The sequence below is a fragment of the Paenibacillus sp. JJ-223 genome, from assembly GCF_927798175.1.
Lineage (GTDB): Bacteria > Bacillota > Bacilli > Paenibacillales > Paenibacillaceae > Paenibacillus > Paenibacillus hubeiensis.
Genome location: NZ_CAKMMP010000005.1, coordinates 1 through 115343, shown reverse-complemented (window position 1 = coordinate 115343; position 115343 = coordinate 1). Strand labels below are relative to the sequence as shown.

106 protein-coding genes and 3 pseudogenes (1 of these 109 running past the window's edge) are annotated in these 115343 nt (G+C 47.2%); 80 read left to right on the top strand and 29 right to left on the bottom strand.

All coding sequences use genetic code 11. The features are described 5' to 3' along the window. On the bottom strand, positions 1–404 hold the beginning of the coding sequence (locus L6H98_RS10905; RefSeq protein WP_236415021.1) for a methyl-accepting chemotaxis protein. The gene continues 1297 nt to the left of window position 1, outside the view; only the first 404 of its 1701 coding nucleotides appear in the window; its start codon is at positions 402–404; the stop codon falls past the left edge of the window. 336 nt (positions 405–740) lie between these two features. Here L6H98_RS10905 and L6H98_RS10900 point away from each other — a divergent pair, with 336 nt between their 5' ends. Continuing rightward, positions 741–2138: an L-cystine transporter gene (locus tag L6H98_RS10900; protein ID WP_236415020.1), complete on the top strand. Its 1398-nt coding sequence runs from the start codon at positions 741–743 to the stop codon at positions 2136–2138. A gap of 277 nt (positions 2139–2415) precedes the next feature. Continuing rightward, positions 2416–3144: a queuosine precursor transporter gene (locus L6H98_RS10895; protein ID WP_236415019.1), complete on the top strand. Its 729-nt coding sequence runs from the start codon at positions 2416–2418 to the stop codon at positions 3142–3144. 118 nt (positions 3145–3262) lie between these two features. Here L6H98_RS10895 and L6H98_RS10890 read toward each other — a convergent pair whose 3' ends face one another. From L6H98_RS10890 to L6H98_RS10880, 3 genes are all read right to left on the bottom strand, one after another. Next, a complete protein-coding gene (locus L6H98_RS10890) occupies positions 3263–4351 on the bottom strand; it encodes a Xaa-Pro peptidase family protein (protein WP_236415018.1) in 1089 nt (362 codons plus the stop codon). A 184-nt stretch (positions 4352–4535) separates the two neighbouring features. Next, complete coding sequence (locus L6H98_RS10885) at positions 4536–5273, bottom strand: MBL fold metallo-hydrolase (protein ID WP_236415017.1); 738 nt, start codon at positions 5271–5273, stop codon at positions 4536–4538. A gap of 59 nt (positions 5274–5332) precedes the next feature. Continuing rightward, positions 5333–5878 carry a hypothetical protein gene (locus L6H98_RS10880; RefSeq protein WP_236415016.1) on the bottom strand — a complete coding sequence of 182 codons (546 nt, stop codon included), beginning with the start codon at positions 5876–5878 and terminating at the stop codon, positions 5333–5335. A gap of 125 nt (positions 5879–6003) precedes the next feature. Here L6H98_RS10880 and L6H98_RS10875 point away from each other — a divergent pair, with 125 nt between their 5' ends. Then, positions 6004–6867: an SDR family oxidoreductase gene (locus L6H98_RS10875; protein ID WP_236415014.1), complete on the top strand. Its 864-nt coding sequence runs from the start codon at positions 6004–6006 to the stop codon at positions 6865–6867. 15 nt (positions 6868–6882) lie between these two features. Here L6H98_RS10875 and thrS read toward each other — a convergent pair whose 3' ends face one another. The 3 genes from thrS to L6H98_RS10860 form a co-directional block, all read right to left on the bottom strand. After that, positions 6883–8868, bottom strand: coding sequence for a threonine--tRNA ligase (gene thrS / locus L6H98_RS10870; RefSeq protein WP_236415012.1), 1986 nt, complete (start codon positions 8866–8868; stop codon positions 6883–6885). Positions 8869–9323: 455 nt separating this feature from the next. Further along, positions 9324–11099 carry a HAMP domain-containing sensor histidine kinase gene (locus L6H98_RS10865; RefSeq protein WP_236415010.1) on the bottom strand — a complete coding sequence of 592 codons (1776 nt, stop codon included), beginning with the start codon at positions 11097–11099 and terminating at the stop codon, positions 9324–9326. Continuing rightward, positions 11096–11863 carry a response regulator transcription factor gene (locus L6H98_RS10860; RefSeq protein WP_236415378.1) on the bottom strand — a complete coding sequence of 256 codons (768 nt, stop codon included), beginning with the start codon at positions 11861–11863 and terminating at the stop codon, positions 11096–11098. The genes L6H98_RS10865 and L6H98_RS10860 overlap by 4 nt, the downstream gene beginning before the upstream one ends. A 225-nt stretch (positions 11864–12088) precedes the next feature. On the opposite strand from L6H98_RS10860, the gene L6H98_RS10855 reads away from it, so the two are divergent. From L6H98_RS10855 to L6H98_RS10805, 11 genes are all read left to right on the top strand, one after another. Beyond that, a complete protein-coding gene (locus L6H98_RS10855) occupies positions 12089–13171 on the top strand; it encodes a peptidoglycan DD-metalloendopeptidase family protein (RefSeq protein ID WP_236415008.1) in 1083 nt (360 codons plus the stop codon). A 116-nt stretch (positions 13172–13287) separates the two neighbouring features. Beyond that, a complete protein-coding gene (locus tag L6H98_RS10850; RefSeq protein WP_236415006.1) occupies positions 13288–13791 on the top strand; it encodes a GNAT family N-acetyltransferase in 504 nt (167 codons plus the stop codon). Between the two features lie 430 nt (positions 13792–14221). Then, positions 14222–14641 carry a hypothetical protein gene (locus tag L6H98_RS10845; protein ID WP_236415004.1) on the top strand — a complete coding sequence of 140 codons (420 nt, stop codon included), beginning with the start codon at positions 14222–14224 and terminating at the stop codon, positions 14639–14641. Next, entirely contained in the window at positions 14638–15918 is a 1281-nt protein-coding gene (locus L6H98_RS10840; RefSeq protein WP_236415002.1) for an ammonium transporter, read from the top strand. Before L6H98_RS10845 ends, L6H98_RS10840 begins: the two co-directional genes overlap by 4 nt. Positions 15919–16153: 235 nt before the next feature. Continuing rightward, positions 16154–17086: a YwqG family protein gene (locus L6H98_RS10835; RefSeq protein ID WP_236415001.1), complete on the top strand. Its 933-nt coding sequence runs from the start codon at positions 16154–16156 to the stop codon at positions 17084–17086. 183 nt (positions 17087–17269) lie between these two features. Continuing rightward, positions 17270–17728 carry a DinB family protein gene (locus L6H98_RS10830; protein ID WP_236415000.1) on the top strand — a complete coding sequence of 153 codons (459 nt, stop codon included), beginning with the start codon at positions 17270–17272 and terminating at the stop codon, positions 17726–17728. Between the two features lie 400 nt (positions 17729–18128). After that, complete coding sequence (locus L6H98_RS10825) at positions 18129–19067, top strand: aminoglycoside phosphotransferase family protein (protein WP_236414999.1); 939 nt, start codon at positions 18129–18131, stop codon at positions 19065–19067. Further along, a complete protein-coding gene (locus L6H98_RS10820) occupies positions 19054–19797 on the top strand; it encodes a response regulator transcription factor (RefSeq protein ID WP_236414998.1) in 744 nt (247 codons plus the stop codon). Before L6H98_RS10825 ends, L6H98_RS10820 begins: the two co-directional genes overlap by 14 nt. 62 nt (positions 19798–19859) lie before the next feature. Then, the gene (locus tag L6H98_RS10815) at positions 19860–20972 is read left to right on the top strand and encodes a HAMP domain-containing sensor histidine kinase (RefSeq protein WP_236414997.1); all 1113 of its coding nucleotides are present in this window, start codon (positions 19860–19862) and stop codon (positions 20970–20972) included. 90 nt (positions 20973–21062) lie between these two features. Continuing rightward, the gene (locus L6H98_RS10810) at positions 21063–21746 is read left to right on the top strand and encodes a hypothetical protein (protein WP_236414996.1); all 684 of its coding nucleotides are present in this window, start codon (positions 21063–21065) and stop codon (positions 21744–21746) included. A 5-nt stretch (positions 21747–21751) separates the two neighbouring features. Continuing rightward, positions 21752–23599, top strand: a complete 1848-nt coding sequence (locus L6H98_RS10805; protein WP_236414995.1) for a PBP1A family penicillin-binding protein — start codon at positions 21752–21754, stop codon at positions 23597–23599. 144 nt (positions 23600–23743) lie between these two features. Here L6H98_RS10805 and L6H98_RS10800 read toward each other — a convergent pair whose 3' ends face one another. The 13 genes and pseudogenes from L6H98_RS10800 to L6H98_RS10745 all read right to left on the bottom strand — a co-directional run bounded on the left by L6H98_RS10800 (position 23744) and on the right by L6H98_RS10745 (position 33555). Continuing rightward, entirely contained in the window at positions 23744–24196 is a 453-nt protein-coding gene (locus tag L6H98_RS10800) for a threonine/serine exporter family protein (RefSeq protein WP_236414993.1), read from the bottom strand. 17 nt (positions 24197–24213) lie between these two features. Continuing rightward, positions 24214–25032, bottom strand: a complete 819-nt coding sequence (locus L6H98_RS10795; RefSeq protein ID WP_236414991.1) for a threonine/serine exporter family protein — start codon at positions 25030–25032, stop codon at positions 24214–24216. 237 nt (positions 25033–25269) lie between these two features. Continuing rightward, complete coding sequence (locus L6H98_RS10790) at positions 25270–25575, bottom strand: acetyl-CoA acetyltransferase (RefSeq protein WP_236414989.1); 306 nt, start codon at positions 25573–25575, stop codon at positions 25270–25272. A 90-nt stretch (positions 25576–25665) separates the two neighbouring features. Continuing rightward, positions 25666–26994 (bottom strand): DUF4179 domain-containing protein, encoded by a 1329-nt coding sequence (locus L6H98_RS10785; protein ID WP_236414987.1) that lies wholly within the window; start codon positions 26992–26994, stop codon positions 25666–25668. Then, a complete protein-coding gene (locus L6H98_RS10780; protein WP_236414985.1) occupies positions 26991–27509 on the bottom strand; it encodes a sigma-70 family RNA polymerase sigma factor in 519 nt (172 codons plus the stop codon). Before L6H98_RS10780 ends, L6H98_RS10785 begins: the two co-directional genes overlap by 4 nt. A gap of 268 nt (positions 27510–27777) precedes the next feature. Then, positions 27778–28302 carry an ankyrin repeat domain-containing protein gene (locus L6H98_RS10775; RefSeq protein WP_236414983.1) on the bottom strand — a complete coding sequence of 175 codons (525 nt, stop codon included), beginning with the start codon at positions 28300–28302 and terminating at the stop codon, positions 27778–27780. Positions 28303–28453: 151 nt separating this feature from the next. Next, positions 28454–29323, bottom strand: coding sequence for a helix-turn-helix domain-containing protein (locus L6H98_RS10770; RefSeq protein ID WP_236414980.1), 870 nt, complete (start codon positions 29321–29323; stop codon positions 28454–28456). After that, positions 29320–29736, bottom strand: coding sequence for an NUDIX domain-containing protein (locus L6H98_RS10765; RefSeq protein ID WP_236415376.1), 417 nt, complete (start codon positions 29734–29736; stop codon positions 29320–29322). The genes L6H98_RS10770 and L6H98_RS10765 overlap by 4 nt, the downstream gene beginning before the upstream one ends. 93 nt (positions 29737–29829) lie before the next feature. Continuing rightward, positions 29830–30357: pseudogene (locus tag L6H98_RS10760) on the bottom strand (GNAT family protein); the annotation flags it as partial. A gap of 266 nt (positions 30358–30623) precedes the next feature. Further along, complete coding sequence (speD, locus tag L6H98_RS10755; RefSeq protein ID WP_236414978.1) at positions 30624–31436, bottom strand: adenosylmethionine decarboxylase; 813 nt, start codon at positions 31434–31436, stop codon at positions 30624–30626. A gap of 322 nt (positions 31437–31758) precedes the next feature. After that, complete coding sequence (locus tag L6H98_RS31400; RefSeq protein ID WP_356722732.1) at positions 31759–31839, bottom strand: putative holin-like toxin; 81 nt, start codon at positions 31837–31839, stop codon at positions 31759–31761. Positions 31840–31921: 82 nt separating this feature from the next. Next, on the bottom strand, positions 31922–32506 hold the full coding sequence (locus tag L6H98_RS10750; RefSeq protein WP_236414976.1) for a DUF1273 domain-containing protein: 585 nt from the start codon (positions 32504–32506) through the stop codon (positions 31922–31924). A gap of 41 nt (positions 32507–32547) precedes the next feature. Further along, on the bottom strand, positions 32548–33555 hold the full coding sequence (locus tag L6H98_RS10745; protein ID WP_236414973.1) for an RluA family pseudouridine synthase: 1008 nt from the start codon (positions 33553–33555) through the stop codon (positions 32548–32550). A 191-nt stretch (positions 33556–33746) separates the two neighbouring features. Here L6H98_RS10745 and L6H98_RS10740 point away from each other — a divergent pair, with 191 nt between their 5' ends. Further along, positions 33747–34154 (top strand): hypothetical protein, encoded by a 408-nt coding sequence (locus L6H98_RS10740; protein ID WP_236414972.1) that lies wholly within the window; start codon positions 33747–33749, stop codon positions 34152–34154. A gap of 187 nt (positions 34155–34341) precedes the next feature. Here the strand turns inward: L6H98_RS10740 and L6H98_RS10735 are convergent, their stop codons facing one another. Further along, positions 34342–35052 carry a GT-D fold domain-containing glycosyltransferase gene (locus L6H98_RS10735; RefSeq protein ID WP_236414971.1) on the bottom strand — a complete coding sequence of 237 codons (711 nt, stop codon included), beginning with the start codon at positions 35050–35052 and terminating at the stop codon, positions 34342–34344. A 313-nt stretch (positions 35053–35365) separates the two neighbouring features. Between L6H98_RS10735 and L6H98_RS10730 the strand changes: the two genes are divergently transcribed. From L6H98_RS10730 to L6H98_RS10715, 4 genes are all read left to right on the top strand, one after another. Beyond that, positions 35366–36355: a polysaccharide biosynthesis protein gene (locus L6H98_RS10730; protein ID WP_236414970.1), complete on the top strand. Its 990-nt coding sequence runs from the start codon at positions 35366–35368 to the stop codon at positions 36353–36355. An 18-nt stretch (positions 36356–36373) separates the two neighbouring features. Continuing rightward, the gene (locus L6H98_RS10725) at positions 36374–37945 is read left to right on the top strand and encodes a nucleotide sugar dehydrogenase (protein WP_236414969.1); all 1572 of its coding nucleotides are present in this window, start codon (positions 36374–36376) and stop codon (positions 37943–37945) included. Further along, positions 37932–38675 carry a methyltransferase domain-containing protein gene (locus L6H98_RS10720; protein ID WP_236414968.1) on the top strand — a complete coding sequence of 248 codons (744 nt, stop codon included), beginning with the start codon at positions 37932–37934 and terminating at the stop codon, positions 38673–38675. Before L6H98_RS10725 ends, L6H98_RS10720 begins: the two co-directional genes overlap by 14 nt. A 202-nt stretch (positions 38676–38877) precedes the next feature. Continuing rightward, positions 38878–39981, top strand: coding sequence for a glycosyltransferase family 2 protein (locus L6H98_RS10715; RefSeq protein ID WP_236414967.1), 1104 nt, complete (start codon positions 38878–38880; stop codon positions 39979–39981). A 154-nt stretch (positions 39982–40135) separates the two neighbouring features. Here L6H98_RS10715 and L6H98_RS10710 read toward each other — a convergent pair whose 3' ends face one another. Continuing rightward, positions 40136–40651, bottom strand: coding sequence for a DUF5412 family protein (locus L6H98_RS10710; protein ID WP_236414966.1), 516 nt, complete (start codon positions 40649–40651; stop codon positions 40136–40138). 351 nt (positions 40652–41002) lie between these two features. On the opposite strand from L6H98_RS10710, the gene recQ reads away from it, so the two are divergent. From recQ to L6H98_RS10630, 16 genes and pseudogenes are all read left to right on the top strand, one after another. Beyond that, positions 41003–42883 (top strand): DNA helicase RecQ, encoded by a 1881-nt coding sequence (gene recQ, locus L6H98_RS10705; protein ID WP_236414965.1) that lies wholly within the window; start codon positions 41003–41005, stop codon positions 42881–42883. Positions 42884–43774: 891 nt separating this feature from the next. Further along, on the top strand, positions 43775–45781 hold the full coding sequence (locus L6H98_RS10700) for a B12-binding domain-containing radical SAM protein (protein WP_236414964.1): 2007 nt from the start codon (positions 43775–43777) through the stop codon (positions 45779–45781). A 718-nt stretch (positions 45782–46499) separates the two neighbouring features. Continuing rightward, positions 46500–47045 (top strand): GrpB family protein, encoded by a 546-nt coding sequence (locus L6H98_RS10695; protein ID WP_236414963.1) that lies wholly within the window; start codon positions 46500–46502, stop codon positions 47043–47045. A 301-nt stretch (positions 47046–47346) separates the two neighbouring features. Next, positions 47347–47878: pseudogene (locus L6H98_RS10690) on the top strand (GNAT family N-acetyltransferase). A 187-nt stretch (positions 47879–48065) separates the two neighbouring features. Then, complete coding sequence (locus L6H98_RS10685; RefSeq protein WP_236414962.1) at positions 48066–48551, top strand: GNAT family N-acetyltransferase; 486 nt, start codon at positions 48066–48068, stop codon at positions 48549–48551. A 273-nt stretch (positions 48552–48824) separates the two neighbouring features. After that, entirely contained in the window at positions 48825–49298 is a 474-nt protein-coding gene (locus tag L6H98_RS10680) for a hypothetical protein (RefSeq protein WP_236414961.1), read from the top strand. A 214-nt stretch (positions 49299–49512) separates the two neighbouring features. Further along, positions 49513–50004, top strand: a complete 492-nt coding sequence (locus L6H98_RS10675; protein WP_236414959.1) for a hypothetical protein — start codon at positions 49513–49515, stop codon at positions 50002–50004. Between the two features lie 116 nt (positions 50005–50120). Continuing rightward, a pseudogene (locus L6H98_RS10670) lies at positions 50121–50417 on the top strand (serine/threonine protein kinase); the annotation flags it as partial. Positions 50418–50574: 157 nt separating this feature from the next. Then, entirely contained in the window at positions 50575–51006 is a 432-nt protein-coding gene (locus L6H98_RS10665; RefSeq protein ID WP_236414958.1) for an NUDIX hydrolase, read from the top strand. 140 nt (positions 51007–51146) lie between these two features. Continuing rightward, on the top strand, positions 51147–51701 hold the full coding sequence (locus tag L6H98_RS10660; RefSeq protein ID WP_236414957.1) for a YfiT family bacillithiol transferase: 555 nt from the start codon (positions 51147–51149) through the stop codon (positions 51699–51701). Between the two features lie 26 nt (positions 51702–51727). Further along, entirely contained in the window at positions 51728–52339 is a 612-nt protein-coding gene (gene yqeK, locus L6H98_RS10655) for a bis(5'-nucleosyl)-tetraphosphatase (symmetrical) YqeK (RefSeq protein ID WP_236414956.1), read from the top strand. 86 nt (positions 52340–52425) lie between these two features. Beyond that, positions 52426–52869 (top strand): nucleotidyltransferase family protein, encoded by a 444-nt coding sequence (locus L6H98_RS10650; protein ID WP_356722730.1) that lies wholly within the window; start codon positions 52426–52428, stop codon positions 52867–52869. Next, the gene (locus tag L6H98_RS10645) at positions 52866–53375 is read left to right on the top strand and encodes a hypothetical protein (protein ID WP_236414955.1); all 510 of its coding nucleotides are present in this window, start codon (positions 52866–52868) and stop codon (positions 53373–53375) included. Before L6H98_RS10650 ends, L6H98_RS10645 begins: the two co-directional genes overlap by 4 nt. Positions 53376–53510: 135 nt before the next feature. Beyond that, complete coding sequence (locus L6H98_RS10640) at positions 53511–54551, top strand: iron-siderophore ABC transporter substrate-binding protein (protein ID WP_236414954.1); 1041 nt, start codon at positions 53511–53513, stop codon at positions 54549–54551. Between the two features lies 1 nt (position 54552). Beyond that, positions 54553–55329, top strand: coding sequence for a (2Fe-2S)-binding protein (locus L6H98_RS10635; RefSeq protein WP_236414953.1), 777 nt, complete (start codon positions 54553–54555; stop codon positions 55327–55329). Between the two features lie 114 nt (positions 55330–55443). Further along, positions 55444–57165, top strand: a complete 1722-nt coding sequence (locus L6H98_RS10630; protein ID WP_236414952.1) for a helix-turn-helix domain-containing protein — start codon at positions 55444–55446, stop codon at positions 57163–57165. A 300-nt stretch (positions 57166–57465) separates the two neighbouring features. Here L6H98_RS10630 and L6H98_RS10625 read toward each other — a convergent pair whose 3' ends face one another. Further along, the gene (locus tag L6H98_RS10625) at positions 57466–59814 is read right to left on the bottom strand and encodes a helix-turn-helix domain-containing protein (RefSeq protein WP_236414951.1); all 2349 of its coding nucleotides are present in this window, start codon (positions 59812–59814) and stop codon (positions 57466–57468) included. 329 nt (positions 59815–60143) lie between these two features. Between L6H98_RS10625 and L6H98_RS10620 the strand changes: the two genes are divergently transcribed. The 4 genes from L6H98_RS10620 to L6H98_RS10605 all read left to right on the top strand — a co-directional run bounded on the left by L6H98_RS10620 (position 60144) and on the right by L6H98_RS10605 (position 68143). Next, positions 60144–61706, top strand: a complete 1563-nt coding sequence (locus L6H98_RS10620; protein ID WP_236414950.1) for an extracellular solute-binding protein — start codon at positions 60144–60146, stop codon at positions 61704–61706. 82 nt (positions 61707–61788) lie between these two features. Continuing rightward, a complete protein-coding gene (locus tag L6H98_RS10615) occupies positions 61789–62688 on the top strand; it encodes an ABC transporter permease subunit (protein WP_236414948.1) in 900 nt (299 codons plus the stop codon). Positions 62689–62707: 19 nt separating this feature from the next. Further along, complete coding sequence (locus L6H98_RS10610) at positions 62708–63577, top strand: carbohydrate ABC transporter permease (protein ID WP_183522861.1); 870 nt, start codon at positions 62708–62710, stop codon at positions 63575–63577. 51 nt (positions 63578–63628) lie between these two features. Next, entirely contained in the window at positions 63629–68143 is a 4515-nt protein-coding gene (locus L6H98_RS10605; protein ID WP_236414947.1) for an Ig-like domain-containing protein, read from the top strand. A 237-nt stretch (positions 68144–68380) separates the two neighbouring features. Here L6H98_RS10605 and L6H98_RS10600 read toward each other — a convergent pair whose 3' ends face one another. The 3 genes from L6H98_RS10600 to L6H98_RS10590 all read right to left on the bottom strand — a co-directional run bounded on the left by L6H98_RS10600 (position 68381) and on the right by L6H98_RS10590 (position 74117). Continuing rightward, positions 68381–69361, bottom strand: coding sequence for an alginate lyase family protein (locus L6H98_RS10600; protein WP_236414946.1), 981 nt, complete (start codon positions 69359–69361; stop codon positions 68381–68383). 76 nt (positions 69362–69437) lie between these two features. Next, positions 69438–73430 carry a glycoside hydrolase family 2 TIM barrel-domain containing protein gene (locus L6H98_RS10595; protein ID WP_236414945.1) on the bottom strand — a complete coding sequence of 1331 codons (3993 nt, stop codon included), beginning with the start codon at positions 73428–73430 and terminating at the stop codon, positions 69438–69440. 30 nt (positions 73431–73460) lie between these two features. Next, positions 73461–74117, bottom strand: a complete 657-nt coding sequence (locus tag L6H98_RS10590; protein ID WP_236414944.1) for a hypothetical protein — start codon at positions 74115–74117, stop codon at positions 73461–73463. A 76-nt stretch (positions 74118–74193) separates the two neighbouring features. On the opposite strand from L6H98_RS10590, the gene L6H98_RS10585 reads away from it, so the two are divergent. Further along, positions 74194–75054 carry an AraC family transcriptional regulator gene (locus L6H98_RS10585; protein WP_236414943.1) on the top strand — a complete coding sequence of 287 codons (861 nt, stop codon included), beginning with the start codon at positions 74194–74196 and terminating at the stop codon, positions 75052–75054. Between the two features lie 70 nt (positions 75055–75124). Here the strand turns inward: L6H98_RS10585 and L6H98_RS10580 are convergent, their stop codons facing one another. Continuing rightward, the gene (locus L6H98_RS10580) at positions 75125–75994 is read right to left on the bottom strand and encodes an AraC family transcriptional regulator (RefSeq protein WP_236414942.1); all 870 of its coding nucleotides are present in this window, start codon (positions 75992–75994) and stop codon (positions 75125–75127) included. A 158-nt stretch (positions 75995–76152) separates the two neighbouring features. Between L6H98_RS10580 and L6H98_RS10575 the strand changes: the two genes are divergently transcribed. The 20 genes from L6H98_RS10575 (at position 76153) to L6H98_RS10485 (ending at position 94767) form a co-directional block, all read left to right on the top strand. Then, complete coding sequence (locus L6H98_RS10575) at positions 76153–78126, top strand: beta-galactosidase trimerization domain-containing protein (RefSeq protein WP_236414941.1); 1974 nt, start codon at positions 76153–76155, stop codon at positions 78124–78126. 26 nt (positions 78127–78152) lie between these two features. Beyond that, positions 78153–79295, top strand: a complete 1143-nt coding sequence (locus L6H98_RS10570) for a serine hydrolase domain-containing protein (RefSeq protein WP_236414940.1) — start codon at positions 78153–78155, stop codon at positions 79293–79295. 11 nt (positions 79296–79306) lie between these two features. Next, entirely contained in the window at positions 79307–80107 is an 801-nt protein-coding gene (locus L6H98_RS10565) for a polysaccharide deacetylase family protein (RefSeq protein WP_236414938.1), read from the top strand. Between the two features lie 67 nt (positions 80108–80174). Continuing rightward, a complete protein-coding gene (locus L6H98_RS10560; RefSeq protein WP_236414936.1) occupies positions 80175–81362 on the top strand; it encodes a glycoside hydrolase family 88 protein in 1188 nt (395 codons plus the stop codon). A gap of 463 nt (positions 81363–81825) precedes the next feature. Continuing rightward, a complete protein-coding gene (locus L6H98_RS10555) occupies positions 81826–82182 on the top strand; it encodes a contact-dependent growth inhibition system immunity protein (RefSeq protein WP_236414935.1) in 357 nt (118 codons plus the stop codon). 294 nt (positions 82183–82476) lie between these two features. Then, positions 82477–83076, top strand: a complete 600-nt coding sequence (locus tag L6H98_RS10550; protein WP_236414934.1) for a hypothetical protein — start codon at positions 82477–82479, stop codon at positions 83074–83076. A gap of 122 nt (positions 83077–83198) precedes the next feature. After that, on the top strand, positions 83199–83672 hold the full coding sequence (locus L6H98_RS10545) for a DinB family protein (RefSeq protein WP_236414933.1): 474 nt from the start codon (positions 83199–83201) through the stop codon (positions 83670–83672). Positions 83673–83721: 49 nt separating this feature from the next. Then, positions 83722–84057 carry a hypothetical protein gene (locus tag L6H98_RS10540; RefSeq protein WP_236414932.1) on the top strand — a complete coding sequence of 112 codons (336 nt, stop codon included), beginning with the start codon at positions 83722–83724 and terminating at the stop codon, positions 84055–84057. Positions 84058–84362: 305 nt separating this feature from the next. Continuing rightward, positions 84363–85409, top strand: coding sequence for a DUF4303 domain-containing protein (locus L6H98_RS10535; protein WP_236414931.1), 1047 nt, complete (start codon positions 84363–84365; stop codon positions 85407–85409). A gap of 153 nt (positions 85410–85562) precedes the next feature. Beyond that, positions 85563–86195: a Type 1 glutamine amidotransferase-like domain-containing protein gene (locus L6H98_RS10530; protein ID WP_236414930.1), complete on the top strand. Its 633-nt coding sequence runs from the start codon at positions 85563–85565 to the stop codon at positions 86193–86195. 166 nt (positions 86196–86361) lie between these two features. Next, on the top strand, positions 86362–87132 hold the full coding sequence (locus tag L6H98_RS10525) for a nucleotidyltransferase domain-containing protein (protein ID WP_236414929.1): 771 nt from the start codon (positions 86362–86364) through the stop codon (positions 87130–87132). Positions 87133–87252: 120 nt separating this feature from the next. Further along, positions 87253–87396, top strand: a complete 144-nt coding sequence (locus L6H98_RS31395; RefSeq protein ID WP_356722728.1) for a GrpB family protein — start codon at positions 87253–87255, stop codon at positions 87394–87396. 232 nt (positions 87397–87628) lie between these two features. Further along, positions 87629–88282, top strand: a complete 654-nt coding sequence (locus L6H98_RS10520) for a lysozyme inhibitor LprI family protein (RefSeq protein WP_236414927.1) — start codon at positions 87629–87631, stop codon at positions 88280–88282. Positions 88283–88479: 197 nt separating this feature from the next. Beyond that, the gene (locus L6H98_RS10515) at positions 88480–88920 is read left to right on the top strand and encodes a hypothetical protein (protein WP_236414925.1); all 441 of its coding nucleotides are present in this window, start codon (positions 88480–88482) and stop codon (positions 88918–88920) included. Positions 88921–89939: 1019 nt separating this feature from the next. Next, a complete protein-coding gene (locus L6H98_RS10510; protein ID WP_236414924.1) occupies positions 89940–91739 on the top strand; it encodes a serine hydrolase domain-containing protein in 1800 nt (599 codons plus the stop codon). Between the two features lie 132 nt (positions 91740–91871). Continuing rightward, positions 91872–92198 (top strand): hypothetical protein, encoded by a 327-nt coding sequence (locus L6H98_RS10505; RefSeq protein WP_236414923.1) that lies wholly within the window; start codon positions 91872–91874, stop codon positions 92196–92198. A 160-nt stretch (positions 92199–92358) separates the two neighbouring features. After that, positions 92359–92802, top strand: a complete 444-nt coding sequence (locus L6H98_RS10500; protein ID WP_290371438.1) for a tyrosine-type recombinase/integrase — start codon at positions 92359–92361, stop codon at positions 92800–92802. 197 nt (positions 92803–92999) lie between these two features. Further along, on the top strand, positions 93000–93593 hold the full coding sequence (locus tag L6H98_RS10495; protein ID WP_343259918.1) for a zinc dependent phospholipase C family protein: 594 nt from the start codon (positions 93000–93002) through the stop codon (positions 93591–93593). Between the two features lie 301 nt (positions 93594–93894). Then, entirely contained in the window at positions 93895–94251 is a 357-nt protein-coding gene (locus L6H98_RS10490; protein WP_236414921.1) for a hypothetical protein, read from the top strand. A 186-nt stretch (positions 94252–94437) separates the two neighbouring features. After that, on the top strand, positions 94438–94767 hold the full coding sequence (locus L6H98_RS10485) for a DUF3024 domain-containing protein (RefSeq protein ID WP_236414920.1): 330 nt from the start codon (positions 94438–94440) through the stop codon (positions 94765–94767). Positions 94768–95262: 495 nt separating this feature from the next. Here the strand turns inward: L6H98_RS10485 and L6H98_RS31390 are convergent, their stop codons facing one another. Beyond that, positions 95263–95637, bottom strand: coding sequence for a hypothetical protein (locus tag L6H98_RS31390; protein ID WP_339276829.1), 375 nt, complete (start codon positions 95635–95637; stop codon positions 95263–95265). A gap of 321 nt (positions 95638–95958) precedes the next feature. Between L6H98_RS31390 and L6H98_RS10480 the strand changes: the two genes are divergently transcribed. From L6H98_RS10480 to L6H98_RS10410, 15 genes are all read left to right on the top strand, one after another. Beyond that, positions 95959–96252, top strand: coding sequence for a GNAT family N-acetyltransferase (locus tag L6H98_RS10480; protein WP_356722662.1), 294 nt, complete (start codon positions 95959–95961; stop codon positions 96250–96252). A 187-nt stretch (positions 96253–96439) separates the two neighbouring features. Continuing rightward, complete coding sequence (locus tag L6H98_RS10475; protein ID WP_236414918.1) at positions 96440–97006, top strand: histidine phosphatase family protein; 567 nt, start codon at positions 96440–96442, stop codon at positions 97004–97006. Between the two features lie 145 nt (positions 97007–97151). Next, positions 97152–97877, top strand: a complete 726-nt coding sequence (locus tag L6H98_RS10470) for a hypothetical protein (protein WP_236414917.1) — start codon at positions 97152–97154, stop codon at positions 97875–97877. Between the two features lie 198 nt (positions 97878–98075). Beyond that, the gene (locus L6H98_RS10465; protein WP_236414915.1) at positions 98076–98624 is read left to right on the top strand and encodes a hypothetical protein; all 549 of its coding nucleotides are present in this window, start codon (positions 98076–98078) and stop codon (positions 98622–98624) included. 261 nt (positions 98625–98885) lie between these two features. Further along, positions 98886–99482 carry an AAA family ATPase gene (locus L6H98_RS10460; protein WP_236414913.1) on the top strand — a complete coding sequence of 199 codons (597 nt, stop codon included), beginning with the start codon at positions 98886–98888 and terminating at the stop codon, positions 99480–99482. A gap of 74 nt (positions 99483–99556) precedes the next feature. Further along, positions 99557–99934 carry a hypothetical protein gene (locus tag L6H98_RS10455; RefSeq protein WP_236414911.1) on the top strand — a complete coding sequence of 126 codons (378 nt, stop codon included), beginning with the start codon at positions 99557–99559 and terminating at the stop codon, positions 99932–99934. 446 nt (positions 99935–100380) lie between these two features. Continuing rightward, positions 100381–104019 (top strand): S-layer homology domain-containing protein, encoded by a 3639-nt coding sequence (locus L6H98_RS10450; protein ID WP_236414910.1) that lies wholly within the window; start codon positions 100381–100383, stop codon positions 104017–104019. 406 nt (positions 104020–104425) lie between these two features. Continuing rightward, a complete protein-coding gene (locus tag L6H98_RS10445; RefSeq protein ID WP_236414907.1) occupies positions 104426–105037 on the top strand; it encodes a hypothetical protein in 612 nt (203 codons plus the stop codon). 295 nt (positions 105038–105332) lie between these two features. Next, positions 105333–105701: a hypothetical protein gene (locus tag L6H98_RS10440; RefSeq protein ID WP_236414905.1), complete on the top strand. Its 369-nt coding sequence runs from the start codon at positions 105333–105335 to the stop codon at positions 105699–105701. 86 nt (positions 105702–105787) lie between these two features. Continuing rightward, the gene (locus L6H98_RS10435) at positions 105788–105937 is read left to right on the top strand and encodes a hypothetical protein (RefSeq protein WP_236414904.1); all 150 of its coding nucleotides are present in this window, start codon (positions 105788–105790) and stop codon (positions 105935–105937) included. A gap of 332 nt (positions 105938–106269) precedes the next feature. Then, positions 106270–106500, top strand: a complete 231-nt coding sequence (locus L6H98_RS10430) for a hypothetical protein (protein WP_236414903.1) — start codon at positions 106270–106272, stop codon at positions 106498–106500. Between the two features lie 157 nt (positions 106501–106657). Then, positions 106658–107938 (top strand): DUF6602 domain-containing protein, encoded by a 1281-nt coding sequence (locus L6H98_RS10425; RefSeq protein ID WP_236414902.1) that lies wholly within the window; start codon positions 106658–106660, stop codon positions 107936–107938. A 230-nt stretch (positions 107939–108168) separates the two neighbouring features. Beyond that, positions 108169–108765, top strand: a complete 597-nt coding sequence (locus tag L6H98_RS10420; RefSeq protein WP_236414901.1) for a hypothetical protein — start codon at positions 108169–108171, stop codon at positions 108763–108765. Positions 108766–108979: 214 nt separating this feature from the next. After that, positions 108980–109774 (top strand): Shedu anti-phage system protein SduA domain-containing protein, encoded by a 795-nt coding sequence (locus tag L6H98_RS10415; protein ID WP_236414900.1) that lies wholly within the window; start codon positions 108980–108982, stop codon positions 109772–109774. Between the two features lie 178 nt (positions 109775–109952). Beyond that, positions 109953–110561, top strand: coding sequence for a hypothetical protein (locus L6H98_RS10410; protein WP_236414899.1), 609 nt, complete (start codon positions 109953–109955; stop codon positions 110559–110561). 185 nt (positions 110562–110746) lie between these two features. Here the strand turns inward: L6H98_RS10410 and L6H98_RS10405 are convergent, their stop codons facing one another. Then, the gene (locus L6H98_RS10405) at positions 110747–110983 is read right to left on the bottom strand and encodes a helix-turn-helix domain-containing protein (protein WP_236414898.1); all 237 of its coding nucleotides are present in this window, start codon (positions 110981–110983) and stop codon (positions 110747–110749) included. Here L6H98_RS10405 and L6H98_RS10400 point away from each other — a divergent pair. The 5 genes from L6H98_RS10400 to L6H98_RS10380 all read left to right on the top strand — a co-directional run. Further along, entirely contained in the window at positions 110982–111932 is a 951-nt protein-coding gene (locus tag L6H98_RS10400; RefSeq protein WP_236414897.1) for a hypothetical protein, read from the top strand. The genes L6H98_RS10405 and L6H98_RS10400 overlap by 2 nt on opposite strands. Positions 111933–112088: 156 nt before the next feature. Continuing rightward, positions 112089–112625 carry a hypothetical protein gene (locus L6H98_RS10395; protein ID WP_236414896.1) on the top strand — a complete coding sequence of 179 codons (537 nt, stop codon included), beginning with the start codon at positions 112089–112091 and terminating at the stop codon, positions 112623–112625. A gap of 466 nt (positions 112626–113091) precedes the next feature. Beyond that, positions 113092–113583 carry a hypothetical protein gene (locus L6H98_RS10390; RefSeq protein ID WP_236414895.1) on the top strand — a complete coding sequence of 164 codons (492 nt, stop codon included), beginning with the start codon at positions 113092–113094 and terminating at the stop codon, positions 113581–113583. 252 nt (positions 113584–113835) lie between these two features. Then, on the top strand, positions 113836–114546 hold the full coding sequence (locus tag L6H98_RS10385) for a hypothetical protein (RefSeq protein ID WP_236414894.1): 711 nt from the start codon (positions 113836–113838) through the stop codon (positions 114544–114546). A 159-nt stretch (positions 114547–114705) separates the two neighbouring features. Then, a partial coding sequence (locus tag L6H98_RS10380) for a hypothetical protein (protein ID WP_236414893.1) occupies positions 114706–115343 on the top strand: 638 nt, incomplete at its 3' end.

Here is a 115343-nt window from a genome sequence, read left to right as displayed (position 1 = left end):
GCCTCTTCCATGGCATTGACGACGTTGACCGAATCCCCTGTTTTCATACCCGATGCCGTATTGGCGATAACGACCGTTGCCGTGCCATCCTTCAGGGCTACGACGTAGGCCGCGTCCAGATTATGCTCTTTGGCTTTTTGGGTCAGGAATGATTCGACCGTTAACGCTGCGCCGTCCGAGCCCGAGCCCCCGCTTTGGATTTGCGACAGTTTGGAGGCCGACGTGTTTTTATATATATCATGGACCGACGTATCCAGCACCTTGTCGAACTGAGGCATCACGTAGCTTTGGATAATGTTCATGGAAACAAAATAAAAACTGATGCTGAACAACAAAGAAGCAACCAGCAATACAAGGAACAGAGTACTTCTTATTTTCCCGGCAACGGTGCGATTTCGAAACATAAGATCATCCTTTCACGTCATGTTCTTTGACACAAACGCTTTTCCGTATGGTCAAGACCTTCTTCCTAATGAAAGGAGGCCTAAAGTTTGAGTTGGGACAACATGGGAATAAGCGGATATACCTATATTACATAATTAACCGGAGGTTGAATACAATAATTTTCATCAGCGTTCAACTTTTTTTCAGAAATAACGGGATTAATTACATACATGTTACATTTAAATAATAAAAACCTACCAGAATAGTTTGTTTTGTAGTATGATGGATTACGCCGCTTCATGAAGCTTAGCCGGGTTGCCCGGCAATGAATTATTTTTCAAGGGAGGATTCAAGCAATGAGTACTTTTCAAATCATTCTGAACGTAGCGGTTATGCTCGTTCTTCTGGGCGTCCTGATCTGGATGCAAAAGAAACATATTTCCTTCACCAAGCGGGTCTTTGCGGGACTTGGGCTCGGGGTCGTATTTGGCGTAGCGCTGCAGTTGATCTACCCTTCCGGTTCTGACGTCATCGCCAAATCGGTCGATTGGTTCAATCTGGTCGGCTCGGGTTATGTTCGATTGCTGCAAATGGTCGTTATCCCGCTGATCATGGTGTCGATCATCTCGGCCATCATGAATTTGAAGGGCAAGCAGAACCTGGGCAAAATGAGCTTTTCCATCATCGCGATTCTATTGATCACGACGGCGATCGCGGCCAGCGTCAGCATCGTGACCAGCCTCACCTTTGATCTGAAGGCGATCGACATTCAGGGCGGCGAGAAAGAGATTGCTCAAGGCCAGAAGATGGAAGAACGACTGGTGGATGTGCAGGACCAGACGATTCCGCAGCAAGTGCTGGAGTTCATTCCGTCCAATCCGTTCGCGGATATGACGGGAGCCCGCCGTTCATCGACGCTGGCTGTCGTCATCTTCTCCGCGTTTATCGGGGTGGCGGTGCTTGGGCTGGATCGCAAAAAACCGGAGCAGGCGGAAACGTTCCGCAGCATGGTCAATGCGGTGTATGCCGTGGTCATGCGGATCGTTACGCTGGTGCTCCGATTGACGCCGTACGGCATTTTGGCGTTGATCACAAAGGTGACGGCGACGACGAACCCGGATGAAATTTTGAAGCTGCTCAAGTTCGTCATCGCATCTTACGTGGCGTTGATCGTGATGTTTATCATTCATCTCATCATTATTTCGCTCTTCGGTTTCAACCCTGTCACGTATGTGAAAAAAGTGCTGCCAACGCTTGTATTTGCGTTTACGTCCCGTTCCAGCGCGGCAACGATTCCGCTGAACGTGGAAACTCAAACGAAGAAACTTGGCGTATCGGACGGCATCGCCAACCTGTCGGCGACCTTCGGAGCAACGATCGGACAGAACGGTTGCGCCGGGATCTATCCGGCGATGCTTGCCGTCATGATCGCGCCTACGATGAACATTAACCCGATGAGCTGGGATTTCATCCTTACATTGATTCTCGTCGTTGTCATCAGCTCCTTCGGGGTAGCCGGCGTAGGCGGCGGAGCCACCTTCGCTTCCCTGATCGTGCTGTCCACGATGAATCTGCCTGTTGCACTCGCAGGCCTGCTCATCTCCGTGGAGCCGCTGATCGATATGGGCCGTACGGCGCTGAACGTGAACGATTCGATGACCGCCGGTCTCGTATCCAGCAAAATTCTGAAAGAGAACGATCAGAACACGTACAACGATCGCGGTCAAGATCTGGACACGGCCGTTCAGGCCTGATCCGGATCAACCCGTAAAGAAGGCCAGCATCACCGGCCGTCCATCGTTCAGGTTAAACCGCAGCTGTATGAATGCAAGGTTAACAAGCCGTCTTTCGGGTTCGTCCCGAAGGGCGGCTTTTTTCGCAAGGATGTTCGGCAGGGAAGGGCTGGATGAATTTAAGCCTGTTCAAAAGCGGGGAAATGTGTTAGAGTAATTCATGTTTTGGCCAAAGGGGCCAGGGCCGCGGTTCGTAACCATCCCGCGTAATCAAAACTAGGAAGGCAGTGTAAATAGTATGTTTAATTTAGGGTGGGGAGCGCTGTTCGTTCTCGTAACTTATGGATTTTTCCTGTTATGTTATCGTTTGTTCGGCAAAAAAGGGCTGTATGCCTGGATCGGCGTAGCGACGGTCATTGCCAACATTCAGGTGACGAAGACGATCGATATTATGGGGATCGTGCTGACCTTAGGCAATACGATGTATGTCAGCATGTACCTGACCAGCGACCTGTTGAATGAGAGGTATGGTCCGGGCGAGGCGCGGAAAGCGGTGTGGTTCGGATTTTTTACGCTGATCATGACCACGGTATTGATGCAGATGGTATTGTTCTTTGATCCGGCATCGACGGATTTTGCCCAGAAACCGATGGAGATCCTGTTCGGATTGCTGCCGCGATTGGCGCTTGGAAGCCTGACGGCCTACTTTATCAGCCAATTCCTGGACGTGCGGCTTTATAGCTGGCTGCGCAAGCTGTTTCCGGGACGGAATCAGCTGTGGATTCGCAACAACGGAAGTTCGATCATCAGCTCTTTCGTGGATACGCTGGTGTTCTGCACCATCGCGTTTGCGTTTATCTATACATGGGACGTATGGATCGAGATTTTCCTGACGACGTATGTCATCAAATTCGTGCTGACCGCCGTGGGGACGCCGTTCCTGTACGTTGCCAGAAATTTCGTGTTCAAGGACGAGCCGGTTGCACCGGTTCAAACCAAGGACATGAACGACACGCGCATGTTCTAAAACATAAAAAGTGCCGCAAGACGATGAATGCCACGCATTCGGTCGTTTTGCGGCACTTTTTCAATTTGACGCGAAATGCATGCAGATTGCGCCAGTGAGTCAAAGGGCCGATCAGGCTTTAGTCCGTGAGCACCTGCAGTTCTTTCGGATAGCTGGTCAGCACCTCAACCCCAGCGTCGGTCACGAGCACGTCATCTTCAATGCGCACGCCGCCAGCGCTGACATAAATGCCAGGCTCGATCGTAAACACCGTTCCTTCCTGCAGAATGTCCAGGTTCTGTCCATGCAGGGATGGATATTCGTGTACGTCGATGCCGAGACCGTGTCCTACGCGGTGCATAAACCGTTCGCCGTATCCTGCTTCTTCGATGACTTGGCGGGCGGCACGGTCCACTTCCGCGCAGGTAATGCCGGGTTTCACGGCACGAATGGCCGCTTCGTTGGCTGCAAGCACCGTATTATAGATGGTTTTCAGCTCCGGCGAGATGTCGCCAAAGGCAAAAGTACGGGTAATGTCGGATGCATAACCCCCGGCATATACGCCCATATCGAACATCAGCAGGTCTCCGTGCTGCAGTTTACGGTCACCCGGCGTGCCGTGCGGCAGTCCCGTTTTGGGACCGGTCAATACCATCGTGTCGAAGGATGGGCCGTCGGCGCCCAGTTTCTTCATTTGATATTCCATCTCGGCGACCAGCTCGATTTCGGTAACGCCTGCACGTACGTGGGAGAGACCTTGGCGCAGCACCTCTTCGATCAGATGAATGGCATGGCGCATCCGGGCCACTTCTTCCGGCGATTTCTTCACGCGCAGCGCGCGCAGCAGCGAACCGACGTCTTCGAAGCGGGCCGAGCCGAGAGCGGCGGCCAACTGCTCGTAACGGGATACCGTCACGTATTCTTTTTCGAGACCGATCCGTTCCAGCCTGCCTTGATAACGTTGCAGCAGGTGATATGGATTGTCCGTGTCCGAGTGCGTTACAATGTTTTTGACCGAAGAAGCGGCTGATGCGGCATCCGCATCCAGGGCAGGCACGATCAGCAGCGGCTCCTCGCCGCGGGCGAGCACCAGGCCGAGAAAGCGTTCATGCGGATTGCTTGCAAAGCCGGTCAAATAATAAATATGCTTCGGATCAGTGATCAGGACAGCGTCAAGGCCGTTCGCCGACAGATCGGCTTCCAGGCGGGATAATGGGGTTGATGTCATGATTAGAACGTCCACCTTTCATATGTACATCGTTTTATTATAAGAGATGTTCGCAAAATTCCCAAATAGTTGCTTTCAATGGGAGGCGGCACTATGCGAAGAAGCCAAGCCCTCCATAGAGGACTTGGCTTCTTCGGCAGATGCGCGGATCGATTCGTATAAAATCGTCTGGCCGAAGCGGTGATTACCGCGCTTCCTCGGCCAGAGCTTTGATGCGCCCGCTTGGGTCTTGGGTATATTCCCCGCCGTGATAACACAGTACCTTGTCCAGCTTGAGGCCAGTCAGGCGGTTCAAGCTGCGCAGCGCTTCAGGCATGTCCGGGGTAACCGTCGGCGCAGGGCCGACCAGTTCGTCGTCCACCACCCGGAGTTCGTCGGCCGCCAGAAGGAGATGTTGATCGCGAACATACAGGCAGATGTGCCCTGGCGTATGTCCTGGCGTATGGATGACCTGAATCCCGTCCTCGCCCTGAAGCGGCAGTATGTCCCCGTCCTGCAGGACGCGGGAGATTTGAATTTCGGGCAGCTGCGCAAGCAGCTGATCAGCGAGTTCGGCTATCGGTGCAGGTAGCAGTGCTATGCGTTCCGGCGTGAATTTGATCAACGGCAATTCGCCGTTCAGGTAAGGGACTTCTTCCGCATGTGCCAACACTTCCAAGCCGGGAACGGCGTCCAGCAGAGCGCCAAGGTTGCCGATGTGATCGATGTCCTGATGGGTAATGATAACGCGTTTGATATCCGACAGCTGCACGCCTTCCAGTTCCAGCGCAGCTTGCAGCTCCGCGAATTGTCCGATCATGCCCGTATCGATGAGCGTAATTCCGTCATTGTCGCGCAGCAGGACAGGATGGATCGGATTGAGGCCTGCCGGAGTAGGAATATGAAGTTGAAGCACGGTCAGGGATGGAATGGGTTTGTTCATTGATTCTCCGGAGCGGGGTCCGGCACACCTCCTTGGTTAGGTTTATAGTCTGCCGTCGGTTATGCCGGCCGGTATTTCAATTGTTTCCTGTATGCCTTCATCGTATCGAGAATCCACTCCAGGGTTCGGGAGGCATCGTGGTGATCTTTCATGACCGCAGCGAATTCAAAATGTTCAAGCATCAGCTTGTTTCTCAACTGAAACACCTGGACGATGGCTTCATCCGGCCGTTCCGACTCCTGCTTCGGTACCGGGGAGATATGCTGCTTTTTCAATTCGGCCTGAAGGATCTCGATGTTGGATCGGGAACGGTAGGCAGGAGTTTTCATCAATTGGACCGAATTGAAAGGCTGCTGGTACGATTGCTGGTACAACTCATGCAGCATGTGTTCGACAATGGTACAGCACTCGATGGTGATGGAAGCATATCTGCGATGCAAACGTCTTCGGGCCATTTCTCGGAGCTCTTCGTTCGTCCAATCGTCTTGTCGTGCAGACAAGGGGGATTCGGCCGTATGCCGCAGGTTTGCGTATTCCTTTTCCAGTCGTTTCAACTCAAGCTTGGCTTCTTTTTTGATTTTTTTGAATTGTTCTTTGCTCAGCATGTCATGTCCTCCCATATGAACCGGATGCGATGCTTCCATTATCTCATATTGTTCTTACGAATGCCTATCCCGCATAAAGCTATGCCAAATCGATAAGACCTTCGGGGTCAGGAGGTAAACGAATCATGTCCATAAAAACGGCGATCGTCACCGGTGCCAATTCCGGCATGGGACTCGCGACCACGATTGAACTGGCCAAACAAAACTACCGCGTTGTCATGGCTTGCCGCAGCGAAGAGCGGGGCCGACAGGCGCTTCAGGAAGCATTGCGCGAATCCGGCTCCACCCACATTGAGCTGATGCTGTGCGATCTGGGATCGCTGGATAGCATTCGCCGGTTTGCCCGAGGCTTCCGCGAACGCTACGACACCCTTGACGTGCTGGTGAACAACGCGGGCGTAGTCATGACGAAGCGCGAAGAAACGAAGGATGGCTTCGAACGATGCATCGGCATCAACCATTTAGGGCATTTTCTGCTGACCTTGCTGCTCATCGAACCGCTTAAGGCCGCGGAACAGGGAAGGATCGTCAATGTTTCCTCCGGTGCCTATAAGGCGGGCAAAATCCATTGGGACGATCCCCATCTGCGCCAAGGGTTTAATCCAATCAAGAGTTACGCCCAGTCCAAACTGGCGAACATTCTGTTCACGCGCATCCTGGCCAGGAAGCTGTCGCATACCCGGATTACGGCGAACAGCCTGCATCCCGGCGCGGTAGGCACAAGCATCGGCGTGAATCGGAACACCGGATTCGGCACACGCATCATGGCTTTTATGGGCAAACTGCCTTTTTTCCTTACGCCCGCAGAGGGGGCCAGAACGGCGATCTATCTGGCAACAAGCCCGGATGTCCAGGGCATTTCTGGCGCTTATTTCTACCGCGAAAAGGAACAGGAGCTGAAGCCCCACGTCCTAAATGATGCGGAAGCCGAACGCTTCTGGACATGGAGCGAGCAGCAAGTTGGCCTTGGGCCGGAAGAACGGCTGTAACCGTGCGGCGGCGTATCAGGCTTTGGCGCGAACGGCTGCCTGAATCTGCTGAATGACGGCATCGATGTCTTGCATGCCTTGATCGCCTTGCCCGTGAATGCGGACGGAGGCCGCCGATGCCAGCTTCTCTTGCTCACCTACGATAAGCGAATAAGGCACTTTTTGCAGCTGCGCTTCGCGCAGTTTGTAACCCAGCTTCTCGCTGCGCAAATCCGCATCGGCCCGAATGCCGGCTCCCCGCAGCCGCTGCAGCACTTCCATGGCATAGCCTGCATAATGGTCGGACACCGGGAGCAGCTTTACCTGAACGGGAGCCAGCCACAGCGGGAATGCGCCGGCATAATGTTCTGTCAGTATGCCGATGAAGCGGTCGATGGAGCCGTAGATCGCACGGTGGATGACCACTGGACGATGCTTCTGGCCGTCTTCGCCGACATAGCTCAGGTCGAATTTTTCGGGCATCTGGAAATCCAGTTGGATCGTCCCGCATTGCCAGCTGCGCTTCAGCGCATCGAGGATGTGGAAATCGATTTTGGGGCCGTAGAAGGCGCCGTCTCCTTCGTTCAGGCGGTACTTCACGCCGCGGCGTTCCAATACGTTTCGCAGTGCTTGTTCGGCTTGATCCCACAGCTCGGGCGATCCCATGAAATCTTCGGGCCTTGTGGACAGCTCGATCGCGTAATCGAAGCCGAAAATGTCGTACATCCGCCCGATCAGCGAAATCGCCTGGTTGATCTCGTCTTCAATCTGCTCCGGCAGGACGTAGAGGTGGGCGTCATCCTGACAGAATGTGCGCACCCTCATCATGCCGTTCAGCGCTCCCGAGAATTCGTGGCGATGCACCTGGCCGAATTCCATCAGGCGAATGGGCAATTCGCGGTACGAGTGCAGTTGATTTTTGAAAATGAGCATATGACCCGGACAGTTCATCGGTTTCAGGGCAAATGTGTCATCGTCCACGTCCGCGAAATACATGTTGTCTTTATAATGATCCCAGTGGCCGGATTGTTCCCAAAGCCTGTTGTTCATCATCAATGGCGTGCGAACTTCCTGATATCCGGCCTGCAGCTGCAGTTCGCGCGAGAATTGCTCTAATTCAGTACGGATCGTCATGCCTTTGGGCAGGTAGAAGGGCATCCCCGGCGCTTCCTCGGAGAACATGAACAACTCCAGCTCTTTGCCGAGCTTGCGGTGATCCCGCTTCTTGGCTTCCTCCAGCATTTCCAAATGGGCCTCCAGCGCGGCCTTGCTCGGAAAAGCAGTGCCGTAAATGCGCTGCAGCATTTTGTTGTCCGAGCTGCCCCGCCAGTATGCCCCCGCCACGCTCAGCAATTTGAAGGCTTTGATCCGGCCAGTCGAAGGCAGATGCGGTCCCCGGCACAGATCCGAAAATTCTCCCTGTTCGTAAATCGACAGCTCTATATCTGCGGGCAAGTCACGAATCAGCTCCAGTTTATAAGGCTCATCTTGTTCCTCGAACAAGCGGAGGGCCTGTTCCTGATCCAGCACGCGGCGCTTGATGTCCAGGTTTTCCCGGACAATGGCGTGCATTTCCTTTTCGATATCGGCCAGATCCCTTACGGACAACGTTTGATCCAGATCAATGTCATAATAAAATCCGTCTTCAATTACCGGACCGATACCCAATTTAACTTGGCTTGCGCCATAAAGACGTTTCAGTGCCTGGGCTAACACATGGGCTGTGCTATGCCGATATCGGCGAAGTCCTTCTTCGCTGTCCAAGGTTACGATTTCAAGTCGATCCTGGTGCGCCAAGACATAGTCCAGGTCGACATGTTGACCATTGACGATCCCGCCGATGGCTTGTTTGCCCAGGCTTGTGCTGATGGAAGCGGCCACGCCCCCGACGGAAACGCCTGCTTCAAAGACGCGACTCTCGGCCTGATTGAGGTAAATTTCGATGCGGCCCTCTGATGGGCTGGAAGAAAGCGAAGACGGTGAATGGCTGGCGGAATTGCCTTGTTTTTGTGAATGACTCATGTGGAAACACACTCCATTTTTTTAGAATTGGAAGCGCAAAAAAACACCCGTCCCGGAAAAAGGGACGAGTGCGCTCGGCTCGTGGTTCCACCCTGATTCGGCAATGAACTCCCGCCGCGGCCAGCCGCCGCAAGCAAGGTCTATTCATCACCCTCATTGGATCCGTTATCGGGGATCAGACGGCGAACTCTACTGGCGGCCGGCTGGATCTTGCGGAAGGCTCCGGAAGAAAGGCCGGGGTTCAAGCTCGCGGCTGCGGAGGGGTAACTTCGATCCGTTCGCTGAAGAAGGTTTCACCAATCCCTTCTCTCTCTGGGCAGCACGCAATCGAAATCATGTCTCCGGTCATTGCCATATATTCAGGTCATGACGAAGTCGGTCATGGGATGAATGTGGTTCAATTTTTTGGAACAGGTGTTATTGAGTGTCGATTATATAGACTGAAAAAGGAAAGGTCAAGGGGCAAGGTTCGATTTGTTTTTTGATTTTTCGTCCCATATTAACCAAATGATCGTTCCCTCATCAGGAGCGGACTGTACCTCGATCCGGCCTTTCATTGCTTCGATCAACCCTTTGGTTACCGCCATGCCAAGACCTGATCCAACATCCGATGTACCTGTGTCCGTACCGCGATAATAACGTTCAAACAGCTTCCATACCGTCTCCGGTTCCATGCCTCGTCCATCATCGGCAAACTGGATGCTGAATGCACCTGTTTGTTCTCCGGGATGCACAGTAACGACGAGCTTGGTCTCGGGCGGATTATGGAGAAGGGCGTTGGCAGTCAGATTATCCACGATTCGTTCGAACGAAGGGATATGCACAAGGCCATGCACAGGCACGTCGGAAGGTTGGAATGTGATACGATCCTCCCCGTATGCCGGGTTTTGTTCAGCGCGCTGGATGAGATCATGAAGCAACGTATTTACGTCAGTATTCTCCACGTCAGGTTGGTACCCCCCACTGCGCAATCGATAGGTCATTGCAAGGTCATTCACAAGCCTGTCCATATACATGGATTTATCCAGCATGATCCCCGCAAATTCCTTGACTTCCTCCTCGGTCCAGTTATACTTTTCTGCCTCAAGCATATGGGCATACCCCTGAATGGAGGAGAGGGGGGTCTTGAGATCGTGCGTGATGCCGGCAATCCATTCCTCCCGCAGCGACTCGGTTTGTTTGCGAAGCTCTTCATCTTGCTTCAACGTATGGGACAAAGCCTGCATGGAGTGAAGCACTTCAGCATACACGCGGTATTTTCGTTTCCACTTTCCGTTGCGGCGTTGGCTCCGGGGCACTCCCAAGGCTCCAGTGGGTTCTTCGTAATGTCCCCGCTCCAGGCGCTGCAGCCATTGGAGCATATGCAGCATGGGGGAACCGAAACGATTTGCATACCAAAAGGCAAGCAACATGAGTAAAACGATGACGGACAGGATCAAGACGATCAAAGTGGGCTCCAATATGAAATTGTAGGGGTTCTGGTCGCCTGGCAATGATGAGTCGCCGGGTACGCCGATCAGCCAGGTGGTTTCATTCTGTTCATCGTACCAGGTTGCCATGGATATGCCTGATCGACTGGGATAACGGACAAGCAGAATCAATTGCTGAAGGCTGTATTGGCTGGGCACGCCCATGGCCGGTTTGTTATAGGAGACGAGCTCGCGTCCGCTCGCGTCCAATACTTGAAGGTGAGCGTTGGCGGAATGAATGAGTTCCTGCGCATCGGGTTTGAGAACCAGCTTCCCGCTAGTGTAGGAATGATCTGGCCGTATTTGATCCAGCAAGGCTCTGGCCGAATTCCGTTCGCCGTATAACAGGGTGAAGTTCTTTCCGTTTTTCTCACGGATCAGGATGGTGAGCTGATAAGGAAACGGTTTTTGGGCTTCCCAATATGCAATTAATTCTCCCGGTTTATAGTGAGCAGGCACGTCGGCCGGGGTGTGGTAATCATCAATGGCGTAGCCCTGTTCGTCCAGGACTTGCAGCCATCCTTGATTTTTGTCGACCTGTTCCAGCAGCTTGGGATCATACTTTATCGTACCATCCGGCATAAACTCTGCGGTGTCGATCAACTGGTCAAGACCACTGTAGGCAAAATCATCGACCAGATTCACTTCATTTACTTTTTGCACGACCCAGTACGTGGCCAATGAACCAAGCAGGATAATAAGAAGGACCGTCCCGGCAAGCATTCCGATAAATCGGGTCATTAACCTGCGGCGAATGCTCATGGACGAGATCCGTTGTCCGACTGAATCAGTTTGTAACCCAGGCCGCGGACATTGACGAGAAACACAGGATTGGAAGGGTCGGCTTCGATCCGCTCCCGAATGCGGTGGATATGAACCATAACGGTGTTATCATCGCTTATGGCTTCCGAGCCCCATACCCGTTCATATAGTTCCGATTTGGTGAAGATGCGGTTGGGATGTTTGCAAAAAAAGAGCAGCAGTTGAAAAACAAGTGCCGGACAGGATACCGCTTGTCCTTCAACCTGAAGCTCGCCAGCCAGTTCGAGCACCTGAAATCGTCCAAAATCATACACTCCCTCCGGAATGTCGGGAGATGACGTAATTGCGTCAGGATTGCCTTTGCCTTGCTCCGGAATGGCTGCTGTTTTTGAAGGTAAGTATCGCTTCAATAATGATTTGATTCGGGCCACCACTTCGAGAGGGTTGAACGGTTTGATGACGTAATCATCGCCCCCGACGGCGAACCCGGTTAATTTGTCATAATCGGTGGTTCTGGCTGTTAGAAACAGGATGGGAGCATCGGTGACCTGCCGCAGAAAAGGACAGATTTCCAGCCCGCTTTTGCCGGGGAGCATGATGTCCAGCACGATGCAATGATAGGTCTTGCTGCTGCATGCTTCCAATGCGGCTTCGCCTGTCGTTACGGTATCGATATCCAGAAACTGCTCTTTAAGCAGAACGGTTTTGAGCATATGCAGAATAGCTTGTTCGTCATCCACAAGCAGTAATGAGACATGATTCATCATGGAATGAATGACCTCCTCGTACTTTCAAGACGTTTACTGCTAATCATACCATTCGGAAGACCTCTTGGGCTGCCTCCTGTCTTAACGGAACCTTAATTATGAAACGTCGGAAGCGTGACGAGTTTAGCTGGATGTAAGGAAGAGTTAGACGAAGGATAAGATTCATTTTGTACACTTAACGTAAACGTAGATTGATTAGCGGAAAGGAAGGTTGCAAGCTCAATGAACTTGTTGTGCAAAGGGTACCCGAAGAACGGCAAGAGCCGGGGGTTGGTTGCCATAGCGCTTGGAGGTTGTTTGATTTTGTCTGCCTGCGGTCATTCGGTAACGTCCGAACAGGTCGAACAGGCGGAGCAGCCAACAGTTGAACAGACATCCAGGCCGAATGAATCAAGTGAAAAAATCAATCAGGAACAGACTGCAAATCCGGGAGGGGACGCCATGGTAACGCCAGACAATTTCATAGATATACTGATGAACGGTTCGAAGGACGCAATCTATAGCCAGTTTACCCCTGAAATGAAGGAAGTCGTAACCTTGAATCAGTTCAAGGCGTCTGCCGAAAGCTTTCTGGAGGGGGTGACATCTTGGGATCAGGTAGTCGATGCAAAAATAGACCATTTAACGGAGTGTGCCTGGATGGACAAGGCAGGGGTCAAAGGGGTACGGGTGAATTTTACAGCGGACAACCAGATTGCTGGCTTGGTCATTCTGCCGCTGGAAACCCATGAGGATACCGACGTTAAATTTACCAAAACTGAGTTTCACTTCCCGTTAAAGGGGGAGTGGTTTGTTTTCTGGGGAGGCAACAACGTTTTGTCCAACTACCACTATGAGCATGAAACACAGCGCTACGCGCTGGATATCGTGCGCACGAAAGATCAATTAAGTTATCAAGGTGATGCAGCGGTAAACGAGAACTACTATGCTTTTGGTGAGCCGCTGTACGCGGCTGCAGACGGTACTGTCGTTGAAGTCAAGAACGATATTCCCGATAACTCGCCGGGCGTGATGAATGCTGAGGAGCCTGCGGGCAATTATGTGGTCATCGACCATGGACATGGAGAATACAGCATCACCGCACACATCAAGGAAGGCAGCATATCGGTCAAAAAAGGAGATAAGCTCAAGCAGGGAGACCAGATTGGCGAGCTTGGCAACTCGGGCAACTCCAGTGAAGCTCATCTGCATTTTCAGGTATCGGACGGTCCGGATCTGTTTACCTCTCGTTCAATCAACATTCGTTGGGCAGACCAGAGTCAGCAGATGACCCGGGGAAACACAGTGCAGGGGCTGCCCGAGTAAATTCGATAAATTCGTTTGTTCACTGTCCCGATGATTAAGGGTGACGTCGGCTTCTTTTCTCCGTTATAATATCCTCTATAATCAGAGGTTTGATTTGGAACGATGGAGGAGTAGAGATGAAGCTGGAACATGCGCAGATTGAATATGCGCGCCTTGAGGACTTGCCGAGGATCGTGGAGATTTATAATTCGACCATTGAGAGCCGTATGGTCACGGCCGATTTGGAGCCTGTGACGGTAGAACAGCGCATTCCTTGGTTCGAGGAGCATACCCCTGATCGTCGCCCCCTATGGGTAATGAAGCACAATGGTGAAGTCGTCGCATGGGCAAGCCTGAGTTCGTTTTACGGACGCCCGGCGTATGATGGTACGGTTGAGGTTAGCATATATGTGGACGAGAAAAGCCGTGGTCTGGGTGCTGGCGGCAGGTTGTTGAACACGGTTTTTGATGCATGCCCTGGATTGGGCATTACAACGATTCTCGGTTTTGTTTTTGGCCATAATGAGCCAAGCCTGGGACTGCTTCGCAAGTATGGTTTTGAACAGTGGGGTTATTATCCCGAGGTTGCCGTGCTGGACGGCGTGAAGCGGGATCTGGCGATTCTGGGCAAAAAGATTTAACCAGGACACCCTCGCTGAGGGGTGTTGATAAATAAACATGGAAGAAGGGTCGCCGAGATCGGTGGCCTTTTTTGCGTGTGCTGAATTTGCTTTGTTAAACAGGTTAGATGTGTCCGTTCCTAACGAATCACAGGCAAGCTATGTTGGAGTTTTTCAGGCCTTTAAACAGAGTACAGGGGAGAAGGTATGTCAGCTTTTATGCGGTCGGTCTGAAGTGGAAGATTTTGAGCAGTTATGGGCAATCTCAAAACGCAAAGCAATATAGCATCGATTTCACCTTGTTACCTGTAGTGAGTGCTGCTTGATATATAAAAATCCAAGAAAATCATGGAACGACAAAAAACCATCTCTAAAAAAAGATTGACGGTAAGGTCTATGCATTTTATAATCGGTAGCAAGTGACTTGATATGTGAGGAGTTCTGACATGACATGTTAGTAATTGATGAGGTATACCACCATACAGCATTGCAAATATCATCGTCCGATTTATTGTACCTTATCGAAAGGCTTAAGGTCAAAAAGGAAAATGAGATTGACTCACTCAAGCTTAAAATCGAGCAATTCGAACAGAAACGGCGGGCCGAGGAAATAGCTTACCAATCCCTCTCTCCTGTGCGCAAGTGGTTTACGGGCCGGCCGGCCTCCCATCACCAGGCTGTCGAATATATGGTACAGGTGAAGGAACGGTTCCGCAAGATGGAACAAATCAAACGGCGCATCCGCGAACTGGATCGAATTGCCCGGCAAATCGCGCATCCGGACATCATCGAGCGGGACGAAATCGAGCTTGCTCCCGACTTGATCCGAGAAATTCTGCAGCTTAGGGAAACGGAGGATGCACAGGCATGACGATAGAGATATTGGGCTCGGGCCTTAATACGATTTGGGTCGTGCTCAGCGCGGCCATGATACTGCTTATGGAGGGCGGGTTCGCCCTGCTTGAGGCAGGTTTTGTCCGATATAAAAACAGCGTGAACATTATTATGAAGGTGTTTGCTGACATTACGATCGGCACGCTGCTGTTCTATGCGATCGGGTTCGGGTTGATGTACGGCTCGGATGCCGGAGGCATTGTGGGTATCACCGGTTTTTTCCTGAACGGGGATCTTTCTCACCTGGAAGTTCCTGTATCGCTGGAGACATTTTGGCTGTTTCAGGCAGCATTCACGATTGCAGTCATTTCCATCGTGTCCGGTGCGGTGGCTGAACGGATCCATTTCAGGGCATATCTGCTGTACATCATTCTGATGACCGCAGTGATCTATCCGATCGGCGGCCATTGGGCCTGGGGCGGAGGCTGGCTGAGCAGCCTCGGCATGCAGGATTTTGCGGGTTCGGCGGTCATCCATGCCTTGGGCGGGTTCTCGGCACTGGCGGCAGCAATGATCATCGGCCCGCGCAAAGGCAAATATACGGCACAGGGCGTAAGTGCCATCGCGCTGCCGAGCAATTTGCCGCTGGCTTCCGTCGGCGCGTTTCTGCTGTGGTTCGGCTGGTTCGGCTTCAATGCCGGCAGCACGCTGAGCGCCACGGACGTGCGCATCGGCCATATTGCCATCGTGACGATGCTGTCCGCAGCGGCAGGCGGGGCGTCAACGCTGCTCTACACGCTGTTCCGCTATAACCGTTCTGATGCCCCTTCGGTCATCAACGGCTCCCTTGCCGGGCTGGTCGGCATAACCGCAGGGTGCGCTTTCGTTGGCGATCTGGCCGCCATTCTGATCGGCGCGGTCTCCGGCCTGCTTATGATGGCGGCCACGAATTGGCTGGATCGGCGAAAGATCGACGATCCGGTGGGCGCTTTTCCGGTCCATGCCGTTTCAGGCATGTGGGGCACGATTGCCGTCGGATTGTTTGCCACGGAAGGCGGCCTTTTTACAGGCGGAGGCTGGAAGCTTCTTGGCGTACAGGCATTGGGTCTAGTCGCCTTGGTGTTATGGGGATTCATCATGACCTGGCTTGGACTGAAGCTGATCGGTAAACTTGTTCCCGTTCGCTCGACCGAGGAGGAGGAGGAGCTTGGACTGGACATCAGCTACCATGGCGTCATGGCTGCTCACCAGTCGCATGAATTCCTGGACGGAGAGGAACATATTATCGGTTATCGGAACGGGCGGACCGATTGAAGACGAGGCATAGCGCCCGAACATACATGAAATGAAACCAAGACCAATGTCCGAATGAGCTCTCTGACAGAAGACCAATCTTGTGGCACATCTGCGTATATAGAGAAGTTCATAGATGTTGGTCTTTTTTTTGCTCCAGGCAGGGAAAAAAACGCAATCTCCAGAATATACATGTAGGAATCCGAATACGTCTCACCAGGGATGTCTTTGTCTGAGTCTGAGGAGGAGGAGCATAATGATTAAACCTGAACAATGTGAGCGTCTGAACCGCAAAGCACGTCAAGTGCTGGGGGACTACGGTCTTGATGCCGCTGCTGATCTTTTGTTGTCCGCTGGACGTTGGGGAATTCGCCTCGATGCAAACGCGCCGGACGAGTACCGGAGAACCGGGAACTCGCGTGCCGGAGGTGACCCTGATTTGCCGGACGATATGGAGTGGCCGGTGACCAAGGATGGAATTCCGATGACTTTTTTGGCCCAGTTGAATCTGGTGGATCTTACACCCTATACGCCGAATAACGGGCGGGGGAGCTTGCCGGAGCGCGGGATGTTATACTTTTTTATCGGCGTGGATGAGCCGGCGTACAATATCGAGCATCGTGTCATTTACGAGCCGAATACTCAAGATTTGAATCGGCGCACACCGGAAGGGAAAACCGCGCTGGACACTGAATTCGAGCCCCACTGCGTCACCGTGCTGCCTAATCTTGAACTACCTACATATGCCTATGTGGATACGAAAGCGCTGAACGCGCTTGCGGTTCCGTCATCCGGTCAGGATGATGCGGGCGAGGAGCTGTTTAACAGGTACATTGAATTCGAATCCGACTGGAACCACCCGAGCGACCAGACTTGGGGAGGCATGTTCGGGTATCCTGACGGACAGCATCCGGATGCGGAGCATCAGGCGCTGCTGCAAATTTTGTTGGGAGAAGAGTACGATTATAACGAGCAGGAATGCATGCGCAAGCTGAAGGCGCATTTTGATGGAGACGAACAGCGCGTAGCACGCGAGTTGGACGATACGCTGCTGCTGCTGAAGATGGATACCCATGACGGCATCGGCTTTCAGTGGTGGGACTGCGGCGAGCTTCAATTCTATATTCGCAAGGAAGATTTGCTGGCAGGCCGTTTTGAACGTACGTACTGTTCGATTTATTCCAGCTGATGTGCAGCGGCGTAGCGGAAATGAGAAACAAAAGCGCCCCTAATCCCGTCTAACGGGAGAGGGGTGCTTTTTTTGCCGGCTTTGTGTTTAACGAAGCGATTTTGTTTATATAAAAAGGAGGGATATTTTTGATTGTTATGCGATCGTATGTTCTGTATAATGTAATAAAAGGAAGTGTTTGCGTTGATAGAATCCGTGTTCAAACATATTGATGCTGCAATAGACTCGCTGCTTGACATCTGCGATCAACTGTCAGAGGAAGAGCTGGCCATGACTCCGATCGAAGGAAAGCGGTCTTTGGGAGAGCTGTTGTCGCATATGTCCTTGATCTGCCGAGCAGACTTATACATATCCGAAGGGGCCTCCCTTGCGCAGATGCAATCGTTTTATGAAACGAATTCCCCGCGTACAATCGACGAGATCAAGAAGGCGTTTTTGCATAACAGGAAATATTTGCACTTGAGATACTGCCGATTTACGACCGAAGACCTGTTAAAGGTAACGGAATCGTATTGGGGAGCCTCGTATAGCCGTCTGGAGTGGCTGCTTGAAATCATGGGCCACCTTTATCATCATAGGGGGCAGCTGTACACCATGCTTGCTTTGACCGGCAAGGAACAGAAAGTGGCGGTTCTTCAATGAATAACTTGGTCTTTTGAGGGATGGAGTTCCCGGTCTTCCGGAAAAGGGGAATTCGTTCATTTTGAAAAGGTAAATACATAACATTTGTACATCATTTGGTACATCATTTAGTACATATATAAACCGCAAAAAACATACACACGTTAACGGAGAGGCAGAACCAATCTGAAGAAGCGGAGCGGTCTAAAAGCTTTCTGAAAGAAAGCTGCTTCGGAAGCATAGGCTTTTCAGCGGATTTTCCCTTAGAAAAAGGGGATTGGAAAAATCCAGGGATAACAACGATCGGAAATGGTACTGCACTCGCAGTGCCTTGATGTGATTCATTATTGCGGTTTATATAGGCAAGGATGCAGGTATATTGGATTTGAATGAACCATAACGGAGTTGGGAGGAAATCGAATTGGAACTGGGCAATTCACATGACCGATTGCTGGATGCGCTAAGGGTTGTGCCGGAATTACGGCAGGCCACGGCGATTGAGCCGATTTTGAAAGGGTACTCGCCGGACCGGAAGTTCAAAGTGACTGTTCCCTCGCAGGGCCAGTATCTTGTACGTACCTATGATTCGAGCCAAGAGTCGAAGAAACAGGCCGAGTTTCAATGGATGCACGGTGCCAGGCAGATAGGTGTGATGAGTCAGTTACCCGTAGCGATGGGGAGGCTGGATGAGGGACAAGGGTATATGGTACTGAGCTATATTGAAGGCGAGGATGCTTCTGACGTACTCCCCCGGTTATCGGAGAAAGTACAACGGGATATCGGAATGCAGGCCGGCGCGCAGTTGAGAATGCTCCATCGCCTTCAGGTTCGGGATCAGCCCGAATCATGGTTTGTCCGCAAAAGCAAAAAGCATCGACGCTATATGGAGAAGTATGTTCAATGCCCCATCGTGATGAAACGGGATGAATCCATCCTGGCCTTTATTGACAGCCGCTTGCATTTGATGAAACATCGTCCGGATCGGTTTCAGCACGATGATTTTCATCCTGGAAACCTGATCGTAAAGGATGGCAGATTAGCCGGGATCATCGACTTTAGCCGTTTTGATCAAGGCGACCCGATACACGAGTTTTTGAAACTGGGATTGTTCGGGGTAGAAGCCAGCATTCCCTATGCCATTGGACAAGTGGAAGGTTATTGTGGGGGGAACCGGCCTGATGAGACGTTCTGGGCGTTGTATTCGTTGTACTTGGCGATGGCGCTTGTCTCCTCGGTGGTCTGGATTCAACAAGTGAAGCCGGAGGAAACGGATGACATGATGGCCAAGATCGAGCGGGTTCGCGAGGAACATGACGATTTTCGCAGAATCGTTCCCCGGTGGTATAATGAATCATCATGAATCGTGGAACGAAAGGAATAGTGACGTGGCAGAGCCAGCAACCATTTTGCTCGTGGATGACGAGCATGAAATCATCAAATTGATGGAAATTTATTTCGGTAACGAAGGGTACCGGATTCTTACGGCCCATGACGGGGGCGAAGCCCTTGAACAATTGAGAAAAGAGCGGGTGGATCTCATCGTCCTCGACGTGATGATGCCCAACATGGACGGCATTGAAGCATGCATGAAAATTCGCGAGGAACAAAAAATGCCGATCATCATGCTTTCCGCCAAAAGCATGGATATGGATAAAATCATGGGGCTGAGCATCGGAGCTGACGATTATGTCACGAAGCCGTTTAATCCTTTGGAACTCGTGGCTCGGGCAAAATCGCAGCTGCGCAGATACTACCAATTTAATGAAGGCCGGGAAAAAAGGAAGCATGAGCTCACCATCGACGAATTGGTCATCAATACCGATACGCATGAAGTGTGGGTCGATGAACAGCCGGTTCATCTTACGCCGCGCGAGTTTGCGGTACTCGAATTGTTGGCCCGTCACCAAGGCTCTGTGCTCAGCATGGAGCAAATATACCAACAGGTCTGGAAAGAAGAATACATGGAATCAAGCAATACGGTGATGGTACATATCCGCAAAATTCGCGAAAAGATTGAACCGGACAAAAAAAATCCGAAATTCATCCAGACGGTGTGGGGCGTCGGCTATAAAATGATCAAACCACAATAAAACAATGGCACGTCCGTCGTTTGTATAATGTTGCGTGAATGGTACGCGCAGGGAGTTGCATCATGAATTCAAAGTTGATAAATACGGTACGCTGGAAGTTCATCTATGCCTTTTTGCTGAGCGGCATTCTAACAGCAGCCATTTTGTACGGGGGAAACCTGATTGTGCAATCCATACTTGCAGCGCAAACATATCCGAACTATTCTGCCCCCGCACGGGGAATTCGGTGGTTGATCAACTACATCGGGTCCGTCCCGCTCATGATTGTGGTTGGCGTTCTCGGCTTTGTGTTGTTTTTCTTTCTGTTGACGCGCAGAATTATGCTTGTGCTGGACGAGATTACGGAAGGCATTCAGGAAGTGGCCAAGGGTGAATTGGCCCACCGGATCGAGGTGAAGACGTCGGACGAGTTCGGCGTGGTTGCTGCAAGTATCAATCAGATGGCTGAGCGGCTGGAAAAGTCGCTGCAGGAGGAACGCAGCGCCGTTGCTGCCAAAAATGAGCTGATTACAGGCATTTCCCATGACCTGCGGACACCGCTGACGTCCATTCTCGGATTTTTGGAGTATATTGAGAAGGATCGTTATCGGGACGAAATTGAGCTTCGTCACTACGTCAGCATTGCCTACGACAAATCGTTGACGCTGCGCAAGTTGATTGACGATTTGTTCGAGTATACCCGCGTAAGCGGGGGAGGATTGCCGTTATCCTTTGTTCCGCTTAACCTTTGGCCTTTTTTGATGCAGCTTGCGGAAGAATTCGCGCCAATGCTGGAAGAGGCGGGCATGACCTATAGCTTTGTTGGCGACCAGCAAGAGGTATGGATTGAGGCTGCCCCGGGAGAGTTGGTGCGCGCATATGAGAATTTGCTCAGCAATGCGATACGCTACGGGGCGAGAGGAAAACTTGTGGAGATCGCGATTGCTGCCGAAGAGAACGAAGCCGTGGTGCGAATCAGCAATTATGGCGATCCGATTCCTGCCCAGGACTTGCCTCATCTGTTTGAACGGTTCTATCGGGTGGACAAATCCCGGTCGCGTGAAACGGGTGGGACAGGACTTGGGCTCGCGATTGCCAAATCGATGGTCGAGCTGCATCATGGCACGATTATGGCGACAAGCGAGAACGGTCGAACGGATTTTGTTACCCGTTTTCCGCTCGTTTTAAGAAAATGATAAGAAGTTCCCCGCTTCTTCGTTAAGAAACATCCGGTATCTTTATATCCATGAGTTGTAAATGACTACGCTATGGAGGAGGATACCTGAATGAACAGACGGATGGACAGCGTAAGGAGCAGGTATGCATACATTTGCGGAGCGAGTGCACTTCTCAGTGCGGCGCTCCTGTTTGTCATGGCTCAAACGTTTGAATTCATTTATCGTCATGTACTTGTCGGGGACGGATCGTTGTCCCGCATCGTTCACTGGGTGATCAATCACATCGGGAGAACTCCGCTTCTTTTTGTAGGCGGGGCAGTTCTGTTTATGCTGTTTTTTTGGATTCGTTCCCAGAAGGTTAGCGCCGATCTGGAGCAAATTGCCCGGGGCACGCACGATATGGCGCACGGCAGGATGCCCAAGACGATCGAAGTGATGAGCGGAGGAGAGCTTCGGCAAATCGCCGCTGATCTGAATGAAGTGGCTTATCGGTTGCAAGAGGAGCAAGGAGCTTTTCATGCAGAGGATACATCTCCAATTGAACATGTTGACGCGGTAGCGGATGCAGGCCCTACGACAAATGTCCCTGTGCAGCTTACGTTGTACGGAATTCGATCCTCTCTCACCGAAGTGTTGGAAGGACGTTGTCGTGATGAGGCGGAGATCCAGCATTGGGTCCGGCTGGCCTATGAGCAGACCGTGCTGCTTCAACATGCGCTGGAAGACGCGGAGCGGCAGGGGGCAGACGATATGGCTCGCGAACGATCGCTGCATCGGGACACGGGATGTTGAAACGAATGCACAAGCGTTGGGTGTACCGGATTTATGATGTATCCGTTCTAATCGTGTTTTTGATGGCGATGGCTTGCGCCTATATGTTGATTTACGGTGAGGTGGTGGTGCGCGGCAATCCGCCCGCATTATCCAAGGTTTCTTCAACGACGATCCTTAACGCGGAGGATGAAGAAGTAGCGAAGCTGCGTACCGGCTATAAGGGATATGCGGAGTATGCCCGTTTGGAGGAAATGCCGAAACTGCTCATCGATGCGTTCCTTGCCACGGAGGATCGGCGCTTCTATAGTCATCATGGAATGGACGTCATCGGAATTGGCAGGGCGCTGCTGCAAAATACGCTGCATATGGATATGAGTCAGGGCGGGAGTTCCATTACCCAACAACTGGCCAGGAACCTGTATTTGAATGGCAACAAAACGCTCATTCGCAAAGTGAATGAAGCGTCCATTGCCTTTGCGCTCGAAAAGAGGTATGCCAAGGATGACATTCTGGAAATGTACCTGAACCGCATTTATATGGGTCGCCAGCAGTACGGCGTGAAGGCTGCTGCCTGGAGATATTTCGGGGTAAGGGATCTGAACGAGCTCAGCATCGGACAGATTGCCTCGTTGGCTGGAATGCCCAAAGGTCCTTCGATTTACAATCCTGTCGATGACCCTCGGCGATCGGAGCAAAGAAGGGACGTCGTTTTGACCATTATGCACGAGCAAGGCCTGATTACAAGGAGAGAGATGGAAGAAGCAAAGCGTGCCGAATACGAAACGTCGTCATCGAAGGCGGCAATGGACGAGGATGGGGAACCGGCCTACATATCTGCTCTGGATGCGGTATTGGAGGAAGCATCGCAGTTGACGGGCAGAAGCAAGGAACAGATTCAGAATGCCGGATGGACGATTCGCACAGGCCTGGACGATACGGCCCAACTTGCGATGGAAAACGTGTTTCAGGACTCGTCCCGTTTTCGGGACGACCGGGCGGATGAACAGGTGCAAGCGGGTATGGTTATCGTGGATCAACATAATGGGGAAGTAAAAGCCATGATGGGGGGCCGCGATCCGGTCGCAGGGGGCATCAACCGTGCCACGGCGGATGTCAGGCAACCAGGCTCTGTTTTCAAACCCGTGATTGCGTACGGTCCAGCGCTCGAATCCGGGAGGTATTCGCCGAACAGCATGCTGCCCGATAAACCTCTTCGTTACGGCGGCTACCAGCCCCGCAACCCGGGAGGGCATTATCGCGGGAGCGTGACCATGATGCAAGCGGTGGAGAAGTCGATCAACAGTACGGCAGTATGGCTGGTCAACGAAAACGGGCTGGATGAATCGCGACAGTTCGCGGAACGGTTAGGCATCGCACTGGGGGATGAGGACCGGAACCTGTCCATTGCACTCGGTGGACTCCATAAGGGGGTATCACCGTTGAAGATGGCCCAAGCTTATGCCGTATTTGCCAATGGAGGCAAATTCAATACGGCGCATCTGATTCGCGATATTACGGATGCTCAGGGAAAGAAAGTGGTTGAGTACCGGCCTGAAAACAAATCGGTGATCTCTTCCCGAACTGCTGCGGAAATGACGAAGATGCTGCAACGCGTAGTCAGCCAAGGCACAGGGAAACGGGCCCGGCTAATCGGTCATCCGGTTGCAGGCAAAACGGGAACGACTCAGGCGGGGGTTTCCGGAGCCGGGCAGGGAGCGAACCGGGACTTGTGGTTTGCGGGTTATACGGATCGTTGGACAGCCGCTGTATGGATGGGGTTTGACCATACGGATCGCGATCATTACATGACGGCCGGCAGCGGCGATGCGGCAGAGCTCTTCGCGGCAGTCATGAAGCGTGCGCTGCCGTAAAACGCGTTTTTTCTTCATCTCAGAAGTGCTCGTGCCATGTTGAACCTGTTGTACAGATTACGCTGCAACAACAGCCCATACGAACAGAAAGCCAATCTGTTCCTATGGGCTGTTTGACATGCGTGAAGCTTCGAAAACAAAACATTATCGTTTGGCGTGCGCAGACCTGGAGGACAACCGCCGGATGGTTTGATTCAGCACCTCGGATAATACGAGTCCTACCGCAATCGCTCCTGACAACATCAACGCTTTGGCGGCCATCTCCATGGCCGTGTTGTAGTCGTTTTGCACGAAATTGCGCATGGCGTTGTAGGCAAGCCCCCCTGGGACGAGCGGGATGATGCCTGCGACGCTGAAAATAATGACGGGAGACCGGAACATGCGGGCAAACCATTGGCTGATGACGCCGACCGCGATGGTGGCCGCAAGCGTTGCGGGTACGGCATCTGCGGCATATTCCAGCGCAACATAGATTAGCCAGCCGATCATGCCGACGAAGCCGCCGTGGAGAAGCATGCGCCGTGGCGCATTGAAAATGATGCCGAACGCAGCGGACGCGATAAAACTGGTCAGCGCTTGTTCCAAAACATGAAGCATACGTGCATTCCTCCGTGTTACGCCCAAAATGAAAATACGACTGCGATGCCCGTGCCGATGGCAAAGGCGGTCAGGAACGCCTCGGCCCCTTTGGACAATCCTGATACGAGATGTCCGGCCATCAGATCGCGCACGGCATTTGTGATGAGCAGACCCGGTACCAGCGGCATGACCGAACCGATAATGATTTTGTCCCGCTCATGTCCGGCGCCGATGTACACCAGCAGAAAGGCGAGCAGGCCAACGACAAACGAGGCGCTAAGCTCGGCGAAAAATTTGACCAATACGAGCCGATGAAAGGCGATGACTGCGGCATAACCGACGCCGCCGCACAAGAGGGCAGGCAGGAAATCGCCCCATGTGCCGCCGAACATAATCGTAAAACAACCGCTGGAAAACGCTGCAGCAGCTAACTGTACGGCCGTGGAATAGGAAGAAGGTTGTCCTTCGATCCGCTGCAGCAGCTCATAGGCTTCCTCCACGGTCAATTCCCCTTGGCCGATGCAGCGGGAGACGGCATTCACTTCAGACACTTTGTACAGGTTGGTCGTCCGTTCCGAAATGCGAATCAGCTTGGCCGGTTCGGTGGCGTCCGCCGAGAAAAAAATGCCTGTCGGCACGACATAACTATGGGAATGGGGCAGTCCCAGTGCCGCCGCCATACGTTTCATCGTATCTTCCACCCGGTAGGTTTCGCCTCCGCTTTGCAGCATGATTTTGCCCGCAAGCAGGCATATGGCGATAACGCGCGACTGCTCTGCAGCATGATTAGCAGGGGGAGTAGATTCCCTTGGATTTGAAAGAGACGTTTCAGGCTCTGATTGCATATATTTCAACGGGATCAAGCTCCGTTTCTGGATAGGATAAGGAGGCTGTTGCCGACCTTATTGTACCATATTTCAAGCGTGAACCAAGAATGCGTGCGCCTGCTTTGCATCCCCTTGTTTGATCCTTGGGGATTGTCCGAAGGATTGAGCAGCTGTTACATCCCCAAAAGCCCCGTCTCCGAAATGCTGCATTTCGGAGACGGAGCGATCGGACTGGCGTGTCGGGGAGAAACGGCGTCACATCAATTACATCAGCAACGTAATGACCAGCAGCTCATACAGCACCAGAGGCAGGATGGTTGGACCGAACAACGCGCGCGGCTCCGGATATCCATGCATGGGCGTAACCTGAAGGTAAAGGATGCCGCGGTCGGCGCTGACAATGACGCCTTCCCAGACCTGCCCGTCAATGTTCTGGACTTGAACCTTCCGGCCGGTATACTGGCGAACGGTCTGATGAAGCGCATTTCGCGTCTGTTGGACCGATTGAAGCAATGGTGTATGGGCCTGATACACAATGACTGCTGTCGGCGTGGATGGCGTTTCGGACATAATGCACACCTCTTCCTCGTAATGGGTTCCTGCTTCAGCATATGCATTCGCCTATATAAAGGTGATTGGGCGTACATTGTATAAGTTTTGTTATTCCAGTGGAATATCCAGCGAAAACGGGGAACTGCTTTCCATCGGATATGATCCGATGCGCAGGGTTAGCTTGCCCTTGATGGAAGCACCGTTTTCAATGGTATACCATGCCACGGCTTCCCCTTGATCGGGGGCTTCCCAGCTCGTGTTGGGTATGTCGTAGTTTTTCCCTTGTTCGTCGGCAGCTGTGCTAAACGTCAGGGGAGAGACGCCGTTCTGGAAATGGGAAAGATGGAATTCAAGAACGCGATCTTTGCCTTTGACTTCGCTATCCGCAAACGTCAAACCTTTCGGCCCGCCTTCGAGGCGCCCTGTTTTGAGATCAATCGTGACATCCAAATCCGTTTTGTCCAGCGCGGATAACCCCGAACCCTGAAGCGTCAATTTCTTCGGAATCGCAAAGTACATGCTTTCAAAAAAGATGGAGCGCTCGTCACCACTGGATGTGGCCAGGTTGGTTCGCCATGCGCGCCCTTGCTCATCAACCAGCTGTAGATTGCGAAGACCGAAAATCTCCTTTGAATTGTCCGGGTCGAATTTGACGTCGAGCTTAAGTCGGGTGGGATAGAGTACAGCTTCGCCAAACTCGATTCGCTGGCCGTCGATCGTTGCGGTTTGGTGAATCGGAATCGTCTTTTTCATGCCCTTGGTAAGGCTGTAATCAACGGGGAACGTAACGCTCCAGGTTCCGGGTTGAGCTTTGTCTCTCGATTGGAATTGTATCGTGATTTTATCAGGCTTCACGGCTTCTTCCGACATGAATGCATCAATATATCCTTCATACGTATCCGTACTGCCGGTTTGTCTCGGGGATTCGTAACTCATCCCGACCGAAAGCCCTTCGCCATGTTCATCCTGCAATTGGATGTCGTACAAGCCGCCCTCGCGATTGCTTACCCCTTTCATCGTGTAAAAAATAACCATGCGTGCGTCATCGGTGATCACGCCGTTTACGGTCACAGAGATCCCGTCATGCTTGTCGGTGATATTCACCGTCTGTAACAATGACTGATCTACGGCCAACTGCAAGCCTTTGTCTTGGCGAATCAGGTTCACGATCCCTTCCATTCCCGGCAGCTGCTCCACAAACGAGGCGAATGCGGGCGACACGCGAATACAGCCCGTAAACAGCAGTATAATACATGCCGCCGAAAGCCCGCTCAGGCCCCAGCGAAGCCTGGACTTGCGATTCCGTGTAGCTTTGCGAATGCCCGATTGTACAGCAAGGTGAGCGATTTCATCGGGCACAGGGATCGCGTCATACTCCGCTTTGCGAGCATGCAGCCGCCGTTCCAACGCTTCGAACGTTTTATTTTCATCGGTCATAACGAGGTATCTCCTTTCGTATCCAAATGATTGCGCAGTTGGCCCAGTGCCCGATGCAGGCGCGATTTCACCGTACCGACCGGAATGTCCAGAATATCTGCAACCTCCGTCAGGGGAAAACCCTCAAAATAACTTAAAATAATGATATCCTTACAGCCCGGTTCCAGCGCTTCGATGGCTGCGGCGAGGTCGGGGTCCTGCGGCGTATCCCAGCTGCTTGGTTCAGCCGCGAGTGCGGCAAACGGGCTGAACCGATGCTTGCGTTTACGCTCGTCCGCGCAGTAGTTCAGCAGAATACGGACCAGCCATGTGCTGAAGAAGGCAGGTTCCTTTAATTTTTTCAGCTTGCGAAAGGCTCTGTAGGTGCATTCCTGGATCGCTTCGAGCGCGTCCCCTTCATTATGGAGATAAGCATAAGCGATCCGGTACAGCCGGTTCCGATGCAAGTCCATTAAGGCCGAAAAAGCCTCGGCATCCCCTCTCTGTGCGGCGACGGTCAATTCGGAAGGGGTCACAGGCTCTCCTCCTTTCGTGGATGTGTTGCGTATTAGACGGCGAGAGAGGGCAAACGGTTCTCGATTATGTAAAAAATCTTGCTCTTGCCTGCGGCCATGAAAGCTAAAGATGTGAGCTCATGCCAAAAACCGCCAGTCTCTCGCTAAAGAGGCGGGCGGTTTGTCGTCGCGGGGCTGCCGGTCGGCGGGTTTCGGAATGGATCGTCAGCTTTTCATTTTCACGATCAAGGGAAGCAGGCGCGCAAGGAGCATGATTCCTGCTGCAAAACTATCGTGCTCCGAGCGCTTCTCTCAAACAGGCGGCGGCAGTTTCATGGCCGCGCTCCAGCGCGATATGCAGTGCATTCCGGCCATCCGCATTCATGGCTGACGGGTCGGCGCCATGCTGGAGCAGCAGCGCAATGATCTCGGCCTGATCCGTATGGTAGGCAGCCGAATGCAGGGCGAATTGTCCGTCGCTGTCAGCGATGTTCGTCGCCGCACCGCGCCCCAGCAGCAGCCGGATTACGGCGGTGGAGCGTTCGCCGGCAAGCGCCGCGTGCAGCGCCGTGTTGGAAGGGATATACGAAACCTTGGAATGGGAGACGGCGTTGACATCGGCTCCGTAGTCCAACAAGAGTGCGGCCGCTTCGCTTTGGCCAAAATGGGCGGCGTACCCGAGCAGCGTCAACCCATCCCCGTTTTCGGCATTGGCCAGCTCCGGATGTGCGGTTAACAGGGCTGCTAACGTGGCTGTATCGCCATGCTGGGCAGCTGTGAACCATTTTTCCAAGGATTGTGCGTCTTGAGTCATAAGCAAAGACCTCCATTCGCAAAAAAGATAACGTGTAACGAAGCACGGCGTTTGATGCCGCTCCAAGCTTTTGAAGCAGCATACAATCCATCGCGCATCGTCCGTCCTTCCCTGATTATAACGATGCGGGAAAACGTTCGCTTCTTCATTCTCACCTGTTTAATCGCGCTTGCGAGGGCGGCTCGCCGAATCGTCTGGCAAACAACGAGCTGAACGTGCCCAGACTTTCGAATCCGACGGCGAAGCAGATGTCTGTGACCGAACGGTCCGTCGTTTGCAATAACCGCATGGCGGCCTGAAGCCTGCATTCTGTCAAGTAACGGTGGGGCGAGATGCCGAAGACGGCTTTGTAACTGCGCAAAAAATGGTTGACCGACAATTGGGCGACGGCTGCCGTGTCGGCGAGTGACGGGGACTGGTCGTAATAGGCGGTCAAGTATTCGTGTCCCAGATAAGCCCTGCGATACAGCTCTTTCCTGGTAGAGAGCTTGGCGGCCGAGAGATTGTCCATTTCCTTGCGTACATCCTGGTGCAAGCGGAGTAAGCGCACGGCCAGGTCATGCATCCGTTCTTCCCATCCCCAGGCATCCAGCGTTTTAAGGCGATGAAGATGCCGCAGTTGGCGCAGGGTTTCTCCAAGACTGCTTTGCATGGAGTGCGTGCGTTCGACCCATTCGAAGCTTTTCGTGGACCGTGAACCGAACGGGTCGTCCAGCCGTTGTCCCTCGCTCTGCACGAGGTCTTGGCCGATCCTCTCAACGAATCCGTCGGGGAAAAAGACGCAGAAAGACTCCACTTCCGTGGGGGAATCGATATGTAACGCATACTCTTGTCCGGCGTTCAGCACGAGGAAACGATGATCGTCGACGGAAAAGTATCCTCGCCCGGCCTCATATAGGGTGGTTCCTCCACGGAACGTTTTGAGCGAAAGGGCACCGCTGCCCTTCCATGCAAAGCCTGCTCTTGATTCATGCAGGATGAAGGGGAGCAGCCTTGCAGGTTCCGAGTTCCCGCTGTTCATGCCCGCCCATCCTTGGTTCGCTTAACGGCCTCCAGTGCGGGAATGGCGAAGCAGGCCAGAGGGGAAGGCAGGTCGTTCAGCGGAAACCACGCGACCTCCCCGATCGCGCCGCCTTCCTCCATGTTGCGGGCAGAGCCGCCGACAATCCGGGTCGAGTAGAGGAGGGAGATCCAATGCTCCTGCTTCTCGGGCCGAATCGTCTCGGCAGTGCAGAGCAGTTGCTCCACCTCAATATCCAGGCCGACCTCTTCCTTGATTTCACGGATGACCGAGTCTACGGCGGATTCGTAAGGATCGATTTTGCCGCCGGGAATGCTCCAGGTGTGCTGCTCGGGCTGTCGGTTGCGCCAAACGAGCAGTACTTCATCGCGTTCGTTGACAATGACGGCACCTACGCCGATGCGGGGCTGCACAGGTTCCGGCTCAGAAGGCCCGCAGGTCACATCTGCGTTGCCAAGGTCGCTTTCATGTGGCAAAGCCGGGCGCATGGAAAGCGGAAGTCCTGTCCGTTCAGCCCATTCCTCGGCCAGCAGAGCCATGGAAATCAGGTCGTAATGTGCTCCGCCGCGCAATACGGCGGAACGTTGACGGCCCTCCACGCGGAATCCTGCCTTTCCGTATGCATGCATGGCTGCATCGTTGTAGGAAATGACTTCAAGTGCGACCCGGTTCAGGTTCAGCTCGTGAAAGGCATAGCGGAGAATAAGGGCGAGGGCGTCGCTGCCGAAGCCTTTGCCGCGATCTTGCGGATCGCCAATGCCGACCGCCAGACGAGCGGAGCGGTTGTTCCATTCGATCCGGTACAAGGCCGTGAAGCCGACGAATCGGTTGTCCTGCAGCGTGCGCAGCGCAAATTCGAAACCGCCGTCCCGGCGCACGGACGACGTTCCCGCTTCGTCCGGTGTCAGGGGGACGGCAGCATCGGTATCCACGTTGCGAAGGTAGTCGTAATTATCGGTAAATCGGGCGATTCGCAGGCAGTCCTCGGGGCACGGAGCCGTTAGCCTGACTTTGGTGCCCTGAAACAAATCCATGTCGTTATAACTCATAAGGCACCTCTTTTGTCCAGAAAATGTATTGCTGAGTGCCTTCATTATACTATGAAATGCCGTATAAGAAGAAAGAGGCTGTGCCGCAATACATGCGACAGCAGCCGTTCCTGGTGCTGCGATGGTCCGCTTAAGCGAAGAGCGTCAACCAAGCCAATTCCCCCATAAACGAAAAAGAAGAACAAGCTTATGCCGGAGCCATCCTTCGTTCAGGACCACACCTTCATCAATGCTCATTCTTCCCTTTGGATTCAAGGGCGCTGTATGTTTTTTCCATAATAGATTTCGTCCATCTCCAGCTTCAGCCACTCCGTGATGGTCTGCTGCTCGGACTCGCTCAGCTTATTTTTCGTATACCCGAACAGGTAGTTGTCCAGGTCGAATGCCTTCAGCTTGCACTTGGTATGGAAAATGTTTTCCTGATACACGTTGACGTCGATCATGTCGAAGTTCCGTTTGATCTCGTCCGGAATGTAATTCTGGATGGATCCGATGTCATGGTCGATGAACAGCTTGCGTCCGCTCGTATCGCGCGTGAATCCGCGCACCCGGTAGTCCATGATCATAATGTCCGTATCGAACGAGTGAATCAGGTAGTTGAGCGCTTTGAGCGGCGAAATTTCGCCGCAGGTGGAGACGTCGATATCCGCGCGGAACGTGCTGATGCCCTCGCCCGGATGAAATTCCGGATACGTGTGCACGGTAATATGGCTTTTGTCGAGCTGCATGACGACATTGTCCGGCAAAGGGCCCGGCGATTCTTCGAACGATTCCTCCGGTACCTCAACGATCGGGCCTTCGGAGACCAGCATCGTGACGCTGGCGCCTTGGGGCACATAATCCTGTTTGGCGACGTTGAGCACATGCGCTCCGATGATGTCGGCAACGTGGTGCAGAATGCTGCTCAGCCGCTCCGCATTGTACTGCTCGTCAATATATTCAATGTAAGCCTCGCGCTCTTTTCGCGTTTGGGTGTAACAGATATCGTACATATTGAAGCTCAGCGACTTGGTCAGGTTGTTGAATCCATGCAGCTGAATGCGCTGCTCTGGCGTTAAGCTCATGGCGGCCAATCCCCTTTATGCATACGACGCAATGATCGCAGTATTATTACTACGTATACCCTAATCCATGCCAAATAAACATGGGGTCCCTGCGAATAATCGGTTGAAAGGTGGAGATCCACGACGGCATTGCGTGATAAAAAAGAGCAGAACCACGGATTGAAAAGCCTGATCAAGATGTTATAATGGGGGAAGAAAGAGCTTATACTGCAAAAAGAGCCGTGCTGGACACACGACTCTCTGCGCAATAGCCGCTATTAAGGGCGGTGGGCTTTACAGGCGAGATGCAGACTTATAGACCGCAACCTTCGACCGGGGCGGTCTATTTGTGTTTGTCGGACAGCAGCGCTGCGATCAGCAAACCGAAGGTAAGCATCAGCATAAGTGCTTCAAATACTGTCACCAGGCATCACCTCCCTTCCGGGAGATTAGCCGACCGCCCATATCAGCCTTTCCATTGCGTTTAAATTATACCATGTTTGCGTCTAAAAGGCGTAGTCTTCGTACGTACTTGCGTCATTCATGCGCTCATCGTCGGCGATCGATTGAATGTCCTCCGACGTAATCGTGATGAGACGATATTCCTCGTTTTGCTGCTTCTTTTTCAACGCCTTCTCCTTAATGAAGCGCGGGCTTCCTTCACCGGCATCTTCATCATACACAAGCAGCAGCCCATCGCTCTTGCGGAGCAGCAGGTCATCGCGCGCCGTGAACTGCCACGGTCCGACATACGGCTGGCGGCTGATCGCACCGTAATAATCCACGCCCGTCAGAATGGAGCGGTAATACTCCTGCTTGTCTTCCTTCCATTGTTCCTCCGGGTTCAGAAAAGCGGTAATGATCGACAGCTTCAAATGAGGATATTCTTTTTTGAGCTCCAAAACGACTTCGCATGCCCACAGGTCGACGCCATACTGGCCAGGCGTTAATACCCATTCCAATCCATCCTCGACCAACGGGACTAGGCGGGAGGCAATGGCTTTTTTGATAAACGGAATGCCTTCGTGCTTCTGCCCGAAAATTTGCAGCTCATGCGACCGGTATCCGGTAATCAACAAGTTCTTCAGCATCGGTTCCTCCTATCAGACAGCTCGGTTTCCGAATGTTCCAGTTACTTCGCCGGCGGGGCATCTTTGCGGAACGGGTACAAAAATGGTTTGGGTATGTCTGTCTCAAATTTCATGAGCTCACCCGTGGTCGGATGGATGAACGAAAGCACCCGTGCATGAAGGCCGAGACGCCCCAGCGTTCTCGTTCGAGCACCATATTTTTTGTCGCCTGCAACGGGATGGCCAAGCTCTTCCATATGCACGCGAATCTGGTTTTTGCGTCCCGTTTCCAGACGAACTTCAAGCAGGGAGAACTCGCGGTTTGACTGCAGCCGTTTGTAGTGCGTGATGGCATGCTGTCCATCACCCGGACGCGGACTGGAATACATCTTCAGCGTTTTGCTTTCCTTCAGCCAGGACGAGATCGTGCCGGCTTCTTTGGCTACCTTGCCTTCAACCAGAGCCACGTAGATCCGTTCCTGCACCTGGTCTTTCCAGTTGTTTTGCAGCTTCTGCTGCACTTCTTCGCTTTTGGCAAACATCATGACACCCGATGTATCGCGGTCCAGACGATGTACAACAAAGATCCGGTTGCGCGAATCGGTACGGCGCACATGCTCGGTCAGCTGGCGATAGGCGGTAGTTTCATCGCTTCGGTCTGCGGCGATGGACAACAGTCCGGATTCTTTGGAGATGACGATGATGTCGTCATCCTCATGCAAGATCGTCAGCCCTGCCATGGGCTCAGCTTCGGTCACGCCTTCTTTGCTTACCGACACGACTTGTCCAGGAACGAGGGCGTGGTTATATTGGGTCACGATCTCATTCCCGACCGAAATTTGGCCGCGGCTCAGCATGGATTTGACGGCGTTCCGTCCGGAATTGACATGCTGGAGCAAAAACGAAAGCAGTTCTTCCGCTTCATTCACCTGATACTGGCGGGGAGACTCCGGTTTGCGAGCGGGGATATGCGCCGGCCGTTGGCGAGGTTTGTGCTTATTCGGTTTCTTGGCATCATTTCCGCGCTTTGCCGCGGGAGTGGACTTGGTGCCGTTGCGTTTGTTATTCATTATTATTCATTCTCCTTTAGGACAGCTGTATCGGGTGTGCGATACGGATCCGTTCGTTTCTTCCATGCTGTCCAATATACCATTAAAGGGCATGAATGAAAAATGGGAGGTTGCCTTCCGTAATTCATCCAAGCGGGGTCAGAGGAAGCTTCATAGTATAACCTATCAAACAGGATTGGAGGTGTGACTTTTTGGGAACCTTTCTTGATATGAAGAGTTCGATGAACTCGTCAGGCACAGGTGCGCCTAACGTAGCTTTGAGTCCAACTCCAACATTGTTCGGCATCATTGGATTGGATACGATGCAAACAGTCGGTACGGTCATTACGCTGAACGGCACGGTCGGGGTGACAGGCGAAGTAGGGGACACATTTGAGGTCGTGATTGTCCGGGGAAGTGTATACAATCCGGCGAATGTCTTTTACCGGGCGGTAGGAACCGTATCGCAAAGTGAAGGGCCAGAGTTCCATTCCTTTACAGCACAGGATCTGTTGGCGCCGCCGGCCTTGCTAACCGTATATTCTTCCTATATTTCGGGAGTGTCTACGTCTATTCGTACCGGACCGGAAGTATTTTATGGCATTGCGTCGACGGTGTAGAACAAGTTGCCTTGCGGAGATGAGCCTTCGCATGACGGTCTTTGTTTTGTTCTAGTAACGACTATCTCCAAGATACATGCTGCAGATGGAGAATGATATGATCGACAGGCCATTCCATGCATAACCAAAAACCATTGGTGACATCATCGTCATCAATGGTTTTTTGGCGTTTATGGAAGCAGCGGATTCAGTTGGGCGAACCTTTCAGGATGATATTGTTCGCCTTGCCGAAATCGATGGCGACCTTCCCGGAAAGGGCTGCGGCTTGCTCGGCAAGGACAACGGCATTGACGCCGCAGGAGAAGAGCGCCACATCGAATTCCTCCGGATGCGCCGCAATCCATTGCAGCGTTTCCGGCAAATCATCCCAACCGTCAAAAGGCAACGCTGCCGCAATGTTCAGGTTATAAGGATCTTGGACAAGGGCGTTCTGAAGCTCCTGGATCTCCCGCGTGACGAGCAGCACGCGTTTGCCTGCAAGCAATTGCCAGAAGCGCGGCGTTCGGGCCAAGTCCCGATTGACGCAGGCATGGCAGGTCAATGCCGGCTCGATGCCGTAATAAGCGAACAACTTGTCGGTCAAAGCCCTTTTTAGATAATCCGGCGCTTTGATCGTTTGATCGTCCGGCGGGAGAATGCCGACGATCGTGGCGCGCTGCAGGGAAGCGGCAACCAAATCCCGCAATACTAGATTGGGCAGAGTAAGCCCTTTTTGTCCCTTATTGGCTTTGATTGACCAACGCTCCTGCAGCACCTCTTCCATGGTCCAGACCGTTTCCTGGGCCATGACGATATTTTCCCCATCGCCAACCCTCACAAGGGAGAAGGGGGACCGTTGCCGCAGCGCCGTTTCCAGCTCAAGGAGCACGGCGTCCAATTCAAGATAGCGTGACTTCATGCGAACCCGTCCCTTCTTTTAAATTTAACTGCTCTATTCTATGTCGTTGTTGTGGTAAGGTTGTTGCGCGTTTGTCGGATACGGCGAATGAACAGGGTACATATCAGTCTATTTCTATGAAAATCGGTACGAGTGTCCGTTCCGGTTTGGACTGCTTCTCATACGTTATAGAGATTAATTTCATGAAATAGTATTTTTGATCCACGCAAGGGTGAGCAGCAGTGACATGGGAGTACGAATTCAAAGACCGCCTGAGCTGGGGGGAAATGGCAAGCGTACTTCGGAAATTCATGATCTGATTGGAGGATGCAGCATGATTAAGGGAAAAAAGATTCTGATAACGGGCGGCACGGGGTCCTGGGGACAGAAGCTGACTGAGGTGCTGCTGGAGCAGGACCCGGCCGAGATTCGCATCCTGTCCCGCAACGAATACGCGCAGATCGCGATGCAGCGGGAGTTTGGCCATGATCCGCGCCTGCGCTTCGTCATCGGGGATATCCGGGATTACACCGCCGTGGAAGAAGCCAGCCAGGGGATACAGGTGCTCTTCCATCTGGCCGCGCTCAAGCATGTGCCTGTCTGCGAAGACCAGCCGGATGAAGCATTCAAAACGAATGTGATCGGAACGCAAAACATCATCCGGGCAGCCATATATCACCGGATTCCGAAAGTGATCGACGTATCGACGGACAAGGCGGTTGACCCGATCAACGTGTATGGCATGACCAAAGCGCTTGGCGAAAAAATGATGATTCGTGCGAACGGTTTGAGCGAGCATACGCGTTTCGTTTGCATTCGCGGGGGGAACGTGCTTGGCACGAGCGGCAGCGTTGTGCCGTTGTTTCGTCGCCAGCTCGATGATGGCCAAATGCTCACGATCACGGACGAAGGCATGACCCGGTTCTTCCTGACCCGCACGGAAGCCATTCGTTTGCTGCTCAAAGCGGCCGAAGCGGCAGTCGGCGGAGAGACGTTCGTGATGAAAATGAAGGCGTGCAAAATGACCGATCTGGCCATCGTCATGCTGGAACAGGCGGGGCGCCCGGCCAGCGATTACAAGGTGACCGGCATCCGGCCCGGAGAGAAGCTGCATGAGGTGCTGGTCTCGCCGTTCGAAGCGCCGCGCACGTACAAATATGACGAGCAGTACTACGTTATTTTGCCGCAGGATCCGGATAAACGGCTGAGGGAACAATACGCCGGACTCGCCCCGGTCGCTTTTGCCGAATATCGTTCAGACAGCGAAATGATGGAACGCAAAGGGATTTTACGGTTTTTGCGCGACGGCGGCTTCATCGACTAACGGAAGGGAGGAGGACCCATGGAAACGGATGGGATGGAAGAAACGCAGAAACAAAAGGAAACGGCAGCAGGTCATGTTTCCCGTGCCGGTGGTCGACCTTGGGTCGGGGAGACTCATCAACGCTTCATGATCCCGAAGGCAAGCGAGATCGATGGGGGAAATCCGGTCGGATCGAAGATCTCGGCAGCGTCTGATACAGGGAGCGGACAGAGTGTTGCCACCGGCACGATTGCCTCGATCGATGCGGACCGGATCATGCGCGGCATTAGGGAGCGGTCGCTTCAAGCGGCGGTGATCGGCCTCGGCTACGTGGGCTTGCCGATGGCGATGGAGATGGCTCAGGCGGGCTATCGCGTGCATGGCATCGACATCGACGCCCGCAAGGTATCCCGGCTGCGCGCCGGCGATTCGTACGTCATCGGCATCGACGCCGCGTTGGTGGAGGCGATGAACGAATCGGGGCGCTTCGAGGCGGGAACCGATTACCGGGCGGTGTCGCAGGCTGACGTCATCGTCATTTGCGTGCCGACGCCGCTCACGACGGAGCATGAGCCGGATATTTCGTTCATTACGGCAGCCGTGGACGGCATGCTGCCTTACCTGCAGGAAGGCAGTCTCGTTATTTTGGAGAGCACGACGTATCCGGGCACGACGGAGGAATGCGTCAAGCTGCCGATCGAAGCGGCCAAGGGGTGGAAAGCAGGCCTTCAGTTCCATGTCTGCTATTCCCCCGAGCGGGTGGACCCGGGCAGTGTGCATTACGGGGTGAAAAACACGCCCAAAATCATCGGCGGTTCGACGCCCGCCTGCCTGTCGTATGGAGAGCGGTTCTACGGTTCGTTCCTGAACGAAATCGTGCCGGTCAGCTCGACGACCGTGGCCGAGACGGCGAAACTGTTCGAAAATACGTTTCGCAGCGTCAACATCGCGCTGGTGAACGAGCTGACGCCTGCATGCGAGCAGATGGGCGTGGATATATGGGAGGTGCTGGATGCGGCGGCGACAAAGCCGTTTGGGTACATGCCCTTCTATCCGGGTCCAGGCATCGGCGGCCACTGCATCCCGATTGATCCGATTTATTTATCCTGGGCGGCGGAGCGGAAAGGGGCAGCCTTGCGTTTCATTACGCTCGCAGACGAGACCCATCGTCACGTGCCGAAGCGCATTGTCGAACGCGCGGCGGAGCTGCTGGCCAAGGACGGCGTGCCCATCGCTGGCGCACGGATCGTGCTGGCGGGCATAGCCTACAAAAAGGACATCGATGACCTGCGCGAATCGCCGGCCTTGGACGTATTCCGGCTGCTGGAGGAGGCCGGGGCGGAGGTGGCGTTCGCCGATCCGCTTGTGTCCACGTTCCGCAAGCACGACGGCACGATGGCTCAAGCTCGCCCAGCCTCGCCGCAAACGTGGGCATGGGCCGACCTGGTGATCGTTACGACCGATCACAGCGGCTTCGACTACGAAGAACTGGCGGCGCATGCCCGGCTGGTCTACGACACACGCAATGCCACTGCAGGCGTCGCAGGCGGACGAATCGTCGTGCTTGGGCAGCCAGGGATGTCCGCGGGTGGGCAAGATGGCGAATCATGATCGGGTGAGCGAGCGCTACTACGGGACCGTCAATGCGGAGGCTTCGCATGAAGCGACGCGTGCCCGTATCCACTGGATGTGCCGCCAAGCGACGGGACAGCGCATTTTGGACGTGGGCTGCAGCCAGGGCATTGCCTCCATCCTGCTCGGGCGGGAGGGATTTCGGGTGACCGGCATAGATTTGGAGGACGAGAGCATCCGGTATGCGCGCGAGGAACTCGCCAAGGAATCCCGGCCCGTGCGGAGCAAGGTCGATTTCCTGCTGGCGGACATTACGCAGTGGCGGGTCAGGACGGTGTTCGATACCGTGCTGCTCGGGGAGGTGCTGGAGCACTTCTCCCATCCCGAGGTGCTGCTTCTGCAATTGCACCGGCTGCTTCGCATCGACGGGACATTGGTGGTAACCGTGCCGTACGGATACCATCCCTTCCATGACCACAAGCAAACGTTCTATGCGGGCAATCTGGCGACTTGTTTAATGCCGTATTTCGATGTATACAAGATCGAGATCCATCATAAATATCTATGTTGCGCGGCGCGCAGACGTCGGGAAACCGAAATGCACGTCCAGCCGACCGCCAGCCAACTGGCGGCATGGATGAGCATGGATCATGCCGAATTCGCCGCGATCGAGCAGAGGCACCAGCAGCAGATGAATCAACGCAAAAAGGCGCTGGACAGCGCGGTGGAGCAGCTCAGGAAGCTGAAGCAGGGGCAGGACGGAACGTGACCGGCACGGATGAAATGTCGGATGGGCAGGAAGCTTCAAAGCGGTGAGAGAGTACAAAGACCGTGAGCGTCAACCGGAAGCAAAAAGGTGGAGCCATGCAGTCTGAACGAAGCAGGATGGATTTCGGGGAATAGATTTAGAAAAAAAGTACAGAAGACACCCTCACGGCAATACGCGTAAGGATAAGGAAGGAGCTAGAAACGTGATCACCATCAGCCTGTGCATGATTGTGAAGAACGAGGAACGAACGCTGGCGCGTTGTCTCGATTCGGTGAATGGCATCGCCGACGAGATCGTCATCGTGGATACCGGATCATCCGATCGCACGACGGAAGTGGCCGCGCGGTATACCGACCGGATCTATGCGTTTGCCTGGGAGGACGATTTTGCCGCGGCACGCAATGCTTCGTTCGCCCGAGCCACGCAGGAGTATATCCTGTGGCTGGATGCGGACGATGTGCTCCTGCCCGCGGAACGGGCAAAGCTGCTCGCCTTGAAGGAACGCCTGCCGTCAGGGGGGGAGACGGCAGGCGTGATCTTGAACTATACGCTGGCCGAGGGCCCGGATGGCGGTCCGCTCGTATCGGACCGCCGCCTGCGCCTGGTCAGGCGCGACGCAGGCTGCCGCTGGCATGGGCGGCTGCACGAGCAGTTGACTTTCCCGCCGCAAGGCACGGTGACGGCAGACATTGCCGTCACGCATCGCCGCGAAGCGGACCATCATTCGGCGCGAAACGTGCGCATTCTGCGCAAATGGGTCGCCGAAAAAGGGATAGGGCATGGACGCCTGCTGTATTATTATGCAGGCGAATGTTATGACCGCCGGCGTTACGCGGCTGCGGCGCGGGCGTACGCCGAGCTGTTAAGGCGGCCGGAAGGGCATGCCGAAGACCGGCTCATCGCCTGCGCCCGGCTGGCGGATTGCTACGGGCGGCTGGGCGATCCCGGAATGAAGCTGGGCAATCTGCTGCAGTCGTTTCAGTATGACCTGCCGCATCCCGATTTCTGCTGCGCCATCGCCGCTTGTTTCCAAGACAGGCAGGAGTGGATTGCCGCCATCTACTGGTATATGCAGGCGCTGGACGTCGGCAGTCGCGATCCGGGGCTGCGCCCGGTGCACGTTGCTTGCCGGACCTGGCTGCCTCATGCGGGCTTATCGTTTTGTTACGCCCATACGGGACACATCGGGCAGGCTTTGCTGCATAACGGCAAGGCGTTGGAGTATGTACCCGATGACCCCGGTTTGCTGAGCAACAGAGCCAAACTGGAAGCCATACTGAGCCAAAGCCAGAACGGAAAGCCTTGATATTACGGCGGCTGGAGCAGTGCCCTAGTGTGATTGACTAGTGTGGTTTATACAGTACAACCAAGTGTCGGATCAACCTGTATCATCTCCTAAAAAATGGATCAAGAATGGAAAAGGGACGGCAAGCATGTGCGCCGTCCCTTTGGTTTATGGTTTATTCGTCCGGTCCGTAGCAGCGGACGTATTCATCCTTCATGCGCAGGCTTTTGCAGGCAAAGCCCCAGCCGTCGTAAATGTCCTCCTCGATGTTCAGCGTCACGCTGTCATCGCGGAACTCGCTCCAATTTTCGATCCGGAGCGTATGCTCGTTTTCCCATTGCAAATGGTTATTTCCTTGATATTCCGCACGGTAGATCGTCTTGGTGGTCCAAAGGTCATCAGAGCCCCGCCTTTTTACATCGACCCACTGGGTTGCGCCGCCCGGGGCGCCGCCGTATGGCACGCCGTACATTTCGGCGACAAGTTCACCGCTTGGCGAAGGCATGGAGTAGACGAGGTCTCCCTGGCGGGAGCGGTCAAAGGTGGAAAAGTAGGGACGCAGGTTAATGTACAGCATCGTTGCGACAACGAGTCCGATCAACAAAAAAGTGAACGCGGAAAAAAGCGGATGACGGTGGATCCAGGGCTGACGCGAAGTTTTGCCGGTCTGGTCGTTAACGTTATGATCCATGCAGTAGAGGCCTCCGTAAAAAGAAATATATTACATATAATACCATATTTAGCGAAGGGGACCATAGGTACTTGCTTCGACTTTGTGACAGAACGAAGAGGATAGAATAGAGTGAATGGTAATCTGGCGGATGTCCTGCGCCGGATTTGTCTCACTTGCCCGGAACTGCAAAACACGGTTGCTCATTCGGGCGTGGAACGTTAAACTAGAAGAAGCGGCGTTTGCTTGACGGACAAGTCATGAGAACGCCATTTTGTTGTCAAGGATACGGCATTTATGCCGTGATCGGATGTCAGAATCGGATGAACGAAGCCGGCAATGAACGCCGGTGACACAGTTAGGAGTCTTTAGATGAGCGTGCACATGGCGACCTTGGAAGAAGCGCAGGGTCTTCTGCAAAAATATTATGGATACCCCGATTTCCGTGAGGGTCAAAAAAAGATTGTGGCGAGCCTGCTTGAACAGGCGGACACGCTGGGCATCATGCCGACCGGGGGCGGAAAGTCGATCTGTTATCAGATCCCTGCCCTCTTGTACCCGGGACTGACCCTGGTGGTCTCCCCGCTGATCTCGTTGATGAAGGACCAGGTCGATGCGCTGACGACGGCGGGCATTGCCGCGGCATACATCAACAGCACGCTGAGCGGTCGCGAGGTGAACGACCGCATCCGCGCGGCGCAGCGCGGGGAGCTTAAGCTGCTCTACGTCGCGCCGGAGCGATTGGAGCTGGATTGGTTCCGCGACGAGATGGCGCAGCTGCCCATCTCCTGCGTGGCCGTGGATGAGGCGCACTGCGTATCGCAGTGGGGCCATGATTTCCGGACGAGCTACCTGGCGGTAGCGCCGTTCGTGGATAGTTTGCCGGAGCGGCCGGTGGTGGCCGCGTTTACCGCAACGGCGACGCCCGAGGTCATGCAGGACATTCTGCGGCTGCTGCAATTGCATGAGCCGCAGACGTTCGTGACCGGACTCGGGCGCGACAATCTGGCGTTCAGCGTGCTGCGCGGCGAGAACAAAAAGGACTTCGTCCTGAACTATGCCCGCGAGCATGCGAACGAGCCGGGCATCGTGTATGCCGCGACCCGCAAGGACGTCGACGATCTGCATCAACGCCTGCTGCATGCGGGACTTGCTGCAGGGCGTTACCATGCAGGCATGACGGACGAGGAACGGGCCGAGAGTCAGGAGCAGTTTTTGTACGACGACATCCGGGTGATGGTCGCGACAAATGCCTTCGGCATGGGGATCGACAAGTCCAACGTGCGTTACGTGCTGCATTACAATATGCCGAAAAACATGGAAGCATACGTGCAGGAAGCCGGGCGCGCAGGCAGGGACGGCGAGCCGAGCCAGTGCATTTTGCTGTTCGGGGCGCAGGACATCATTACGCAGAAATTCCTGATCGAGCAGAACCCGATGGAGGGCGACCGCAAGGCGAACGATTACCGCAAGCTGCAGCAGATGGTCGATTATTGTTATACGACGCGATGCCTGCGCAGCGCGCAGCTCGATTATTTCGGCGAAGTGCATGAGGACAAGCCGTGCGGCATGTGCAGCTCCTGCACGGATGACCGCGAACTGGTGGACATGACGATCGACGCGCAAAAAATCTTCAGCTGCATTCACCGCATGCGCGAGCGGTACGGTGTATCGCTGGTGGCGTCCGTGCTTAAGGGATCACGAGCGAAAAAAGTGCTGGATTACGGCTTCGACTCCCTGCCGACCTATGGCGTGATGGGCAACCGTACGGAACGGGAGATTGCCGAGATCATCAACGTTATGGTATCGGAAGGTTATCTGATGCTGTCCGAGGGACAGTATCCGGTCGTGCGGCTGCAGCCCTTGGCGGTAGAGGTGCTGAAAGGCCAGCGCGAAGTGATGCAGCGGGTCGTGCGCAAAACGGCGGCCACCGCCTCGGGCACGAACTACGGCGGCCGTCGCGGCCGCGATGCGATGCCTTCGGCGGTCAACGAAACGATCTTTGAGCAGCTGCGCCTGATCCGGCGCGATCTGGCGGCGAAGGAGCATGTACCTTCGTACATTATTTTCAACGATGCCACGCTGCGCGAGATGAGCGTGGTCTGCCCTGCGACGGAACGCGACATGCTGACCGTCAAAGGGGTCGGCGAGGTGAAGTACCGCAAGTACGGACAGCCGTTTCTTGAATTTTTCCAAAAGCAGAAGGGCGAAGATGCGGGATTGGATGACGATCTCTTTTACGAATATGAATGAGAGGTCGGATCGACGGATGGACTAGGGGAAATCAGTTGGGACATTTGGATATAAATGAGGGTACGGTCGAACATGACGATTTGGTTTATCGGTTGCTGTGGTTAGAGTTGCAACGGATAAGATTACCTGTATATAAACCGCAAAAAACATACACACGTTAACGGAGAGGCAGAACCAATCTGGAGAAGCGAAGCGTTCGCTTAAAAGCATTCTGAAAGAAAGCTGCATCGGAAGCATAGGCTTATCACCGGATTGTCCCCTTAGAAAAGGGGAAACAAAAAATCTGGGATAACAGCGATCGGAAGATGGTACTGCACTCGCAGTGGCCTTGTGTGATTGATTAATGCGGTTTCTATAGTTATAAGTTTAGATCGGATCGGATAAGTTCGGGTGTTTTCGGATTAGGTTTGATTAGCTCGAATTAGTTCGGAGTTGGATCAGTATGATTTCGATGGGAAAAGGACGTCGGAACGTGGAGCAAACCTGAGTACGGGGTGACCTAGCCGCCGGGTGCACGGAATGTCTTTTGAGAGTGGACAAACTGAGTTGGATTGTCTTTTCAGAAGGCGGACATTCGGGAGTGGAGCGAGCTGTTTCCAAGGAGCACAACATGTAGATGGGTAAAGTGGTTGTTTGCCCAGATATAGCGGTTTGAAGGGCCGGGCGAGTGGATGTCTTTTTGGAAATAGTGTCCACTGTTTGGTGGACGAAATGGCGAAATGTCCGTGATATGTGGAATGAATGATGATTGATGAATGATTTGAAAAATGATGATTGAAGAATGGTAAAGCAAGGCTTGGAAATGAGCGAATCTGAGGCAAAATGGCGGATAATCTTTTCCTTTTGGCAATGAAAAATAGGGTCTGGTGATCCAGGCAAAGGTTGTGAAGCATGAAGGTTATTCTTTCGACGTTAAATGCAAAGTATATCCATACCTCGCTGGCGATTCGCTGTCTGAAGGCGTATAGCGAGAAGGATTTTGATATCGAACTGGCCGAGTATACGATCAAGGACCCGGTCATGAACATCGTGTCCGATCTGTACCAGCGCGGTGCGGATGTGATCGGGTTTTCGTGTTACATCTGGAATATCGAGGAGACGATCAAGGTTATCGATATTTTGAAAAAGGTTATGCCTGAAGTGAAAATCGTGCTCGGCGGTCCTGAGGTATCGTATGACACGGAATATTGGATGAACCGCATCCAGAACGTCGATTTCATCGTCATGGGCGAAGGAGAAGAGACGTTCCATCAGCTGCTGACCGAAATTTCGACGACGCAGAAGTATCATTTCGTTTATGGCGTGGCGTATCGCAAAGGAGAAGAAGTCATCGTGATGCCGGGGCGCCCGAAGGCAGACCTGAACGATCTGCCGTCGCCGCACCGGTTTGACGAGGATATTCCGCATTTGGGGAAACGGGTGGTTTATTTTGAGACGAGCCGGGGCTGTCCGTTCAGCTGCCAGTTCTGTTTGTCGAGCATCGAGGTCGGCGTGCGGTATTACGATATCGAGCGGACGAAGGCGGATATTCTGTATTTGATCGAAAAGGGCGCGAAGCTGATCAAGTTCGTGGACCGCACGTTCAACATCAAGCGCGATTATGCGATGGAGATGTTCAAATTCCTGATCGAGAACCATCAGGGCACGGTGTTCCAGTTCGAAATCACGGCGGACATTATGCGTCCCGAGGTGCTGGATTATTTGGCAGAGCATGCGCCGCCGGGCATTTTCCGGTTCGAAATCGGCGTACAGTCGACGAATGACCCGACGAACGAACTGGTGAAACGCCGCCAGAACTTTGCGAAGCTGAGCCGCACGGTCAACAAGGTCAAGGCCAGCGGCAAGATCGACCAGCATTTGGATCTCATCGCAGGACTGCCGGAAGAGGATTACAATACGTTCCGCAAAACGTTTAACGACGTGTTTGCGCTGGGACCGGAGGAGCTTCAGCTCGGCTTTCTGAAAATGCTGCGCGGTACCGGACTGCGTCTCGATGCGGAAAAGTACAACTACACGTATATGGATCACGCGCCGTACGAAATTCTGGGCAGCCATGTGCTGCCGTTCAGCGACATCGTACGTTTGAAGCGTCTGGAGGACGTGCTGGAGAAATACTGGAACGCACACCGGATGGACCATACGTTGAAGTATTTGATGGAGCAGGAATTCGATTCGCCGTTCGATTTCTTCCAGGCGTTCGGGGACTACTGGGAAGGTCAGGGCTGGCAGAAGATCGGCCATCAGTTGGAGGATTTGTTCACCCGATTGTACAGCTTCCTGGAGTCGCGGAACACGCCCCATATGGATGTCGTGCTTGGCCTGATGAAGCTGGACTATTTCCTTGGCCACAAATACAAACCGCGCAAAATCTGGTGGGACGATGCGCTGGAGAAGGATCAGTGGGCGGGTTATATGAAAATGCTGGCTGAACGTCCGGAAGACGTTCGTTTGCCGCGCATTGCCGGCGCCGCAGGCACGGCATGGCTGGAAAGCAGCGGCACGAGTGCGCCTGCCGCTGCGGCCAGTCCGGCTGCTGCCGGGGAAGACACTGCCGCGGATGCGGCGGGTGTGAACGGCAGCGAGCTTGTGTCCGCCGGGGATGGAGCGGCGGACGGAGGGGACGGCAGCGCTTCGCGTGCGCTGCCGATGACCTCGGCCATGACCGCACAGACGGTCATGGGCGCACGCTCTTTCGCCGATCTGGGACTCGGCGAAAAAGAGCTGCAGAAGCACGCCGTACTGGACGTGCTTCCGTTCCGGCTTGAGCGGGTGCTTGCTGGCGCCAGCCCGCTTGCCGCGAAAGGCCGGACGCTGCTGGTCGTGGTGTACCAGCAGCATGAAGGGCAGCAGGCGCAGTATTACATGCTGCCGCTGGGAGAAGAAGCCGCTGCCATGTAGGGCGCAGCGGCCTGAGGAGGGCACCGCGAGATCATTGACGCGGTGCATCCCTCGTGAGGTGCTGCCCGAATCGCGCGCAGCGCCTCACCCCGACGCGGCTTGCATTGCACAAGCCGCGTTCCGTGCTGTCTTTTACAACATCAAATAGTTTCATTCAACATCGGAAGGTCATTGGATTCCCTATTGGGGATGAAGAAGGGCCTTCCTTTTTTTGTTTTTCAGAATGGTGGAGATATCGCTAAATATCGACCATATCGTTGGCTGTTTCCGGTGCAATCTTCTGATCGATCTTACCGAGTTGACCATGCAGAAGGTTTTTGCAAAGGCAGACAACGCGCTGGAATTGTGAAAAAGGTTAGCGTTCATGCGCCTAAGGGCATCCCTTTACCACTGATTTGCTGGTAAACGGGACAGACCTGTGCTACATTCAGGAGCTGCTTGGTCATACGAGTGGAGCGAACAATCCAGCGATATACATATGTTTAGTACGAAAAATATTCAGGTATTCAGAGTCTGGAAGATTGTATGGACAGGGGGAATTGATTGCTGAACTAAATTTCCTTTTTTCACCAAATTATTCTTCGCAAATGTCACAACATGAGTTATCATATACGTAATTCAGATCATAGATGGAATGAGTGGTAGTGACGAAGTATGTCAATTAGATGTTATCGGAAATATTCGTAAATATAAATCAAATAAACTCAAGGGGAATTCGATGAAGAATCAAAAACCAGTAATTATAGAAGAATATAATGAAGAATGGCCAAAAGCATTCAATATAATAGAATCAATTTTATCCAATAAACTTAGTGGTCTAGCATTACGAATTGAGCATGTTGGAAGTACAGCGGTACCGAATCTTGCAGCCAAGCCAATCATTGATATTGATGTAGTAATTGAATCTATGGAGTACCTACCAGGGGTAATCAAGAGGTTAGACGAACTGGGATATGTACACGAAGGTGATTTAGGAATTAAGAACAGAGAGGCATTTGCAAGAAAGGAAGTTTATGTACCTTACAGTAGTGAAGGCTATGTGAAGCACGAACATCATCTATACGTATGCAATAGAGAAAGTAATGAACTAAAAAGACATATCATGTTTCGAGACATATTAAGAAAGTATCCCTTATTGGTATCTGAGTACACAAATTTGAAGATCCAACTGTCAAGTAAATTCAGAAACAATCGCAAAGCCTATACTGAAGGAAAGACAGAATTTGTTACGAGGATAATGAATGAGTACAAAGATGTTTTGTAGAGTATTTCAGGAAGACGAAGACATCCGATAACAAAGTGTTCCAACTTCTCGACTGTCGTCGCCCGGTCTGCCTGAGGAATTTTTCATTGAAGCAGATTCAGACAGACACATCGATTTCCTTAAGATAAGAGCTATCTAAGGGGAAACGACGTCAGGAACACAAAAACGTTATAGGGAAATCAGCGCAAGATGGATAAAATCATATACAAATCATTATCTCTCGGTATAGCATATACCTCTTTATTGATTTAACAGACTATTAAAGCAGAACAACCAATCACTTAAATTGGAGATGAGTGATATGATCTATTTTGAAACGCTGAGGTTACGTTTTCGTGATTGGAGAGAAACCGACTAGATCCATTTAGTCTTCTTAATGCAGATAAAGAAGTAATGAAGTATTTTCCTAAGACCTTATCAACTGAAGAAACAAAAGACTTTTATAAATTAATTGAATCGGAATTTAAGGAAACTGGCTTTGGATTGTATGCTGTCGAAGTAAAGGGAAATGATGACTTCATTGGGTTTATTGGATTTCACAGAGCAACATTTGAAGCCAGTTTTACTCCATGTATCGAAATTGGTTAGAGACTCAAAAAAGATGCGTGGGGTTACGGATATGCAACTGAAGGTGCTACAGCATGTTTGCAATATGGCTTTAACAACTTGGGGTTTGAGGAAGTATATTGTTTTACAGCTGATATTAATGAACCCTCAAAAAGAGTAATGATCAAGTTTGCATGAGTTATATTAATACATTCCATCATCCAAAAGTTGAAAAGAATAATCCTTTAGAAAAACATGTTCTTTATCATGTGAGAAAAAAAATGTAAATTGATTTCCGGGAGTTTCGAAAAAGGGTCTATACATCATATAACAATGTGTTCACGTATCGACAGTCAAGCCATCTCGATTCCCGGAAGATAAAGTCAAGGAAGTTGTTGCCGGGACACATCCGCACCGCGGCCGGATCCTACGGGTCCTTAAGGTGGTGGGACGTCGTGAACACGGAAACGTTAGGTGAAACTGCCTAAAACCAAATTTGAAAGCAGGTGCATTGCAGTGACTGAAGTTAGATTAATCCATGTTGATGAATTAGAAAATCTTTTATTACTTTATAAGTTCCTGCAACCAGATGATCCAGAACTGATTAGAGGTCAAGAATTGTCTAATTACTGGAATGAAATTTTAGATGATAAGAACATGAACATAATAGTTGTCGAACATGATGGTATAATTGTTGCATCTTGTGTACTTGTAATCATTAAAAATCTTACAAGGAATGCAAGACCGTACGGATTAATCGAGAATGTAATAACACATAAGGATTTTAGGAGACAAGGTTTTGGTCAGATGGCTATAGAAAAGGCCAAAAAAATTGGCCAAGAAATGAATTGTTATAAACTGATGCTAATGACGGGATCTCAGAGAGATGAAGTACATAATTTTTATGAAAGAACAGGATTTGTTAAAGGAAAGAAAACAGGATTTATTATAAACATGTGAAGGGCAATTTGGAAGTAATCTCGAAAAAGAGGAATCATTATCTAACAACATGTTCACGCATCGTCGCATTCGCTCCTCGGTCCGGCAGAAGTTGGGAAGCCAAGAAGTAGATTCAGCCGGACAGCCCTGCAAGGCTAAGTGGTGGAGCCGCCCGGCAAGAATCAATCGCTGTGCTTGATTGATGGGCAGCTTAAGCCTTTCGGGCTCGTGAACAAACAACGTTATAGGAAATGTCCGAAAAAACATTTTGAATAAATCGAAGAGGAGTAAGCTATGAAGGAATATATTGAATATTCTTTTTATTTATCATTTTTTGATTTGATAGATGATGTAGATGAAGCATCCAGTCTAGAAGAATTGATGAAAACGTTTAATATAAATTATGATTTAGCGGAATTATATAACCAATATTTATCTTATGGCAAAGGAACATGTAGGGCTGGAAAAGGAGATGTCTTTGTATTTTTAAATAAAAATGATGGGGAAAGTTTTATATTAATAGATTTGTTTCAAGACTTTACCGATCAGTATAATATGGTGAAATTAGGAGTTCGTTGTGAAGTTAATTTTGGAAGGCAGATAAGAGATAAAATCTGGAGTATTCACTCAAGGGCGGAAATCAAAAGCAAAATAAAAGAGAGTAATGATGATTTACTGAAATTGGACATATGCAGCGTAGACTATCCAAAAGAGATTCGTTATGGAAATCAAAAATATTTAAAAAACATTTATTATAAGACATTTTGATAGATGTTCAAGAAGTCGGGTACATCCTATAACATAGTATTCACGGTTCGAGGCTACCGCCCCTTGGTTGCCAGATGTATAATCATGGAAGAGACTCAGACAACAAACGCCCCAGCTTAAGATAAGAGCTATCTAAAGCTGGGGCGTTTCGTAAATAAAAGAACATTATGAGAAAGGACAGTAATGAAATCTGAAAGGAGAATTATCACCCAAAGTGAATAAAGAAGATAGAATTGTTTATTTCAACGAGTTAATAACCATACTTTGCAGTGATTTAAAGATAGAATCTAAAATCAGATATCTTTCAGAACTTATTAAAAACACTAATATTGATCATTTTATTATGAGTGAATTCAAGGGTGATACTTTAGTATTAACAGGCTCTCAAAGTATATATTATGACGAATTGATAGTTTGTTTTAAAGGAGTTTCATATATAAATTGTAGTAGATTTATTCCTACAGAATTTATAAGAATGCCGACAAAAGAAGAATATCTAAGTTGTCTGAATGAAGAGATTATTGAATCGGAGGAGAACTGCATAGTCTTTGATGTGAAACAATTAAATAAACAGTACCGAAATAATTACATTATAATATTTGATGATTTTAATTTTGAAATTAAAAAAAGTTGGTACTTGAGCTACGACAAGTTAATAGAAAGATGGCAAGAAAGTATCAAAAATAGAAATAGGGATAGTAAGTAGTTCAGGAGGCCTGTCCAATCATATAACAATGCATCTACGCTGCGAGGCATACGGCCCTTGATTGTCGGAAGTTAGACGTAGAAGTTTATTCAGACAATACACGCCCCGGCTTAAGTTATCAAAGGAAACCATTTTACAATATTATGGGGAGGCTTTGGGGATATCATCACGATTCATGTCTGCTGAGGAGTTTCAAGTAGGAGCAGAAATTGATAGTCGAACTAATGTTTATAATACGGGAGCCATTGCATTTGGGCTATTGGGTGGAGAATTTGATCGATCCTAAGAGAAATGGGAAGCCAACCAAAAACTTTATTATGTGGCTTGCAATGCAATTAATGATGACAAGCAAAAAAAGGTATCAGTCTGTTAGAGAATTTTCTAATGCTTGGAATAAGAATAAGGAATTTTGAAATGTTTCGAAGAGGGCAGAGGCATCGCATAACATAATATTCATAACAGCGCATTAGCCCTTGGTCCTGCAGGGGCCAAACACCTTAGCATTCGCTGAGATCGTAAATACAGGAACGGTATATGTAAGATATGCAGTGTAGAAGGGATATGATCTCAATGAAACGAGTCGATGTAGTGTACTCACTAATAACAGACCAGTCCAAAACTAAAGTTCTAGCAGTTAAGAATTCTGGTCGATCAAGTTGGTCTCTTCCTGGGGGAGCTGTTGAATTAAATGAAACATTAGATCAAGCTGCTATTCGCGAGGTAAAAGAAGAAACGGGACTTGAAGTTAAAGTCTATGGAATTGTGGCAATCAACGAGTGCAAATTTGAAAACATAAATGAACATGCCATTTTTATTACTTTTAGGGCAGAAATAATAGGCGGTAAAGAACAAATAATTAGACCAGATGAAATCTCAGAAATAGCTTGGTTGGACATAGAACAGGCAGATGAATTGATACCTTATTATAAAGGCGGATTTAAAAACTTAATTCATGGAAATGAAAGTACGTATTTTAATGAAGGTAAAAAGGGATTACTTTGAATGTGGCTCAAGGGAGGTATTGTAATATCATATCCACGCTTCGGAGCATGGGGAGCTCCTCGGTCGCCCGAACGGGAATAGCAGGGAGAGGAAACAGGAGGACACACCTGCACAGACTAACCGCATCGCAGAGAAACTCAATGGATCCAATTAGATATCCCATTGGACATTTTCAGCCCCAAAAGAATCTATCAGGTGAACAATTATGTAATCTCATTCATCAAATTCCAGAACTAATAATAAAACTAAAAGCATTGCTAAATGGACGTAAAGATTACACACTAATTACTCCATATCGAATGAATGGCTGGACCATAAAACAAATCATTCATCATATAGCTGATAATGATATGAACGCATATCTACGATTCAAAAGAGGACTAACGGAAGAAAACCCATTAGCAACTACCTATCGAGAAGATCTATGGGCAGAATTAAATGACTATAAGGGATTACCAATAGAAAATTCACTAGCACTTATTGAATTACTACACCATCGATTTTTCTATCTACTAATTGGATTAGATCAAAACGATTTTAAACGAACGATACAAACCGAAGTATTAGGGACAATTACATTAGGGATTGTAGTTCAAAGATTTATATGGCACAACAAACGCCGGAACAGCCGGACATACCCGACTCCGTCGGACGTCGTAGATACGGGAATGTTATCGGAAATTCATACGGTATGATCAATGAATCTTTAGGGGGGGACTCCATGAAGTCAGTATATAATAATCTTGTTATAAATACCTTGTCGGGAAATCTCAAGGATGATATATATAACTTTTTAGTGGATAATGGCTGCCCCAAAACTGCGGAACATTGTGTCAGGGTAGGCAAAGAAGCGAGAAAGATAGCTGATCGATATCATGCTGATAAGGATTCAGCCGAAATCGCTGGATATTTACATGATATAAGTGCGGTATATTCTAATGATGTAAGGATTCAAGTTTCTTATGATCTGGGTATTGAGGTGCTGCCTGAAGAAGAGACTTTTCCAATGATAATCCATCAGAAGATATCGAAAGAAATGGCTAGAGATATTTTTAACATTAAGGATCAGGAAGTTCTTGATGCAGTTGGATGTCACACGACACTCAAGAAAAATTCAACTATTTTAGACAAGGTTTTGTTTGTTGCAGATAAGATAGAGTGGGATCAAGCTGGTGAACCTCCATATTTACATCAGATTACGCAGAAGCTAGATGATTCGTTGAACCATGCAGCATTCGAATATATTCATTTTTTATGGAAACAGCGAGAAAACCTAAGAGTTATTCATCCATGGCTTAGAGACGCTTATAATGAATTGAAGGACTTGGTTTAGTCGTTCGAAGAAGGCAAGAACATCCGATAACATAGAATCTACGTTGTGTACCTTAAACTCGAAAAACGGAGTTAACAGAATATTATATTGGTGCTGGCTGTATTGCACAGACCGTTTGGAACTACTTGTTAGGGAATCCTTTAGGATACGGCATTGATGACATTGATATTATTTATTTTGATACTGACCTTTCCTATGAAAAAGAAGATCGAATAATAAATAAATGTAAAGAAGTATATTGTAAGCTGCCCATTAAAGTTGATGTAAAAAATCAAGCAAGGGTTCATTTATGGTACAAAGATAAATTCGGAATTGATCTTAAGCCATATTTATCATTAGAGGAAGCAATTGACTCGTGGCCTACAACAGCCACTTTATATAACAAAACACAAGAAGTGGAAAAGAATATGGCCGGAATTGAATGTTATACCGTGGTAGGCGCAGCGGCTTTAGTTTATCTGCATGGAACAGTCATAGGAGTAGGGTACAATGAATACTGCAGAGAGCACAAAGGGGGGATTAGTGCATGATTATATTCAAAGCAACCCAATTAACATTAAAAGATCTAAATGTCAAACCAGAAACCATCGGAGATACGGATTCTTTCTTTAGTTGGCATGTGAACTTTTTTACGTTATATGGCAGAAAACATTATGTGTTTATGAATGATTGTTCCAGATTAAGCTTAACGGTTACTGGGATTAGAACGAATCAGGCCAGTAAACTGGCAGGAGTCTTTAAAGAGAATTTGGAGGCTTATTTGGCTGTTGAGGAAGTTCCCGATCACCTCGCGAAATATTATTTAGAACAATGTAACGAGAAGACGATAACCAAAACGGATAGCCGAAGTGTTATAAGTACGATGAATGAAATTATGCTTGTGATGAAGTCGGTTGAAACTGAAGATAATGATTATAGAGATCAAGACATACGGCACAAGTGGAATAATAGAATAATTTACAAACCCATCGACTATAACAGACCCATCGAAGTATTTGTTCAAGAGCTTCAAACCAGGTTTGAAATGGAGAATTAGAGAAGTGGGAGTACCATGTCGCATTAGTCCGGCTGAAATGTCGCAAAAGTACATGGCAACGCGATGTGGAGATCGTTTATACTCGCCTTATAATTCGATAATGAAAATCATTATCATATATAAGGGGGAGTCATCATGAATAAAGGGACAAAGGGGCGAGCAACCGGAAGCAAGGTATTTGCCGCTCAAAAATCACGATTTTTAATGGGCTTGCTGCTGGGACTTGTACTTGTGCTGACGGCTTGTGGTGCCGGAGCAGGTACGAATGGGGGCAATGAGCCTGCTGCAACGCCAACGGAGACACCTTCGGAGTCAGAGTCTCAGACGACGGCAGCCTATCCTGTCACAATCTCGCACATGAAAGGGGAATACACGCTAACCGAGAAGCCGAAGACCATTGCTGTGCTTGATGTGAAATTTGTGGATCAATTGCTGGCCGTTGGCGAGCAGCCCGCAGGTAGCGTTATCGCTGGAGGGAATACCACATTTCCGGAATATTTGAGTGATCAGCTAGGGAATGTAGAGGTTCTGGGTACACGGGACGAGCCCAACCTGGAGGCAATTGTAGCATTGAATCCGGATCTTATTTTAATGACCGACTTTCAGGAGAAAGAGTATGAGAATGTCAGCAAAATTGCGCCGACGATCGTACTCGACTTCTACGAGGATTGGCGGGATACGTTAGCCACGATCGGTACGATCACAGGCAAGCAGGCAGAGGCTGAGGCTGTGCGTCAGGCTTATGAGGACAAAATCGTCGGCCTGCGGGCGAAGCTGTCGGAGAAGCTGGGAGATGAAACGGTAGCGCTGATTCGCCCGAGAAAGGAAGGAATTCGTGTACATGGTCTTGAGCATCGGACAGGCGGCATTCTGTATGAGGACTTGGGCTTAAAGGCCCCTGCGCTCGTCCAGGAGATCAAAGACGACACCTCCGTTGAAATTTCGATGGAGAAGGTCCCTGATATTGGGGCAGATCATTATTTCCTGCTATCCGATGAGTTGTTTGCTGCAGAGGCTGAGGTTTTGGAGAACAGTTCGGTATGGAAATCCCTGGATGCCGTCAAAAATAACCGCGCATATAACGTGAATGCAACGCTCTGGATCGCTTACTATGGTCCAATTGCCATTAATATTATTGCAGATCAGGCATCGGAAGCGCTGTTGGGATCGAATTAAAATGGACCATTATCTGTCGACGGATGTATGGCAGCAAACGGTGAAAGACTACTCACTCAGGATTGGCGATCCACCTGAAGATAGTCTCCGTACCATTGCTCTAAGCCAGTTGCATGAAGAAGCTGCATGCCGCGAGTATGTAAGCTGGCTTACGGAGTATATCGGTGCACCTGACATGAGGGTTGCTGCCTCTATGCTGGCTAAACGAATCGGCTATCTGTGGATTGCCCCGTTGCTGACCGCGATGACCTTTCATCATCAGAAAATGTCCTTCTCGTTGGACAACAGCTACCTCTACCATTCGACTCTTACAGCTACTGAAGGCGGAACACGTTTTCCTTTTCTCGCCGTGAACGGGCTTCGGGCAGAAACGCTAACGGAAGACAGGGAAGTTTGGCGGAAAGAGATGATCGAGGAGTTGTTTGCGGTACGGCTTTCGCCGCTGTTACAGACGCTTGCTACCGTTGGCCCTCTTTCGATGAGTGTCCTCTGGGAAAATATGATGGTGCGTATTGCTCCGCTGTATACTCCTGATGTAGACGATGTTGGGCCAGAAAGCCAGCATATTCAAGCCGATTTTTCATATCTGACTCAAATAGCGTCTGGACAAACCTTTGGCCTAAGAAAGAATCCGTTTACTCGATTCACCGAAAAGAAGGACAACGTTCCGGTTGCGAAGAACAAGCGCCTCACCTGTTGTTTTTACTACCAGATGTCCGGGGAATATTGCAGAAAATGTCCGAAAATTGACAATGAGAATGAATCTCAATTAAAATGACAGCAGCAACAACTTTACCTTTGCTAACGGGCTCGCTTGTATTTTAATAGTCGTAAGTCTAGTCAGGTGGGTTCACGTTAGCGAAGGATGCTATTGTCAGGAGATGAGAGAAGTATGCCGCTGCAAGAACAGACAAGTCTATGGAGTGATACGACGATCAAGGTGCTTGACGTGTATAGCGGTATTTTACAGACAGGCAGTGTGCTTAGCGAAACCGAATTGACATCGAATCTGTTGCTGCTGGCAGGAGGCGGAGAAGGGGAGCTCTCAATGAATGGTGAAGTTTGCCGCATTGGGGCTTCTTTTGCTGCTCATGTGGTTAAAGGATCATCCTTTACGCTGACTGCCAGCTCAGACAACATGGATTATATCGTGATCATGTACAAGGCATCCTCCATGGAGGGAGCCTCCCTTGTTTTGCCCTCGCATCGCAAACACCCGCTGCGCACTTCGTTTGTTCAGCACCCTGGAACCCAGGCGGAATGGGTTCAGATGGCGGAGAAAATCGCGGCCAAATGGAGCCGGGGCGAAGGGCTGGAACGTTTTCACGCCAATGCGCTGATGCAGGGGATGCTCTACGAACTCATTATGGAGTATGAACGTGGTCAGGGCGGAGCGGAATCAGACATGGTGGATGTTGTCGCTGCGTATATAGCAGGGCATTATCGTCAGAATCTGGAGCTTAAAGAGCTGGCGGCACTTGCCGGATGCAGCGTAAGACAGCTGCAGCGACGGTTCAAACAAGAGAAGCAGCTCGGACCGATGGAATACGTCATCCAGCTGCGGATGGAGAGTGCATCGCGGATGCTGCGTCATACGGATGCTCCCATCGGCGAAATCGCTGAGAGAATGGGGTATCGCGACACGTATTATTTCAGTAGGGCGTTTAAGAAATATTATGGTGTCCCTCCGCAGCTCTACCGGCGTAATGCCTCTTCCAGAACAGGTGCGCTCTCTGCGTATTCCTTGCTGCAAACCCGCATGGCTTCTTGGTATGAGTCGTCCCAAGGCCCGGTGATTTGCCATATGCGAGGTGAATATGAGGTTACCGCATCTCCACGGCGTATCGCCGTGCTCGATGTTCAATATGCAGATCATTTGCTTGCGCTTGGGTTGTCCCCGGCAGGAAGCGTAGGATCGGGGAGTGCGGCGTTCCATTTCCCTCAATATATTCGGGCAAAACTTCAGGGAACCGAATTGCTCGGAACCTATGAGTACCCCGATCTGCCCGCAGTGGAACGACTGGCTCCGGATCTCATTATTTGTACCGAGGTGCATGATCCGCATTATGAACGGTTAAGCCGAATCGCTCCAGTCCTCATGTTTAAGCGCAATGAGAGCTGGCAGACGATTCTGAGCCTGTTCGGTGAACTGACAGGCAAGCGAGCAGAGGCACAGCAAATACTTGCGGACTATCATCGACGAACCGCATTGCTGTCAGAAGAACTTGCCCCAGTGCTGGCAGGCAAGAGCGTGGCACTGATTCGCCCGTTTGAGTCGATGGTGCGGGTACATACGGCCTCACATCGTACAGGTGCTGTGCTGTACCGTGACCTTGGGTTGCCAGCTCCGTTATTTGTAGCCGATCCCTCCGACACGGCTTATCATATTTCAGTCGACAGACTGCCGGCTGTACATGCTAGCCACTACTTTTTGCTGAGCAATGAAATCATGGAGGAGGGAATGTCAGCGACAGAGCAAAGTGTCTGGGGGATGTTGGATACGGATGACCGACAGCGAATATACTCGGTAGATGCCGCGACATGGATCGGCTGTTATGGACCAACGGGTATCAATGGTATTATCGATCAGATTGCTCAGGCACTGTTGGCTTGAAAGCCATTCTGAACATTATAAAACGAAAAGAAACCGTTCCTTGGAAAATGGAAGTGGGCGCAACCATATATCTAAGGGGCGGTTTCTATCTATATCACCTTACAAGGTGAATCGTCCCAGTGATATATCGCTGAGCATGGAATGCCACGAACACCGGAATATGGAGGTTGGGTCAACCTTTTTTCGAATCGAATCAACAGACCCTAGGAATTAAATTTCATGAGATCACAGAATATGTTGAAATTAGGGAAAGTATCTACGCGGCAGGCTGTTCGGCTCTTGGTTCGCGAATGGACCGAATTAGGAGGTTTTGGGACCCTTTCCCTGCGTTAATCGTTGATCTGCCGCTTGTTGGTGCCGAAATTGACCCGGGGTAAGTCCCGTTCTGGCTTTGAAGATTTTATTGAAATAGCTGACGTTCGCGTATCCAATCTCCCGGCAGACCTCCTCAACGGAGGCATCTGTCTGCTTCAACAGCTCCATGGCGCGCTTGATGCGCAGCTGGATGAGATAGTCATTAACCGTCATGCCCGTTGACTCTTTGAAGATGCGACCCAAGTAGGACGAGCTGCGTTTTACATGTTCTGCCACGTTATCCACAGATATATTCTTATTATAATGGTTGTCCATGAATTCCGTTGCCAGCTGAAGGGTCACATCCGTCATTTTGGAGCGCTTCTCCCGGTGGTAGTCGATAATCTTGCTGCATATCGTTAAGACACATTCTTCCATATCCTGAACGGTTTCGGCCCGCGCCAGTGCATCGGTATAAGACGATCCTTCACCGATAACAGCGGTCACCTCGCCGCCAGTCTGAACGAGTGTTTTGACCAACTCCCCGCTCAATTGGACATACAGCTGATGAATATTGGCTTTACCCAGCCTTTGCTTCAGCACCTCCCGGGTGATGGCCCGGATCACGGCAGTACATTCCTCTTTATCCGTCTTCAGCAGGGATTGCTGCAGCTTCGTTTCGAGTTCGTACGGATAATAGTAGGTACCTTCTTCCGATTTCCACTCATCAAGGATCGAATAGGGCAGAATTTCGCCCTTCCCAATATAGATTTTCATATTTAGTGCCTCCTGTGTCTCGTTGTAAGCTGTACGCACGGCTTGTTCTCCGGAGTGAATACGGCTGACAGCGATGGTCACAGAGATCCCATAACGACTGAGAAAATATGATTTGAGACTTCTGGCTTGTTCTACAGGAAAGGTATCATCGGCATCCGAATGCAAGGAGAGAAGGATGACCGTGTGCCTGCTGTCTTTGACAAAAATTTCTCCGTCGATATCCTTTCCCAGCTCTTCCATCAGACCGTACTGGAGCAGATGGGAATGAAATAGATCCTCCGATCCTCTCAACGGCTGTTGCTCCTCGAGTTCAAGGGTCAGGATGGCAAAACGATTGAAATCAAGCTGTAATCCAAGCAGTTCTGCCGCATGGTCCGGTCTGTCTGCGGCTTCTTCCTGCACGTTGCCCTGGATTAAATCGTTCAGATACTTTTCCTTAATGGCCGTGCGATTTCCGGTGAGGAGTTCATCCACTTTCAGCTTTTCTTTGATTAAAATATCGCGGTTACGTGTCATCTGCTCAAAGGAATGACGGATAAAGCCGGCTTCATCCGTGCTGCTGGGAACACCGGATCTGTCGCGTCGTTCGGATTCTTCCGAGCTCACAATATAGGAAATCACACTTTGCAGCGGACGATATAATCTTCTCGATAAAACATAGGAAATAGCAACAGCAGCCGTTATATATAGGATGGCGACTGTCCAAATGAGGACTTTAATTCGATTCATGCCTTGCAGAAGGACGGATCGTTCGGTGATATCGACGAATCGCCAGCCTGTCATATTGGATGCAGTGTAGGATACGATCTGATCAGAATCACCAATATAGTAGCCGCTCTCCGATGTTACCTGTTCAGCATCCCACTGCTGAAGAAGGGCTTCTCTGTCATGAGCATCGGAATAGAGGAGTTCACCCTGTGGACCAATGACCATGATGGTGCCTTTCTTGCTATTGTAATGACTTAAGTAGTCGGCGAAAAGTCGATCCAGATTCAAATTAATGACAATCGCGCCCTCCACTTGGCCAATCAGCGGCATCTTCTGAATCAGGGAGGTCGCAGGATGTTCCGGAGAAAACCCGTTCGATCTTCCGGTTAACCAGACAGTACGAGATGCTGAGTCTTGATTTAAGGTATCCAGCCAGGACTGGTCAGCAAAGTCGGATATAGGAGATGTCTTTATCTCCGGACGTGATGTCAGGACAAGTTCAAGCGGGGCGTAGTATAGATAGATGGAATCGATGTAGGGACTGAGCTTTTTTTGCTCTTCTACAAGAGTGGATAGATCAATTAATGAACTAACAGAGAGCTTGCCTCCGATGGTATGGTACACATAGGATTGAGCCATCAGCAGACTATTGGCCGCATTTCTGATGGTGGTCAGCTCCTTATGAATCAGCTCCTTCTGCTGAGTCAAGACAGATTCATTATAACTGATGGCATTACGGACACTGTTATCAGCCGAAATCATGTAAGTGACCGAAGAAATGAGAACAACAGTGATCAAAGCTATGGCAGTCATCGATAGGAGCAGTTTCACGAACATGGAGTTATTTTTTATGTCTAAAAGTCCCCTCATGGCAATCCCCTCCTTACCTCAGATGTGGTAGCGCTTACAATAAAATTCGATGATCTCAACAGTTGTGTGCAGTCCATTATATATCACACCAACGGAATTAGAACAGATCAAAATTGAAAAACATACAAAAAACGGAATAACGTCAGTGGCTCTACGCGGCTTCTGAAGCCAAAAACATAAAAAAAATGGAATGAGAGGATTGTGCGCCGGAAGGGTTAAAGCTTAAATTTTAAGTATGTAAAAACCGTTTCCAATACCCGGCCGGGTCGTTATGCAGGATGCGGGATTCTCGAATCCAAAACCAATCCAACAACAGGGGGTAGGTTCTTTTGCGTAAAAGAATCAAAATTGTAAGCGTTATCTTGTTGGCTGTAAGTTTGGCGACAAGCTTGCTTAGCGGATGCACTTCCGAGACGAACACCTCAAGCCCGAGTCCAAATGCAGGAGAAACGCCGGGAGCAAACTCCAATCCGATCGAAATCTCCTGGGGCATTCATTTTGCCGCAGATGGAGTTGTCAATGACTCGGAGGTCCAGAAGTGGCTGGAGCAGAAGTTTAATGTAAAGATCAAACCCGTGAAGGTAACGGACGCCAGTATCGCTTCCGGGGAAATACCGGACATATTCATGCTCGGTGATCCTTCTAATGTAATCGCTTACCAAAATCAGGGCGTGTTAATGAGCATTGATCAGAACATGTTGAAGGAGAAAATGCCTGAATATTACGCGGATATTGAGAAAAAGAAAGAGCTTTTTCAGACCGTTACCGTCAATAACGAGCTGTGGGCTATCCCGATGTTTATCGATTTGAAGCCTTACGATCTGGGGATGTTGTGGCGTAAGGACTGGCTGGATCAGGTCGGCATTCAGAAAGTCCCGGAGACGTTGGATGAATTCGAGGAAGCCGTTTATGCCTTTGCACAAAAGGATCCGGACGGTAACGGTGTGAAGGATACGTACGGGTTGACAGGAACGGCTACGTCCACGTGGTCATCCGGATTCTATTCCATCTTCGGGGCATTCGGTGTGGAGCCGACCATGTGGATGGAGAGGGATGGTCAGATTGTAAACGGATCGATCATGCCTGAGACCAAGGAAGCCTTGGCGAAGCTGCGCAAATGGTATGCGGATGGTGTCATCGATCCGGAATTTATTACAGATACACAGGATTCATATCGTAAGAAACTGTATAACAACCGGATCGGCGTCATTGAAGAGCAGATCAGCAAAGGCGCTCTGCCGGAATCGGCAACAGTCAAGGAAATGCTGGCACTAAATCCGGATGCCAAGATGGCATTTTCCAAAAATCCGAAGGGACCTGGCGGTGAGGGCTCATGGGATTGGGGAATCAAGAGCAATTTCCTGGTTATCGGCAGCAAAGTAAAGGATCAGCCTGAGAAGCTCGAGAAGCTGTTCGAAATTCTACGGGCACAGAGCAGTGATGAAGAGACCATCAATATGACCAGCCTTGGGGTAAAGGGGGAGCAATGGGATTTTGCTGAGAACGGTGCTACCTCGGGGGCGACTACATTCCTGCCTGGATTCGATAAGCAGGAGCAGCGGGATCAACTGGGAATCCGTCTGTTCTCTTTTGGTAACATTACCACCCAGGCTTATCGGGACAAATATTCCGATCCGAAGCTGAATGAGGCGGTCAAAACGTATTCATCTGCTCCAAGATGGACCGATGCGCTGTTATTCTCTGTGCTGCCTTCGGACGGAAAATACAAACAGGAATTGACGTCACTCATGCAAAAATATTTTGCACAAATCATCAGCGGTGAAATTCCTCTGACTGATTTTGATACATTCGTAACGGAATGGAAGGCAAAAGGCGGCGATGAATTAACGAAGGAAGCCAATGAAATGTACCAAGCACAATTCAAAAAATAACCCTGACTTGGCCCAGCCACCCGTGAGGGCTTAATCATCCCTTGCGGGAGGGCTGGCGGTTCGGTTTACAAGGAAGTGCGCCATGAAAACGATAAAAAAACACGGAGAACTGCTTTTATTATTTCTATTCGCCTTCGCATTCTTCGTCGTATTTAAATACGGCCCTTTATATGGAGTGGTCATTGCCTTCAAGGATTTCCGGGTCGTCGACGGGATATGGGGAAGTCCGTGGGTCGGATTCCGCCATTTTCAGGAATTATTTCAGAATGGGGATTTTTATCGATTACTTAAAAATACCCTGCTCCTGAATTTGTATCAGATGATCTTTGCTTTTCCCGCACCAATCATACTGGCGATTTTGCTTAACGAGGTGAGGTCAAGGTATTTCCAGCGGTTTATCCAGACGACCATGTACTTGCCTCATTTTGTATCGTGGGTCGTCATGTCCGGGCTGATTATTTATTTTCTCTCTCCAACGTCCGGCGTTGTAGGGGAAATTGTGAAATGGTTTGGAGGGGAACCTGTCTTTTATATGGGAAAGAAGGAATATTTCCGTCCGATTGTAGTCATCTCTTCGATTCTTAAGGATATCGGGTGGGGCTCGATTATCTACTTTGCTGCTTTGGCGGCGATCAACCCGGAGCTGCATGAATCGGCCGTCATTGACGGAGCCAATCGGTGGCAGCGAATCATTCGAATTAATATCCCCTCCATTATGCCCACGGTCGCTATTATGTTCATTCTGAGTCTTGGTGGTTTCCTAAGCGCAAACTTCGAACAAATCATCAATCTGTTAAACCCGGTCAATTACGAAACGGGTGACGTCATCGATACTTATGTCTACCGGGTAGGTCTGCAGCAGTTTCAGTACAGCTACACGGCGGCCATTGGCTTGTTTAAATCGCTGGTGGGGCTCCTGCTGATTCTGGGGGCTAATCTGACCGTGCGAAAATTGAGCCGCGGCGAGAGCGGTCTATGGTAAAGGCAGGAGGAAGACAGTCATGAAAATAAAAAGATGGCAAGAGCTCATTGCACCTGCCATGATCTACCTTATTTTGTCCATCCTGGCACTCATCGTTGTGTACCCGTTCATTCATGTCCTGTCCGTCTCCTTCAGCGGTAGGGGAGAAGCACTTCGAAGCGGATTTCATTTTTATCCTCGGGATTTCGAGTGGGAAGCATACCGCGGGCTGCTGGACTATCCTTTAATCTGGTCAGGATATGCGAATACGCTGTTTCGGATGGTCGTAGGCACGACCTTAACACTTCTCGTTACCGTCTGCGCCGCTTATCCGCTCTCCCGTCCTGATCTGCCCATGAAGCGGCTGCTGATCATGCTGCTGTTGTTCACGATGATCTTCGATGGCGGGATTGTCCCGCAATATCTATTAATCAAAGAACTGCATCTGCTTAACACACACTGGGTCTATGTGCTGCCATCCGCTGCCAATGCTTTTCATGTGCTTGTGATGATCTCGTTTTTCCGCTCAGTTCCGGATGCGCTGATCGAAGCAGCTCGTATCGACGGGGCAAGGGACTTGCGAATTCTGTTCCGTATCCTGCTCCCGCTGTCCATTCCATCTCTTGTGACGATCGGGCTCTGGAATCTGGTTTACCACATTAATGCGTTTATGGATAACCTGCTTTACGTCACCGATTCATCCAAATTCGTGCTGCAGCAGGTTGTCCGCCAGATCCTCATCGAGAGCAAACTCGACCCGTTTACTACGGCGACGCTTGCAACACCGCCTGCGCCGGAGAGCTTGAAAATGGCGGCTGTCATTGTCAGCTCCTTGCCGGTAATTGTTATGTATCCTTTCCTGCTTCGATATTTCGAAAAAGGCACCATGATTGGGTCTGTAAAAGGGTAGTGATCGTGCGCATTTTATCTGATTGATCTTATAAGGGAGGTATTTCCGAAGATGATGAGGAGACGGATCATTATTGCATTAATCCTGGTGTTGTTGGTGGGGTGTCTGCCGGTTACGGGAGCAAATGCGGAAGATGCGGTGGACCCTGGTGCTGTCTTTTATATTTCCAATGATGGCGATGATTCGAATCCGGGAACAGAAGCTGCTCCATTTCGCACACTTGAGAAGGCAAGGGACGCAATCCGGCAATTGAAGACGGGTTCCGGGCTGCCTGAAGGCGGTGTGACGGTCTATTTAAGGGGCGGCACCTACAATAGAAGCGAAAGCTTTCTGCTGGAGGAACAGGATTCCGGTACGGAGAATAAGCGGATAACCTATAAAGCTTATCCAGGAGAAAGCGTGCGATTAAACGGTGGTCTGGAACTTCAGAAAAGCTGGTTCTCTCCGGTAACGGACACGAATGTCCTGGACCGAATCATCAGTGCGGATGCCAGAACGAAGGTTCTTCAGGTAGACCTGAAAGCTCAAGGCATCACCGATTACGGTGTAATGAGCCGGCATGGGTATTACAAAGCCAATGACGTCAGTCAGGTTCCTCCGATGGAGCTGTATGTTGAAGGTCAAGGCATGACCCTTGCCCGCTGGCCCAACAATGGAACGGTCCAGATGGGCACCATCACGGATCCCGGACCTACCCGCAATGATCCGGATTTGCAGACACGCGGCGGGACCTTTACCTACAATTACGAAAGGCCTGATCTCTGGGAGGAAGCGGATGACATCTGGTTGGATGGCATATTCGGTTACAGCTGGGAATGGTCGTACAATAAAGTGGCATCCATCGATACAAGCAACAAGACGATTACCTTGGCATACGGAGAGATGAGCGGTCTGTTTACCAACTGGTACCCGGACTTCCATTTTGCCCAGAACCTGCTTGAGGAGATCGATATGCCAGGTGAATATTATATTGACCGGAAGCAGGGCAAACTCTACTTCATGCCTACGGCTGCCTTTGAAAGTGATCATCCTGAGATCATGGTTACAATGCTTAAAACACCGATGATTAACGCGAATAATCTTTCGCATGTGACCTTTGAGGACCTGATCCTGGAGAATGGCCGGGACTCCGCAGCAGTTATTATGGGCGGTGACAGCGTCCGATTGGAGCACTGCGAAATACGTAATTTCTCCAATGGGGGCGTACTGATTAATACGCAGAGCCGCTGGTTGTATAACGACTTTGCCAAAGTGGACGGAGTGAATCATGCGGTGATCAGCTCCCATATTCATCACATCGGCGGGACCGGGGTGATTCTGAATGGGGGAGATAAGAAGACGCTTGAGCCAGGAAACAATGTCGTGGAGAACAGCCATATCCATGATTTTGCTTACTACCATAAAGCCTATAATCCCAGTATCTTCCTGACCGGTGCGGGGAACAAGGTTTCCCACAACGAAATTCATGACGCTCCCCATCCGGGAATGCTGATCTTTGGCAATGACCATCTCGTGGAATACAACAACATTTATGACGTCTGCAAAACCTTCTCGGATCTCGGTGCCATCTATATGAATCTGGGCGAGTCGCCTCAGGAAAGGGGATCGGTAATCCGCAGGAATTATTTCCACAATATCGGGGAAGGCAAAGCAGGGGTTCAAGGGGTATATCCGGATAACTTTACGATGGGCATTACCATTGAAGAGAACATATTTAACGGCATGGGTAACGATGCCATTCTCAATAACGGCGGTGCCCATATCAAAACCCGGAACAATCTTTTTATTGATGCAAAGGTACCGTATGAATATTCGGACATGTATCTTGGCGATCAACCGGACCAGCAAATATCCAAAAACTATATGCCCAAATGGAAGGCGTTGTTTGAAAAGAACAACCATTTCGAAGGCACGCCGCATATGGAGAAATATCCGGAACTGGCGGATTTCTTCACGGAGAACCGGTATTATCCGGATACCAACACGTTTCAGAACAATGTGATCTATAACCCGACGAGGAAATTAAGCGGCACGAATAATCAGGGAGCAAATGACAAACGAAACCTGCTCCAGTATGCGAACAACTGGATTACGGATCATGATCCCGGCTTCGTTAATTTGGCGAACGGGGATTTGAATTTGAAGCCGGATGCGGAAGTGTTCCAAAAGATCCCTGGCTTCCCGGCCATCCCTTTCAGCGAGATGGGAGTCCAGGGAAAAGTCGGTCCATATCTGGCTCCGGATCACATTGCTGTGGATCGGATCCAATTGTATGACGAAAGCGTAACCATCGGGATTGGGAAGTCATTCGCTCTGTATTCCGCAGTCATTCCCTGGAACGCAACGAACCCCGCTATTCAGTACACGTCGAGCGACCCTTCGATTGTTAAGGTGGATCAAGGCGGCAAGCTGAAGGGTGTTAGCATAGGGAATGCCACGATTACAGCCGTTTCTGCTGACAACCCGGCCTTAAAGGATGAGGTTCAGGTTACTGTTGAAGTTGGGGATGGCATTATCGATTATACCGATTTCGAAAACGGGAGAAACAGCTGGCCGACAGACCCGAACCGGAGCATTGTCGAGGTGGAAGGCGGCAACCATATGTATAAGCTCGTTAAAGGAGCAACAACGCTAAACGAGAACGAATTTAACCATTATGAGCTGAGTTTTAAGTTGAAGACGCCAAAAGTCATTGCAGATGATGCCACATTCTATGTGTTTGACCGGCTGAACTCTGGCGGAAGCGGCGGCAGAATTGGTTACCGGAAGTATGCAAACGGAACATCTGCCTGGCTCTTGTATAATGCGGCCTGGGCTGCAGTGAAGCAGAATACGCTGCCTGCACCTGATCTGCAGCCGAATACGGTCTATCACATGAAAGTTATCGTTAAGGGTCCGGAGATCAGTGTTTATGTGGATAACAAACTGAAGCTGAAGGCAAGTGATTCGACATTCAATGCGTCCGGCCAGGTTGGGTTTTATGCCGGCGGTTTCAGTGAGCTCCTGTTTGATGACATCAAATTTACCGTTCCAAGCAGGGAAGTATCCGGTTTGCTGCTGGGTGAGAGCCATGTCAACATGGTCAAGGGGGAACAAAAGCAGCTGCAATTTCAATTTGACCCGCTTGATGCCGAGAATAAGGAGGTCATCTTTCATACCACCCAACCGGGAATTGCCGCTGTGGATGAACATGGCTTGGTAACCGCATTGGCGGAAGGCGAGGCAGATATCACCGTCACATCAGTCGCCAACCCGGAAGCATCAGCATCCGTACGCATTCAGGTATCGGATGTGATGCACTTTACGGATTTCGATTCGGGAGCGAACGGATGGCCGGTGGACCCGAACCGCAGTATCGTAACTGTGGATGGCAACAAAAAGTATAAAATTCTCAAAGGCGCCTCGGCCCTTCATCCGAAGACATATACCGACTATGACCTTACCTTCAAGCTGAAGACGCCGGCGGTCATGCCGGATACGGGAACTCTATATGTATATGATCGTTCCGTCTCCAGCACATCCGGGAAAATTGCATACAAGAAGCTGGCGGACGGCACTTCACAATGGATTCTTTATAATGGAGCATGGACAGCTCTGAAAACGACGAATCTGCCTGAAGAGGACCTGCAGCCTAATACCGAGTACACCATCCGCATCCGGGTCGAAGGTGCCGACATCCGCGTGTACGTAAACGGGGAACTTAGACTTGAAGGGTCGGATACCAAGCACAATCCATCTGGAACGGTAGGTTTCTATGTAGGCGGGTTCAGCGAAATGTGGTTCGATGACATCCAGTTTTCCCTGATCGATACCGATCGGACTGCTCCAGAGACCACGGCCGTCATGAGTCCGGCAGAACCGGACGGCATGAATGGATGGTATACACAGCCTGTAACCCTTGTCTTGCATTCTTCTGAATACTCTTCTGCATCCGCATCGACAGAATATAGTCTGGATGGAGGGGATACCTGGCTGGCCTATCAGGACTCCCTGACCTTCAGTCAGGATGGCCGTTATTCTATTCTATACCGTTCACTGGATTCATCCGGAAACGCGGAGGAAGCGAAATCGCTGGAGTTTAATCTGGATGCTTCGGCACCCATGATTTCGGTGGCAGAGCCGTTAGCTAGAGATTATACAAGCGCAGAGTCCCTGAATCTGTCATGGACAGCTGTCGATGAGGTGTCCGGGGTTAATGAATTGAAGAGTACAGCAAGGCTCGATGATCATCAGATCGAGCAGGGAGCGGCGGTGCTTTTCTATACGCTGCCCCTGGGAGCTCACACCTTCACAGTAACTGCCACAGACGAAGCGGGGAATGAACAGGAAGCGGTTGTGACGTTCTCCACTTATGCAGACATCAGCTCACTGAAAGCGCTGGTAACCCTCTTTCGGGAGAAGTCCTGGATTGATAATGGCGGGATCGCTAACAGCCTGCTCAAGAAGCTGGATAATGGGAATACGGAAGCGTTCCTCCATGAGGTTCAAGCCCAGAGCGGCAAACATATTACGGAGGAAGCAGCAGCCTACCTGCTTCGGGACGGGCAGGCTGTAACAACAGAATAGACCACAGAAAAAAAGCCTTTCCGATCATATTCGGAAAGGCTTCTTTTCTTATAGCTATATAGGTTGAACTAGACATTTACACGATAACGGAGAGGGCAGAAAGAATCTGGAGAAGCGAAGCGGTCGCATTTATCACCGGATTTTCCCTTTGAAAAGAGGGGATCAAAAAAATCTGGGGATAACAGTGATCGGAAGATGGTTCTGACCACGTAGTGACTCCGTGTAAAAATCATCAGTTCAACTTATATAACGTTGAAATTGCAGCTCGGGATAGATCCAGGCATAAGCATGATAAAGGCCGCTGTTGATATTAATATTGCCTGTGATCGGACGGTAAGGGGCGACAAAACGTTCAAAGTCCGGATTCTGATAGATGTTCGCCATCGCCTCAACCAGATCAAGGGGCCATGTGCTGCCAGATAGCTGTGCCGGGAAGATCGGATTATCGTCATATGGCCATTCCTTTAGATGCCCGTTGACATAATGGAAGAATTGTTCGATGGCATACTGGAGGCTTTTACCGCCCGGTGAGACCCAGCGGAACAAATCCTCTCCCGTCGTGTCCAGGACGAGCTTGGCGGCGGCCGTTACCGGAGCGAGAGCGAAATAATGATACCACAGGGAATGCTTGCCTCTGGACGCTTCTTCCGGAATGAATCCTTCGATGGAGAGGGAGTGGTCGAGATGTTCTTTGAGAGCGGTCACCTCTTCTGCCAAACGAAGCTTATCCTCCATAAAACGATACAGCGCTAGCTGGGCATACAGACTCCAGCTCCACCAGTTGTTGCGGAGGGGGATTCGATCCCACTCCGGCAGACATACCTGGGTCATCCATTGTGTGAAAATACTCTGCTCTTCTTTGCTCCAATCCGCGTATTCTTTAATTTCATTCGCCGCAAGTATGAGTCCAACCCCCAGATAAGCAGATACCAATGGTCCGTCCGCACCTGTAATCTCCCGATTAACTACTGCCCAGCACATGATGATTTCCTTCGCTTTGCTTGCATAAGCAGCTGTTCCTGACAGCCGGTAGGCCAGTGCAGTTGTATAGGCCGCTTGGGCATCCTTCTCCATCCGCCGCTTCGCGAGCGTGTGCCCCTCAGTGTCCTGGTAAAAGCCGGGAATCTCCCAAGTGGCAATCGCATGGCTGTTCGCAGATAGACTCTCGTTTGCTTGATCAAGAAGAACTTCAAGTGCAGTCGGATGTTTTATATGCATGGAACCCACCTCTTCTGAAATGGAATGATTCATTAATTAATATCCTTGTCGCAGTAACAGATACGGAAAAGTAAACTTACTTGGGCTCCACATCATCCAGGGTCAGACGATATTGAAGATGCCTCATATATGAACCGGCTGAGTTCCTAAATACCATACCAAACCGGATGTCCTCACCGGCTCCTTGCACGATAGCGATCAGACGATTAATACCAGCACGCAGCTCGATATGTCTCTCCGGATCGGGAACATGACTTCCGTTTAGATATATCTCATATTCGCAGTCTGTGTTGACTTGAAGCTTACCTCGGAGGGTACCATCGACTGGATTGCATGAAGGGTCCAAACCATGAACGAAACAGCTCAGGAACCAGCGCTCATCCCCAGGCTCCTGGATAAGAAAGGCACCGTCCGAAGAGCTTCGCTCTTTCTTGAGCATCCAGCCGTAGAGCCCCTCGCCTAGATTGTTCAGCGAGAATTCCGGATCCGTATAATAGGCCTTCATTTCCTCGTAATTGATCCACGGCTTGCAAGGCAGAGCCATGACCTTTTCAACGGACCAGTGCGCGTCTGTTTTGGAGCTGTGAAGAAGACCGTCGTCTATGGCGGCCCCCAGATTGGCCAAAAGTCGGCTGTATAAGCGTATGGATTTGGCGGAATCCGGTTCAAGGAGCAGTTGAGATAAAATGATACATCCTTGTTCCTGTTCCACTTGCAGTACAAAACTCCCGGCAGGATGCTGATGATCCCGGTTTAACTCCACCAATGCCAGCCTGCTGTATTCCGACGTATGCCCATGCACAAAATAATCCTTCCACGCTGTCCCTTCTACGCTTGCGCATAGTACCGCTGCATCGGTCGTATCCAGACTGTAAGAGGCCAAGGGACGATTAACAACTTCTCTGGGCGAGAGAAAAACCTTGTCGAAGCCGAACAGGTCAACCGGACTTAATCCTTGGACCGCAGGCCTATCGTAATTCGCCTCCAAGTGGTACGTTTCATGCTTCAGGATCGAGACAGGGCGCTTCAATAGAGCAGACAGGGCGGCTTCATGACCTGGAGCAGCGGGAAGGATGACGAGTTGACCGCCATGCCGAACATAATCATTTAACCGGGCTACGGAATCCGTACCCAACAGGAGGTTTGGCTCCACAACAAGCAGTTGATATGTTGCAAGAAGGCTGCTCGTGATATTCTTGAGCACGTCGAAGGAAAGACCAAGGGACCGCAGGAAATGCTCTGCTGTTCCTCCCGAATCAACCCATGCACCCGTTCGAATCGATATCGTTTCGACGTTTCCTGCATAAGCGAGCATGCTGCGCAGCAAGCAGCAGGCCGCAGGGACGCTGTCGAAATGCTCCATGAGCTGCAGTTGATTAGCGATGAAGAGGCCGCTGCCGTTCCGGTATTCCAGTAGAGGTGACCACAGATCCCCACCATCTCCAAAATCCCCTGCGCTGCACTCCAAGATCATATTGAAATTGCCCTTGATCGGTTTCTCGAAAGCGGCGCGGATGATAGGAGGGGGGCCATCCTCACGGATCCTTTCGTCCCAATACATCAAATCATCATCGTCCAAGCCTTGAAGGATGGGATGGGTATAGCTGCCCGCGTGGGCGCGGATGAAATCCTGCCGCGAAATTGTCAAATGACCCAGAGACAGATGGAGCTGCTCCAACAGCAGAAGACGCCCGCCCCTTCGTACATAATTTTGGAGCGCCATCTCCAGTTGACCGTCCTCATCCTCCAGCCCGCTGCCTGCAACGACGAGGTGGTTGGGTGAAAGCTCGCCAAGCTGTTCAAGCCGGATTCGTCTGCATTCCGGGACAAGGACGTTTATTCGATCGAAGTCTTCGTCCCGACCTATGAAGGCCACAGGTCGGCCTATCGAGACAGGGGTTGTTTTATAATGTGAGGGATACAGTTTGTACTGCAAATCCAGCTCATGAACGAGCTTGTCATCGTGAAACATTACGGCATGCACGTGTATAGCGGTTACATCCTTAACAGGCTCAGGCTTCCAGGTTACGGTCACGATCTCATGATCCGCCGGTTCTTGGTCGAACAGGAAGAGCTCCTGGTGAAGGAGTCTGTCCTCCTGGCGTACTTCGAATTCAATCCGAGTCTTACTTGAATGGAACGTATCGTTATAGACATCGAAGCTTCTGGAAATCGGCTCATCATCGAAAAAGGAACGATTGTATTCTGCCGGTATCATGGTAGCGGGCTTGAAAGAGGCTTCCATGATCGGGAAGGACGGGTTCTTCATATAAAGCGGATATTCCTTCGGAAGAAGACCGTTATTCAGCGTTAGCGCGTATTTCGGAATGACTTTTGGTTTCGGCCCCGGCGTATCTGGAGCGGATGGAGGAAGCACAATATCGCGTTCCGGCATGGCCCGCATGAAATAATGGGCGAAGTTGAAAGTGGAGATTCCCGAAGCGCCTTGCCGCCTCGCATACTCCACGAACAGCCGCTCCTTCTCGGCCAGACCTCGGATACATTCATCCGTGTTTCGATACGCAGCCAAGCCTACGTACATGCTGCTGTTCTGGGGGCAGACATACCACCAGCCGCCATGCTCGCCGAACACGAGAGGCTTCTTCCGATCCCACGCGTCGATGGTGCCGTCTATGTTATAGTGCCTGCTCTCCACCTCCGTGAGTTCTTTGGGGAGGAGACGGTTATCGCCTTCTGCGATGATCGGGCGGGTAGGATCTAACTCGCGAATGAGGTCCATCATGGAAGGCATATGCTGCTTGAATATATCGCGGCCGTCCACCCAGCGCATCTCGTTCTGCAAGCTCCACAGGATAATGGATGGATGATTGCGGTCCCGCTCTACCAGTCTGCGGACATGGGCTGTGCAGTTCGCGATATAAGCGGGATGATCCGCAGGCATGGATTTGCTCGAACCGTAGATGGCCGTTTCATCCACAATCAGCATGCCCATCTCATCGGCGATATCCAGATAATAGGTCGGATGAGGCGCGGCATGCAGACGAACACAGTTAACTCCTGCCTCCTTGCACATGCCATACCAGTTGCGTACGTACTCCTGCGTTTGTTGGATGGCACCCTGGAAATGCCAGGAGTCACCGCGCAAGTTCATGGGCGTACCGTTAAGGATAAACTGCGGACCCTCGGTCCAGATCTCACGGAAGCCGAATGGCTGTTCCACCCGGGCGATAACCCGCTCACCGTCCAGAAGCAAAAGCTCCAAGCTGTACAAGAAAGGCTGCTCCGGATTCCAGTACTTGGCGTCCTCCCAATCCAGTCGGAACGTGAGCCGGCTTGAATCCCCTTGGCCGCTCACGGCTAACACATCAGCTTCAGCCTGAAGAATGGGGGAGGACGCCGAATCACCGTTTTCGCGCACATGAAGAATAGCCTTGTGGGATGTCTTCAAGGAGGAAGCCAAGGGATGGATTACCGCAGCATCTACGTCCAGCCGATTCTCCCGTACCGACGTTCGGATTGTTACATCCGCAAGCGAAATCTCGGGCCGACTTTCCAGATATACGTCCTGCCATATCCCTCTGGCAATCGAACCGAACCACGAGCCTGCAAGGCCCGTGATTTTTTGTTGACCAGAAGGAATCTCGACCTTGTCAAAACTGCCGCAGACTACATGAAGTTCGTGCTCCGTATCCTTTCTGACCAGTTCGGTAATTTCCACAAAAAGAGGCAGGTAACCATCCTCCCACATGGCTACGAGATGATGGTCGAGATACACGGCAGCCTTTTGCATGATCCCGTCCATACGGAGGAAGATCCGTGTCCCTGGTTCATACATGGCCGAAGGCACCCGGAATGACCGGTGAAGAACTCCCGCTTCGGCGTGCGCCCACTCCTTCGGATATCGAAATACATCATAAGGCGCATATTCGTATTCAGGAATGATCCCGAAGTTCTTTCCCGGAGGCCTTTCGTAGGAGCTTCTCCAGCTGGAGGGAACTTGAACCTTCTGCTCTTCGTAAACCAGCTCTGCAGGAAGGCCGAAGCCAGTGTCCCGCTTGTACAAGGGCATAAAATTCCATTCACCGTTTAAGCAGTATTCAGTTCGCATGATAAGAATGCTCCTTTCGTTTGACATTCGTTATGCCCGGATCACGAGCGGAATTTCCAGCCAGATCCGGGAGCTCCCATCGGACGAATCCCAGGGTATAAAGTGGGGCTCCATCGTTCCCGCCCAGTCGGATGGCGTATGGGATGTGGAGAGCTTCCCTGAATAGGACGGCTTCTCGATGGTTGCCGGATCTTCCGAGTAGAAGAACATCAGATTTTCATGCAGGGCAATCATCCCGTACTTATCGCCATCCCCCGGCTTCTCCTCCTGGTATTGGTAATGGTAAAAGACATAACTGGCGACTTGATCCGGCTTGAGATGGGCGATTCTGGCATAAGGCCGGGCTGGAGCGTTTTTTCTTAACCACTGCTTCTCGCTGACCGGCTTGTGATAGTGGAAAATATCGATCATCGGTACCCACCTTCTAGCACTGCTCGTTCCGGGCCAGGTTTCCAAAGCGTCTTCGCAGTGAGCGAACAGTTCGTGAGGATCAACCGACTGAGCCGGGCTTTCATAATAAAGAAACAGCTGTGTTCCGAAATGGAATAGACTAAGTTGACGGGCCTTGAGTTCCTTCATGCGGGTTTGAAGTACGGGTAAAGCTTCGCGGAACACTTGCTTCAGGTTCATATTCTCGCAGCACTGCGCACGGAAATGATAGCGGTACATAAGCCACCTCAGTTTCATGTCTTTTATCCCCATGTTACTGTAATTTACTTCAGGATTCCTTGACGATAGTGACCTTCTTTAGCATAATAGCGACATGAATAGAAAAAGCCATTATCTGGACCTGGGGCTGGAAACGGATTTTATTTTTCGCATCGAGAAATGCCCTCTAACGCATGACTTTGATGTCCACCACCATGACTATTCCGAGCTCGTTGTCATTCTTGGAGGTACCGCAACTCACATTATCGAAGGAAGGGAGTATCCGATCTCTGCCGGGCAGGTGTTCTTCATCCATGGCAATGTGTCCCACGGCTATAAAGACGTGGATCATATTCAGTACGTCAACGTCATGTTTCATCCTGACCAGATGACTCAGCTGCAGGAACTGAAGCTGATGGCTGGCTTCCAGGCATTATTTTATTTCGAGCCGTTCTACCGGAAGGAAATGAACTTCAAAGGGATGCTTACCCTGAATGATGAACAGCTGCGGCAGGTCACCGGTCTGCTTGATGTCATTCTGAGTGAGCATGATCAGCGGCCAGAAGGTTACCGAATGCTGATCCGCTCCTATTTTACGGCACTCATGGGTGTGCTCTCCCGTTATTATGTGGCGAACAACGGGTGGCCTCAGAACAAAGCGCTGCGAATCGCCGAGTCCATTACGTACTTGGAGGAACACTTTCAGGAGCCTCTCAATCTGGATATGCTCGCGGAAAAGGCTTATTTGTCTAAAAGGCAGTTTCTTCGCGAATTCGCAAGGAACTTCCAAACGACGCCCATGGACTATGTGATCCGGCGGAGGCTGGACTATTCCTGTGCGCTGCTGCGTAATCCTAACCTGTCTATTTTGCAAGTGGCTCAGGAGAGCGGCTTCCGGGATCAGAATTATTACGCCCGCCAGTTCAAGAAGATTTACCTGTGTACGCCTACGGAATATCGGGAGAAATACGTCTAAACGTCTTCATAAGAAAACAATAGGAACTCATAAGAAAACAGCAGGAACGATTACGTTCCTGCTGTTTTTGTCATGTGCGGCCCAAGCGGGTGCTTCGATATTGACCGGGTGTCATTCCCAGCTTTTTTCGGAATAAGCGAATAAAATAATTGGCATTCTCGATCCCGATCAACACACCGATCTCGGATACGGGAAGGCTCGTATTTTCCAAAAGAGATTTAGCTTTACTCATCTGCAGCTCGTGCAGGTATTGAAGTGGACTCAGTCCCGTGTATTTCTTCAGGCAGCGGGAGAGATAGTCCACATGGAAATGAAGCGTTTCTTCCATATGCTTCGCATCGAAGGGACGGGTAATATGCTCTTCGAGATAGCTTATCGTTTGATCGCACAGTATTCTCGAACGTGGAGCATACTGCAGGCGCATAGCTGACTGCAGTTCGGTCAACAAGCCAGCGAGCTGACCCTGCAGCGGCAAGGAGGTTGCGGGCGACAAGCTTTGGTGAAGCTCCATCATTCGCTGCAGGAAGGGAAGAATGCTTGAGGTGTGCAGGCTTGTGAATTTGGGAATATACATGACCTGCCGGTGCGGAGTGACATCCAGGTTGGAGCCTTTCGTGAAGGGAGTCGACCATGGAATTTGTCCGCTGTCCATCGTTCGGACAGGCTCAGGGTGGGCCAAGTGGAGCCAATATATTTCAGTTTCTTCCTCGCAAGGGCGATGCCCGACATGCAGACGGTTCGGCTCAAGCACAAGCAAGGAACCTGCTGTGATTTCGAATGGCATATCATCTTCGGTCATGTACAAGGTACCCTTCATCACAAACAGCATGTCATACAAGTTAAACGAACGGCTAAGGTGCTGCTGCCCCGGATCCCAGATGGAGTGACCGATCGTCACTAACTGCGGAAGTGGGGGGATGGTTAGCTCAAGACAATTCATAAGGCCAGCCCTTTCCATTACTTCTTGGTGCACCTATTGTATCATGGACTGAATTGCGAATGGTCGAAATTGTGCTATAAAAAGTCGTCTTTACACCTATTCGTTCAATGCTGGAAGGCATATATTAGGGGTATATGAACGAGAAAGGAAGCGAAATCATGCGATTCCGTCAAGTCCATCTGGATTTTCACACCTCGGAAGCCATTGTCCCCATTGGGGACCGCTTTGACAAAAGGCAGTTTCAGGACATGTTGAAGCTTGGGCATGTCGACTCGATTACGGTGTTCTCCAAGTGCCATCATGGCTGGGCGTATCATCCTTCGGAGGCTAATGAGATTCATCCGGGGTTAAGCTTCGATTTGCTTGCGGCACAGATTGAGGCAGCCCATGAAATCAACGTAAAAACACCAGTGTACCTTTCGGCCGGTTTGGATGAAAAGCTAGCCCGGCGTCACCCCGAGTGGCTGATCCGTGACATGAATGATCGAACGAATTGGGCCGAAGGCTTCATGCAGCCAGGCTATCATCAATTTTGCATGAACTCTCCTTATCTCGATATCCTGATCGAACAGATTAGGGAAGTGTTGCTCCGATATGATGCAGACGGATTGTTTCTCGATATTGTGGGTATACGCAAATGTTACTGTCATAACTGTGTGGATACCATACGGCGTAAAGGGGATGACCCTCGCAACGAGGAAGCGATGAAGAGCCTCTGGGAGAGCACATATGCCAATTACACAGCCAGGATGAAGGAGACGGTGGAATCGATCAAACCAGGTCTGCCCATCTTCCATAATGGCGGACATATCAAGCGCGGTCGTCGCGATTTGGCTGCAATGAATACCCATTTGGAACTGGAGTCGCTGCCTACCGGCGGATGGGGTTATGACCATTTTCCTCTTTCGGCCAGGTACGTACAAACGCTCGGATTTGATTATCTTGGCATGACCGGGAAATTTCATACCGCGTGGGGAGAATTCGGCGGATATAAGCATCCAAACGCACTTCGCTATGAAACCGCTCTCAGTCTTGCCAATGGTGCAAAATGTTCGATTGGGGATCAGCTTCAGCCTGACGGCCGCATGGATCCCGCAACCTATGAATTGATCGGTACGGCTTACCGTGAAGTCGAAAGTAAGGAAGCATGGTGCGTGAATGCCGCGAACGTTGCGGATGTAGCGTTGTTGTCCTTGGAAGCAACAGGCGTGCACCCTAAAGCCCAAGAAGATGCAAGTCGGAACGATTCGGATGCAGGGGTTGTACGCATGCTGCTTGAGGGCAATATCCTATTTGATGTGATTGATACGGAACAAGATTTTGCGAATTACCAGGTGCTGATTTTACCGGATTATGTGGCGGTGAATGACGAGCTGAAGGATAAGCTGGATTTGTTTTTGCAGAAGGGAGGTAAGGTTCTCGCCACAGGCTGGTCTGGTCTGGATCAAGACGGTACGTCCTTCGCCATTGATTTCGGAGTGCGATATGTGGGAGTGAATCCATACCGTCCGGACTTTTTTCATCCGTTGTTCAAGCCTGCGAGCCTGGGGGAAGCTTCCTTTGTCATGTATACGGAAGGCCAGAAGCTCGAACTTGCCGGCGGAACGGAGCTAGGCAGCAGGAAAGACCCGTATTTCAACCGCGATGTTTTTACCTTCTGTTCGCATCAGCATACGCCAAGCAGCGATGTCTATGGCGGACCGGGCATGGTAGAGAGCGGCAGCGGCATCTATCTGGCATGGAACGTGTTCGAAGATTATGCGAACCAAGGAAGTCTGATCCTGAAGGAGACGATCCTGTATGCGCTGAACCGCCTGCTGCCTAATAAAACGCTGAACACCGATCTGCCTGCCCAGGGCGTAACCACCCTGCAGGAGCAAAAGCAAGAGAAAAGGCTGGTCCATCATCTGCTGTATGTGTCCCCGGTCCGTCGTGGCAAACAGATCGAAGTGATTGAGGATATCGTCCCGCTATATGATGTTGAGGTGTCCATCCGGACTCCCCATCAAGTGAAGAATGTGTATTTGGCACCGCAAGTTCAGTCCATTCCCTTTAAGTGGGAGGAGGGTTCGGTTAGCTACACCGTTCCGAAGCTGGAATGCCATCAGATGGTGGTTATCGATTACGAGTGATATTGAGACAGGAAGGAAGCAAAGCGATGGACTTCAAACCACTATCCCTATTTATCGACCGCTTGACGGATTGGCGTATTCCATGGGCGGAGGTTTTGGTTTTGCACCGCAATCAAGAGGTCTTCCGCTACCGCAGCGGTTATGCTGACTTGGAACAGCGTATTCCCATCCACGATAGGCACATCATTCGGCTGTATTCACTGACCAAAATTCTGACCTGCACGGCAGCCCTTCAGCTGGTAGAAAAGGGAGCACTCCTGTTAAATGACCCGTTGTCGGATTATCTTCCCGAATATACCGAGATGGCGGTGAAGGTGACCTTGCCGAGTGGTGAAATGGTATTGGAGAAAGCCCAGAGAGCGATCCGGGTACGGGATCTCTTTACCATGTCGGCCGGGCTCTCTTATGATATCCGTTCCCCTTCAATCCAGGAAGTCGTAAGACGCACAAGCGGCAGAGCGCCAACCCGCGAAGTTGCGGCGGCCATCGCACAAGAACCACTGTTGTTCGAACCGGGGGCGAGGTGGAGCTACAGTTTAAGCCATGACGTTCTTGCCGCTGTGGTCGAAGCCGTGGACGGAAGACGATTCGGTGCCTATGTTCGGGATGAAATTACCGGCCCGCTCGGGATGTGTGATTCCGGCTTCGATGTATCGGAAGAGAATCGAAGCCGTTTGGCTCCACAGTATGAATATAACGAGTCTTTAGGTAAACCTATTCCCAAGGAGGGGAACGATTACCGGATCGGTACGGAATATGAGAGCGGCGGTGCCGGGTTATTCTCCACGGTGGATGACTACGCCGTCTTTCTGAATGCACTTACCCATCAAGGAACAAGCCCCAAAGGCGTTCGAATCCTCGCAGCCGACACGGTGAATCTCATGAGAACAGATCATCTGACGGAGGCCACCCGCAGTCATTTCACGTGGTCGCAGCTTGCGGGGTATGGTTACGGGCTCGGTGTTCGCACCCATCGTTCCAAACAGATCAGCGGGTCGCTCAGTCCGCTTGGTGAATTCGGCTGGAGCGGCGCAGCCGGTGCTCTGGCGATCATGGACCCGTCTTCTCAGCTGACCGTCATGTATGCGCAGCATATGTTGAACAATCAAGAGCCCTATGTGCATCCACGTTTGAGAAATCTCGTATACGCTTGCTTGAACCATCGTTAGGAGGAATTGGCATGAGAATTCGATATGATCGCTTTCCGGGTGGCGTGCATAAGGCCATCACTCTGAGTTTTGATGATGGTCAGATTCATGACAGGAGACTGGTCGAGAAGTTTAATGAATATGGTCTCAAAGGCACGTTTCACCTAAACAGCGGTACGCTCGGAAAAGAGGGATTTCTTACACGGGACGAGATACGTCCCCTGTTCACAGGGCATGAAGTATCTGCACATACCGTCAGCCATCCTTTTCTCGAACAGTCGCCGGTCGAACAAATGGTTCAGGAAATCACGGAGGATCGAAAGGGACTGGAGGCTCTGGTTGGTTATCCTGTGCGTGGGATGAGCTATCCTTTTGGTACATATAACGACCAGCTTGTCTCGCTGCTGCCTTCGCTAGGGATAGAGTATGCCCGGACAGCAGCAAACGAGTTCGGGTTCAATATGCCTTCAGATTTCCTGAGATGGCATCCGACCTGCCATTATCGGCAAATGGTGGAGTATGCGCAGCAGTTACTTGCTTTAAAGCAGAGGCATACCAAGATGGCTTTGTTGTATGTGTGGGGGCACAGCTATGAATTTGAGAACGACAACAACTGGGAGCTGATCGATCGGTTTGGAGAACTCGTTGCCGGAAACGAAAATATTTGGTTTGCTACGAATGCTGAAATTGTTTCGTATATGCATGCATTGCGGCAGCTCCGATTCTCGGCAGATTACCGGATCGTCCATAATCCATCTGCACAAAGTGTATGGGTAAGCGTGGAAACGGACGTCGTAGAGCTTGCGGCAGGCCAATTGACCGAGCTCGGTTGATGATCCCTTGTTTGCTGTCATTCTCTGGATCATTTCTCATAATAGATGAAGAGAGGACTGAAGTGCGATGTCTACCGAGGGAATGCAAACAACGGACTCGGAAGAGAAAAAACTTTATATACAAGCCATTGAGGACATTCTATCGAAAACGCTAAACAATATGGATAAGTTCGGGACCCGGTTTCCCCATGTTAGTCTGAATGGAACTTATATGTTGAATGATAACGACGACTGGACAGATGGCTTCTGGCCGGGGATATTGTGGTTGTGCTATGAATATTCACACGATGAACGCTACCGAAAGGCAGCAGAAGGGGCCGTAGCAAGTTTTCGTCAGCGGCTCGAGCAGCATGTCTCCCTGGATCACCACGATATCGGATTTTTATACAGCTTATCGGCCAAAGCCCAGTGGATTGTAACTGGCGATGAGCGTGCTCGGGAGCTGGCTATTGCTGCAGCTGATGTATTAATGAAACGATGGCGGAATACGAGCGACGGCAGCGGATATATTCAGGCTTGGGGAGCCCCGGATAACGAGCAAGAAGCGGGGAGAATTATTATCGATTGCCTGCTTAATCTGCCGTTATTGTATTGGGCAAGTGAGCAGACAGGTGATCCAACGTACGGTGAAATAGCACAGATCCAGGCAGAGAAAACACGGCGTTATATCGTAAGAGGTGATGATAGTTCGTATCATACGTTTTTCTTGGATGCGAAGACGGGTGTTCCCATCGGCGGCGCGACACATCAAGGCTACAACAATGGTTCGACCTGGACGCGAGGGCAAGCTTGGGGAGTATATGGGTTCGCACTATCCTATCGTTATACTGGAAATAAGGCGTTTCTGGAGACTTCCAAGCGTATGGCCCGCTACTTCCTTGAACATTTACCCGAGGACAGCGTTGCTTATTGGGACTTCAACGCTCCTGTAGCTGCGGATACTTACCGGGACAGTTCAGCCTCAGCGATTGTCGCTGCGGGACTGGCGGAACTCATCTCCCATTTGGCTGTTGGTGATCCAGATCGTCTATATTTCGAGCAGATGCTGGCAACAAGCATGGAATCGCTAATTAACAACTATGCCACGATCGGTGACGATGAAGCAGAAGGCTTTCTTAAACATGGGTCTTATCATATTCATGGCGGCTTATCCCCTGATGATCATATGATCTGGGGCGATTATTTCTACCTGGAAGCGTTAATGCGTCTTGCGCATGGTATTCCTGGTTATTGGTATGAGCGTAGCGGGAAATAACACTGTAATACCATACCAAGCGTTATATAAGGCATTGGGGGTCATGGATAAGAAACTTGGAAAAAACAACGTACTGACGCTTCGGGATAATGATCCTCCGTCAAACATGGTTCTATGATATGAGCCGTGGCAGAGGACATTGTCCCGTACTCTTTTATAGAGATCATAATGCCTAAGGAGTGGTAGAATTGGTTACAGCAGATATTGTCAGTCCAATCTTGTCCTATTTCTGCACAGATCAAAGAATCATTCGATCAGACCATGGAATCATATAATAACAACATCCCTTCAGAAATCGAAAACCAATCAGCGATAATTACTGTCATACTAAATGAAAGATTTAAGAGATACATATTACTAAAAATGTATTAGTCAACTCAACGATCGTGATGAAATTGGGGCGTCGTGGATACTGAAACGTTATATGACATACTGGAAACCATTTATTTAAGCGGGTGAAACCATGCAGAAAGTGGATTTAACCAAAACTCTTGAAGAGTTAGAAGGCGAAAAGTGGAACGAACCGAATTTTGCTTCTCGGTTGGTTCTCCAAGGATATGAATTAAGAAAGAAACCTCTCTGTGAATGGAATAATGAAGATTTAAGGCTTTCGATCGGGCAACAAATGAGTCTGGATTTTCTTTTACCTTTAGCCTTAGAGAAATTAATGGAGAACCCATTGAGTTCAGGGGATCTGTATATGGGAGATTTATTTTGTTCGGTACTTAAGGTAGGACAAAGATATTGGGAAGAACATAGAGAACTGAAGAACGAATTAGATGAAGTGATCCGAACATATGAAGAGGCGAGAAAGACATGAGTGAGAAAAATTTATACTATATAAAAACATCTACACGTTAACGGAGAGGCAGAGCCAATCTGAAGAAGCGAAGCGGTTCGCCAAAAAGCTTTCTGAAAGAAAGCTGCATCGGAAGCATAGGTTTATCACCGGATTTTCCGCTTAGAAGAGGGGATACCCTAAATGCGAAAAACACAGTATCTATTTAAATTGTCATCGATGTATACTTTGCAATAAATGAAAGCTGAATTAAGGCTGCGGCTCCTGCAGACATTATTGATTTTTTATAAAGAACCCAAGTAGGGGGAATCAAAGATGCCTTATATGAAACCTGTAATTCGAGAACCTTATTATGATAAGCCTGTATGGATTGAGAATGAAGTGGCTCGGAAGGAGTTTGCTTTCTTATCCTCGAATAGCAGTGAAAGTGAAGTTGAATTGTTTTTATTGCATTTATTCGGATACAACAGTATTGATGCATCGATGTCTTTTGAAGAATCCTTTAAAGAGCTTTTGGAGGAAGATGAAGTTGCTATTTTAGGCGGGATTACATTTATACAGGATAGAGAAACGTTTATTATGCCTAGCTGTTGTTGCGGACTTGAAGAGCTACAAACAATAATTAATTCAATTAAAGCAAAACAAAGTCCATGGTTAGGGCATGATCCGTCACCTGGAATTATATATTATGAAGATTATGTCTTAGTGTGGTCAGATGATCCAGCAACACAGAAGGAAGAATTATTTTGTATCAGGTTTACCTATAAAGAGCTGTTAGATGGTCTTGAGAAATGCAAAAATAATTTACTAGAATTTATAAACGAACCTTTATATAAATGGATCATGGCAAGAGATGAAGAAATAGCGGATCGAATGAAGCAAAAAATGCTTCAATGGTTTTTGAAAAACGAATAGTAACGGACTCAGACAACCACCTCTGCAAGGCTCAGTCTCTGACCCAGTCACTGATTCCTTAAGGCTTTCGAGGTCGTGAATACGGGGAGCGTTATAGATAAATCGAAAAGTGAGGTACAAGGATGAGTTATAAATCTATTCTTATAGACCAATTAAACGCCTGTTATAACGATAAAAGTTGGTTCATCCCGCTCCATGACATTTTAAAAGATTTAAATGCTGCACAAGCTGCCTGGGAAAATGAAAGTAACCAATCCATTTGGTCGATCGTGAATCATCTTATTTTTTGGAATGAGAAGTGGCTTGAGAGGTATAACGTCGGACAATTTGAATTAGAAAGTTCAATAAACAATGATGATACTTTTTACGTGAATCCACATACGATAAATGATTTTGAGTGGAAAAAGACCTTAGAGCGACTTGAAACAGTCTTTAATGGTTGGAATAAAGCCCTTGAGGAAAGTGATGATCTCAAACTTATCAAAGAGATTCCTTCCTATTTCAATGCTCCTTGGTGGGGCGTGGTATCCAATTTAAGTATTCATAATGCGTATCACATTGGTCAGATCATGATGCTCAAGAAACAGATGCATTGATTATTGAGAAAATCAAGAATAACTTACTGGAATGGGAGGAATAGATCGTATGTATCAGAACGTTTACGAGTTAACTATGACATTCAAGAACCCTCAGTATAGATCCAAGCTTAGTGACTCAGTTGTTCAAAAGCAGATTCAAGCAGTAGTTACTCGATTGAATTCTTATTACCAGAATGCAACGAAGCGACAGGTCAGCCTTAAGAAATACTTGGAAATTTCATTTGTGAACGGTGAAATATTTATCACTCTTAAAACCGAAAATCCACTGCCTAATCCTGAACGAAAGGGACAGTGTATGCGGCAGTTCTCAAGGTTTTTGCTTGAGGATGGATTTGGTCAGTTTCTTACTGCTTATGACCCAAAGAAATTATTATCATCATAAATAATGGCTAGACGATATGCGTGGGAAGTGATGCAGCGATATGAAAGTGAATTTTAAAGAAACGAAACTTTCAAACATTGGAAATTGTAGGGGGTACGAGGGTAGAAAGTTCATTCATATATGCGAAGTTTGCAGAAAACGTGAGATATGGACGCGTCGTGAAGGATTTGAAAAAGGATGGGACTTTGCTCCTTATATGTATCATTTGAAGCAGTGAGCCAGCGAGCATCTTGGTCAATGAATAAGTAGTGATCTATTACCACAAGTGGTTTTGGACCCTCTGAAAAAAAGGAGAAAAGAACAGTATGAAGAACCCTGAGTTCAGTCTATGGAAAAGTACATTATTGAATCATTTTAGAAATGATCTGGAGAAATTTGCAACAACAACTGAAAATAAAGAAGTGTATGCGGTGATATTGGACTGCCAAGCTACATATGGAAGTGTTAATATGAAGTGGAATACCGTAGATTCGTTTAAAATATATGCGGAAAAACACTGCAGCTCATATCCTCCAGACAGATTACTCGGCTCTAGGGGAGTAGAATATAATGTTGGAGATTTTTCATACGAAGATTCGAAACAACCAGAAGAAATAAATAAATTTGAACAATGGTATGAAACAATACTTTCGGAATGTTTTGATCGAGAAGATGAAGAATCATGGAATGAATTAACTCAGAAGTTTATCCATACGTTAGTTGAAATAATCGATGAACTTGCCCCGACCTTTTCCAAACTAAATACGACTGGAGATTTTATTGCATTTATTGTAGAACATGACTCTGATTACTACGAATACATAAAAAAGACGGTAACTATTGAAGACTATTATAAAGCGTTTCCCGAAGTTAAAGAATATGATCAATATCTAAGCCATATTTATTCTTTAACTAAAGAAGAACAAGTTACCCATTGGTGTAATTTATTATACGAATTTCTAATTGAGGCCGACACAGATGGAACAAGGGCTTTTAAACAAATGAACCGCAATGAGTATGATGCTGAGGATGAAATAAAAAAATTAGGATTGATCGCATCAAGCAAAGTAGTCACACTCTTTGAGGTGTTTTCCGGATATATTCCATCAGTCGATGGCGTAATTATTCAAAGCGAGAGTTATACTCGATGGATGTTTCTAAGTATTCTAATAGATATTAAACATGCTGACGAGGAGACCATCAATCGATTAAAGCAAATTCTTATACGAAAATATGAAATCGATAATGAGGTACAAGAATGTATTAATATTGCAAGAACTCTTCATGCTCTTGATTCATTACGTTTTCCAGAAGAAGTGTATGATGAAAATAGACTTAGGTTATTAAACTTTGAAGAGTACAAGAATAAGTAGTATATCTAAGGAGTTGGTCACTTCCAATAACATTATATCCATGCATCAACCCCAAGTCGGTGAACGTCGTGAATACAGGAATGTTAAGCGAAATATCATTAATTAAGAGTATTAGGAATATAAGATTTCAATCAGAAAAGAAGGGGAAGATACATGGCTAAATTGATTTTGTTAAGTGACCTGAAAGAAAATGATAGATTGTTGAACAAATTAGAAGACATCTTTGGAGGGATAAAACCTTCTATTGCTTATATACCTTCGTGTTCTGATCCGGACAGAGCATATTTCAAAGCGACAACGGAGTTTTATAACAAGATTGGAATTGAAAATATCGAATATAAGGATCTCGATGAAGAGTATGACGAGATAGTTACTTCCAATATTTTTGAGCACAATGCGATTCATTTATCTGGAGGGAATACATTTTATTTTTTGCACTTGTTACGTAAACGGGGCTTTATAGATTCGTTGCGCACATATGTCAGCAATGGTGGAATTTTAATTGGGGTTAGTGCCGGAAGTTTATTAATGACGAAAACAATCGAATTAGCCGGCTATGGCGAAGATGGAGACTTAAATGGAGTTGGGTTAAAAGATATGAAAGCATTAGGTTTAGTAGAATTTGAATTTTTACCTCACTGGGATGGCTCAGAAAAAACAGAACAATCAATAAGTCGTTATGCAAAGGCAAAAGATATAACAGTTTATTTATGTAGGGATGGAGATGCAGTAGTAGTAAATAACACAAAAATTGAATTCATTGGGGATATAAGAGTAATTAACTAGAAGACTTCGTACAGCATATTCGACGGTGACAGATACTTCGCTTAACCTAATATTCACGCTGCGGCCATACGCCCTGGGTCGGGCATTCGCCGGACACTCCGCATACGCTGAGTCGTGAATACAGGAACGTTAGCCGAAAGAAGTTCTTAGTTTAGGAGGAGTCTATATGATATTAGAAAAAGTTATAAATAGAATTGTAATACAAAGTGAATATAAGGATTTGGTTGATAAGTATATAGATCAGATCCTTACCGAATTTAAAGGTAAGATTCATAGCATTTATATGTGTGGCTCGATTCCAAAAGGAACTGCTAAACCTTTTAAGTCAGATGCAGACTTTACTATTGTCTGTGTAAATCCCAAAGATATTGATTACGAAAGATTGACAAATATTAAAGACAGGCTTTTGAAAGAATATCCAATAGTCACTAAGATTGATACGATCATTTGCTCGATTGACGATGTATTAAGTAAACCGAATGAGTGGGGTTTTTGGGTTAAGATTATTTGTGTTTGCATGTATGGTGATGACATTGGTGAAAAAGTACCACCGATCATTATTTCTCCAGAGTTCATTCTAGACTTAAATACAGAGACCACGGAAGAAGTAGGTCGTGTACGTCGTTCACTTTCTACTGCTAGTGATCACACGATGAAAACTAGATATATTAAAGGGTATTCGAAAAGATTAATTCGTGCATTATACTCTTTGGTTTTAGTAGATACAGGTGTATGGCAAGATGACATTATTGAGATGAAGAATGCCATATTAAACTATTGCGAGATTGACTCCGGTTTAGTTGATTATCTGTATGCTTGTTACTTGGATAGTAATAATGTACTTGTTGAAGAGTTTCTGGGAATTGCAGATGAAATATATAGCTATTTTGAGAACGCGTTAAATGCCATGGCTGCTTCCAAAACTTCCCTTGACTAACACCATATTGACGTTCCGGGTCACTCTGAGAAGCGAGTGACCACATCCAGCCCCCTAAGCCCGTCGGGACGTCACTGCATAGGTGTTCGGCAAGCCTCACAACTATAAGTATGCCCATTAATTAGCAATCCCGAATTTGTAGTCGAATATGCCAATCTAAAGAAAGAGCTGGTTATTAAATATAGAGAAAATCGCCAGTCTTATACGAATGGGAAGACCGAATTTGTAAATAAAGTACTTAATGAATGTGGAAAGACTTTATAGGTAGTTCAAGGGGGTGGATACATCATATAACAACATATTCACGCTGCGAGCCTGACTCCCCTTGGTCTGCCAAAGGTATTTCGAGGAAGTCGTAACAGGCAGACAACTCCTACGAGGCTAAGTCTTTAACCCTGTCGCTGATGGTCCTTTAAAGCCTCTCGGGTTCGTGAATACAACAACGTTATGCGCCATTACCGGTAAATATAAAAGAAAATATTTAAGGGGATAATTTATGAAAGGAAAGATACTCTTATTATTTTTTCTGACGATAATGTTGTCATCTTGTCAAAATAGTAGTCAATCGACTACCTTAAACAGCGAAACTAAATCAATAATGAATTCTAAACTGCCTCCTGATGCAGTGAGTACAGGTAATGGAACAGAATCGAAAGAAATAACGGAAGGTCAATCAGATCCTGCTAACAATAAAATATTACCAATGAGCATTGGGAACCTTGATTTGAAAGGAGAATTCTATGATGAAATGCTTCGAAATCCTATAGATCATGATTATGAAGTGGAATTAAATGAATTTCAAAATTCCAAAGAGATTATTACAACATTGGAATGGGAGGCGTTGGAAAGCAGATATACAGAGATTTGGGATAAAGAGTTAAATCAAATATATAAAAAGCTTCTCTCTAAGTTGGATAGAGAACCAAGAGAAGCACTAATTGAGTCGCAGAAAGAATGGTTAAAGTATCACTTAAGGGAAACAAAATTTGTAGAGAAGACATTTATTGATAATGGTTACCTTGGATCACAAGGATCGGTAAGCCTAGGCACGGTTATACGGGAGAGAATTAGGGAAAGAACAATGCAATTATTTGAATATCGATATTTGCTAGATGGTAAAGTTGAGTTTGTATACCGAAGTCAAAAATAGATTTGGAATCTTGATCAAAGGTTTTGTAGGTGATACTTCGAAGACAAACGGCGCATGACACCATATTCACGCTTCAGGGCCATTCGGCCCTCGGTCCGGCCGATGAATTTCGGGGAAGTAGAGGTAGCCAAATACATTAGATTTCGTATGGCTTGGATGAGTTCATATAATTTAATTAGAGCATGGATGTGGAAATCGTGAGAACATTATTGAAGACAATTTACTTGTTATTTGCTGTGGGTGTCGGCATCGGATGCTGTTACTCATACATATTTTTTATCTTTAATATTGGTAATGGAGGATTTAGCGCTGATAACAAGCCTGCCGCTTTTGGAGTTGCTGCTCTGGCGCTAATGGGAACCATAGTTTTTTTACTGCTTGGCAGGCTCATTTACCATTCTGACGCCTATATTGTCCCAAGTATTGCGATCATTTTTGGTGCTGCGTTTCTGACCATGCCAGCTGTTGAAGTCGGTAATAGTGTGATTGGTATTTATCAAACACACCGAGCAAAGCCGTATGTGGAAAGTTATATGAATGAACTAAAAACAAGTTTTGTTGAGAAAATAGCTCCATTGGAATTTGATGAACTCTACGTTACTGGAGCAATAATGGGCATGATATTTGGATTAAATTAAGAAAGGATAATGAAACACTGACAACAGAGGATTTAAATAACGTAATCAATGCCTTGCCTTCAGCTAAGTATGAAGTAAGAGTATTCATATATTATAAAAGTTTTGAAGAATATCCGAACGATCAGTATTCTATTGATTTTACGATTCGAAATAACCCAAATGTTCAACCGTCTTGTAGATCAGATGACTTTGAGAGTAATCTATGTAATTTTATAGAGGCCAATAAATAATATTGAAGAAATTACGTATTTACCCGATTCGAATTGATTGATAAAGGGATGGCAGGAACAACATAATAAACTTTGGAACCTACTCTTCAAAAGGGCATGCGAAAACCGTACAAGATGAGGTTACCCGATTACTGGCAAAGTGTTATACGAAATTTTGGATAATCGTAATTATCGGAGAAGAATTTGAAGGCTGGAAAACCGAGTATATAGGATATAGGAGAGCACTAACACCGAAATGGAGTGATGAGATCATTACTCCAAAATTAGTAGGCGAAATCATGGATTGGTGCCTCTTGAAAGATAAAGAGTTGACCATTGTTAATTGGAAAGGAGAAATCATCGAGTAGAACTAGTTTCTATGTATATCTAGAAGCTAGAAATATCAGCTATATAAACCGCAAAAAACAAACAAACGTTAACGGAGAGGCAGAACCAATCTGGAGAAGCAAAGCGTTCGCATTTATCACCGGATTTTCCCCTTAGAAAAGGGGAATCCCAAAAATCTGGGGATAACAGCGATCGGAAGATGGTACTTCACTCGCAGTGCCCTAGTGAAAATGATTAGTGCGGTTTATATAACAATATTTTTTCGTGACGGAGTGACAAGAGTTAACAGATCTATCGGGGAAGTGGAGCACGTACAGAGAAAGCATGTATGAAATACATATAAACTCATATGAAAGCGTATACGAGATCGCAGTCATATCTGGACCGATTGGAGGATCATTAAGCCTGAAGAACATGAAATGGGTTAAATGTAGCGTTATTTTGAATAAAAAGGAGTGGCTCATGCAAATCAGTCGAAGGTATCACACTGTAAACAAAGTCATCGCTAGTGTACTGTCATTCATATTTATCATTATGGCAATAGCGGTACCTGCCTACGCCGAAGAAGAACAGGTTGAGACTACACCATCCAGGATTCCTTTATCCGAGTTAGAGGAAACGATTGATGCTTATGTTGCCTCGTATGAGAAGTATACGGCTGCCGTTTCCGTTGTGGCGATCAAAGATGGTGAAACCATTGTGAATAAGGCGTATGGCTTTGCGGATATTGAGAATCAGCGAAAGGCAGACACGTCCACTGTTTTTGAATGGGCTTCGATCTCTAAACTGTTGGTCTATACAAGTGTGATGCAGCTTGTCGAACAAGGAAAGCTTGATTTGGAGACGGATATCAGAGAATATCTGCCAGAGGGATTTTTCAAAAAGCTCAAATACGATGAACCGATTACCCTAATGAACCTGATGCATCACAATGCGGGTTGGGAAGATCAAACAGCGACCGAAGTGTATTATTACGCCGAGAATGAAACGTATGATTTAGGAGAGACGTTGCGTAAAAATGAGCCGAAACAGATCTACAAACCGAATAGCGTCGTTGGTTATTCAAACTATGGCGTTGGACTAGCCGGTTACATCGTGGAATTGGTAAGTGGCCAACCTTTTTATGAATATGTCAATCAACATATTTTTGAACCGCTTCATATGAACGACACTACGATTCATCCAACGGGGCAAGATCGTCCAGACCTCGTGCAAAGAAGGAATGAGATTGAAGGGTATACGAAAGAGTTGAAACGGATCCCTGAGAACAGAGTATATGTAACCTTTTATCCTACTGGGGCAGCCATGGGGACAGCAGAAGATTTAGGGAAATTCCTTGCAGCGCTGATGCCTGTTGATGATAGCCATGTATTATTTGCAAAGAGGGATACGTTAGATGAAATGTTGTCAACAAGTCTATATTATGACGGGACTTCGATTCCGCGATTTGCGCATGGGTTCGTTGAGATGGAATACAGGGTACCTACACTGTTACACGAGGGGAATTTAAAGGGATTTTCAAGTAAAGTTGTCTTTGATCCCAAATCCAAATTTGGAATGGTGGTCATGACGAACATTGCGTTTGAGGAAATTTATTATTATGGGCTTATTAGCAAAATCTTCGGTAACAGCACATACGTTAATTCGGTTACTTCTGAGGAAGGAGGATATTTTCAATCCGCACGACGGCCTGCCTCTAGATTTACCGATTTATTTAGGCAGCTGGATATAACCAAATTTTCAAAAGCGGAGTTAAGTAGTCTTTATAATGTGGTCGAGCATAATGGCGTTGTTGAGAAAATTTCCTACACTCCTTACCTGGATTACTTGCCTGTATCGAGTTTAACGGTAAACTTGATTAAAATATCATTTATTCCTGTTGCGCTAGCTATCATTTTCAGCTTAGGTGCTTTGATCGGCTATTTAATCCGAATGCTTCTTTACAAATTTAAAAAACGAGGAAATCCTCCAACTCATTTTGATACATATTATTTTGCCATTCATTTCGCAGGTGTGTTGCTGCTTCTGAATCTTTTTATCATCCTTACCAGACTTCCAAGTTATCCCGCTTATTCTTCGTTACGCATTCATTTAGGGTTTAACCTACTCTATGTAGTTCTGGCCGTGGCGTATCTTGGCTTGCTTATTTACAAACTGCGGAAGAACAGTTACGGCAAAAAGCAAAAGGTGATGTACATCATGTCTGGCATCTCCGCTTTTATATTGGCTGTTTTTATTGTCGGATGGAATTTGTATGTTTAGAAAAGTAGGAATTGATAAATGGATGACTTAAGCATATGGAGAGATGCCATGGTTAGACTTCGTAATGCCGATCTCAGGATGCAGGATGTCAAAGGTAAGTTATTCATAGATCAAGGATAAGGTGGTCAAAGAATGGAAGCTAAAATGTTGTTTGACGTTGGTTTAGTCTTTGAAATACCTGAATTCGGAGCCGTCGTTATGGGTGCCAATGCAGAGTTAGATGGACTACTTCCTTCAACAATCAAAGAGATAATCGGTGCACAGATAATCATTAAAAAAACGGATGGGGAAGAGCAAATATTTGAAGGTGATTCTACTCAAATTAATCATTCTATAGCCGACAAGAAGAATATCGGTATATGTTTGGGGAAAGAGATATCCCCTGACGAAATATCTGCTGGTTTAATCGTCTACTGTTATTCATCAAGACAAATTGATCAGTGGTGCAGGCTTGAGTAGATGCTATGGAGTAGAGGTTTGTCATTGAACTTGCTATGCTTATCCTCTACTTTTACAACATCATAAATGTTTCGAAAGCATCGGAAGGTCGTCTGATTCCCTATGGGATGATAAAGGGCCTTCCTTTTTTGTTTTTCAGAATTTCGGAGAAAACATAACTATGCAAATAAGGTTGCGTCTGCGTTGCAGTGATCTGGATATTGAAAGGAAAACAATCATCGTGAGACAGGGGAAGGGGCACAAGGATCGGAGGACGCTTCTTTCAAATCTTGCCTGGGATATCGTGCAGAAATACATAGCTGAATATAGACCTAATCGTTGGCTGTTTCCGGGGCAATCTTCTGATCGACATCTTACCGAGCGGAGCGTGCAGAAGGTTTTTGAAGAAGCAAGACGACGTGCAGGTATTGAGAAAAAGGTAAGTATTCATGCACTGAGGCATTCCTTTGCCACTCATTTGTTGGAAAACGGGACAGACCTGCGCTACATTCAGGAGCTACTTGGTCATACGAGCGCACGTACAACTCAGCGATATACGCATGTTAGTACGAAGAATATCCAGCGTATTCAAAGCCCGCTGGATCGGATGGATTTGGGGGATTGAGGGCTACTCGAAGCCTCCCTTATTCTCCAAACTTTTCTACGCAAATGTAACATTTTGGGTTATCATATACGTAGTTCGGATAACGTACAGGATGTGTGGTATTTAAGAAGTACATAAATTAGATGTTATATGTAATCCCTGTAAGAGCATAAAGATCAAATTACCATGGAGTGATTTATATTATGGGATCCAGAATCATGCATTTGATTATCGGTCATAAAATTGCCGAAAGATTGAATATTGAAGATAGAACTTCGTTTTTACTAGGTAGCGTTGCTCCAGATGCTGTTGCTACAAAAGACGAGTCTCACTTCTACAGAGGCGAACATCAGAACTTTACAAGACACATAGACTATCAAGAATTTTTAGACAAGTACAACTCATATTCAAATAACAAGTATGTGCTTGGTTATTTTGCCCATTTAATTGCAGATGAACAGTGGATGAAGGGATTTTATATGCCTTGGCTGAGAAATCGAATGGAGGAAGATCCGGGAGTTTATCCACTTTACCATAATGATTTTAAATTACTGAATGGAAAGCTGTTAGAGCATTATGGATGTACGGATGAAATGAGAAATGCAATCCTGAATAAAGCTAGTGAAGTTATGGATTTGGATGAAGTAAAATATCGTGATGCACTCGAATTCGTTCCTTATGTATTAGGTGATATGGAATATGAAGAACAAGACGCAGATGGAGCACTGAATGTCTTTAGTTTTATACAGATCAAAGGATATATCGAAACATCAGTAAATGTGGGAATAATGAATTTGAGTAAATATATGTAAGTAAGAAGAATAGGATCATTAGCGGATTCAGAGAAGACAGGGACAACATATAACATAATATTCACGCTGCGGACATTCGTCCTGGGTCCGGCATACGCCGGACACTCAGCATACGCTGAGTCGTGAATACAGGAACGTTAAGCGTAACTTCTGAAGGGCTGATTAGGATCAAGTTAAGAGCAGAGAATGGTTGAAGTCTGATTAAACCGACGAAGCAGATTCGGAAACGGAGCACGCGCGGCGAGAGTAAATCAGACGTAGCATATGAGTATAATGTAAACATTGAGTAAGGAGAGAAGGAATGAAATTCGAGGACAAGGCTAACGAGAATAATGAAATAAAAATCTCCAAAGATTCAAAGATGTTTTTGGAACTGAGAGAAATCGTTAACCGATTTGATCCTGTAAGTTTAGTAGAAAATGGCGCTCCAGATAATGAGCATGACGATTTAACTACAGCCCTATTAGAACTTCTTTTTAAAGAGTCGCTCGATGAAGTTCGTGATCTTTTGATTAATTGTGAGAGATGGTACGGATATGATCCGAATGATATTAAAGAAGAATATAAAGAAAGATATCACGCAAAGATTGATCGAACACATAAAGAAATTTTAAATTGGTATGCCATGAAAAAAGAATTAAAGATTAAAACGTTGTAGGAATGATGAAGTGAACTTAGAAACACAGAAGCAACGCTTAACATAATATTCACGCTGCGGGCATCCGCCCTTATCCGGCAGTCGCCTGATACCCGACATGCGTCGGGTCGTGAATACAGGAACATTATGCGACATCATCGTGATATAATCATGGCAAAACGAATCAGGGCAGGAGAAACAAAATCCATGGATGACTTTACAAAGAAGCGGATTATGAAAATCATGGACAAATATACACAAAATGCAGCACCAGAACATGTGAAAAACCAGATTAAAATCAGTTATAAGATCAGAGGAAATCAAGTGACATTAATTGAAGAAAGACAAGGATACAAAATTGATCAATGGGTGCAGATGCCTGTAGCTCAGTTCAGATTAGATGAAAACGAATGGGAAATATATTGGCAAGACAGCAAGGGGAAATGGCATTTCATAGATGACATAGAACCGAATGAAGATTTTGAAAAACAGTTAAAGATCGTGGATGAAGGGCATAACGGACTGTTCTGGGGATAAAATCGAAGAAGCCAATGACATCTCATAACATAATATTCAAGCAGCGGCTCCTATGGAGCCTGGGTCTGCGGGGTGGATTTCGAGGGGGCATTTCAGCAGACAACTCTTCGGGTTCATGAATACAGAAACGTTATAGGAAATCAGCGCAAAACAAAAATATAAACATAGCTAAACCAAAGATGAAAGGAGAATACTGATGTATGAGAATTCTGAAAAAAAAGATATGATTCTTTAGAAAGATCCAACTGTTTCATTGGTGGTAATGATGTGTGGCGTAGCGGGCTCTGGTAAAACTACCTTTACTCAGCAGTTAGAGAAAGATGGTAAAAAATAACCAAATTCAATTTGAAAAAAGACTCAGGGCGTAGAATAAGCAACCCTGAGCCTTTGTTGCGTTCAATAAAATCGTAAGCCTTGGACGATAAATAAGCCCTAGATTGCCGCTGGTATAGTAGACTGTCGTTTTCCTATCCCAAAAGGCCATATTATTTAGTGTTATTGTCTTATAATAAGAATGTCTCGAGGTGCTCTTCCAGTGCTTTGAATTTGAGATATTTCCGTGTTAGTAAGATTGCGGCCTACCAAGATTAACGAAGATGTGACGTTGTTGAAATTGAAATTACCCAAGTTAGCCACATTTTGACTGCCACGGAACACCCGGAATGACCCCTGAAAGTTAATTCCCGAAAACAGTACAAGTGTTACTTGAGTGCTTTGCACAACATTTCTGAGTCGAAAGCTTGAAAGCGCATTGTCAAACCGAAACGCTCCGAGATCACGAACCGCAACCCCTCCACGTCTGAAGAGGATCCGACGACCAGAAAAATTGTTACGAGACCAAAGTGAAAGACGTACATCACTATTTGCCAACTAAATCACTCCTTTTCTAAGGTTGATATAGTGTATTGCGGTTTTTAGGAATGGTGTAGACAAATAGAGCAGGGTAATAGTCTGATTTTACTAAAATAGGATAGGTGTCGGTCGTATGACAAAGAGCGCTGATTTAGTCGAAGAATTCAATGAATTTTTTATGGCAACGGAAAGGCAGAACCAATCTGGAGAAGCAAAGCGTTCGCATAAAAGCTTTCTGAAAGAAAGCATCGGAAGCATAGACTGATCACCGGATTTTCCCCTTGAAATAAGGGATCAAACTGGGGATAACAGCGATCGGAAGATGGTACTGCACTCGAAGTGGTGAACGGAGAGATCGATGGTTTTATTTTGACTAAGGAAATTGATGATGTTAGGAAGTACAATTATTTAGCTCACTTTTTTGTTCTTCGTAAATATAGGAGATTGGGTGTTGGGAGAAAGGCTGCAGAACACATTTTGAAGAAATCTAGTGGAGAATGGGAGCTTTATCAGCTATTAAAGAATGTACCAGCACAGAAGTTCTGGGATAAGGTAATAGAAGAAGTTTCAGAAGGTGAAGTAAAAATTAGAATGGATAATGAGAAGAGGTATCAAACCTTTACTTGTAAGTAGCTTCATGGCTGGCTCACATTACTCTATATGTTCATGCTGTATACCAGCTGTGTGTGTTGTAGATATGTCCTCAGCCTAAACCTGTTTATAATTTGGTATGCTGCGTTGATTGGCACAGACACTTGGTTGAGTGAGGTAAGGATAGTTTGCAATTCGATTTCACACTTTGCTATGCAAGGAGGATCCTATGAAGACCATCGTTTACATGGTTAGGCATGCGGAGTCACCATACACGGAAGGCACGGAGAGAACGAGGGGACTTACCTTGGAGGGTAAGGTGAAGGCGGCCCAAATCACAGAAATATTAAAGGATGAAGGAATACAGTCTATGATCTCAAGTCCTTATGCCAGGGCTATTCTAACCTTGGAGGGGTTGGCAGCAGAGTTGGAATTAGATATTCAGGTTATGGAGGATCTTCGGGAAAGGCATTTTTCAGATGATATGATTGCTGATGAAGAATTTGAGCCTGCTGCGAAAAGGATGTTTGAAGATCCTGATTATGCATTACCGGGAGGCGAGTCGAACAAGGTTTGCCAGAATAGAGCTGTGGGTGTATTGAAGCAGATTTTAGAAGATAATAAGGGGAAAAAAATAGCGATCGGCACACACGGACATGTGATGACGTTGATGATGAATTACTTTGATTCAAGTTACGGATTGGATTTCATGAATCAGACCAGCAAACCGGATATCTACCAATTAGAATTTGAAGAGATGGAGCTAGAGAAAGTGACAAGGCTGTGGGAAGAATAGGGCAATTAATCATGCATGAGAACGCTTGTTTGTAAATGTGGATGCAGGTAAAATATAGATATCATTGAATATGGAGGGGGTGAAGATATTACGGAAAAATAGAGAGAGTGGTCGGTGATCGGACCGAGAAGAAGGGGGGATATTCATGGATCAACAGGAATATGGCCGCTATTTGTTAGCGATGGGCGGTGAAGAGTTTGAGCCGGAAGATGATGAGCAGGTTGAAGCAGACCATCTTTACGGATTTTTCCAGTGGTTTATGCCATCGGGAGCAGGTGTTGAACGTGTGTTTGAGCCGATTCCAGACGGCCAGCGTTTCTTGGACAGAATACGTCCGATCTACGAGATGTTGAATCCCGAAGACTTCACCGGCGAATATGTGCCAGGTTATTTCAATGGTGGACGTGAGGATGCTTCGGAGGCAACGCTGCGTGGTCTGGGGGAGGAGTTAATTCGAGGATTGAAAGGCTTGTTCTCCATGGTACCGGAGGATGACGAAGCAGCGGACATGGCTAAGGAAGCATTACAAGATTTGGCCTGTCTGACGGAAGTCGTCGTGCTGCCGCAAGGGGAAATTGGCAAGTTAGAGCAAAGGGCAATTCAAGGCACGAATGAGGAAGATCGCGATACCGTTTACGAAGCACTTGGAGAACTTCTCAGCTCACGCAGCGATTACGATGAAAACATCGAAATCTTGAGCGAAGCATACTATTCTATCGCTTGCGATTATTGGGTAGCCTATTATTTGCAATGGCCCCGTTATCAAGGTTTGCAGGAGGCGGAAGACTGCCTGTATCCTTACTTTGAGCTATACCGCTATGGCTATAACCTTCACTGGACTCAAACGAAGCTATTCATTGGCAGGCGTTAAAGAGCGTTGGGGCTGGGAATTAGCGGCAGAACGTCCCATAGCCAAAACAGAGGACAAGAAAAAGAAGAATGAAAGTGGAGTAGAATCGTACGTTTACTCTTGAAGTAGAACACCTGGAGAGACATTGATATGTTAAACGGAGATATTCCAAGCGCTCTAGGTCATGTTGAATATTTTGCTTAACAAGGAGTTATTGGTATGAAAATCGAACCTACGAAAGAGTTTGCTTGTAAGCTAAGCATTATGCTCGAGAGTAAACTGATCTGGTACAAACACTTTCAGCCTTTTTGTGATGACATTATCCTTGCATACACGAAACCGCCGTACTGGATCATAGAATTAGCTGCGGTGCGTTATCAAGGCAGTGCTATTGAAATCGTTAACAAATACATTCTCTCAGAACCTTTTGTTGATGATTACCGTAACTCATTATTCGATCAATACATTGCTTGTTTGTACATAAAGTACGATAGAAGAGAAATATCCTGGGCCAGCTTTTTGCTGGGGTCAGGACAGTATGCAGACAGTTGTGAGGCTGTGAAAGAGCCTTGTGAATACTTCTTTGAATTATTAAATGAATATGAAGCTGAAGAATTCAATGTTGAGCTTGAGTATAGACAAAGAGAAGAGATACAGCATAAGTTTCGGAACGAAATTATTGAAATGCAGGCCATGTATGATGTATTTAGGGAATATTTTAAACAATATATTAAGAAGGAAAGAGGGGCATCAGATGGAGCGAGGTAACGGTCAGGAAAGAAGGGAATAAACCATCCAAGCCAATGGCATAGGCCAAGTGTTGACGCACTTGGTCTTTCTTTAAATTTATGATAACACATGAGAGAAAAGATGAATCAAAGCTAAACTGAAAATAAGGGGAGACCAAGGAGGCTTCCTATAAAAGTTGAATGAACCCTTGGTTTATGCACTTGAACCAGCTCTGATTTAGTGATAATACAAGAACGTGCTCTAAAAGATAAGCCAATTTAAAAGATAAGGGTGATTAATGTGGAACGAGGACTCATTATATTTTTAAACGGAACATCAAGTTCGGGTAAGACGAGCATCGCGATGGAAATGAAAAAGCAGGGAGAAATTCCATTCCATCATCTATCTATAGATCAATTTCTCCATAATTATGATCAGTTCATCGATACTACATATCCAGATATGAAACCAACAAGAGAATTGGAAGCCAATGTGATGGCAGATATCCTTTTCGGCCCGATTGGCTCATTGTACTATGCAACCATTAAACTGTTTTCGGAAATGGGTTTGAATGTCATCGTGGATACGGTCATCAGCAATGACAAGTGGTTTAATGATTTTTATGATTTGCTTTCAGATTATCCGATATTGTTTGTAGGCGTACACTGCTCGAAAGAAGAACTCGCCAGAAGAGAGCAGAGCAGGGGAGATCGCGAGATTGGACTTGCCCATTCCCAGTTCGACTACATCTACGCTTATGATGAATATGATCTGGAAGTGAATACGGAAGAGCTTAGCCCAGCCGAAGGTGCGGAAAAAATATTAAGTTATATAAACTCCGATCAGGAGTACTCGGCATTTAAGAAATTAAATAGAAGAAAGGGTAGTGTTTTATAGAAGGTGAATGCCTCAGATCACACCACAGGGACTATTGCCTATGTGTCCTGAGCCAGGAAGAACTGGCTACGGTATTGGCAGGAAAAAGCGTAGCTCTGATCCGTCCACTGGATTCTCTCGTGCGCGTCCATTCGGCGGCTCATCGGACAGGCGCGGTGCTGTACTGTGATCCAGGTCTGCGCGTTCCGTTATTTGTAGCAGACACCTCCGACACGGCCTATCATATCTTGGTTGAGAAATTACCGGCAGTACAAGCGAGTCATTACTTCTTGCTGAGTAATCAGCTTATGCAAAATGAGGTATCGACCACAGAGCAACGGGTCTTGGGAATGGTTGGTGGGGCTGAGGGACAGCAGGTGCATTCAGTTGATGCCGCGATGTGGATTGGTTGTTATGGGCCGATGGGTATCTATGGGATTGTGGATCAGATTGAGCAGGCGTTGTTGGGGTGAGGGTAAATCCTGTGCCACCTATAGAGAGGCTAGTGAATTATCTAACCAGACGTATAGACAGGTCATCTTATGTCTCCAGGAGGGGGGAAAGTGGCCTGTTTTTTAGTTTTTAGCGAGGTACAGATAAAAGAAGAGTATGTTTCGTTATCGGAACGGTATATTTCATACGATTTAATATAGTCAAAATTCACAATGCAGACGTTATGAGGGCTAGATCCATATTACACTAAAGAAAAATCAAAAAAATATGCTTAAAGTCCTAAAAATAGTTCATAAAGCACAGGAATTCTCTTCGAGAATGTCGCAAAATGGGTTTTATCTAAGTAGAAAAGGCGATATAGTATCCATCGAATATGAGAACACATTGACTAGATACAGTCTGATGCTTACCTTACAGCAATGGTTGCACATTCAGGATTAAATTTAAATGACAGGGGAAATAGTCAATGAAGAACGTAATACGTAAATTGATGGTCCTGCTTACCATTGCATTAACCTTCCAGACGGGACTCGGTAATTATATGACGCCGACCACCTTTGCAGCTACGGGTCCTGTGTTAACTGTAACTGGAGGTTCGGCTTCTTTCGTTGCTGGAGATAACGCGCCCTCCACTCCGGTTGCTATCGACTCTGGCATTACCATAACTGCAGATAGCAGCACTACTCTTCCAAGCGCAACAGTGGCGATCACAGGCAATTTTCATGCTGGAGAGGATGTACTGAGTTTCATCAATAACGGGCTGACCATGGGGAACATTACGGCCAGTTATGATGCATCTACTGGCGTGCTGACGTTGACATCATCGGGCGGAACCGCAACGTTGGAGCAGTGGCAAGCCGCTTTGAGATCAACTACTTATACAGATACAGCGATCACGCCAAATACGGCGACACGTACGGTTAGCTTCACGGTGACGGACGGCGTCAATACAAGTAGTACGGCGACACGAACTGTAACGGTGACGGCTACGGACCAGACACCGATCGTGACCACGAGTGGTGGTTCGACCAATTACATTTCTGGAGCTTCGACTCCGGTGGCTATGGACAACGATCTGATGATATCAGACCTGGACAATGCAACCTTGGCTAGCGCAACGGTTAGCATCACGAGCCACTTCGACGCGGGAAAAGATGTACTGGATTACATCAATGATGGGACGACCATGGGAAATATTACGGCGAGTTATAATCTATCTACTGGTGTGTTGACGCTGATATCATCAGGCGCAACCGCAACGTTGGCGCAGTGGCAGAGTGCGTTGAGGGGAATTTCGTTCTCAAGCACGAGCGCCACGCCAGGGCAGCGCATTATTAGCTACGCTGTAAGCGACGGAACAAAGACCAGCGCTGCTGCTACACATACTATGGAAGTAACAGTGATCGCGCCTCTGAGTCTGACTACAAGCAGCGGTTCGGCTTCATTCGTGGCTGGGGATAATGCTCCCTCAACTCCGGTCATTATCGACTCTGGCATAACGGTAAGCGCAGATAGCAGCACTACGCTTGCAAGCGCAACAGTGGCGGTTACAGGCAATCTTCATGCTGGAGAAGATGTACTGAGTTTCATCAATGACGGGCTGACCATGGGGAATATAACAGCTAGTTATAATGCATCTACTGGTGTGCTGACGTTGACATCCGCGGGCGGAACTGCAACATTGGCGCAGTGGCAAGCCGCTTTGAGATCAATTACTTATACAGATACAGCGATCACGCCAAATACGGCGACGCGTACGGTTAGCTTCACGGTGACGGACGGCGTCAATACAAGCAGTGCGGCTACGCGAACGGTGACGGTGACGGCTACGGACCAGGCACCGATCGTGACCACGAGTGGTGGTTCGACCAATTACATTTCTGGAGCTTCGACTCCGGTGGCTATGGACAACGGTCTGACGATATCAGATCTGGACAATACGACCTTGAGCAGCGCAACGGTTAGCATCACGAGCCACTTCGACGCGGGAAAAGATGTATTGGCTTACATCAATGATGGGGCGACCATGGGAAATATTACGGCGACTTATAATGCATCTACTGGCGTGATGACGCTGATATCATCAGGCGCAACCGCAACGTTGGCGCAGTGGCAGAGTGCGTTGAGGGGAATTTCGTTCTCAAGCACGAGCGCCACGCCAGGGCAGCGCATTATTAGCTACGCTGTAAGCGACGGAATAAAGACCAGCGCTGCTGCTACATATACTGTGGAAGTAACGGTGATTGTGCTTCCGAGTCTGACTACAAGCAGCGGTTCGGCTTCATTCGTGGCTGGGGATAATGTAGCCTCGACTCCGGTCGTTATCGACTCGGGCATAATGTTAACCGCGGATAGCAGTATTACGCTTGCAAACGCAACAGTGGCGATCACAGGTAATTTTTATGCTGGAGAGGATGTGCTGAGTTTCATCACTGACGAGCGGACCATGGGAAATATAACAGCCAGTTATAATGCATCTACTGGTGAGCTGACGCTGACATCCGCGGGCGGAACTGCAACATTGGCGCAGTGGCAAGCCGCTTTGAGATCAATTGCTTATACAGATACGGCGATCACGCCAAATACGGTGACACGTACGGTTAGCTTCACGGTGACGGACGGCGTCAATGTGAGCAATACAGCGACACGAATTGTAACGGTCGCGGCCACCGACCAGTCACCAATTGTGACCACGAGTGGTGGTTCGACCAATTACATTTCAGGGAATAGTACAGCTTCGACTCCGGTCGCTATTGACGGCGGTCTGACGGTATCAGACCTGGACAATGCAACCTTGGCCAGCGCAACGGTTAGCATCACGAGCCACTTCGACGCGGGAAAAGATGTACTGGCTTACATCAATGATGGGGCGACGATGGGAAATATTACGGCGACTTATAATGCATCTACTGGCGTGCTGACGCTGACGTCCGCAGGTGGAACCGCAACGTTGGCACAGTGGCAGAACGCATTGCAAGCAGTTACTTACAATAATACATCCGTCTCTCCCGATGCGGCGACGCGCACGATCAGCTTTACCGTAAGCGATGGGACCAAAGTTAGCAGCATTGCAACGAAGAGCGTTACCTTGCAGGCATTAAGCAGTTTAAGGGCTACTCCAAATATGTTAAGCGTACTGACCGGGCAGACGGCATCGGTGGCGATTACAGCTATTTTTTCAGATCAGGCGCATATGGATGTGACCTCATCGGTAACCTGGACTGTTCGCAATCCGTCAATTGCTAATGTTATCAATGGGAGAGTTACAGGTAAAACGACAGGCAGTACTGTCGTCAGTGCTGTCTATGGAACCCAATCAGTAGATATAAACGTAACAGTAACCGGCGCGCCAGTTTCGGGGCCAGAATCCTCTACGAGCAGTTCAACCAATACGAGCAGTTCAACAACCAATACAAGCACTTCAATCGATACGAGCACTCCGGCTAAATCGGACCCTTCAACGCCTCCAGCTAAGGAGACCAAGTATTTTCATGCTCTTGTTGAAACCGATCGGCTCATAGCTTTTATACAAGATGCATTGGCCGGTAACTCTGTAACGTTCCAGGATGTGGCGTCCCATTGGGCTTCCAAAGATATTTTATCCGCTGCCAAGATAGGTATAATCAATGGCTACCCAGACGGCAGATTCAGACCCGATGCTTCTATTACGAGAGCAGAGTTCAGCACACTTCTTGTTAAAGCATTTGCCCTACGTTCAGGAAGCGGAAGGATTGAGTTACGGGATATCCAGACCTCCTGGGCGCGAGAATCTATAGAAATTCTTGCTTCTAATGGAGTTATCAACGGGTACTCTGACGGAACGTTCCACGCTGATCAGAGGATTACACGAGCCGAGATGGTTGCCATGATTTCGAAAATCCTGATTTTTCAGGATAGTCCATCTGGCGATGCCCCAACATTCGTTGATGTAGCACCCAAGCATTGGGCGAAGGAGATCATAGAAGCGGCTGCAAGGGCTGGATTACTCGAGGGCAAGAGCCAAAATCGGTTTGAACCGGACGCCAACCTCACGAGGGCGGAAGCGTTAACGGTGATCATGCGCATGCTGAGAGAGAATCCAACGATAGATCAATTGCTGGGTTAACCATGAAATAGCTCATAGCTTCTAAGCTGAGTAGAGGTAAGGAATAGATTTGTCCCCCCTTGTTGTAACAGGTGTATAGCTAAAACCTGCTATAGTGAGGGGGGATACCTATTTAAAATTGGTTTGTTCGACTCCCTATGGGATGAAAAAGAGCTTTCCTTTTTTGTTTTGGAATCACATATATTCGACGTGTTCAAAGTCCATTGGGATCATATAGGCATTGGAAAATGAGCATCTGATATATTTCCCTTTTTCGCCAAATTTTTCTTCGCGAATATCGCCCCATAGGTTATCATATACGTAGTTCAGATTATAAGGCAGAATGTGTTGTATTTACGAAGTACATAGATTAGATGTTATGTGAAATCATCTCATAGAAAAGCATTTTACCAAAGGGAGATCAAATATGAATTCTGAAAATTTTTCATGGACAGAAGTCTACTCGTCTTGGAAATATTTTGTTGAAAATTATAGCTGCAAATCTATTGAAGACCCGATCTTCAAACAAGTTCAAATACAATCACAATCGAATCCTAATCTCAACATTGGAACTGGAATAATAGATTGGTGGCCGACTAATGAAATTGAATATAGAACAAAAAAGTTAAATGATAGAGGTATCCTAGGTGCTGATTGGGATACGGTAGTAGGTTTTAACCGAACTGCTGAAATGTTATGGGAAAACAAAGAAAATAATGAAAAACAAGCTCTGATTTGGATTGCTGCTGGATTGAATGAAATATTAACTCATCTCCCAGAAGAATGGAGAGGAAACACGTATAGATTTATCTACGAAACTAAATTGAATATTATGAAAGAATTTAAAGATAGAAATATGTGGACATGGCACGCCTCGACCAAGAATTTCTTGCCTGTCAAAGTTAATAAATTCATGCAATTATATTCTGCCCCGATGGAGATATATAACTTAATAAATATTATAGCTATCGATAATGCTTTTTCAAGAAATGCATGGACATTAGTGCATGTTTCTCGAGAAGAAGATGACTTCGACTAACATAATATTCACGCTGCGGGCATTCGTCCTGGATCCGGCATTCGCCTGACACCCAACATTCGTTGGGTCGTGAATACGGGAACGTTATGAGAAATCATCAAAACATAGGAGGTATAAGAGACGAGTTTTATCTGGGGAAGAGTCCCCAAGAAGCGTATCAAAACCCTTATGAGTACGAAGCTCAAAATCAGTTTTACAGAGAAACCAGTAAATTATTAAAGCTATTATTTGAACATATGATAAAAAATCAGGTACATATGTACGTGACGATCCAAGTGCTGAAAAGGCTATTTGGATGTTATCTCTTGATTCTCTAGAATCTTTAATTGATTGTCTTGATTTACTTAGAGATAAGAAGCATAGGATTGCAGGTAGGCTATTTCGTGATGCTGTAGAAACAATGGATATAGCCTCTTATATTAATTCCAACGATCCAAAAAAAGATAAGCACTTAAGAGACTGGTATAAAGATAAAGTCATACTAAATAGCATCTATAAAAAATATATAAAAGAAAACGATGAACAGGAGTGGGAAGTACTACAAAAATACTATAAAAAATACTATAAAAAATTATCCAGAATTAATCATAGAACATATAGATCCTTAGCGTTTTCTTACTCATTAGGAAGTAAAGAAAGGCTGATATATGAGGGGGGGATATGAGAGCGGATTAATGGTTCCTCCTTATGTGATCGCAATGTATTATGCTCTACTTAGTGGTTAAATCAGTCATTTCGTATTGAGAGTAGTTGATTGCAGTTGATTGCAGATTGATTTCTGCCGAAGAAGTAGATACATTTTGGGATCAGGCTTTAGAAGAGGAAGTTATAGAAAGAAAATTTGTTTCGCCCAAAGAAATATTTGAAAGATTTATCAAAGAGACTGATAACATCGCATAACATAATATTCACGCTGCGGACACACGCCCTCGGTCCGACATGGAAGGATTTCAGTAAAGTGGAAGCAGCCGGACACCTCAGCATACGCTGAGGTCGTGAATACAGGAACGTTATAAGAAATTAGTACGGAATTAAATCAAAAATGATAGGTAGGGAATTTTGATGGAGCAGAAATTAATGCATAATGATGTTGAATTTGAATTGCATGCCCTCGATGCTTACAAAATGCTGGAGATATCTCAGATGGATTTCATTGTTTGTTTTGTGGATATAAAAATGGCGATCCAGATTTGATTGCAAATGAGTACGTGTCGGAAGTTTTACGAGAAAGCATGTACGAAGTTGTAACTCAAGGTGGAGAATGGCCGATTGATAATTGTTCAAATTGCGATTTAGAAACGTTGGTCAGAACAAAAGAAGAATATATTTGTTTTAACTGTGCTGAAAAATGGGAATTCGATGATATAGATTTATGTATGCGATGTGGAATTAAACTTGTTCCAGTAGGTGAAGATGGAGTGTCTTTATGTGGTACTTGTTTAGAAGACATACACAGTGAATAGTTAAATCTTTTGTTTAATCAGAGGAGACGCTAACATCTTATAACATAATATTCACGCTGCGGGCATATGCCTTTGGTCCGACATTCGTCGGACACCCAGAATGAGCTGGGTCGTGAATACAGGAACGTTATAGGAAATCAGTGCAAATAGGAGAGAAGTGAATGATAGTCTCACCATATCCGACTTTTTACAGTCTGTAATGAACAAAGAAAAAGAACTAATTAAAAAATATGAAATTGTACGACATGGTCCAACAATTGGTGATATGTATGAAGGCCTTACATCAGATTTATTGAACAAGGCTATATTTGAAGGGCTAGATGTTCGAATTGCATCAGGCAAAATAAAAAATAAAGAAGGGGAATTTAGTAATGAAATTGATTGCATGATAGTAGAAGGGGAAGGTGAGCGAATTCCTTATACAGACAAATACATATATGATATGACACAAGTAATAGCTGTATTAGAAATTAAAAAAAACTTATACATCGATAATTTGATTGATTCTTATAATAAGATGAAGAAAATTTATAATTTGTCTGATCTAGACCCGGAATTATTAAACATGCGAGGGTTTAGAGATGCGTTTAGACATATTGTAAAGGCGGAATTACCTTCTTATGAAGAAGTACAGACATCGCTAGATTATAATAAACAAATTATATACCATAACTTATTAATTGAAGAAATGCTGCCTGTAAGAATTATTTTCGGATACTATGGCTATAAAACAGAATATGCTTTGAGAGAAGCATTTTTTAGATATTTGTCTAATAACTCGAATATTACAGGTCATAGTCCAGCAGTATTTCCAGATCTAATTATATGTGATAATAGTTCATTGGCTAAATTAGATGCTATGCCTTATATAGGTAGAATAGATGAGAAAGGATATTGGGATTTTTATGGTTCATCGATTCATAATCCGCTATTACTTCTTTTAGAATTTATTTGGACTAAACTTAGTTATCGATATAATTTAAATAGCAATATTTTTGGTGAAGATCTTGAATTCGAAAGCTTTCATCCTTATCTAAAAGGAAAAGCTCATAGAATGGATGACGGTACATTAGGTTGGGAAATAAGATATCAATATATAGAAAAAAGTAATTTGAGTCACGAGCCTAGTTTTATTGAATGGGAGCCTGCGGAGCTAAATGAAGTAGAATGGTTTGTAGTAAATTGGTTATGCATGTATGGTGAGCTAAATATTAATAAGCCAGGATTTAGAAACTGGCTTGATGAAAAGACTGTAACATTAGAAACTATGATTGAGGGTCTGACACAAAAAAACTTAATAGCATTTAATAACGATCAAATTACACTCCTAACTGACCAATGTCAGGTTGTTACACTAAATGGAAAATGGTATGCTGCTGAGAATAAGTCAGGAAGGCTAACAAACTGGATCAATAAAATTATGAATAATAGAGAATAAAATTAGACAAGCGTTATAAGTAGTTCAAAGTAGGAACAGACATCATATAACAAAATATTCACGCTACGGGATTAATCCCCTTAGTTGTCAGAAGGAAAAATTCGAAGAAGTAGCTCAGCCAACAACTCCCCTAGCCTAAGATAAGAGCCTATCTAAGGCTGGTGAATTTCGTTAATACAGGAATGTTACGGGAAATCCGGCAAATACATAAATGAAAAATGGAGAAGAAGATGAAGAAATTTAAAGTTTTTTTTGAATGGGAATTTCAAACACTTGTATTTTTTTTAGAAAATGCCTCAAATCATTTTTTGAATAAAAGTTATAATAATACCCAAACTGATATATTTGTATCATCAGACGGTAAAATGTCAGATTATGAATTGTCTATAACCTCTCTCATGTTAACTTTTGAATCAACAATAAATAAATTGAATAATATAGTAGATTTTGCGTTGTTATGCTTTGTAAATAATATTTCGAATTTTCATGAAGATACGTTGGATATATTAGAGATTCAAAAGCAATTGAAAGCATCTAGATCTACTTTATTAAATACTCTTAAACATGACGGAATTTATTATGATAAACTCCCGGGATGGAATCATGTAATTAATGTAAGAGATGATTCAAATGCTATAAAACATCGTGGTGGAATCCATGTACCAGTTGAGTCTCTCTATAATATACCTATTTCAAAAAATGTAGATCTTCGGAAAGAGAAGATGACTGACTATATTAATGGTATCAAGACATGGCTATTTAATTTAATCGATGAGATAGAGCGTAATTCAATGAATAAGGATAGTACAAAAGATGGTGAGCAATGAGTATGCATTTCAAAGAAGTGCCAGACATCCTATAACATAACATTCACGCTGTGGACCGGCCTCGCCGATCCTTGGTCCTGGAAGTAAGAGCAAGGAAGCAATTGCCGGGACACATTCACCTTTGGTGGATGTCGTGAATGCGGAAACGTTATGGGACAAGTTCACCAAAGCAAATAAAGATATAATTGATAAAATCAATATATGGAGGAATTATATGAACTTATATGAAGTTGATTATACTAAACCAACAGGAAAATACGTAGCAGCTATTAAAGAATATAATGAATTTTGGAGTCAGGGACAAATTGATTTTTCCAAAGCTTCCGATCCAATTGAAAAGTTTGATGATGAGACGAGAAAGTTTATTTATAACTTCAATACTAAATTTCCCAATAATGTTGTATGGCATTATCATAGAGATAGAACATCTGTAGATTTAGAAGTAAATGCACTAAGGAAGGTCATTAATTCTGCGAAAAATGAGCATGATATTCAAGATTACATTAAGAAAAATAGAAAGTGGTTTATCCCGGCTTCAATATTTAAAGAGTATAATTTTGGTCACAAAGAGACGTATCTCTTTCCAGAAATGAAGTTAGGAAGTAGCATGCAAGCAGATTATGTTTTATGTGGTAGAAACTCTGATGGATACAGCTTAATCCTTGTTGAATTCGAATCACCGGCTTCAACATTTGTTTTAACTGATGGTTATAAATTATCAGCATCGGCTAATTCTGGCTTAGGTCAGATTAATCAATGGAAAGAGTGGATGGAATCAAATAATACAACATTTTTTAATGAGCATAAATTTACTGAGAAAGGCATAAATGTTCCTATTACAAGGATTCACTATTGTTTAGTGATTAGCAGAAGAAATCAAATGGAGACAAATGATAGAGATCGAAAAAATAGAATAATTATTGAATCAACGAATTTAAATATAATTAATTACGATAGAGTGTGTGATTATGTTTCTAATCTAGTTGAAGGATATAGTACTTATAGATAAAAACATAATATCTGGTGAAATCATCCCATAACACGTCGATTCCCACCATTCCCCTTGATGTCGCGGTTTTTGCGAAGCAAGCACCGCGACACTTTTTCCGCTAAGGCGTTAAAAGAGGGGGACAGCGGGAATCGCGGGAACGTTAAACGAAATCATCAAAGACGGAGAGGGATTAAAAATGTTTAAGGACAGAGTATATATTTCACCAAGATACTATCTTGAAGATTACTTAGCATTGAATTTATCTTTAACAAGTGATGAGCAAACTTGGCAGCGAGCGATAAACATATTTTCAGATCGAATTGAAGGAAGGTTTCTACTTCTGATACAAGAATATTCTGATAACATAACGGCAAATTATAGATATATTGATTATAGTTTTAGCACAATGGCATTATGTAGTTTGCTTATTGAAACGCTTCATCAGTTTTATAATGGGCTTGATGTTACAGTTTTCAGAGGACATAAAGAAGCATTTGTACAATTTTTGACTAAAAGTAATTATTTCGGGGGCTATTTTACACGAAGAACAGCCAGTTTTTTTTATTCAGATATTAGAAATGGAATATTGCATCAAGCGCAGACAAAAAGAAATACTCAGCTTACTTTTGAACAAGAAAACATGATTATTGAAATCGAAAACGGAATTAGTTTAGATGTAATTAAATTTAAAGATGAATTACTTAACGAATACCAAGAATACTTGGAGAGACTAAATAACAATAGTAATTATGAACTGAGAGAAAATTTTATCAAAAAAATGGATTATATTACAACGAGAATTTAGTAATGCGGATACTCAGTACAATGAATTCGTTTAACAATATATTCAAGCAGCAGCTCTGTAGGAGCCTTGGTCTGCGGGAAGGATTTCGAAGAGGAATATCAGGAGAAAACCCCTTTGGGGTTTATGAATACAGGAACGTTATCAGAAATCTAATCAAGGGAGCAAAAAAAATGAATTTCTTAGAATTAGAGTATTGTGAGAAATGTAAAACACAAGAGTGTACGATGCCAGAGATTACACAGTTTAGCTCTCTTGAGAGTTTTCCGCGCAGTACGAGTGTTCTGCTGTATTTCGGCGGAGTTCCCGGCCAATGGTGCATGATGTCTGCCAAGTTCCTGGGCAATCGCTCTGGTACTTTTCCCCTGCTGGTGGAGGATTTCTAGCTTGCTTCGCTCGATTATGCTAAGATGTGTGTAGCTCATGGTGGATTCTCCTTGTGTGAATGGTTGTTGTGGTGACTTCATTCTACACCAATCCGGCCATGGGCCCTTTGTCTTTTTATTTCCAGTACGTGTCGCACTTCATATTACAACCCGTCAAATGAAAAGGAGAGCAATTATGAAAATTTGTAGTTATTGCAAGTCGCACAAAGACGAACCATTAACTAAAGAACATGTTTTTCCGGACTTTTTATTCAAGAAAAACCCAGACTATAAATTTGGTTATAATGGTGGAATAGGAAAATATACATTGTCAGCCGATCAAATTAAAGATGTTTGCCAATATTGTAATAACGTAATTTTATCTGGATTAGATACCTATGCAAAGGATTTATGTGACAACTATTTTGATAGTTTTATTCGTACTCAACCTATTGAGTTCGAGTACGACTACGATTTGCTTTTAAGATGGATACTTAAAATATCTTACAATGCAGCTCGAGCATATAAAACATCTACAGCTGAGTTTGAAAGTTACATACCATACATTTTGGGTGAAGGAAATAATCCTAAATTATACACCTTATTATTAGGTAATGTTATGAAGGTATCAGTACACGAAGGAGAACAATTTCCTCCAAACATATTCGCTGCTACATATTTGTTTCCGTTATATGGTGCGAGAAGTCCTGAATTATTTAGAATGGTGTATATTCGTTCATACATGTTTATCATTATGGGTTGGGGAGAAAATACAAATATATTTGAACGCCAAAAACAGCTTGAATCGTTTATTTCTCTAACTGGTGCAAGTGTAATAGAAAGCAACAAAAATAAATACTGGTTTGACCCCTCAAAATCTCAGTTTGATTACCTCGAATACAGAAGTAATCAATTAAAGATGGATCCTCGAAGACAACTAAGTAGAAAAGAATTAAATGAATTTTCAATGCGAAATAAAAGCCTTAAAGAAATTCCGTATATTGATTAGGGTAGCTCAAGAAGGCGAATACATAAGATAACATAATATTCAAGCTTCGGGCATAGGCCCTTGGTCCAGCTGTCGCCGGATACCCAGCATGCGCTGGGTCGTGAATACCAGTTAACGTTATCAGTAATGCCCAAAACATAAAAAGGGAGTGAGAAAATGGATCTAACAATAATAAAGGGAATTAATATAGCTATTTCGGAGCTGTGTGAAAAAGATCGTCATTTGTTAAGTCATGATTTAAATGAAAGAACAATCGCACATAAGTTAGCATTATATCTTCAAGAAGAATTCCAAGAGTACAATGTGGATTGTGAGTACAATAGAAATATTGACGAAATGAACAAACAGAAAAGAATCTATGTTTTAGAGTCAGAATGTGAAAAACTCAAAAAGGATTTTACAAAAGACATTGTTTATGGCGACACGGAATATATGGGGTTATCAATTTTTCCGGATATAGTAATCCACCGGAGAGGGGAGAATACTAATAACTACTTAGTGATAGAGATTAAAAAATCGACAAATAAACTTGATAGAAGCTTTGATTTCAAAAAATTAGAATGTTATACGGATAAAGAAAGATACAATAACTTAGAATATGATTGGGGCTTATTTATTGAATTTGAAACTGGAATGGAGAATTTCAAAAAACCTGAACTAATATGGTTTAAAGAAGGAAAAAGGATACTTTGAAAAACGGCATTACAGATAACATATTATTCACGCTGTGGACAGTCGTCCTTGGTCGGGCAACGCCGGGACACTCAGCATATGCTGAGTCGTGAATATAGAAACGTTAAGTGAAATCTGTGTATGGAAGGGAAGGTTATCAATGACATATAGCTATTTTGAGAACGCCTTAAATACAATGGCTACTTCTAGAACTTCATTCGGCTAACACCATTTTGTCGCTCTGGGCCACTCTGAGAAGCGAGTGACCACATCCAGCCCCCCCTAAGCCCGTCGGGACGTCACTGCATTAGGTGTTCGGCAAGCTTCACAACTATAAGCAGGACTCTAAGGGGCCAGGACGTCGTCAATACAAAACGTTATGAGAAATTCGTTGTAAATGGCTAAGAATAAAACGGACCAATCAGTCGATAAGACTCTTCGGACTTTTTTAAATCATGATGAATATTAAAACAAAGGAATGAGAATCATGAAGCTTTTCGGAAAAAAATTGCAAGTAGATAAATATTTAGAATTAATTGATAACTTAAAATTGGAAGAATCAAACAACATATATAATAATGTGGTAAAACTTAATAAGTTAAAGGGTCATTTTACTGACTATAACCTAGCTAATATGCAGGTAATACGAACTGAAGTTAGCTCTCTGGTAGAAGATTATAAACAAAATTCTTTGTTCACTAGTATGATCGCGACAATGTTGGCAGTTTTTACAATTGTTTTTACTATTCTGAGAGAGCAATTAGGATTATATAAGCTCACAGGATTGTTCTCTCCAATATTAATTCTACTTATCGGATATGTATTGATTAAGATGCTATTGATGTTTAGAAGTTATTCGAGAAGTTCAAAAAGTTTAAATCAATTATTGAGCATTATTGATTTAATAATAGAAGAACGTCGGAATATGGATATACTACATCAAGAAGCTTATAACGATTTTCTTAACAAGAGACAGTAAAGAAAATAAACATATAAAAGCCCTTCCAATAAAAGAATTTGCATATCGAATCTGCCAATTGTAAGAATTACTCAATGATAAAAATGAATACATTAGGAAAGTGTTGGAATAGATGACTACAACACCTCAGCTAACATTTGATTCCCGCAGTGTCGTAAGTTCCTTGATCTTCCTTTACGGCAGATAACCTCTGGAGAGGTTCGTGAATCAGGAAAAGGTTATGCGAAATTCATGTGAAAGGAATTAAACTAAATGATAGAGAAATGGGTTCATTTTGAGTGTATATTCAGAAATAAATGGGGTCTGAGAATTATTACAGAAATTCATAAAGCAACAAAAGAAGGACGTATTGCTACACCTAGTGATGATTTTTATGATTTCTCCATGTCAATAGCAATAAGACTAGATCTGATAGACCGACTATTAAAAAGACTTACTAATAGTATACAACTGTTAAGTAAAGAAATAATGAATGTATCTGAAGAGCATATTTTCACACGGGACAAAGAAGGATATGCTCTTTGCATAAACGATGGTCTAAAGCTGGATCTATTAATCGATATCGATGCATTTTTGTTTGAGATCAACTCCTGCTGCGAATTATTTGGTCAGTATATTTATGAGTTATATGCCGCAATGGGGATATTTATTAAAAAAGAAAATACAGGACAAGAGTTAGCAAGAATACTCAGAGTTGCTTCAAGCGACACATCGTGGTTCAAGACCCTCGATGAAAGTAGAAATTTCTTTATTCATAATGGAGCACCATATATTGCTCTTGATATTACTAATGAGAACAACATGAATATTATAATTATGAAGGGAAATTTGAAAAGCTTTGAGGATTCTAAAAAGTATATAACATTGCATGATCTTGTAGACATAAGAGAAGGCTTTAAAATATCGCTACAATTATTGCAAGATCATCTAATAACTTGTGTAAGTAGTGCTTCGAAGCGATGAACATCGCATAACAATATTTTCACGCATTGGGCTGTACCCTCGGTCCGGCAGTAGATATTAACAGGAAGTTGATTTAGCGGACACATCCGACTTCGTCGGATGTTGTGAATACGGAACTTTAGACGAAACTGTTATAGAAGATCAGGGGAGGAAAGATTGGTGTTGAATAATTTTTTAATAATCGGAATTTTTCTTGTTGTATCAAGTATCTTAGCAGTAATATTTGGTATGATTTTTATGAAGGGAATTGTTCCATTTTGTGAATTTATAGGTAAGAAGTTGGCTAAGAAAATATCTTCTAAGTATTGGATATATTTTTTTGAAATTTTATTCTTGATTTCAATTGTTACATTTGCAATTATTGGTTTATATTTAGTTTCTTTCTCTGAATATCCCTTTATATTTGTTATCGTTCTATTTATTTTTACAATCTTAACCGTTATAGAAACAAGCGCCTATACTGAATTTAGAAATAAAAATAATATAAGCAAAACAAGTGGAATTATTGGTTGGATTGTTCATAGAGCAGTATGGAAAACGTACATGGCAAAACGTATATTACTTTTTATCGAACAATTAGCTCATACTTTTTATTTATTTGTCCCTTTGTACTTATCTTTGCTTATCATGTCCGAATTAAAATGGAGTGATCAAGAATATTTTTACTTTCTTTTATTTTTACCGATTTACGCTAACGTATGGGTGTATTTAAGATTCAGTAAAAAAATGTACATAGTTAATTTCAATAGTTATGAGACTTTATTTATGAGAAGATTAATTATTTACACACTAATAAT

Excerpts from the sequence above, each read along its gene's own strand:
- L6H98_RS10900 (WP_236415020.1), top strand. The coding sequence starts at position 741 with ATGAGTACTTTTCAAATCATTCTGAACGTAGCGGTTATGCTCGTTCTT.
- L6H98_RS10895 (WP_236415019.1), top strand. The coding sequence starts at position 2,416 with ATGTTTAATTTAGGGTGGGGAGCGCTGTTCGTTCTCGTAACTTATGGA.
- L6H98_RS10890 (WP_236415018.1), bottom strand. The coding sequence starts at position 4,351 with ATGACATCAACCCCATTATCCCGCCTGGAAGCCGATCTGTCGGCGAAC.
- L6H98_RS10885 (WP_236415017.1), bottom strand. The coding sequence starts at position 5,273 with ATGAACAAACCCATTCCATCCCTGACCGTGCTTCAACTTCATATTCCT.
- L6H98_RS10880 (WP_236415016.1), bottom strand. The coding sequence starts at position 5,878 with ATGCTGAGCAAAGAACAATTCAAAAAAATCAAAAAAGAAGCCAAGCTT.
- L6H98_RS10875 (WP_236415014.1), top strand. The coding sequence starts at position 6,004 with ATGTCCATAAAAACGGCGATCGTCACCGGTGCCAATTCCGGCATGGGA.
- thrS (WP_236415012.1), bottom strand. The coding sequence starts at position 8,868 with ATGAGTCATTCACAAAAACAAGGCAATTCCGCCAGCCATTCACCGTCT.
- L6H98_RS10865 (WP_236415010.1), bottom strand. The coding sequence starts at position 11,099 with ATGAGCATTCGCCGCAGGTTAATGACCCGATTTATCGGAATGCTTGCC.
- L6H98_RS10860 (WP_236415378.1), bottom strand. The coding sequence starts at position 11,863 with ATGAATCATGTCTCATTACTGCTTGTGGATGACGAACAAGCTATTCTG.
- L6H98_RS10855 (WP_236415008.1), top strand. The coding sequence starts at position 12,089 with ATGAACTTGTTGTGCAAAGGGTACCCGAAGAACGGCAAGAGCCGGGGG.
- L6H98_RS10850 (WP_236415006.1), top strand. The coding sequence starts at position 13,288 with ATGAAGCTGGAACATGCGCAGATTGAATATGCGCGCCTTGAGGACTTG.
- L6H98_RS10845 (WP_236415004.1), top strand. The coding sequence starts at position 14,222 with ATGTTAGTAATTGATGAGGTATACCACCATACAGCATTGCAAATATCA.
- L6H98_RS10840 (WP_236415002.1), top strand. The coding sequence starts at position 14,638 with ATGACGATAGAGATATTGGGCTCGGGCCTTAATACGATTTGGGTCGTG.
- L6H98_RS10835 (WP_236415001.1), top strand. The coding sequence starts at position 16,154 with ATGATTAAACCTGAACAATGTGAGCGTCTGAACCGCAAAGCACGTCAA.
- L6H98_RS10820 (WP_236414998.1), top strand. The coding sequence starts at position 19,054 with ATGAATCATCATGAATCGTGGAACGAAAGGAATAGTGACGTGGCAGAG.
- L6H98_RS10815 (WP_236414997.1), top strand. The coding sequence starts at position 19,860 with ATGAATTCAAAGTTGATAAATACGGTACGCTGGAAGTTCATCTATGCC.
- L6H98_RS10810 (WP_236414996.1), top strand. The coding sequence starts at position 21,063 with ATGAACAGACGGATGGACAGCGTAAGGAGCAGGTATGCATACATTTGC.
- L6H98_RS10805 (WP_236414995.1), top strand. The coding sequence starts at position 21,752 with ATGCACAAGCGTTGGGTGTACCGGATTTATGATGTATCCGTTCTAATC.
- L6H98_RS10800 (WP_236414993.1), bottom strand. The coding sequence starts at position 24,196 with ATGCTTCATGTTTTGGAACAAGCGCTGACCAGTTTTATCGCGTCCGCT.
- L6H98_RS10790 (WP_236414989.1), bottom strand. The coding sequence starts at position 25,575 with ATGTCCGAAACGCCATCCACGCCGACAGCAGTCATTGTGTATCAGGCC.
- L6H98_RS10785 (WP_236414987.1), bottom strand. The coding sequence starts at position 26,994 with ATGACCGATGAAAATAAAACGTTCGAAGCGTTGGAACGGCGGCTGCAT.
- L6H98_RS10775 (WP_236414983.1), bottom strand. The coding sequence starts at position 28,302 with ATGACTCAAGACGCACAATCCTTGGAAAAATGGTTCACAGCTGCCCAG.
- L6H98_RS10770 (WP_236414980.1), bottom strand. The coding sequence starts at position 29,323 with ATGAACAGCGGGAACTCGGAACCTGCAAGGCTGCTCCCCTTCATCCTG.
- speD (WP_236414978.1), bottom strand. The coding sequence starts at position 31,436 with ATGAGCTTAACGCCAGAGCAGCGCATTCAGCTGCATGGATTCAACAAC.
- L6H98_RS10750 (WP_236414976.1), bottom strand. The coding sequence starts at position 32,506 with ATGCTGAAGAACTTGTTGATTACCGGATACCGGTCGCATGAGCTGCAA.
- L6H98_RS10745 (WP_236414973.1), bottom strand. The coding sequence starts at position 33,555 with ATGAATAACAAACGCAACGGCACCAAGTCCACTCCCGCGGCAAAGCGC.
- L6H98_RS10735 (WP_236414971.1), bottom strand. The coding sequence starts at position 35,052 with ATGAAGTCACGCTATCTTGAATTGGACGCCGTGCTCCTTGAGCTGGAA.
- L6H98_RS10730 (WP_236414970.1), top strand. The coding sequence starts at position 35,366 with ATGATTAAGGGAAAAAAGATTCTGATAACGGGCGGCACGGGGTCCTGG.
- L6H98_RS10725 (WP_236414969.1), top strand. The coding sequence starts at position 36,374 with ATGGAAACGGATGGGATGGAAGAAACGCAGAAACAAAAGGAAACGGCA.
- L6H98_RS10720 (WP_236414968.1), top strand. The coding sequence starts at position 37,932 with ATGGCGAATCATGATCGGGTGAGCGAGCGCTACTACGGGACCGTCAAT.
- L6H98_RS10710 (WP_236414966.1), bottom strand. The coding sequence starts at position 40,651 with ATGGATCATAACGTTAACGACCAGACCGGCAAAACTTCGCGTCAGCCC.
- recQ (WP_236414965.1), top strand. The coding sequence starts at position 41,003 with ATGAGCGTGCACATGGCGACCTTGGAAGAAGCGCAGGGTCTTCTGCAA.
- L6H98_RS10700 (WP_236414964.1), top strand. The coding sequence starts at position 43,775 with ATGAAGGTTATTCTTTCGACGTTAAATGCAAAGTATATCCATACCTCG.
- L6H98_RS10695 (WP_236414963.1), top strand. The coding sequence starts at position 46,500 with ATGAAGAATCAAAAACCAGTAATTATAGAAGAATATAATGAAGAATGG.
- L6H98_RS10680 (WP_236414961.1), top strand. The coding sequence starts at position 48,825 with ATGAAGGAATATATTGAATATTCTTTTTATTTATCATTTTTTGATTTG.
- L6H98_RS10665 (WP_236414958.1), top strand. The coding sequence starts at position 50,575 with ATGAAACGAGTCGATGTAGTGTACTCACTAATAACAGACCAGTCCAAA.
- L6H98_RS10660 (WP_236414957.1), top strand. The coding sequence starts at position 51,147 with ATGGATCCAATTAGATATCCCATTGGACATTTTCAGCCCCAAAAGAAT.
- yqeK (WP_236414956.1), top strand. The coding sequence starts at position 51,728 with ATGAAGTCAGTATATAATAATCTTGTTATAAATACCTTGTCGGGAAAT.
- L6H98_RS10645 (WP_236414955.1), top strand. The coding sequence starts at position 52,866 with ATGATTATATTCAAAGCAACCCAATTAACATTAAAAGATCTAAATGTC.
- L6H98_RS10640 (WP_236414954.1), top strand. The coding sequence starts at position 53,511 with ATGAATAAAGGGACAAAGGGGCGAGCAACCGGAAGCAAGGTATTTGCC.
- L6H98_RS10635 (WP_236414953.1), top strand. The coding sequence starts at position 54,553 with ATGGACCATTATCTGTCGACGGATGTATGGCAGCAAACGGTGAAAGAC.
- L6H98_RS10630 (WP_236414952.1), top strand. The coding sequence starts at position 55,444 with ATGCCGCTGCAAGAACAGACAAGTCTATGGAGTGATACGACGATCAAG.
- L6H98_RS10625 (WP_236414951.1), bottom strand. The coding sequence starts at position 59,814 with ATGAGGGGACTTTTAGACATAAAAAATAACTCCATGTTCGTGAAACTG.
- L6H98_RS10615 (WP_236414948.1), top strand. The coding sequence starts at position 61,789 with ATGAAAACGATAAAAAAACACGGAGAACTGCTTTTATTATTTCTATTC.
- L6H98_RS10610 (WP_183522861.1), top strand. The coding sequence starts at position 62,708 with ATGAAAATAAAAAGATGGCAAGAGCTCATTGCACCTGCCATGATCTAC.
- L6H98_RS10605 (WP_236414947.1), top strand. The coding sequence starts at position 63,629 with ATGATGAGGAGACGGATCATTATTGCATTAATCCTGGTGTTGTTGGTG.
- L6H98_RS10600 (WP_236414946.1), bottom strand. The coding sequence starts at position 69,361 with ATGCATATAAAACATCCGACTGCACTTGAAGTTCTTCTTGATCAAGCA.
- L6H98_RS10595 (WP_236414945.1), bottom strand. The coding sequence starts at position 73,430 with ATGCGAACTGAATACTGCTTAAACGGTGAATGGAATTTTATGCCCTTG.
- L6H98_RS10590 (WP_236414944.1), bottom strand. The coding sequence starts at position 74,117 with ATGAAACTGAGGTGGCTTATGTACCGCTATCATTTCCGTGCGCAGTGC.
- L6H98_RS10585 (WP_236414943.1), top strand. The coding sequence starts at position 74,194 with ATGAATAGAAAAAGCCATTATCTGGACCTGGGGCTGGAAACGGATTTT.
- L6H98_RS10580 (WP_236414942.1), bottom strand. The coding sequence starts at position 75,994 with ATGAATTGTCTTGAGCTAACCATCCCCCCACTTCCGCAGTTAGTGACG.
- L6H98_RS10575 (WP_236414941.1), top strand. The coding sequence starts at position 76,153 with ATGCGATTCCGTCAAGTCCATCTGGATTTTCACACCTCGGAAGCCATT.
- L6H98_RS10570 (WP_236414940.1), top strand. The coding sequence starts at position 78,153 with ATGGACTTCAAACCACTATCCCTATTTATCGACCGCTTGACGGATTGG.
- L6H98_RS10565 (WP_236414938.1), top strand. The coding sequence starts at position 79,307 with ATGAGAATTCGATATGATCGCTTTCCGGGTGGCGTGCATAAGGCCATC.
- L6H98_RS10560 (WP_236414936.1), top strand. The coding sequence starts at position 80,175 with ATGTCTACCGAGGGAATGCAAACAACGGACTCGGAAGAGAAAAAACTT.
- L6H98_RS10555 (WP_236414935.1), top strand. The coding sequence starts at position 81,826 with ATGCAGAAAGTGGATTTAACCAAAACTCTTGAAGAGTTAGAAGGCGAA.
- L6H98_RS10550 (WP_236414934.1), top strand. The coding sequence starts at position 82,477 with ATGCCTTATATGAAACCTGTAATTCGAGAACCTTATTATGATAAGCCT.
- L6H98_RS10545 (WP_236414933.1), top strand. The coding sequence starts at position 83,199 with ATGAGTTATAAATCTATTCTTATAGACCAATTAAACGCCTGTTATAAC.
- L6H98_RS10540 (WP_236414932.1), top strand. The coding sequence starts at position 83,722 with ATGTATCAGAACGTTTACGAGTTAACTATGACATTCAAGAACCCTCAG.
- L6H98_RS10535 (WP_236414931.1), top strand. The coding sequence starts at position 84,363 with ATGAAGAACCCTGAGTTCAGTCTATGGAAAAGTACATTATTGAATCAT.
- L6H98_RS10530 (WP_236414930.1), top strand. The coding sequence starts at position 85,563 with ATGGCTAAATTGATTTTGTTAAGTGACCTGAAAGAAAATGATAGATTG.
- L6H98_RS10525 (WP_236414929.1), top strand. The coding sequence starts at position 86,362 with ATGATATTAGAAAAAGTTATAAATAGAATTGTAATACAAAGTGAATAT.
- L6H98_RS10520 (WP_236414927.1), top strand. The coding sequence starts at position 87,629 with ATGAAAGGAAAGATACTCTTATTATTTTTTCTGACGATAATGTTGTCA.
- L6H98_RS10510 (WP_236414924.1), top strand. The coding sequence starts at position 89,940 with ATGCAAATCAGTCGAAGGTATCACACTGTAAACAAAGTCATCGCTAGT.
- L6H98_RS10505 (WP_236414923.1), top strand. The coding sequence starts at position 91,872 with ATGGAAGCTAAAATGTTGTTTGACGTTGGTTTAGTCTTTGAAATACCT.
- L6H98_RS10500 (WP_290371438.1), top strand. The coding sequence starts at position 92,359 with ATGCAAATAAGGTTGCGTCTGCGTTGCAGTGATCTGGATATTGAAAGG.
- L6H98_RS10495 (WP_343259918.1), top strand. The coding sequence starts at position 93,000 with ATGCATTTGATTATCGGTCATAAAATTGCCGAAAGATTGAATATTGAA.
- L6H98_RS10490 (WP_236414921.1), top strand. The coding sequence starts at position 93,895 with ATGAAATTCGAGGACAAGGCTAACGAGAATAATGAAATAAAAATCTCC.
- L6H98_RS10485 (WP_236414920.1), top strand. The coding sequence starts at position 94,438 with ATGGATGACTTTACAAAGAAGCGGATTATGAAAATCATGGACAAATAT.
- L6H98_RS10475 (WP_236414918.1), top strand. The coding sequence starts at position 96,440 with ATGAAGACCATCGTTTACATGGTTAGGCATGCGGAGTCACCATACACG.
- L6H98_RS10470 (WP_236414917.1), top strand. The coding sequence starts at position 97,152 with ATGGATCAACAGGAATATGGCCGCTATTTGTTAGCGATGGGCGGTGAA.
- L6H98_RS10465 (WP_236414915.1), top strand. The coding sequence starts at position 98,076 with ATGAAAATCGAACCTACGAAAGAGTTTGCTTGTAAGCTAAGCATTATG.
- L6H98_RS10450 (WP_236414910.1), top strand. The coding sequence starts at position 100,381 with ATGAAGAACGTAATACGTAAATTGATGGTCCTGCTTACCATTGCATTA.
- L6H98_RS10445 (WP_236414907.1), top strand. The coding sequence starts at position 104,426 with ATGAATTCTGAAAATTTTTCATGGACAGAAGTCTACTCGTCTTGGAAA.
- L6H98_RS10440 (WP_236414905.1), top strand. The coding sequence starts at position 105,333 with ATGTTATCTCTTGATTCTCTAGAATCTTTAATTGATTGTCTTGATTTA.
- L6H98_RS10430 (WP_236414903.1), top strand. The coding sequence starts at position 106,270 with ATGTACGAAGTTGTAACTCAAGGTGGAGAATGGCCGATTGATAATTGT.
- L6H98_RS10420 (WP_236414901.1), top strand. The coding sequence starts at position 108,169 with ATGAAGAAATTTAAAGTTTTTTTTGAATGGGAATTTCAAACACTTGTA.
- L6H98_RS10415 (WP_236414900.1), top strand. The coding sequence starts at position 108,980 with ATGAACTTATATGAAGTTGATTATACTAAACCAACAGGAAAATACGTA.
- L6H98_RS10410 (WP_236414899.1), top strand. The coding sequence starts at position 109,953 with ATGTTTAAGGACAGAGTATATATTTCACCAAGATACTATCTTGAAGAT.
- L6H98_RS10400 (WP_236414897.1), top strand. The coding sequence starts at position 110,982 with ATGGTGGATTCTCCTTGTGTGAATGGTTGTTGTGGTGACTTCATTCTA.
- L6H98_RS10405 (WP_236414898.1), bottom strand. The coding sequence starts at position 110,983 with ATGAGCTACACACATCTTAGCATAATCGAGCGAAGCAAGCTAGAAATC.
- L6H98_RS10395 (WP_236414896.1), top strand. The coding sequence starts at position 112,089 with ATGGATCTAACAATAATAAAGGGAATTAATATAGCTATTTCGGAGCTG.
- L6H98_RS10390 (WP_236414895.1), top strand. The coding sequence starts at position 113,092 with ATGAAGCTTTTCGGAAAAAAATTGCAAGTAGATAAATATTTAGAATTA.
- L6H98_RS10385 (WP_236414894.1), top strand. The coding sequence starts at position 113,836 with ATGATAGAGAAATGGGTTCATTTTGAGTGTATATTCAGAAATAAATGG.